This window comes from Shewanella sp. P1-14-1, from assembly GCF_001401775.1.
GTDB classification, from domain to species: Bacteria; Pseudomonadota; Gammaproteobacteria; order Enterobacterales; family Shewanellaceae; genus Shewanella; species Shewanella japonica.
In genome coordinates, this window is record NZ_LKTL01000015.1 from 1 (window position 1) to 115,343 (window position 115,343).

A 115,343-nucleotide genomic window follows, 5' to 3' on the forward strand; every position below is an offset into this window, starting at 1 on the left:
GTTGAAGACTCTTTATTTAAAGTAATAGCGAAAGCCTGACAGGACGTCAGGCTAGCTTTAGTTGGCCATGGATGGCCTATCTAAAGCGTGAGCTATTTTCGAATAAGCATGAGGCTTGCTCGCTTTTAAGAGCAATTTCGTTGGGGCGGCAAGGGATGTCGAGAAGGGAAATGCTGTTGTTTCCCTTTCGTCGGGTGTGGGCGAAGCGCCTTGACGTTGACCTTAATCCAAACGAAATTTGGAAATGAATTAGGCAATGACGCTCATAACCAAGAGTGTATTTGTACAATGATGAAGACTCTTTGTTTCACTCAGCAGAGAAACTAGAATTGTATTCTTTCTATGATATAACTCATTGTTGAGACTATAGTTTGCTGCTATTCTTGATTAATTAAACTACTGGCTGCAGTTCTTCTTAAAACCGTTATCATTCGGAATTCAGCCTTACATACTGTAATACGATAAGAGTAATCGATGAGTATTGAAAAAGATTTATCAGCAATTGCAGAGTTTCAAGGTGAGTCTCTTACAAAGAATTTATCTATAATCGAAAGTCAAATTTCAGGAATTTCTACTTCAGAATGTGTCGAACTCTGCAATTCATTTGGTGTTGATGATGAACTTATTGGCTCAGTGAGAGCTGTAAAAAAAGTGGCTGGGCAAATCAATGTTATTTTGCATGCTACAGGAATAATGAACTCTCTAGGTCGACTTCTAAAAGATGGAGAAGAAGTTCAAAGTGTTTCTCTTGGCGCTGGTAATACTGGTAGAAGGTTCGACTTAGAAACCAATTTCCAAGTTGCTGAGTTTAAGTTTATTGATTGGCAAGGTGGAGCTGAAACGATACGGCAAAATGCACTTTTTAAAGACTTCCACAATTTAGCTGAGTTTGAGTCCAAAAAAGAGAAAAACCTATATGTTGTCGGAATAGAACATCCACTAAAATTCTTCAATGGAGGTAGAGCATTAACAAGTGTTCTTTCTAAACAACCGGCTATTTTAGAATCTATCAAAATAAAGTATGGCAATAGTGTTTGTAAAACCCGTGATTATTACAACCTTCACAAAAACTCTGTTCAAGTTAGGGATGTCTCCCAATATTTAACACACATATAACAAGCACATCCAAGCGAGCGCATAAGGCGGCGCTGATGGAGGAGTTATCCGTCTATGGAGTATTAATTTTAGTATGGATATTATTTATTATATTCTAAGCTGTCTCGGTGGAGCATTGCTTCTTTATCTTACTGCTTACACTAAAGTAAAAGGAAAAAATCAAGCTTTAAAAGAAGATGTTGAAAAGCTTGAAAATGAAAAACAAAAAATAATTGCAAAATACCGTGCTGAAACGGAAGAAATAAAAAAACAACACACTTTAGATATTGAAAAAAGAAAGTATAAGTATGAAATAAAAAGAGCTGAATTCTCAAAGTACTTTGCTTTGTTAGATGAGTTTCACAATAAATGTAACTCTGTTTTTCTTGAACAATTTAAACCAATAATTACAGAGTTCTATATTGGTTTTTTATCTGATGCCCCTGAAATCAAACATCAATCAACGATTAAATATAATGATGAAGTTCAATCTCTTATCTTTGATTTACATGAAGAGCACATAAAGGTAAAAACAGAGCAAAATAGCATTAGGCTCATTGCATCAAAAGAAGTGGATGATTTATTAGATTCGTTAGAAACTTCAGTAAAACATGCGACTGACATATCAACTAATATGCTTAAGTTTATGACAACGGATGAGTTTTGGGCAGATCAAAGTTTAGTAGCACCATTACAGGAACAACTTACTGTTGCAGGAAATGATGTTTTAAATTTACATATTAAACTTCGTGAACAAATGAAGCTGGAGCTTAATGAAATATGAACTGTTAACGAGTCAATCAAAATAAGTCGATGTTAAGCAAACTTATTGCCGACCTCATTCCCAACCTAACAATACCCAACTTCAATTTAGGCTGAAACTAAAAACGCTAACCGCTTGGTTGTTACCCAAATCGATTAGCGTTTTTTATTGCCATTAACCTTTCAAAAAGTGCTTTCCAACAGCTTCTTAAACGATAACAAAAACAAGAACAGTCCTATTATGCTTCTTTGCCTAAATGCTGATATAAGCGCTGATAATCAGTATTATCTGACATTAATTGTTGATGACGGCCACTGGCTTTGATTTTGCCGTTTTCCATCATATGAATACAATCCATTTCAGCCATGGCGGTTAAACGGTGACTTATCATCAACATGGTTTTGCCTTTAGCTAAGGCAAATAACAGTCGTAATATTTCGCGTTCAGTGCGCTTATCAAGTCCTTCTGTTGGCTCATCAAGTAGCAAGATTGGTGCGTCACGTAATAAGGCTCTAGCGACCCCAATACGGCGCTGCTCTCCGCCTGATAACTGTCTGCCGCCTTCACCAATCCAGCTATCTAGGCCAATCTCTTCACCTCGATCGGTAACCGTTTTAGAGGTTAATAAGGTTTCAAGTCCAACCTGCTTCAGTACCTCAGTTAAGCGTTCATCATTCGCACGCCTTTTTTGACCTGGGACATGGGGTAAGGCAATCGAGAGGTTATCTCTCACTGTGCCCGCAAATAAATGAATGCGTTGACTGACGACAGTCATAGATGCTCGCAGTGTGGCCTCATCATATTCAGCAATATCTAAACCGCCTAAGGAAATTTGCCCTTGCTGCGGCTGCCACTCACGTGTGATCAAGCTTAATAAACTCGACTTGCCACAGCCTGTTGCGCCTAATAACGCGACTTTACTCCCTTGAGGTATGTGCAGGTTGAGTGCCGACAATACTGGGCTGTTTACTTGATAACCAAACTGAATATCGTTAAGAATAAGCTCACTTTGTGGTAACTGGTCAACATCTCCGAACCTAATATCTGCAGTTTGCTCAGTCACTTCAGAGATCCGTTTTGCCGCTAATACACAACCAGATAAGTGTTGAAATGCGCCAGCAATCGGCATCATCATTTCAATGGTCGCCATGGTGGCAAAAACCATCATAGCCATTAATGGGCCTGGCGGTACGCTTTCACCCACACCTTGACCAGCAAGATACATCATCATCACCACAGCTGCGCCATTGACCATAATCAATAAGGCTTGGCTCAAACCAGTAATATGCGCCATTGCAGCTTGGCTATTGAAGAGCGCTAGCTCTGCTTGATGTAGCTTTTCACGGTAGCGAGCATTGGCCGAAAACAGCGTCAATTCTGCCTGACCTTGAATCACATCAAGCACCAGCACCCGAAAACGGCGCTTATTATCAACAACCGCTTCACCGGGTTTTCTACCCAAACGATAGAACACTAACGGTAAAATTAACCATGCAGCCAATAACCAAACCGTTAAACTGATAGCGAGTGCGGCATCAAACCAAGCGATAAAGGCATATAGTGCACCGACCGTCAACAATGATGCAGACATTGGTACTAATAATCGCAAGTATAAATGATCCAAAGTATCGATATCGGCCACTAACCGATTAAGCATATCCCCTTGCCTCAAACCTTGTAGGTTGCTAGCACTTAATGGGAATAGCTTTTTCCAAGACCATACACGTAACTCGGTGAGTAATTTAAAGCTCGCTTCATGTGTTGCTAATCGTTCACCATATCGGCTTGCTGTGCGGGCGATAGATAAAAAACGTACACCACCAGCGGGGGTAAAAAAGTTAAACGCTAACGCCGTGGCCGCCGTTAAGCCCGCTATCGCAGTCGCCGATAAAAACCAGCCCGATAATGACAAGAGGCCGATGCCTGCAATAATCGTAGTGCAAGTGAGAAAAAGGCCAATCAGCATCATGAACCACTGACGCTTAAACAGCTTAATGAAAGGCAATAATGACTTCATTACGCGCCCTCCTTTTCATTATCAGCAGGCTCTGAAAGACTGAGCAAAACATCATTATCATCTTGCTGTTGCATGCTGCTGAATAACCCACTGTGTTGGCTAAGTTTTGCATAATGCCCCTGCTGAACCAGCGAGCCATTATCAATCACTAAAATATTGTCCATATGTTGTAATTGCTCTAAGCGGTGCGTCACCATAATACAAGTTTGCGATGTCATCACATCGCTCAGGGCACTTGATACTAACTGCTCGCTATGGCTATCTAAGCTTGCTGTTGGCTCATCAAGCAAGAATAAGCTTGCGGGTTGAGCTAAGGCTCTAGCCAGTGCAATACGTTGCGCTTGCCCAACTGAAACCCCTGATGCTTGATCGCTAATGATGGTATCGAGCCCTTGTTGCTGACTGGAGACAAACTCTGCAATATTGGCTTTTTCCAACAACCCCATTACTTGATTGTCGTTCAACTCTGGATTCGCTAGGCACACATTGTCACGGATTGAACCATGAAATAGCTGAGGATCTTGCCCAAGCCAAGCAAGATGCGTTCGCCATTGCTGCTTATCTATCACACTCAATTCAACGCCATTAACATTGAGTGAGCCTTTGTAAGGTAAAAAACCGAGCAACGCATTCAATAAACTGGTTTTGCCAGCTCCGCTTGGGCCAACAACAGCAACTTTTTGACCCGATTGGATCTCAAATGAAATTGGGCCGAGTAGCCGCTCTCCTGACAAGGTGAGCACCTCAAAGTCTGTGGCTGTGATAGCGATTTTTGATAACGACACTTGATGGTGCTGTGCGGTTTGCTCACTAAACTTACCATCAACTTGCTTCAACGGGTTGGGGTGTTCAAGCAATTCAACTAACGCCTCAGCCGCCCCAATAGCCTGAGCTTTGGCATGATAATGAGTCCCTAAATCACGTAATGGTTGAAAAAACTCTGGGGCTAATATCAAAATAAACAAGCCGGTGAACAGGCTAATTCCTGCGCCGTAATGACCGAAGTTAAGATGATCTAAATAACTAAAGCCAAAATACACAGCTAATACTGCAATAGATAATGCCGCAAAAAACTCCAACACCGCCGAACTTAAAAAAGCCATTCGCAGTACAGACATGGTTCGTTGTCTAAAGTCCTCTGACGCGGCTTCAATTTTATTCACTTCCGTATCGCCACGGTGGAACAATTTAAGGGTACTTAACCCTTTTAACCGATCCATAAAATGGCCACTTAAACGAGATAGCGCGCTGAAATTTTTACGGTTAGCATCAGCAGCGCCCATTCCCACCAAAATCATAAACATAGGAATTAATGGCGCTGTTGCAAATAAAATAACCCCAGCAGCCCAGTTCATCGGAAATACTGACACCAAGATAATCAGTGGAATAAAACCTGCGAGCATCATTTGTGGTAAGTAGCGGGCGTAAAAGTCATGTAAGTCTTCTACCTGCTCTAGCACAATACTGGCCCAAGCCCCAGCGGGTTTCCCTTTGATAAATGCTGGGCCTAAATCTGTGAGCTTGTTTAAAACCGCCTCACGAATATCTCGACGTAATCGCTTACCAGCCTCAAAACTCAATCGCTCACGAGCATATGCAAGTCCAGCACGCACTAAAATGAGTACAACCAGTGCGATAAATTGATTAGTGAATTGACTCATTGGCGCTTCAAGCATGATCACACCGTGTAAAACATGAGCCAACAAATAGGCTTGTATTACTATTGCGACACCGTTTAGTGCCCCAGTAAAAATGCTGAGTTTCAAGAATATGCCACAAGAAGACTTTTGCTTTTTAAGCCATTGGCCGAGAGATTTTTCTAGATTTTTATCCATTTTATTCCTGAAAATGACAGCACTAATGAGGAAAATTGCCGCAGTATCGCAAGCTAACGGCCGAGATAACAGCCGTTTACAGAGAAGTGTTAACTGATTCACACATTGCTAATAAACACTGTGTTAATGATGAACTATAATTCTAAGCCATAGTCGTTATTAGCACAGTAAAAATAAGCTAAATATTTGTTCATCTTTGCCGTTAATATTAGTGCGATTTGAACCCTAATTGGAGAGGAAAAGTATATTACCCCTTCAATTATTGCCATGATGAAAACGATATAACCTATGTTGCCAATCCACTTTCTTCTAATAGGGATAAAGAAGGTACATTAATATGGATGTTGATCTTTTAGTACGCAGAGCGCACGCCTTTAATCACTTATTTGACGCCGTCATAATTACAGATGCCGCTGGATTCATTATCGATTGGAATGATGGCGCACAGCATTTGTATGGCTACGCTAAAAAAGACATTATCGAGAAACCCATTGCCCAATTGCTTCTGCAAGAAGATAGCACCACGATGACAGAGTTGGTCAATAATGCGTTAGAGCAACATGGCAAATGGTCCGGTGAATTGCGCTTTTTACATCAAGACGGCTCAATTGGTTGGCAAGCGTCAACTTGTGTGCCTTTATTTGATGACAACCAGATGTTTATTGGCGCACTGATCGTCAATCGTGACATCACTCAACGGGTCAATCAGTCGCAGCTGCAACTGAACCAAGCCTGCTATGATCAACTCACTTCGCTACCTAACCGCTATTTATTAATGGATCGAGTGCAGCAATCTATCGAGCGTTGCAAACGCACACGAACTCGATTCAGCCTGTTATACATTGACTTAGATGAATTTAAAAAAGTGAATGATGCTGTTGGCCACCTGCAAGCTGACAAAGTGTTAGTAGAGATCACTTCAAGGTTACAACGGGTCATTAGAGAATCAGATACGTTAGCCAGAATTGGGGCTGATGAATTCTTATTATTACTTGAAGATGTTACTGACAATAACGATATTTCTCAGATGGCAGAGGTATTAATTGCAACGCTTGACACCCCATTTATCCTGAATGACCAATCATTATTTCTCAACTGCAGTGTCGGCATCGCCACCTATCCAGATTCAGGTGAAGATTTTGATAAACTTATCAAAGCAGCTGATTTCGCTATGTATAAATCTAAACGTCAAGGAGGAGCAACATACCGCTTTGGCTAACACTCTGACTCTGATAATAGCCGAAACTCAATCATAGAAATGGGCTTAATTAACCATTATATTTTAGGTGGTTTAGCACCAAATTTAACCAATACATGCCACATCAATTTTAGCTGTTGTAGCTGCTGTGCCTGCTTACCACGTTCACTCCATGCAACTGGGGTTTCGGTTAATACTTGCGCAGCACGGCCAATCACTTCTGCATTAATCTTATTATCACGGGCTATTACCTTAGCCAATTCAGGCATAGTCGCTCCACGAAAATCAATGGGTACTTGCGCCACCTCAAGTTGGTAACCAGGGTGCCAAAGCAGCTCAATATCATATTCATCGCAAAGCAATTGCATCACATCACCAGTATCTGTTGCTTTAAAGCTTGGATCCGCCACCAAATAAGCAATATCGTCATCTAAAGAAACATCACCATGAATCTGCGCTTCGATGTAATGATCCAAATTAGCCGATGCGGGTCTTAAAAAGCGCCTCTGAATCCCGAGTGGTAATTGCTGCTTAACATGATCCACAATATCTGCAGGCTTAATGTTATTAACACCTAACGCATATTGACGCTCAAAACATTCACTCAATAACGCAGCCAACACCACTTCAAAATTCGCTAATGTGCCTTTTTCCTTAGGTAAGCGATATGAATCCATATAACTAAAAGTGCAGCGAGACAGTAATTGCGCATGTGTAAGAAAATAGCAGCTACCAAATCGAGGCGCTGGCCCCATAGGGCACAAACCAATATCTAACGCACCATATTTAGGTCGCTGTTTCACGCCTGAGTAACACTGGCCAAAAAGCTGATTCTCCCAATGATCACGCGGTCCACCTAGTTCAGGTGATAACTGACCATTGGATATATGCGTTTCAAATTGGCTTTTATACACCCCATCTTTAAGCAGTCCTGCAGCGACGGATATACCTCGGCTATCAAGACGGTCTGGGTGAAAGTGAAGTGCTACTCGGCCATGCTGATGTAACGAGTGCATAGCCTGTTGCACATCGAATGTAGGAATATTCGACATTAACAACACATTTTTAATCACTGAGCTCGAATGCTCACGAAGGCTGGCAATGGTGCTTTCGATATGGGATTGTGCTGCTGATTTTCGATTCATACCTGCACCTCCCTTGCATTTGATGTCGTTGACAATGATGAGAAACAACCTGCTAAGTTATTGTATTTCATTGTATGTAAAATAATCTGCTTTAGCACTTAAGATTAAAACTAATTCATTAAAAAATAGGCTGAAAACCCCATAATCGAATATTTACCTATAAGCGACAATAAAAGAAGAATATTTAATCGATTTAATGGCGCTCTAGCAGTGTTTCAGGTAAGCTTCACGGCCGCCATTTAGTGGCACCCTATTTAGTCAAAGCAACATCAGTGTTGCCCAAAGAGATCATTCTATGAGTTTTGCCTCACTAGGCTTAAGTACAGCAATTTTAAAAGCTGTTGAAAAACAAGGTTACGACACTCCATCTGCAATTCAAGAGCAAGCTATTCCAGCCGTATTAGAAGGCAAAGATGTCATGGCTGCTGCGCAAACGGGGACAGGTAAAACCGCTGGATTTACCTTACCTTTGTTAGAATTACTCTCTAAAGGCCAACGAGCAAAGCGCGGCCAAGTTCGTGCTTTAGTGCTTACTCCAACACGCGAACTGGCAGCCCAAGTTGCTGAAAGCGTCTCAACATATGGCACTAACTTACCGCTAAAATCGGCCGTGGTGTTTGGTGGCGTATCCATTACCCCTCAAATCTCAACACTAAGAAACGGTGTTGATATTTTAGTAGCCACCCCAGGTCGTTTATTGGATTTATGCCAACAAAAAGCGTTGAGCTTTAGCCAACTTGAAGTACTGATTTTAGATGAAGCTGACCGCATGCTAGACATGGGCTTTATCCGAGACATTAAAAAAGTATTGGCCATGTTGCCAAAGCAACGTCAAAACTTAATGTTCTCAGCAACCTTTTCTGATGAAATTCGTGAACTTGCTAAAGGCTTAGTTAACAACCCAGTTGAAATCTCAGTGACCCCACGCAACGCCACAGCCAACACGGTTGAACAATGTGTTTACGCTGTCGATAAAAGTCGTAAAGCTCGTATTCTAACTAAGCTAATTAAAGAAAATGATTGGCATCAAGTGTTAGTGTTTTCACGTACGAAACACGGCGCTAACCGTTTAGCTAAAAACCTCGATGCCGAAGGTATTAATGCCGTTGCTATTCACGGTAATAAAAGCCAAGGCGCGAGAACAAAAGCCCTAGCCGATTTTAAAGCAGGCAAAGCACAAGTCATGGTTGCGACTGATATTGCAGCACGTGGTATCGATATCGATCAATTGCCATTTGTGGTGAACTTTGATTTGCCGAATGTACCAGAGGATTACGTTCATCGTATCGGTCGTACAGGTCGTGCAGGTGCAACAGGCTTAGCAGTATCACTTGTGAGTGACGAAGAAGTGAAGTTACTCCATGACATTGAAAGGCTCATCAAGCGTACTGTTGAACGTAAGCTCATTGAAGGTTACGAAGCTTGTCACGATTTACCTGAAGCAAATTTAAAAGGCGGACATCGCACAGCGAATCATAAGAAGCCAAACCCAAATCGCCGTAAGCATGCCAACCAAGCTGACAAACCAAAGCAAGGGCAAAAACAAGGACAACGTCCTGCGCCAAAAGGCAATACAGATAAGCCAAGTCAGCGCCAACGCGCCCGTGCTCGAGCTGAAGCTGAAACAGCTCAAGCGGAAGGCAGTAAAAAGCCACAAAGAAGACGCCAAGGTCGTAATGACCAAACGGCAACTCAAGGCAAAGTCGACCCTTACGCGAATGCTAGACGTTAAACATTGAACTTAATCAGTCACTAACACTTTGTCTTATAGGCATGAAAGTAAACCTTTCATGCCTATTTTATTTGCCTGTTCCAGCGTTTGATTCATAAGCTTCCCCCTCAATAAAGTTGCCAGATTAACGCTCTTCGTCCATCATAATTAATGATAAATTAAACAATTTCATTCATGGAAGATTTATGAAACATACAGGTTTATTCATTGTGGTATTGCTTTTAGCAATAGGCAGCCTATTTGTTGGCTTACAAATGGGTAAAAGTCAGCTGAATCAAGTTCAAACAAATCCACCTACCGCGCATAATAGCGATGAAGACGCTGAGCAAAATAATTCAGCTTCGGTAGCAAAAGTGATTGATTCTAGCTCAATTGATTTGGTTACGGAGCTAAAACAAGAAATCGAGCACCTGAAACAACAACTCGATGAAAAAAATACGTTGATTGATTCAATGAATGCCTCACTTGGCTTATTAGAGCAGCAAGTTGAACTTGCCTATAATGAGATCGATGAAGCAGGACAAGCGACATCTCCTTTTCACCAAGAACCTGACGCCATCACTGCCGAGCAAGCCAGTGTATGGGTACCTGCAGCCTATGCCGATATCGTCTCCTCGCAACAAGGGGAAATGGTTTCCTTATTTAAACGCCATCATCAAGCAGAAATCGATCCCAATTGGGCGAGTGAAAGAGAGCAAGCCTTGTTAGATTCTTTTGCTTTAAGTGAATATGCCGATATGGTGAACATCAGTGCAGTGAATTGTAAAACCACCACTTGCGAAATAAGAGGTATTGAACTGAAACCCAATGGTTGGATGCTCGCAAGTCAACAACTGCAAGGAAGTGAACTCGGCAATAATGTGAGTTCTTGGTCTTACCTTGCCAGTGCTAATGACGGTGAAACTCTGATTTATATGCTCTCAGAAGCTAAAGAAGCAGGCAGCGAAGGCGAGCAATCACAATAAAATATTCCCACGTTGAATTAAACGAGCCTAGTCTCTTGAACAATAAGGGCTTAGCTCGTTGAAATCAGACTAAAGCCCAATATAAAAAACCAATTAAAACCAATAACCTCCACTCAACTTGATTTGAAACCTTATGGTCAAAACCACTCTCATGGCGCTGATGACTAACTCACTCAACGTTGCTTCAATCATGATCCAATAAAACGTCATTGACGTACAAACAAGTGAATTGAGCAATGCTCAACAGATGACAGCAAAGCTGTGAGTGATTTTGATGCCGTTTTACTACTAAGTTAAATACCCAATTCAAGTAAAATTAACCATACCGCCATCTTAGTACGTCAATATTCATGCATTAGCGGGACGTCAACAATGTGAAGGAACACACTGACCATGCATCAGATCAATACAGACTTACAGATACAAGTAAACCCGATTCCACATTCAAACCATCTTGTATGGATTATCGATAACTTTATCGCTGATTTTGATGCCCTAGTCCGTTACAGCAAAGAAAAAGCCTATTTTAATCCAGTAGGTGCTGACGGTACTTTGTTTCCAGGGGTGCGTGATGAAATGCCCAAACCCTATTATCAAAGCTTATCATTGCTCATAGACAAGCTCTCACAGCAACCTAATGGCGAACAATTTAAGCAACATAAAATAGCCAAATGCTGGCTTTCAAAAGTCACTCTTAGTCCTTTGCAGCTAAATGCGACTCAAACAATGCCGCACTTTGATTCATTATCAACACATGACATGGCCGCTGTTCACTACCTAAACGATCAGCAATTAGGTGGCACTAACTTTTACCGCTACAAAGGTGCTGACACACTGCATTTATCTCAAGATGACAAAGACATAATTTTAAAAATGGTCGATGAAGTGAAGCAAGCAGCTGTAACACGTAATGGATATATTAATGACTCAGATGAGCTATTTGAGAAGGTATTCAGCATTGAAGCCAAACCCAATAGATTAGTGATTTATTCGGGCAATATTTTACACAGCGCCAATATCACCAACAAAGTTGAATTTGATAAAAAGGCGCCAAATAATCGCACCTCAATCAACTCATTTTTTAGTGTTGCCTAAGCAGTGACTACCTTTGCTCAAGCTCTAATGACCTTATGTGTTCGTAATTCGTCTTTACTAAGACAATCTCATATCGAAGATGAAATTAAACTTACTTCATAATAGCTAGTTCGATGACTAACATCCTAATAAGATTATATAAATGATTAGAAATTAATTGGTTGAAAGGATGTCACCAAGATGAACATTACTCGCTTCGATACACAGTCGCATCAGCTTAATGCTAGCGTTATTAATGTGAGTTACGATCGATGGACAGGTCGTTTTACTCTCACAACTGATCTTATTCAAACCAATGCCAATCATCATGATGAGATCTGCAACTCGCCTACTTCCACAAAAAACCGCCCACTCGCTCCAGTCAACATTAAACGGGTACTGAGTACCAAGAATATCTTTTTTAATCCGTTTTCCCACATGGCGTTTCGACTTAATGGGATAGATTATCTCGTTAGTGTGAGCTGGTTTATGATTTGGCGATCAAGCCTTTTTCAAACAAATTCACTCGTTGATGCTAATCAATCAACCGTGAGCATTTCAGAGCTACTCCCACGTCGACATAGGCGCAGCATTATCCTATGCAGCTATGTGGCTGTCATCACCAGTATTAAGCTCGGGTTGATGCTATTTTTGGCATGAAACAGATAAGCTGAAACATAAAAAAAGCGAGGATGATATGACTCATTCTCGCTTGTTGTTAGTCACAATTAATCGTGACCATTAATTATAAAAACCAAGCACGGTAAGTCTTACCTTTTAATCGTCCTTTGGTTATTTTATTCAACGCTTTTTTCGATGCATCACGCTTCACAGCAACAAATGAGCGGATATCAGTCACTTTAATCTTGCCAATATCAGCACCATTAATACCGTTCTCACCCGTTAAGCCACCCACAATATCGCCAGGGCGAATTTTATGCTTTTTACCGGCATCGATTTGAATGGTGATCATTTCCGCTTCTTGCGGCTGCTTGTTAAGCACGTTCATTGAAGGCAGTGTTTCACCATCAATTTCTTTGCCGATAAGCTCTTCAATTTCAACCATTCTATGGCCATCAGAATGACTAAAGAAAGTGTATGCTGCGCCTTTACTACCAGCACGGCCTGTACGGCCAATACGGTGAATATGCACTTCAGTGTCGTAAGCAATGTGATAATTAAACACCGCTTCTAAATCTTCGATATCTAACCCACGCGATGCCACATCAGTCGCCACTAAAATACGCGCACTACGGTTAGCAAAACGCAGTAGCATTTGATCGCGATCGCGCTGTTCTAAATCGCCATGCAAGGCTAAAACACTGAAACCTTGCTCAGCTAATGTGTCGGCCACTTTTTGCGTTTCACGTTTGGTATTACAAAAAACCACTGCACTTTCAGGCTGTTTCTCTAATAACAATAAACGTAACGCTTCTAAACGGGCTTGGTTGTCTTCTGTGTGATAGAAATGCTGTTCAATCGTATGATTATCATGAGTAGCCTCGACTTTAACCATCAGTGGCTTATACATGATTTGCTCAACAATTTGCTGAATTTGCTCAGGGAAGGTTGCACTGAAAAGCAGTGTTTGTCTTTCATGCGGCGTTTCAGCAATAATTTGATCAATATGATCTTGAAAGCCCATTTCTAACATGCGATCGGCTTCGTCTAATACCAACATATTCACATTGCTAAGATCTAAACGGTTGCGATCTAAATGATCAACAATACGCCCTGGCGTACCAACAATAATATGTGCGCCATGCTCAAGCGAGCCGATTTGAGGCCCCATAGGCACGCCACCGCATAACGTCAGTACTTTCACGTTATGTATGCCACGAGCTAGCGTACGAATATCCTTGGCAACTTGATCTGCCAACTCACGAGTTGGGCATAACACCATAGTTTGAATACGAAAACGTTTCACATTCAACTTATTGAGTAAGCCCAAACCAAACGCAGCAGTTTTACCTGAGCCGGTCTTTCCTTGGCCAATTACGTCATCACCAGCAATAATCGCGGGTAAGCTTTCTGCTTGAATTTGAGTCATAGACTCATAGCCCATGGTTTTTAGGTTATCAAGCAAATCTGGTTTCAGATTAAGTGATGCGAAAGCCGTATTAGCGGCCTGTTCAGTAGACTGACTCAAGGTGAATATCCTCTGATATCAAAGCAAAATTGGGATAATAGAAACAACTCGGCCAAGGAAAAATACCTTGGCCAAATGTTAGAATAGCTATTGTAGCAATTTTATCCGCTAATCGCTGACATTTATTTGAATATTACGTCATGAACCACTCAAAAAGATGACGCTATCTCACCAAATCGCCCTTGCTGATAATCATCAATGGCTTGATTGATTTCTGCTTGAGTGTTCATCACAAATGGTCCCATGTGCACAATTTCTTCATTGATTGGACGACCAGCCAACAGTAATAAGCCACTATCCAGATTTCCCGCCTGTAAATGAGTATTTCTCTCCGGCTCAATGACCACTAACTGACCTTGTTTAGCCACTGCTTGTTCGCCCTTGGTATCAATATAGGTAAGTTCACCTTGATAGATATAAGCACTGACACTGTGGTGTGCGGACAAATCAATATTGGCTTGGCCATTTCTCGATAACGTCACATCAGCAATAGCACCTTGGCCCGCTAAACCTTGAATACTGGCCTCTATTGTTTCCTTCGAGTCTATAAATTGCCAGTTTCCAGCGAGCGCTTTGAGTGAAGCGCCATGTCTGTTGCTCACCGTAGGATTAGGGTTACCTGCCGTGTCTTGATATATCGCTGGGCGCATCTTGTCTTTAGCTGGCATATTGAGCCAAATTTGAAAACCATGCAGCCCTTCATTGGCATCAGCGAGTGGCATTTCAGAATGAATAACGCCGCTGCCGGTACTCATCCACTGCACGTCACCACTGCGAATCGCTTTAACATTCCCTAGCTGATCACGATGCTCAAAGCCGCCTTTTATTAAGTAGGTAAACGTTTCAATACCACGATGAGGGTGAGGTGGAAATCCACCAATAAAATCCTGCTTGTCGTTTGACTTAATTTCATCGATCATTAAGTAAGGATCAAAGCGAGTATTCATAAAGTCAGCCACTCGCTTGATATTAACCCCATCACCATCCATTGCTGGTCTTGCAGTAAATTTGCTTTTTACTTTCATCTTAAGTGTCTCTATTAAAAACGTTAAAGCCACTTTAGCAACTAAAATTTAGAATAAAAATTGCAATAAAACACACCTATTAGTCGATTAAATCGAACTATATCTCTCTATGTAGAAATAAAAGTCACTCTAGACACTAAAAAATGCCATGAATCGTCGCAGTTAAGATGAATATAGCGTAATAAGCCTTACTGAGTGATTTAAGGCTTTTCAATTATAAGATAGGTATGAATTTCAGGATATTGATCGAATTCAAGATGCCTGACTACACAACCTAAAGACTGAAATAATGATAAAAAACCATTGGTACCTAATGATGAATAATACACCTCAGGCCCCATCACCGAATTGGTATGCGAGCCAGCTTCTGTTGTCCCACCAAACGAGAATATCAACACACCGCCAGAACATAATCCATTGACAATGTTGGTCAATACTTGTGTTTGCTCAGTCAACGGAATATGCCAAATACTGTCCCAAGCAGTGATGAACATGTATTGTTCATCCAATGGATACTGGCAAATATCAGCATGAATAAAACGAACATCTGGCTGACGGGCTTTCGCAATATTAATCATTTCAGCCGACACATCTAAACCTTCAGGAGCAAACCCCTCTGCTTTTAATAGTTCGATAAAACGCCCTGTGCAGCCACAACCAATATCAAGTGCTTTACCCTTGTGCTTAACAAAGTTCAGCGCTTTTTTATGCTGCGCTATGCCATTTTCAAGATTAAATGTATCGCTTGTCCAGCGATGCGTTATTTGATCATAAGCCTTACCAATATCTATTGGTTTCATCCGTGTGTTATATCCTTTTGTCTTTACCGTGACATCAAAACCTTGGCATCACATCAAAATCATCGCCATGGAAATGGTTAACTATCAAACCACTGTAATGCATTCGTCATAAAAAAAGGACTCATAATGAGCCCTTTTAGCATAATATTTGATGGTTAACTTAGCTTAACTACGCAAGCCAATACCACGAGATATTAAGTAGTAAGCCACAAACCAAAGCGATGCACAAAAGCCTACCATGATGCCAATTGATAATGGCACACTAATATCTGCAAAGCCTAAAAAGCCGTAACGGAATACGTTAATCATATACACAACCGGATTTAATGCCGACACGCCTTGCCAAAAATCGGGTAATAAAGAGAGTGAGTAAAACACCCCGCCCAAATAGGTCAGCGGCGTTAAGATAAACGTGGGAATAATGCTGATATCATCAAAACTTTTTGCAAATACTGCATTAATTAACCCGCCTAATGCAAATAGCACAGAAGTTAAAAATACCGTCATTATCACAAGACCAACATGATGCAGGCTCAGGTTAACAAAGAACATAGCCACTAATGTCACAATCAAACCAACACTTAAACCACGAGCAACTCCGCCTCCCACGTAGCCAGCAATCATCACGTAATGAGGCACAGGAGCAACCATTAGCTCTTCGATACTGCCATGCATTTTGGCACTAAAAAATGAAGACGCAACATTAGAGTATGAGTTGGTTATCACCGACATCATAATGAGGCCTGGCGCGATGAACTCCATGTAAGATACACCGCCCATTTCACCAATGCGGTTACCAATTAAGTTACCAAAAATCAGAAAATATAATGTCATGGTAATCGCTGGCGGCACTAGTGTTTGTACCCAAATACGAGTAAAACGATTAATTTCTTTCGTTAATATACTTTTAAAGGCAATCCAATATAGGTGCTTCATTATTTTGCCTCCTTGGCTTTTTCAACAAGCTCTACGAATAACTCTTCAAGACGGTTGGCCTTATTTCGCATCGATGAGACCTCGATGTTTGCCTCTGAGAGTTTGGCAAATAAATCATTAAGGTTGTGTGCCTTTGCCACATCCACTTCTAACGTGTGCCCGTCAACAAGGCGGCAGTTCATATTGGGGATTTGCGGCGCGGCTTCAATATCATTACGTAAATCTAAAATGAAGGTTTCAACATCCAATTTGCTTAGTAAGCTTTTCATACTGGTGTTTTCCACCAGCAAACCTTTGTCAATAATACCAATATTGCGGCATAACATTTCAGCTTCTTCAAGATAGTGCGTGGTTAAAATAATCGTCACACCTTGGTTGTTAATATCTTTTAAAAACTGCCACATAGAGCGGCGTAGCTCGATATCAACTCCAGCTGTAGGTTCATCTAAAATCAGTAACTTCGGCTCATGCATTAATGCTCTGGCAATCATTAAGCGGCGCTTCATGCCACCAGATAAGGCTCTAGCTTGACTGTCACGCTTTTCCCACAAATCCAGTTGTGAAAGGTATTTCTCGGCGCGCTGTAACGCGACGGCACGGGTAACGCCATAGTAACCCGCTTGATTCACCACAATTTGCAGCACTGTTTCGAACTGATTAAAATTAAACTCTTGCGGTACAAGGCCAATACACATTTTGGCTTGTTCAAGTGTTTTATCGATATCAAACCCAAACACCTTGACGCTGCCAGCGGTTTTTTGCACTAACGAGCTAATCACCCCGATGGTGGTCGACTTACCGGCACCATTGGGCCCTAACAAAGCAAAAAAATCACCTTGTTCAACGGTTAAACTAATTCCTTTAACGGCTTGGACACCGCTTTTATAAGTTTTTTGCAGGTTTTCGATCACCAAAGCATTGGTGCTGTTACTCATTGCTATACCTCTAAGCTGTTTGTTAAGACGAGTGATTACACTGGCATTGTATTATCTATGACGTAATGTAACTGAAAAAGGTGCAAATATTTTCTAACGCCCAAAATAAAACTCCCGCCTAAAGCGGGAGTTTGCACACAAAGGGTTACATTAATCTAATGGAACCACTTTTGCGATATAAGGCAGGTTACGATACTGCTCAGCATAATCGATACCATAGCCAACAATAAACTCATCAGGAATGGTAAAACCGATAAAGTCGACAGGAACATCAACTTCACGACGTTCAGGTTTATCCAATAATGTACATAGTGCAAGGCTTTTAGGCTCACGCAATAATAACATGTCACGTACTTTATTTAGGGTGTTACCTGAATCAATCAAATCTTCAACAATCAATACATCGCGATCAGCAATCTCAGAAGAAACATCTTTTAAGATTTTAACGTCACGTGAGCTTGTCATTGCGTTGCCATAACTTGAAACTGACATAAAGTCGATTTCAACATGGCCTTTAATACGGCGACATAAGTCAGCCATAAAAACCACAGACCCTTTCAATAAGCCGACCATTAACAAACGCTCGCTGTCTGCGTAATGGGCATTAATCCTTTCAGCTAATATATCCAGTTTTTCGTTGATTTCTTCTGCAGAAATCATCACTTCGGTTGTGTGTTTCATATTACTCTCAATTGTCGTGACTTTCGGACTTAATCATTGGCTTCGTCGCGAGACTTTTGTGTGGCATAACCCCAACGATTTGTCAGCCCATGTTCAATACCCAAATGATCTAGAATTCGGGAAACCATGAAGTTTACCAGATCTTCTATCGATTGGGGATGGTGATAAAAACCTGGCGCAGCAGGCATGATAGTCGTGCCATGACGTGTAAGGCTTAACATATGCTCTAAGTGTATGGCACTAAAAGGAGTTTCCCGTGGCACAAGGATTAATTGACCACGCTCTTTAATGACCACATCAGCTGCTCTTTCTAATAAATTATTGCTCATTCCGGTAGCGACAGCTGCTAAGGTGCCAGTAGAACAAGGACAAATCACCATTTGTTTAGGTGCCGCGCTACCGGATGCGGGTGGTGAAAACCACTCATCTTTACCTAACACCACCAGCTCACCAATCACAGAATCTGTCATTTCAAAATGCGCTAATAACTGCTCACGTGCTTTTTCAGGGTTGGCACTTAATTGCAGCGCTTCTTCAGTAGCAAGTACCACTCGTGCTGCGCTTGAAATCATCAAAAATACTTGATAATCGGCCTCAAGCAAGCATTGCAATAGCTTTAAACCATATGGCGCACCTGAGGCTCCAGTCCATGCAAGGCTAATGGCTTTGGGTCTTTTGTTGTACTGCGTTGAATTACTCATAAACTCTCTAAATATAGCTAAGTGTATCTCGCTATTTATACGTTCAGTGCACGCTTATAGATGCCTTAAAATGGTTATTTAAGCTAAAGCGCTAATTAATTTCTGATGAATACCATTAAAGCCGCCATTACTCATAATCACAATGGTGTCACCCGATTGAGCCAGTGACGAGACTGCGTTAATAATATCTGTAATCTCAGTCATCACAGTGACAGGAATACTGGCATGATTCATATTGGCACTCATGTCCCAACCAATATTGTCAGCTTGGTACAAAAACGCGCAATCTGCCAGTGCCATTGAAGCGGCTAAGGTGTCTTTATGTACCCCGCTTTTCATAGTATTTGAGCGAGGTTCTAAAACCACAATCAATTTACCACTGGCGTTATCCGCTTCTCCCACTTTAGCTCGCAACCCTTGCAACGTGGTAGCAATGGCTGTGGGATGATGAGCAAAGTCATCATAAACAGCAATACCACTCACCGTATCCAGTAGCTCCAGACGGCGTTTAGGCGGCGCAAATTGAGTTAACGCTTCAATAGCTTGTGCTGGTAACACACCAACATGACGCGCTGCAGCAATTGCCATCACGGCATTTTCAATATTATGCTGTCCCAGTAAGTCCCAATTCAAAATACCTTGAGATTCACCATCAAACATCACTTCAAACTCGTGACCATCTGCTGCAATGGTATTTGCATACCAACCTTTGCCAGCTTGTTTACCCGCTATACTAGTCGCATAAAATAGCTCTTGCTCACTCCAGCAGCCTAACTCAATGACGTCTTTTACAGCCTCAACTTCAGCTGGCCAAATGACTTTGCCTTCACCAGGTACTGTGCGAATAACGTGATTAAACTGGCGCTGAATCGCCCCTAAGTCGGCAAAAATATCTGCATGGTCAAATTCAAGGTTATTAATCACCAATGTGCGAGGTCGGTAGTGGACAAACTTAGAGCGTTTATCAAAAAAAGCACTGTCATATTCATCTGCTTCAACCACGAAAAAAGGTGAATGACCTAGCCTTGCTGACACACCAAAGTTTTGCGGTACGCCACCAATTAAAAAGCCCGGTTCGTAACCACAATATTCAAGCACCCATGCAAGCATACTTGAGGTTGATGTTTTACCGTGCGTGCCAGATACCGCCAGCACCCAGCGGTCAGGTAAAATATATTCAGATAAGAATTGCGGCCCAGAAGTATAGTTAATACCTCGATTCAATACCGCTTCGACACACGGGTTACCGCGGCTCATCGCATTACCAATCACAACAACATCGGGCTGGTTTTCACCCTCTTTGCCCAATTGCACCGGATCAAAACCTTGGATAAGTTCAATTCCTTGCTCTTCAAGTTGGGTACTCATTGGCGGATAAACATTGGCATCACTGCCTGTCACTTTGTGCCCCATAGCACGGGCTAATAACGCAAGGCCGCCCATAAAAGTGCCACAGATCCCAAGAATATGTACGTGCATGTTGTTGCTCTTGTGAAAAAATTAATGGCTTATTCTAAAGCATTGTGACTGTAATTGTCAGGTGACAATAACAAGCTTTAATCTTGCATCCCATTCAACTGGGCAGAACGGTCCATTGTTGATATTTTTGCATAGTCATTTCGACTCATTCGGGTTTCTTTCTTGCTAAAAAAGCCGTAATAATGAACAGGCTAATTACGTTAACAAGGATTGATAATGATTAAGCTTGTCGCCCAAATATGCCCCCTGATTGTTACTGCTATATTACTCAACATTGGCATTAGCCATGCGGCCCCCAATAAAAATTACGCCATTCAGTTTAATCAATTAGGTTTTGGCGTTAATGGGACAAAAACAGCTGTGGTACCAGAAACTGATGCGGATAATTTTAGCGTGATTGAGCGGCATACTGGTAAAACGGTTTTTCAAGGAAAGTTATCTGAAGCCAAAACATGGGAAGCATCTGGTGACAACGTAATGCTTGCGCATTTTGACGAAGTGACTCAGCAAGGTGAGTACTTCATAAAAGTTGACTCAATACCGCAATCACTGCCATTTACTATTTCAGATGAGCGTTATAACAAACCATTAGCTGCAGCTATTAAAGCCTATTTTTATAATCGCAGCGGCGCTGTGATTCAAAAAGAATTTGCTGGCCAATATGCGAGACCTGCTGCTCATCCAGACACTATTGTGTATGTGCACGAATCAGCGGCATCTAAAGCGCGCCCTGTTGGCACCGTCATTTCATCTCCTAAAGGTTGGTACGATGCTGGCGATTATAATAAGTACATAGTGAACTCAAATATCACAGTGTATACCTTACTTGCAGCGGTATCTGAACAGTCCAATGCCGTCATTAACCTTAACTTGAATATTCCTGAATCAGGTAATGCATTACCAGACATCATTGACGAAGTAATGTGGAATATTGACTGGATGCTGACCATGCAAGATCCAAATGATGGTGGCTTGTACCATAAGCTCACGACTAAGCGGTTTACTGGCGACACAGAAATGCCCCATAAGATGGACCAACCTCGTTACCTTGTTGCCAAATCCACAGCAGCCAGCTTAGGGTTCGCTGCTACAATGGCAAAAGCCAGCCAGATCCTTGCCCAGTATGATCAACACTTATCAATTAACTCTGCAAATGGTCATAGCTATAGCCAGCAATTATTAATGGCAGCAAAGCAAGCATGGCAATGGTCATTGAAAAATCCAGCCATCCATTATCAACAGCCGAGTGATATCCACACTGGGACATATGCCACAGCTGGGGATGACTTAAAAGATGAGTGGTTATGGGCAGCTGCCGAGCTTTTTGCTGCAACAGGCGATAGTGAATACCTCAGTAAAGTTGAAATACCGAAAAAGCCGCGTAACCCTGAGTGGGATAAAGTCGAAACGTTAGCCTTAATCACACTAGCATCACACTCTGATACGCCTAACACCATCGCAAAAGAAGCTAAAAAGCAACTCACGGCATTAACAGAGCGTTGGATTGAAGTGGGGCAAAATTCAGCTTACGGCCTTGCGATTAGTCCAAATGATTTTGTATGGGGCAGTAACTCAAACATGCTCAATAAAGCGGTAACGTTATTGCGTGTAAACCAAATCATAAACAATAAAGATAAGCCGAACAGTTTGTATGAGAAGCACGCTATAGCTATCGTCGATTACATTTTTGGTCGTAATCCAATGGGTATCTCTTATGTCACAGGGATCGGCCAACAAACTCCGATGCATATTCACCACCGTGCTTCTATGGCTGATGGTATTAAAGCGCCTATTCCTGGTTTTTTAGCTGGCGGGGCACAACCAGGGCAACAGGACGCCAAAGATTGTAAAAAACAAGGCGGCATTTACCCATCAAAACAAGCTGCAAAGTCTTACCTCGATCATGATTGCAGTTATGCCAGCAACGAAATCGCCATTAACTGGAATGCCCCTTTGGTGTATATGTTAGCGGCGCTGGTTAATCAGGAAAATTAACCCAAACATATTTATTTAGAAATGCCAGCCGATAAAAAAGCGGCCTTGGAATAACATTTCCAAGGCCGCTTTCATTTTCTCACCATTGAGTTATTAAACTGAATGACGATCAATTATCCAGTTACACATCCAGTAACGTCAAAATCGTTTTACCGAGTAAACCTTCAACCACTTCCCTACCTTCGCCAGGAAAATGCCCATCAACCATTTTGATCAGGTTAGACATACCATTAACGGTCATGTCAGAAGGCTCAGGTAAAGTTGAATTAGCAATAAGCATATTCAAAATATAACGGAAGCGCTTAACCGATAGCGCTTTATGCCAGCTCTCAGTTAATGCCTCTTTCGAATTAAAATCTAATTGCTCAGCAAAAATCGGAAATACTTTACCTCTTAATGCATGAGCAAACTCTTTATTCGATTCGTAATAGCCTTGTAAGGTACTCTTTCGCACCCCTGCAACTTTGGCAATGTTGTCATACGTCACACAATGCCAGCCACTTTCAAAAAAGATATCCAAAATAATTTGGTTATACTTCTGAAAGTTAGCTTCTTTCTCTTCTTTAGAAATCTTCGCCATTACTTTTAACTCTTTAATTAAGTGCCCTTTCAACTGCTGATCATTGTGCACGAATCTCACATAAAATCAATATTAGGTATTAAATACGAAAAAATACTTGCAATGCGTATTAAATACGAATAATCTACACCCAATTCGTACCGAGTACCGTTATAATTTTGTCATTGAGAGAGAGAAACATGAAAAAATCAGTATTAGCATTATCAGTCATTTCTGCATTATTTCTTGCAGGTTGTAGTTCAGATGATGATAGTAGTTCGCCAGAGCCAACACCTGAACCAACAGAGTCACGTGAAGTGGCCGTTACTATAGCAGCAGCACAACTGTTACCAACTTCAGTAGTCATTACCTCTGACGAAGATGGAATTCCAGTGTTACCAGAATACATTCAGCAAGTTGACAATAAAGGTTATCAACACGCTATCCTTGTGAAAGGTTATGACCTTTGCTACAGCGATGAGATTGTAACTGACAAATGTTTTCACAATATCGATATTTATGACGCAACTATTACACTTGACGTAACAGGCGAAGCTACAATCACTATTAGCAATCCAATTGTTAATAGTGTTTATACATCGCCTGTTTATACAGCCTTTGGCGAGGAAACACTCAAAGTCGAGGATACACAAGTTGAAATAAAAGTGACCAATAAAGATTGGCAATACATAACAGTTGAAAGCTCTAATGATGTCGAAGCTAGTTATCTAAACGATTTAAGTATGGAGTGGACTGAAGTTAGTAAAGATGCTCACCGTAATGTAGATTACGATTACTCATTTGGTTATGTACTCATTGATTCACAAGTAGTTGTTGATACTTCAAAATATGGTTCACTTGAAGCTGATACCACTTATGAAGCAAATGGTCGAGTCGACCTTAGAGTTAACTTCAACGAAAACGGCAATATCATTATTGGCGATCCTTCATTCGGCGACGGTGATTCACCAATCATTGAACCAATTACGCCTGTAGTTGATGAAAATAAATTACACTTCGCTGATATTACTAACGATTACAATACTGGAACGGTAACTATTGTTCCCCATGAGTCTGTTCGTAATGATCGTGAAGATGAAGCGAAGGTAGTGACAAATGTAGCTTTAGGAAAAAAACTAAGTGACTACCACCAAGAATTCAGTTTTGAACCTGTTTCAGACGAAATGATGACTCCGTATATCAGCGCATACCTAAAAGGTGCCCTTATAGACGGACGTACAGTCAAAAATATCAGCATCTATGGTAATGGTAATGAAACAGTAACCGTACACTTCGATGATGAAGGCGGTTCTATCACTGGTAACTTAGCTGATTTTCAAGATTATACTGTAGTTCAATGGAATGAGTTGGGTGGGCTGACTCTAGGTAATTTTTACATGCGTCTCAACCCTATGGACGCAGAAGAAGTACGCAACCGTAATGCAGGAAAAGAAATTGTTATAACCGAATACAACTTTGACCTTAAGCCGTAAAAAACACTTGCTGCTGCCATTAGGCAGCAGCAAAAACTATGCAGTTTGATGAAAAATACCATATTAAACTAGGCTATGTAATGATATTATTGGTAGATATTTCAAAGTGTTTAAATAGTGTATTAATTATTTAAATCAATCTTTTATTTCCTATCTAAATCACTGTTAAGCTTTCTTAACCAGCAACTCGGTCAATTGATCAATCTTGGCATTCAATAATCTAATATCTTCTGATGTTGCCATGTCTGAGTTTTTAGGTAACTCACTCGCTCCCTCGATACTAAGTTCAGCTCCTGACTCAGCTTCATTCTCGCCCTGCTCTTCTCGCATGATTTTGGTTTCTTCGCCCATGACATCAAGCACGGCGCCAACCATCATGTTGAGGAAAACAAAGGTGGTTAAGAAGATAAAGCTTAAATAATACAGCCAGCTTAATGGGTATACTTCCATGGTTTCATACATGATCGATGTCCATGATTCGAACGTCGAAATTCGGAACAAGGTCAGCATCGCAATCGATACATCACCCCATAAAAAGTCATTCACATTGGCAAAAAACATGCTGCCAATAGCACCATAGATATAGAAAATTACAAACATTAACAGTGCGATATAACCCATTCTTGGGATCGCTTTTAATAGTGCATTAATCAGCATCCTTAACTCTGGCACCATAGATACTAATCTCAGTACCCTAAATATGCGTAGCAATCTTGCCAATAAAATGGTCGAGCCACCGAGTGGTACTAAGCTGCCAATAACGATAATGGTATCGAAAATATTCCAGCCTTTGGAAAAGAAAGACTTAATACCATCACTCGCCATAAATCGGATGATCAACTCAAATAAGAAAAAGCCAGTGATCGCAATATCCAATACCCATAAGCTTTGCTCAAGCCAAGGCGGTAAATGGTAAGTGTGGGCACCAATAGATAATGCAGAAACAATAATCACAAAGATAACAAAACCTTGGAAGGTTTTACTTTGATCAACTTTTTTAAGGGTATTGAGGATACCAGTAGCTTGCATGGTGGGTTGTTCTCTCCAAAAATAAACCCCTCGGTTTTGAGGACACGAGAGCCTACTTAACCAAGATTAAAATAGAATTAAATGCAACGATCAACACAGTAAAGTGCATATCGCTACCCGTTAAAGGCCGCTAATATACAAGCTGATGGTTTCTTTCACTAATTAACTTATGTTAAAAAACAAAAAAACCTAAGAAAACGTTCGCTTTCTTAGGTTTGTTTATTGCTCAGATTTGTCAGTATTAACTGCTCATACTGAGCATCGTTAACTGTGATTCATGCTAATTATAAATGAGCAAATTGGCGTATCAAATTGTGGTAAACATTATGCAGTCTATCCAATTCTGCTCGCGGCGTATTGCCTGCAGCAATAAGCGATTGAATTGACAGATCAAGTTGATATAAATTTTCTCTTAAAACCGATTCTGACACCATACTTTGCATCCAAGTGATTGCTGCAACTCGCTCACCACGTGTCACCGCTGTCACTTTATGCAAACTACTGGACGGGTAAACAACCGCATAGCCCGCAGGCAATTTAATGGACTGCTCGCCAAATTCAGTGGCGATAATCAACTCACCGCCATCATATTCATCGGGTTCAGAGAGAAATACTGTCATCGATACATCACTACGCAGCACAACCTGAGTATTGGGTACCCGCATCACTGCTGCATCAACATGAAAGCCATATTCTTCAGACTCTGAATAGCGGTTAAAACACGGCGGAAATATCTGATGCGGTAATGCAGCAGAAACCACTTTGGGTGTTTCACCTATTTTATTCAACAACTGGTTTGCCAACTGTTGAACCTTAGCGTCACTGGCCAGTGCTTGGCTGTTTTGCTTGACTGCCGCAGCCATTCCCATTGCCGTATTTTTACCGTCATCCCAAGGGACTGACTGCAAAGTTTGTCGATATGCTTTTACGTCTTCTTTAGACAGTATTTGCTCAATTACAATCATTAGTTAACTCAACTCAATCCTTAGAATTCATAGGTCGCTGACAATTTAGCATTTCTAGCATCGCCAAGGTACATAAATGCGCCCGAGCGATAAGCGGCTGTAAAATACTCTTCATCTAGCACGTTACCCACATTCAAGCGGAAAGTTAATGACTCAGTTGCGTTGTAGTTAGCAAATAAATCAACCACTTGGTAATCTGGAACAACAATGCTGTATCGGCCGTTTTCATCATCATAACCCGCTGCAGTATCAGGTTGCCCGCCGTACATTTCGCTTTGATAGGTATAACCTGCGCCAACTACAAACGCTTCATTAATTTGATAACGTAATTGTAGATATGCACTTTCATCAGCAAAGTTACTCAACGCAAGGCCTACGCTTTCTTCATTGAATGATTCAAGCACCTCTGAATCCATAATCGCTGCTGAAAATTGCACGCTTAATGCTTCAGTGATATTACCCACCATGCCAAACTCGACACCTTGAACTCGATTTTTACCTGTATTTAATGTGCCAAGTGTTGAGTAGCTGTCGCCCACACTTTCCATTACGTCACTCTTGGTGATTTGGAAAACTGACGCCGAAAACATCACACTGTCATCAAATAGCATCCATTTAGTACCAAGTTCAATGTTTTCAACTAATTCTGGATCGGCTGCACGCGCTTGTTCAGCAGTACCACATACCCCACCATAACCACAGCTTGCGCCTAAGTCTGACTCACCACCATTGATATTGGTTGCAGTACTGTAATTAGCATATATATTCCCTTCATCAGTGATGCTATACACTAACCCAAGGTGTCCGTTAAACATGCTGTCATCATATTCGTACAACACATCTCCATTTCGACTGCTCGATGTATCGTTCTGATAATCAAAGCTATCTTGTCTAACACCAAAGAACAGCTCTAGATCGTCTGTAAGCGCTACTGTATCCATAAAGTAAGCTGAAATGGTCTCTATTTGATACTCAGCATCATTGATGCCTTTAGTGTAAGTTCGGCCCATAAGTTTATCGATATTGTCGACAGGGTTACCGTCACCATCTAACATACAGTAAGCACCAGAGTCACCACGTCTCCCTGCTGTTATACAGTTAGTTTCGTTGGCAAATTCAATATCATAAACACCGTTATCAACTTGCTGATCGGTATACTCTAGGCCAAAAACAAACTTGTTCTCCATGCCTAAAATTTGTGTATTCCAAAACAAATTAAATTGGGTGCTGATGTAATCAACTTCTTGGTTACCTTGATGAGTACTTAAAGTCAGAGTATCAACACCTGGTGCGACAGGATCTGATTCGCTGCGTGTCGTTCCACGAGCACCTGTGGTGATATAACCGTTTTCGGTTTTACCAATACGAGTCGCATTATAAAAGGTCAGATTATCGTTAATGTCATATTGAGTGCGCAGGGTAAAAGTCAGCACTTCTGAATTTAGAAAATCTGATTCTTGTGCATATACAGGGATATCAGAAATGGGCTCACGGGTAGATTGATCAAAGTAGCTACCTAAATCAGCCACATCTTTTGCATCTAAATAATACCCATCAGCAATGAAAGACAAATCGTTTGTTGGCTCAAATACTGCTGAAAGTTGCACACCATTGCGCTCACGGCTAATGCCTTCCCTGCCAGGCTTATCTTCATCAGCAAGTAAACCATTGACACGTAAACCGACAGTATCTGACACGGCGTAGTTATAATCTAAAGTTAAGCGGCGATGATCGTCAGTACCTAATGCCAAATCAACACGGCCCAAGTTGTACGATGTTGACGCTTTTTTAGTCACACTGTTAATCGCACCACCTGAAGAACCACGACCTGCAAATGTCGAACTCGGACCTTTAGTGATTTCAACAACTTCTGTGGCAAAACTTTCACGGGTTGTCATACCTGGATCGCGCAGACCATCAACAAAAACATCACTACGCGCTTCATGACCACGAATAATGTAGCGATCGCCAAAGGCGTTACCGTTTTCACCAGTACCTAAAGTAATACCTGCTTGTGCTGACAAGATATCCTTTAAATCTGTTTTACCTGATTCTTGTATTTGATCTTGGGTTAATACAGTGATGACTTGTGGTGTATCAACAAGATCTGCAACACGGCGCAAATCGCCAGAGGCTTCAGATAAGTAAACGGCGTTCTTTACACCGTGAACTTTAATACGCTCAATGGCTTCAGCAGTTTGGTTTTTATCGCACTCAATTCCGCTAACTTCCGGGTTACAGGTCTCTTTAACTTCTTGATCTGCAGAGACTATAGGAGAAGAGAAAACGAGAGCGGCTGCTACGGCTTGTGCGCCTAGTGATAAATGTTTTTGGTTGGCTTGTTTCATGTTACACACTGTCCTTTGTTAATAGATTCCTAATATTCGCGCGGATGGTAACAAATCAACAACAGTAATGTAAATCGTTATCATTTAGGTTTACATTAAAATAATTCAGTATAGAAAACGCATAAAAAACGTCCTGCAATCGCTAAAGGTATTTAAAGAGGAATAAAATAAACGAGAAAAGTGTTTATAAACCTAGCTTGAAGCTTGTAGTGAGTTGGGAATCGCGAGTAGTCACATAAGAACTACATGCTGCATCTGAGCCAATTTACTCAATCAAAACAGGATTTATCTAGCCATTAAATCAAAGAATGAATTGTTTACATACAGCAGTCAAAAGGCCCATCTACTAAAAATTGATTAATCTTGTTCGCCAATGGCATAGATCTCTAACGGTAGATCGTCAGGATCGCTAAAAAAGGTAAATGACTTGCCTGTATATTCGTCGACTCTAATCGGTTCAACATCAATATTGTGTTGCTGTAAATGTGCAACAACCTGATGGATATCATCCACTTTAAAAGCTAAATGACGTAAGCCTTGCGCCTCAGGATAACTAAGTCTTTTCGGCGAATGAGGAAGAGAAAAAAGCTCAATTTGCGTGCCGTCCTTCAGCTGTAAATCCAGCTTATACGAGTCACGTTCTTGACGATAATTTTCAGCAAGTACTGTAAAGCCTAATACTTGAGTGTAGAAATACTTCGAGCGTACATAGTCACTTGCGATAATCGCTACATGATGAATACCATTAAACATAACGCCCCTTTCAATCTATGATAAAAATAAAACCCTGATAGAGAGTCTATCAGGGTTTTAATCATGACACTGAATGATAATTAATCAGAATCATTAATCAATTATCGTAAGCCTTTAAACGCCGACTTCACCGCCATCATTTTTACGAATAACCACAGTTGCATCACGAGGGCGTAATGTCATACCTGCAGGAGTTTCCTCTGCTGCATTGCTTGAATAAGGCCAATTTCTTGGATGCTGAATATTGGCAAATACCGTGCTGTAATCAGATGTAATCGCAAAACCAGTCACCTCACAACCATTTGGCCCAACAAAGAAGCGTTTTAGCTCACTTTGATTGTCCGCAGAAACCACTTGCTGATTGTCGTCGTCATCAACCAAAGTTGATGGCACAATCGCTAGCATTTGATCATTGGTGTACTCTTCAACTTCATCTGCACCATTATCAGTTTGAACCCACATAATGCCGCGCTGATCGAAAGCCAAGCCATCAGGACTTGCAAACTGATTTAAGTCATTCAAGCCAGAGATGTTAGTCTCTTCATCTGCATCAGTAGGTGCACCAAAGACAAAAATATCCCAGTTAAACTCCGTTGCTTCTTCACCTTCATCCCAACGGATAATATGACCAAAGCTATTATTCAAACGTGGATTAGCTGGATTGGTATCATCTGTGCGTTTTGTGTTGTTGGTCAAAGTCAGATATACACTGCCAGTAAATGGGTCAACTGCAGCCCACTCAGGACGATCCATTGGTGTTGCCCCTACTAAGTCAGCAGCACCTGCCGTATTTAAGATAATCGCAGCCACCGAATCGAAGCTATCGGCTAATGTGTTGCCATCAGTTGTCGTGCTATCAAGTGTTAATGGTAACCAAGCACCCACGCCATCTTCACTGAATTTAGCCACATATAACGTACCTGAATTCATGTACTTATCGCCCATTGCTAAACGATTAGTCGCATTGGCATCCGCTTCATCCCAAACGGCATCTGAAACAAATTTATATAAGTACTCAAAACGTGAATCATGGCCAGAATAAAATGTAATTGGCTTACCAGCCTCTAGCTTACCAAAAGTACAGCCTTCGTGACGAAAACGCCCTAAAGCGGTACGTTTAACAGCACGAGAGTTAGGGTTATATGGGTCGATTTCTACAATATAACCGTGGCCATTAGCTTCATTGCGGTAATCATTAGCAGCACTTGAACCTGTCGGTGTAATATCAAAACGAGCAAATTCATCTAAACGCTCTTCATCATTCCCTGCTAAGTGGTTCCAACCGTAGCGAGTATCTGAAGTTGAAATACCAATACGGCTTTGATCTTCAGTTAAAGTGCCATGACTGACGAAATAACCAGGCCAGTTTTCTTCACAAGTCAGGTATGTTCCCCAAGGCGTATAGCCATTACCGCAGTTATTCAATGTACCACGAGCTTGGCTGCCATCTGGCGAATAACGAGTTTCTAAATAAGATGTATAAGCTAATGGGCCGGCAACATCCATGACTGTTGCACCAGTAAAACGGCGATTATGTGAGTCGTTTTCAACCACTTGCCACATGTTGTCTTTTAACTGAATACGCACAACAGAAATACCATGGGCATTAATCTCTTTACGCACTTCATCAATGACAGTTCGCTTACCATTAGCATCAAGCGTTGGCCCCATTGGGTGTAATGCATTTTGATTAATATATTCATGGTTAATACAAAGCAAACCATCATCTGCTGCGTCATTTAACGGAAAGAAATGCATCCCATCATGATGCATTCCTACAGCGTTTTCTTGATCTACAGCAGTATTTGAGCCGTCTTCTTTCCATGCATTTGCTTTACTGTTGAGAGGCGTACCCCATGGAGCAAGTACATAAGCAGAATATCCTGCTGGTACTGCAACTGCATCAAGTTTTGAGCCAGCAATAGAGTCAAAACCTAGTACCGCAGAGCTTTTAGTCGGCGGAGTTTCTGCTGGTGGTGGCGTAGTGGTTGGCGGCGGTGTGCTTGAATCGTTATCAGAACTACATGCTGCTAATCCTGTTCCAGCAAACGCTGTCATAGCACTTAACCCTAAGCCACGTTTTACAAAGTCACGACGTGATAAATGGTTTTCCATCACGGTGGCAAATGGCACATTATTGCTTTTGTTATATTTGGTTGGGTCGAATGTCGCCTTGCTCATAATCTATCCTTAAGTTTGCTCACATCATTAATTGGGGGCTAAATTAGTGAACATAAGATAAGCAGGCTTTGTGACAAATTCACGCCATCTTGATGACAGCAAGATGACGCTTTTATAGCAAAATAATGAACAGAGAATGGAGTGTGATGGCGACCACAATAGATGTGGCAACATTAAAAATAGCTAAAGCAAAACACGTAACACTTTGAAAAAGTTAATACATATTTGCTACTTTCGTTTCGATTTTGCAAGCGCTTTTTGTCGAGCTTGTTGCTTTAGCGAGCCTTTCTTCGTTTTACGCGTCACAGGAGCAACCTGGGTTAAATCAGGCTCAAACCCTGGTAACCATTGCTGTGGTAGTCGCCTATCTAAAAAAGCTTCTAGCTTGATCAGTTGTGGCTCGTCATCAACACTTAATAATGTAATTGCTTGGCCTGTGTTACCTGCACGGCCTGTTCGGCCAATACGATGAATATAGTCTTCATTCTGGAAAGGAAGCTCAATATTAACCACATAATTTAGTTCGTTAATATCTAATCCTCTGGCGGCAACATCTGTCGCAACTAACGCGTTAATTTCACCTGATTTAAATTGAGTTAACACACTCTCACGCACTGCTTGTGAAAGATCCGCATGAAAGGCTGCAGCATTAACGCCAGCTTGCTGTAATTGCGCAGCGACTTTATCTGCGCCCTGTTTAGTGCGGCTAAAAATTAACGCTTGTTGCCAATCTTCTTTTTTAATGAGATGACTTAATAGTGACAATTTTCTCTTGCTATCAACGTTATATACTCGCTCAACAATACTCGCTGCAGTGCTGTTTCGTTGATGAGTTTCAATCACTTGAGGTGAATCTAATAAGCGTTTACTGAATTTAAAAATGCGTTCATCCAAGGTGGCTGAAAACAGGAGTGTTTGACGTTCTTTTGGTACACGTTTCAACACTTCGATGATTTCATCTCTAAAGCCCATATCCAGCATGCGATCGGCTTCATCAAATACTAAATGTTTAAGCTTGGATAATGACATCACTCGATTACGTAAATGATCGAGTAAGCGCCCTGGTGTGGCAACGATAATATCAGCGCCTGCTTGGATCGCATTAGCTTGAGCTTTGATACTGACTCCGCCATAAACAATGACAGAGCGAATATCGGTGCCAGATGCATATTTTTCAACATGTTGATGCACTTGCTGAGCAAGCTCTCGGGTAGGCACCAAAATTAACGTTTGGGTGTAATTCGCTAACGCATCTTGCTTGTCATCAACACTGTCATTGACTTGAGGTGCCATTGCTTTTGATTGCAACAACATTTGAATGATTGGTAATGTAAAAGCGGCTGTTTTTCCTGTGCCCGTTTGCGCGCCAGCTAATACATCTTTACCAGACAATACCACTGGTATCGCCTGCTGTTGAATAGGCGTAGGCTGCTCGTAGCCTAACCGAGTTAACTGCTTAACTAACAAAGGCAATAACTGCAACGACGAAAAAGACATAACCACTCCCAATTATTAAGCCGCAAAGTTTATCACGCCTAACAATGAAAGCCAGCCACACAGCAGTTATCGGCAACTATTTAATCACCTTTGTAGACAGCTAAATATTACCCAATTCATTATTTTTTAGCACCTTAGCTGATATTTATTATTTGCCAGCAGTCATCGCGCCATACCCACCCCATTTAGTGGCGCCGAAACCAATAATAAAGCCTGCGAATAGGCCATCAGCCACAAACCAAAATGGTGATTGAAACACCCCATTAAAGCCAAATATAGCCACCATCATCGCTTGTATTTGATCGTATGCTAACAATGTTAATACCAGATTTAACCAGCCGCCCATCACAATAGCGGTAAGCCACCAAGGTAAAGAAATCTTTAAAATGGGATGATAATCAAACACACCAACAAGTCCGATAATCGCACCAAAGGTGATATACCATAACAGTATGCCCCACAAAAATTGTGTGTTTGTATCGGGCGAAAACAGAGGAATTATCCAAAAGCACAGTAAACCAATCACTAAACCAATCAGCTTGCCTATGGCTGTACGAGTAATAAGAGAAGGGTTATTGAACATAGCACCTCCAAGTCAAAACGTTATGTATTAAGCGCAACATTAAATAATGGCCAAGGCGATAGTGAGTACTAACCACCTTATCGATTAAGTCATTTAATATTAGCCCTCACAGGCGTTTATTGTTGTGATCATCAATCAATTTACCGAACCTAAAAAGCGCTTTCTATCCTAGTTTTTTAGTACAAAAGCCAGCAATGGTTTATCGCAGTCAGCTTCTTCTACAACACCCATTGGCGTGAAACCATTTTTATTCAAGACAGCTATTGAACCTACATTATGTTGAGCCACTTCAGCAAAAATAGGCCGAGTTGAGTGCGCTGATAAAAATAGCCGTAATGCATTAGTCGCATAGCCTTTTCCCCAATACTCACGACCAACCCAATAACCCAAAAGCCATTGGTTCTCGCTTTGCCACAGCACAATGCTACCAATTACGACATCGTCAACAATGATCGCTTGTGCAGTGATTGCAGGATTACTCAAAATATTCTGATACCAATGTTCAAAAAATGCATTACGATCTCTAGCAGGAAAATCAGCCATTTCATTGGCCTCGGGCTCACATTGAAATTGAAATAAGTGCTCTAAATCTTCAGATTTAACATCTCTAAGTTGTAAGTGCATTAAACATCCTTTAATTGATTTCTATCCATAATCTTGGCTTTACTGGTTGCCAATCCCAATTAGTCAGTAAACTTAGGCAAAATTGCCAAAAATTGATAAACTCTGCCTGTTAAACTTAACCTTTTTACAGCGTAATCTCTATTCACAGGAAAACCACAGTGACAGACTCAGCCATCCGCCTAAATAAATACATCAGTGAAAGTGGCATATGCTCAAGACGCGATGCCGATCGATTTATTGAGCAAGGTAATGTTTTTATCAATGGCAAACGAGCACAAGTGGGTGATCAAGTTTCATTTGGCGATAAGGTCAAAGTGAATGGCCAAGATATTGAGCCACGAGATGCTGAAGACTTAGTCTTTATCGCCCTAAATAAACCCGTTGGTATCGTCAGCACAACCGAAGGCACTGAACGCGATAACATCGTCGATTTTGTTAACCATTCAACCCGAATTTTCCCTATTGGACGTTTAGATAAAGACTCCCAAGGGTTAATTTTCCTGACTAACAACGGTGATTTAGTCAATAAAATTCTTCGTGCGGGTAATAATCACGATAAAGAATATGTCGTGACCGTGAATAAACCGATTACTGATGACTTTATTAAAGGAATGGGTGCAGGAGTGCCTATTCTTGGCGTTGTGACTAAAAAGTGTAAGGTCGAACAAGTCTCAACTTATGCCTTTAAGATAGTCCTAGTTCAAGGTTTAAACCGCCAGATCCGCCGTATGTGTGAATACTTTGGCTTTGAAGTAACTAAACTTGAGCGCCAACAAATTATGAACGTTAGCCTAAAAGGTTTACCGATTGGCGAATGGCGTGACTTAGATAAACAAGAATTAGATGTGCTATTTGATATGATCAAAGACTCATCATCAGAAGATAAAAAATCAGCCCCAAAAAAGAAGCCTAAGCCTAAACCCAAAACGCAATCACTGCGTGATAAAATCGAAGGCCCTGAACACTTTATGCAGCACAACCGCAGCAGCAAACATAAAGGACAAGCAAAGGGCGGTGGTAAAGGACAAACTAAGGGACAAGCCAAAGGGAAAGGTAATGCTAAAGGTGGTAAAGGCAAACCAGGTGCAAGTCGTAAGCCTAAACGCTAAGTAGTTTGTCATCATAAGAAACAAAAAAGCTTAGCACTTAATAGCATTTTTCTACTAAAAATCAAAAAAACACCGTTTAACATAAACATTAAACGGTGTCTTATTTCTTATTTCTTATTTCTTATTTTTTAGTTAATAGTTCAACTAAGGTGAAAGTTACTTATATACCGACTTAATGGCCTGCCTAACACCTTCATACAAACGCTTAAGCATCTTATCGAAAATCATTCGAATAGTTGCATAAGTTAGATCGGTAACCACGGTAACCACAGAACCGGCAAAGGCGAGCATATGACCTAACAGACCTCTGACTTCCTCAGCTGCAGCACTAGCTGCTGATGCAATTTTTTCTAAGGTTTTTGCCACTAAATCATAAAAAGTTAGCCCTGCAGAAATTGTTGCTTGAGCTGCAACTGCAGCGTAATAACCCGTTTCTTTTAAGATAGTAATTAACGCAGCACTTAACCTATCACTCCAGTAGTCACTGTAACTTGCTTGGTTACGGTTTTCATATTTCAGCTTTACAGGCTGTAAGTATTCATTAGCTTTAGTGCTTAAATGAGCCCAGCTTTCGGTATCTGCAGAGACAAGATACCCAGGCACTGCACCTTCATCCGGATCCATACCATGCGCACTAATTTTCAGGCCTTGGCTATTATCAAGTCGATATTCAAAACCTTTGTAAGGTGCATGAATAAATGGCCAAAGCGGTACCTTAGGAACCAAGTCTGCACCATGGGTACAACGGTGGATTTTATTTAATCGATTAGTGTTTTTGTTGGCAAAGCTTTGCTGACCCACTCTCGGCGCACCAAAAGTGTATAAGTTAACGTTCGATGAATAGTTGTTTAAAGCTGCCCAATCCGCCGTTAACGATGCTAAGGCACCACCTAAACTGTGACCGACACAGTGAACAGCTTTTCCAGGATTTGCCGTACGCCATTGGTCTAAAAAGGTTTTGAATTGAGGACGTAAAGAGTTAAATGCATTATTAAATCCTGCATGGACAATTTGCCCACCTTCACTCGATGTTAAGCCTATTTGAGCATTGGTAGACCAATCAGCAATAGAGTTAAACTGAGTACCTCGTATTGCAATAACAGCATCTCCTTGATACTGACCTTTACCCACTCCCATAGCAGCAAAACCGGAATGGCGATTCATTACAAATCCTCCCGTTTTACCAATACCTTTAGCTTGAAAGTCATAATGATTATTAATGTAGGCATTTCCGAATTTAGTTCTACCGCCAAATTCAGATTGCATATCAATGAGAGAGTACGTCGCTTGCGATAATTCTGCCGCAAGTTTTGGAGATAAAATAGGCATTTAACAATCCTTGTAAATGTTTAATTTAACTAATTTAAGGGTTTAATACTTACCATGAATTTTACGTTTTTCTACTTCAATTTTTTCTAGTTCAGGCCAGCGACAAATGCTGTCAATTTCATATCTAACGACGCCTTGCTCGTAGCTGTCGTTAATAACATGATGAACCATTTCTTCCTCTGTAAGCTCACAATTCAGCGAAGCCAGACGTTCTTGAAAATAGGGACTGTGTTTTATCCCTCTGGATTTTGTAGCCCATATATAAGGATCTTGATATTCCTCATAGCGATCGTCTTCAACACGAATAATTTGAGAGATAATATTGGTAGAAAATAAACCATTTGGATGCGTTGACTGAATGACAATCTCAGGAAAGCTAAACTCACCATTGCTGCCAGTCGTAGTGTAATCATAAACACCATCTTCCATGACATTGATATAGAGGTAGCCTCGACGTAATTTAAGGCCTTCTACAGGCTGACCGCGCAGTGTAATTCTTCCTGAAACTGCAGGAAAAACTTCAACATCGACTGCTTTTTTGAATATACCCAACACAGTTCCCTCCGAGTGACTGCTGACCACCAGCATCAGTAAACAACTGACTAATGCCGCAAATACAGTGAATTTTTTCATGTATTTAATGTCCCTTGCAATGGCGTCATATTCTGATTCAAGGCGCTAATTATAAAGAATTTTAAATGTGGATTGTATTATCACAATTAGCTATATAGGTATGAATTTACATATTAAAGGCAAGAGGCTTACCCTAATGAGTATTACGAATAGATGAATAAATAGGCTAATTATATAAGGTAGGTTAACAGCTTAAAATGAATAATATCCCCCCATGACCATTTTCCAAAAAGCCAAGGTAAAACGGTACTTAAAACAGTAAAGCGAAAGCATCAATGATAAAACCTGTTTTTGCACTCTCGCCAACAGCGGCTCAACTTACAAACTGACTCATTTATTCAATAAAAACGTCATTGGAATTGCTAGTCGCTCAGCCCAATCATCCTCAGTATGAGCCTTACCTTTAAAAAAGTGACTTTGCCAAAGGTTTTTATCATAGCCTGCAGATTCAAATAGTTTATCTACCTCAGCCTGTAAGGGCGGATACATGGCATCAAGGGTTTGATCGCCGTAATCAAAGTAAAGTTTCACTTGAGGTTTAGTGGCAATCTGTTTAGCTAAATACTGATTAAAAACCTGTGGTATCGGGTTATTTTCTGTAGCAAAAGAGCCAGGCCAATGAGTCGATAAACAAGCGGCACCACCAAAGACTTGTGGATACTCTAACGCCGTATACCAAGAGATTAACCCTCCCATACTTGAGCCCATAATGAAGGTATTTTGCTTATCTGTTGCGACCTTGAAGTGAGTATCGATATAGGGTTTTAGCTCAGTAACGATAAACTCAGCATACTTATCAGAATACACCGCCTGCGCTAATAGCTTTTCAGTTTCATTTCGCTGGGTTCGATACAAGCTTGTTTGGGTATCTTCACTTAACGACTCAAATGGCTTTTGCGGAAAATATTCGCTATGGCGAGACAGCTCTGCATTATGAATACCCACCACGATAAAAGGCTTAATATCATTATTTTTATTAAGGTTTGCAGCGGTTTCATCCACTTCCCACGCTGTACCATTCCACGACTGAGTAGCATCAAATAGAACCTTGCCGTCATGCATATACACCACGGCATAAGGTGCATTAGCGGGGTAATCTTCAGGTAACCACACATCAATAGGGCGTGGTTTTATAAGGGTAAATTCAATGTGTTTTTCATCAAGACGTTGTAATGTCCCTTGGCTGACATGAGGTAAAACGTTTTTAGCTAAAAGAGGTTCATTATCGGCAATTACCACTTCTATATGGGATAGTGATAATGTAGCTAAGATAGCGCCATTCAAAATAAGTCTTTGAATACTCCTAATTAAACTTAATAACTTCACAAATTATCCTTTTACATATAAATACTAGATCGGTCTATTTAGATTTCACAAAGTCATAACTCATATCTAAATCATTAACTATAGGATTAAAATAATAGCCAAGTTTAACTACTCCTTCTGAACGATAAAACTCTCTTCCTTTTTCGTTTACAACAAAGTAACTAGGATGGGTAATAAGGTAAGCATAATTTGCTTCGATTACATCGCCTTTATTATTAAACCGACTATTAACTCTAAAAATATAAGTGAGATTCTCAGTAAAACCATGTCCTAAGCTTCTGCTTATTTCTTTATTACTCCCATTTACCAGTATTCTAGAGAATTGACTGAATTCCAAATCATGAAAGGAATCTAGCTTATTTACCTGTTGGATTTTCTCATTGAGGTCATCTGTCTTTAAAACCTCAATTGCTCCATCACCTTCGTTAGGAAACGCTAAAACCAATTGTTCATCAAACTCTTCTGCACTAATAGCCTCCCCTTTTATCAATAAATTTACATGTGCCTTTTGACCTTTACCAAGAGGAGAAACTAAATCCCCTACTTCTAAATCATAAGCATAAAAAACATTTTTTAAAGGAAGTTCAACTGATATTAGCTTGGCATATTTTACTTGATGCTGTTCAGTAGTATTGCTGCTACAGCCCCCCAAAAAAATACTAAGTAATGTTAGTGCAATAAAATTCTTATTCATTGATTTCACCAAACCCATTTTAAAAGTTAACTCAATGAGTAACGTATTTCACCTAACATAACAAACTTTTAGAAATTCAAACAAGCCACAAAAAAGCCAGCATTAAGCTGGCTTTTTTCTTATTTAAATAAAAACAACCGAGACTTATTAAGCTGTTTTCACTTTCCAGTTAACCGTTTCGCCCGCAAAGAATGGCACGATTGGGTTATCGTTCGGCAAGATGATTTGCTCTGGCACAGTCCAACTTTCTTTCACTAGTGTCACTGTACCAGTGTTACGTGGTAGGCCATAAAAATCTGCGCCGTGTAAGCTGGCAAAGCCTTCTAATTTATCTAGTGCGCCTAAGTCATCAAACACTTGAGCGTATAGCTCTAGTGCACTCCATGCACTGTAACAACCTGCACAGCCACAAGCTGATTCTTTACGGTGCTTTTCATGTGGCGCAGAATCTGTACCGAGGAAAAACTTGCTTGAACCCGTTGCCACTGCAGCTTGCAATGCTTGCTGATGAATATTGCGCTTAAGCACTGGTAAGCAGAAGTTATGTGGGCGCACGCCGCCAACTAATAGGTCGTTACGGTTTAACAATAAATGCTGTGGTGTAATCGTTGCTGCAATGTTGTTTGGTGCATCAGCCACAAACTCAGCCGCATCTTTAGTGGTGATGTGCTCGAATACCACTTTAAGATTTGGCATCGCCGCAACAATGCGCGCCATGTAGCGATCGATAAATACCTTTTCGCGATCGAAAATATCAATGTGCGACTCTGTCACTTCACCGTGAATGAGCAATAACATGCCTTGCTCGGCCATGACTTCAAAAATCGGAAATAACGCATCCAATGCTTTCACTGCTGCATCAGAGTTAGTCGTAGCACCAGCAGGATAAAGCTTTGCAGCAACCACACCTGCCGCTTTAGCATCGATGATGTCTTGAGCTGTGGTGTTATTGGTTAAAAATAACGTCATGAGAGGTTCAAATGAACTACCTTGTGGACGCGCCGCTAAAATGCGCTCACGGTAAGCAGAAACCATTGTCGCATCGGTTACTGGTGGCACTAGATTTGGCATCACAATCGCACGTTTAAATAAGCGAGCAGTCGCCGGAACCGTTTCTTCTAACATGTCTCCATCACGGAAATGTAAGTGCCAATCGTCAGGCGTAGTAATAGTGATTTGCGTCATTTAGGGTTCCTAAAAAGTCGATTGCGGATAATTGGGCGCTATTGTGCCTCAAAAGCGGTTTTCTTAATAGATGCAATCCTTAAACGCTGAGTTTTACAGAGACAAAAAAGCCCCCTTATTTCACTTCCTTATCTAACGAGATCCGCTAATATAGAGTTTATTTTTCAATCATTTTATAACAATAGTCTTAATAATAACGCCACTATGATTGAATTGAATAGTTTGGTTTAAATAGCTTAGATTGGATTGAATAAATTGAGTTGGCTTTTTCAGTACAGGGATGAATAACATGAACAATATATCCGTTTTGGTTAAATCACTAATATGCGGCTTAGGGCTTAACCTGGGCATGTCAGTTACAGCCTACGCCCTACCGTTAGAAAAAATTCAATTGCCTGATGGCTTTAGCATTGAACTCTATGCCGATAATGTTAAAAACGCCCGCCAAATGGCTTTAGGCGACAATGGCACCTTATTTGTGGGCAGTCGCCGCGCTGGTAATGTTTATGCACTTATTGATAGCAATAAAGATAACCGAGCTGACCAGCAAATCACCCTTGCCAAAGACTTGTTCTTACCATCAGGACTTGCCTTCCATGATGGTGACTTATATGTCGCCGAAGTCGATAAAATTTGGCGCTATAACGATATCGAAACCAGTTTACCCATTATCCCAAAGCCAGAACTTGTTTATGATAAATTGCCAAATAAAGCCCATCACGGCTGGAAGAACATCAAATTCGGCCCCGACGGTAAGCTTTATACCCCTATCGGCGCACCTTGTAATGTGTGTGATGATCCCCTGCCATACTCATCAATTTTAGCCCTCGATATAGAAACCAAACAAACCACTACAATTGCCCAAGGCGTGCGTAACAGTGTCGGGTTTGATTTTCACCCCGACACAGGTGAGCTATGGTTTACTGATAATGGCCGCGACATGATGGGTGATGACTTACCTGATGATGAACTAAACCGTGTCAGTAAAGAAGGTCAGCATTTTGGTTTCCCTTACGTTCATAACGCTGACATTAAAGACCCTGAATTTTATGATGCAGAAAAAGCCAAACTCAATACACCGCCTGAACTCAACCTTGGCGCTCATGTGGCCGCATTAGGGATGGAGTTTTATCTTGGAAAGCAGTTCCCTGCTGAATACCAAGGCAGTATTTTTATCGCCCAGCACGGCTCTTGGAACCGCAGTAGTAAAGTAGGCTACCGTGTGATGCAGGTGGTGCTTGATGGTAACAAAGTTAAAGATTACCAGCCGTTTGCCACCGGCTGGCTGCAAGGCGAACAAAGTTGGGGGCGACCTGTTGCCGTGCTTACAATGCCTGATGGTGCATTATTGGTGTCAGATGATGCGGCCGATGCCATTTATCGTATCAGCTATCAACCAGACTAATTATCCAAATACTTGAACCATAACACTGTTATGACTATCGTTGCGCTATAGGGAAATCACTACGATGAAATCGACGTTTCGCCTTGCTATTACAAGCTCGCTGTTACTTGGACATACCGCATTGGCCAGCACCAGTTTTATTGACCCCATTGACGGCTATTTTGATGCTGGCGAATACCTTGCTGAAAATGCTTATGGTTTTCTTCCTGTACCCAGCATCATTACTGAACCTTCAGTTGGCACAGGGCTCTTACTTATGGGCATTTTCCTGCATGAAAGTCCTGAGCAAACCGCCAAGCGTCAGCAAGTAGCCAAAGACTCGGTTGATGGCAGCGCCCAATTGCTAACCCCAGGTATTTCAGCAGCAGGCATTGGCGCGACTGATAATGGCTCAAAGTTCGGCTTTTTAGGCCATAGAGAAGCATGGCAACAAGATCATATTCGCTACCTTATCGGTGGCGGCTACGGTGATGTGAATATGAACTTTTACAGCCAATCAGACTTTGCACAAGACATAGCCTTAGACTTGAATATGCAAGGCTATGGTCTCATGCAAAAACTGCAGTTTAGATTATTCGACAGCCCATTATTTTTAGGTGTCACTCAAAAATACGCCAAAGTGGATTTAGCAAGCAATAAAGAGCTATCGCTACTGCCACCTGAGTTAGTTGACAGGCTCACCGACATACTTGACCCATCGCCAGCAGTTTCATCCCTTGGCGCCGTGTTGCAATACGACAGTCTTAATAACTTTTTTATGCCCACCAAAGGCTATGACTACACCATCGAATACGACTGGTTTAATACCGCAATAGGCAGCGACTATGATTACCAAACGATTAAAGCCACCGGCATTAATTACTGGCCAATGACACAATCCGTCACCCTTGGGGTCAAACTTAATTATCAAACCATCAGCAGCGATACTCGCCTGCCCGTCTTTACCTATCCCTACATTGAAATGCGAGGCATCCCGCGAAACCGCTATCAAGGTGAAGCTGTCTCAACAGGTGAAGTTGAGCTAATGTGGCGAATAACTCCGCGCTGGATGGTACTGTCGTTTGTGGGTAGCGGCCTTGCTGGCGACAGTAATAGTGATATGTGGGACAGCGACGAGCAAACCGCCTATGGCGCTGGTTTTCGTTACACCATCGCCCGTCGATATGGGCTGCATATGGGAATTGATGTAGCAAAAGGCCCTGAAGATACCGCATGGTATATCAATGTCGGTACGGGGTTTTAAAAGGTCGCCTTTTGCACATCGAAACCTAATGATGATTAACGGTATTTATTCATTTCAGTACCCTCTGCTGGAATCAAACGTTTATCGATTTCAATCAGCGTTTGATACTCCTCGGGATAAAACCGTTTAAGTCTTTCAATTCTCGCAAAGTGACTAGGCTCAATAACTTCAACCATTTGGGCAACTTCGTTAATGTAACTGAACAACTTCCCTTCTTTGTAACTTTTATCCAGCACCCTATCAAACAAGTCTCGGCCTAACCGAGTAAAATCTTCAGTAACCTCTAGACCTATTAACATTTTAAATACTTCTTCAGATTTTAACGATACAGCCAATAAGCTGCTTCCTTCATGGTCTTTTAAATTAAAATCGAAACCTCTGTCATAAAGGCCTTTCGCCTGCTCTATCGTCACCGAGTTAAAATAATAAAAATTATTCGGAGGAGTTGAATCCGTTCTAGCATTCCATATATCAATATAAACGTCTGTTTCTTGTAGAGCGTGTAAAAACAGATAGTTAGTTTCATCTTGAGATAAACTATTGGCACTCACGTAATCTGATGCCTCGGAATATTGTTTATTTCTTAATAGATTGATTAATTCGATTTTCTTTCCATTTTCTCGTACACGATTTTGATGATTCCACTTTTGATAAAGCAAAGGATCTATTTGATGTAATTCTTCAGCAATGTGCTTTGAGTTGTTTTTAATTTCAGAAATTAAGTCATGCATTTTTTTAGCAGGTTCGAACCCTTCTTTATTTTTTTCTTTCCTCGTTATGTCTGCACATTGTTCAGACTGCTGGCTAATGACTTGCTTCAATTCACCGTATTCAGCAAACGCTTTACTCAGTTCAATAGGTACATTCATTTCATCTTCAATCGAATCAACTTCTTGAAAGTTTAATTTCGACGTTAGCGTTTTATCTAGATCAGTAAAATCAATATAAAATCGATTAACCCCTGAAGAATAAAACGCCTTACCGTCATCGGAATAATGCCCTTTCAACTTTTGTCCTGATTGGTGTAGATACTCAATCATTTCACTCTGCTTTGGCGTTATTTGCGAATTAGGATCGTCAGGCAAACGACTAAAAGCAAGATTTAAACCTGATGTATTTGCACTATCGTTTGGCGTTACACCTCTAGCAGCAAGTAACTTCAATACTTCAGTATTAAACTGAGCGACTGCAATGTCGGCTATATTTTCATAATGAGCAAAATCACTTTGCTCAAAGGCTGGATAACCACCAATGTTGTCCGACTGTTCGATGATGAGCTTTATATATTCAATTGGAAGTTGACCATTGATAGCCACTGCAAGTTCATGAGCGGTGAAACGATGTTCAGCGATTAAGCCTTGATATTCTTCAGTGGTAAATAACTGAGCATGAGTAACGGAGAGAATGGAAGGTGAAACAACGGAACGGTCATCAAACCTAAGCGGCGACGCTACATAGGTATTAAAGCTCTTATCATTTTCATGTAAACTGATTAAAGCCTCGCGGCTAACACCCTTAATATCTTTGGTATTGATGGGCATATATATACTAGTTGTGTCACCAACTGGCTCTAATGAATTGGCTAATACTGTAAGCTCAGTTTTATTCATTCCCAAATAGCTATCAAACCCTTTCCACTCTGCTACATGCCCGACTTTATTGGTATATTCTATGCTCTCTTTGGCGATTTTTACCTTCGCAAGATGTATCAAGTCCTCATAAGATTTATAAGATGTGGTATACATATACGAATATTGCATTAAATCATCACTGGTTGCTCCGCCTCGTAATTCAATAGCTAAAGCATCAATGAGTATGCGATGAGAATCTCTGATATGTGCACTGAAGTTCCCATAAAACTGTTTACATTGCCTAGGAGTAAGCTCTTTTTCTGTCTCGGTTAGCTTTATATTTACCGCAACATCAACAACTTCAGAACTTGACGAACTAGCAGGATTTTCGGAGCTTTGATTTAGCAATGGTTCAGGAGTAACTCCGTTTTCATGAGAGCGATAAAAATAGTAAGAAGAAACACTTAGAATTATAAATAATACGAGGAACCACTTTTTCATTTAACTTCATCCTTGAAAATAAGCCAGTGCAAAGTATCAATAAAAACTGTTTAGTGACAGTTTTAAATAGATAAATGACTAAATACTTTATGAATCAACTTCCCTTATTCTTAATCTTTGCCATTTAGCCCAAGCTAATATAGGTTACTTATAAACGTACTAATTAGCTCAATTTAAGGACAAATTGATTTGAATTACGACAGTAGATATTCTGAACTAGATTGGCTTAGAGTCATTTTGATTTTTGCAGTTTTTTTACACCATGTTTTGATGCCATTTAACGGTGATGATTGGCATATTATGAATACTGAATCGAGTAAGTTACTCGATGATATTATGCTGTATTTTGAACAATTCAGATTGCCCACTTTATTTTTCATCTCCGGTGCAGGCTGCGTTATTCTATTATCCAAAATTTCCGTTAAACAATTTTTCAAAGATAAATTCACTCGGTTATTTATCCCGTTGTTAGTGGGTTCGCTTTTAATCATTCCTCCCCAAACCTATATTGAAAATATCAACGAGCTTGCTTCTTTTTGGCAAGCATATCCTGCATTAGCTTTGAAATTGGAACTCAATCACCTATGGTTTATCGAATACCTTATTGCCTTTTCAGTCATCTCAATTCCAATCAACGCCATGTTTCAAAGTCGATTAGGGCAAGGTGTTGTATCCATAATAGCTAAAATCAGTCAACTTAAAATCGGGCTACTTTGTTTGGTTGTTATACTTATTTTTATCAAGATATTTTTCTCAATTTACTTCCCAAGTGATGGACACAAAATCGAAAATTTATCTTCTTCCAGCTATTACTTTTTCTTCTTTGTTTCTGGCATGCTATTTATTCGCAGCACCACTATTTGGCAAGCAATACGCAATCAAAGAAGGATTAACTTATTCGCTTTAGTCGTGTTTAGTGCCTTATTTTATGCTTACTATTATTCTCCTGATTTAAGTGAGTATTTGTCATTAAATGTGCGTTGGGGGATATGGTGGCTAGTGTGCTGTTTAGTCGCATGGTCTGCTCTATTGTCCATGCTCGGTTATACACAACATTATTTAACCGTTACTCCTAATTGGCTCAAAGAGAGTAATCAATTAATCTATCCGTTTTACATTCTCCACCAAAGTGTCATTGTCGTGATTGGATATTTTGTTATTTCACTTGAAGCCTCTATCTCAATTAAAATAATCCTACTGTTTACAGCCTCATTCACCTTGACCAGTGCCATCTGTGCTTGGCTGATAAGACCCTTTAATGTCTTCAGAGCCATGTTCGGGTTAAAGTTAATAAAATCGGCAACTTAACACTTATGCTTCAGCAGTAAGTTAACTTAGGCAAAGCTAATTTACTGCTGATAAAGCTAGCCTTATGTAGCTTAACAATGACATAGTTAACTGTCGTAAATTACACCTTGTTGAGTCTACGCCTATGAATGCGACGATTAATACCTCAATGTCAGCTAAAGGCTGGGCAATGCTATTGTTACTATCAATCCTTTGGGGCGGTTCATTCTTCTTAATCGGGGTTGTTGTGAGCGATTTACCTCCTCTAACAATTGTGACTCTTCGAGTTGCAATAGCGGCAATCACGCTGTGGATTTTTGCCTTAGCCATTGGCTTAAAGCCGCCTAAAGATCTCAAGGTTTGGTTAGTGTTTTTAGGAATGGGACTGCTCAATAACGTTATCCCTTTTGCCCTTATCGTGTGGGGACAAACTCAAATAGCCTCGGGGCTTGCATCAATCTTAAATGCTGCCACTCCCATATTTGCTGTAATCGTTGCAGGAGCATTACTGCCAGATGAACGGATCACATCGCTCAAACTTACAGGTGTCACAGTGGGCTTTATTGGTGTAGTCATAATGATAGGCCTACCTGCTTTTAGTGGCGAAGTCAGTTTATTTGCTCAATTAGCCATTATCGCTGCGGCACTGTCTTATGCATTTGCAGGCGTTTATGGCCGCCGTTTTAACGCGTTAAAAATCAATCCTATTATTACCGCTGCAGGTCAAGTGACTGCATCAACATTAGTGTTAATTCCTATCACTTTATTCGTTGAAGGTCCTTTGGATATCAATACTGTCGCCTTTAGTACGTGGGCTGCAATGAGTGCCTTAGCAATACTGTGTACCGCTATCGCTTACATCTTGTATTTTAAAATTTTAGCCACAGCAGGCGCCACTAATGTGTTATTGGTAACCTTATTAGTGCCAGTATCAGCTATTTTACTCGGGTCAGTGTTTTTAAACGAAACCTTAGCCCCAGTTCACTTTATTGGAATGACATTAATTGCAGTAGGGCTATCGGCCATTGACGGTCGACTCTGGCGTAAGCTGCTGACTAACGAAGACAGTAAAACCAACTCAACACAGGAGGGATAAATGCCCCATTGTATCGTCGAATATTCAGCTAATCTTAACGGCCAAGCTTTGGTCGATTTGGTACATCAAGGTGCACTGGCATCTGAGTTATTTCAAGCACAAGGCAGTGACATAAAAGTCAGAGCAATACCCTACTCAGAGTTTAAAACCGGTAGTGTTGATATCAGTTTTATCCATGTAACGATGAGGATTTTATCGGGCAGAAATGATGAGCAAAAAACCATGTTAACTCAGCGAGTGTTAATGCAATTACAAACCTTGATTAAAGTGGATTGCTCTTTGTCAGTAGAAGTGGTCGATATTGACCGAGAAACGTATTCAAAAGTGGTTGTTTAACTCCATTTTTGTCAGTGTCTCTAAGGAGTTGGTAAATGACTCATGTAGAAATTAAGTATTCAGATAACCTCACTTTCAACACACAAGATATCTTTGATGATATAGAAGGTATCATTAATCAAAAAGGCGCCAGTGCTGGCGTTTGTAAATCAAGAGCTTACCCTTGTTCTGAATATAAGCATCCCCATATTCTAGTTACCGTATCCTTGCTTACTAAACCGCACCGAGATGAACAATTTACCTTGGAATTGAGTGCTGAGATTGAGTCAGCGATTAAAAGTCATCTGCAACAGAGCCTGTATTTTTCTTTAAATATTGAATACAGCAATGCGTATTACACGACGAATGTTCATCAAGTTGATGGTATTGCCTTAGATTGCTAAGTAAACTTAATGACCAAACTTGGTTTTGAGTAACGTCATGACTTATTACAGAGTCCTACTTACTTTAGGCTCTAGCCCTTTTTTAAGAATACAACTGTATTCACAGTTACTAACACCATTGACTAACGCAACTAAAAAATATTTTAGCTAATAAAATCAAACATTAATTAATTCGCATTTATGTTTTTTACTACCTATAAATTCATTGTTCACATATTGTATTACTTCCTTTTAAAACGAAAAACGCAGAAAGACATTTCGAATATCATCGCTTAGCTGTTAACATAATGGCATCAATCAAGAAAAGGGAATTATCTAAGGCTTCGCTCAGTGAGGTCTTTTAAATGGATTTATAATGAAAAAACTACTCACTTTATTGTTAGTGTTATTGCCGTTTGCCACTCAAGCTGACTTTGATACTAAAGACACCATCTACGTTGACTTACTCACCAGCAAAAACCTACAAGAAGTAAAATTAGGTGCAAAAGCTTTGCACCACAGCTTGCCTGAAAATGTTCAGCTATGGGATTTAGCAGCCTTTACACTTTGGTCAATGAACCAAAATGGCGATAAAGAAGATGATGAATTTGACGACACAATATCATGGTTAGCAAAAGCTATTGGTGAAAGCCAAAACCCAAGGTATCGGACACTGTTAACCGAACAAAATAGCAATGAAGCGTCACGAAAGGTGAAGAAGTATTTCAAAAGTGCAATTAGAAACTTAACCAAAGAAGACCGTCCTCAGTTTAGAGCTCAAGAATTTAATCTTGAAGCAATTAACGTTATTAACGCCACCACGACCCCAACCTTAAAAAAGTTTGATCAAATAGCACAAGGAGACAGCTTAGATTCTGTAATAGAGAAACTAGGTAAACCGGATGGTGTAGGGCAGTATATTCGCAGCTACAGAAGGCCCTTCATTGGTCGCCAAACCTTTCAAAACTTACGTTTATCATACATCAACCTTGGCTCCATGGAGTTAAAGTACGAAAAAACCCATTGGATCGTTGATTTAAAGTCTAAACAAACTAGCGTTGATATTTCAGACATTGCGCCAGAATACCGAGACTTGTTATCTCGCCTTGTAAGCAACGATGTCACCCAAATTCGCACCGCTGCACGAGAGGCAATTAAGCTTCCATTAACGGATACAGCAACGTTGGATCATGTTGCCCAATACATATGGGATAACCAGCAAACAGAGGATTCAGATTTTGCTGACTCACTCGCTTGGCTTTGTAAAGTATTAAGCAAGAGTCAAAATGGTCGCTACAAAGAAATGCTTAGTACACTGGCTCAAAAACCTTTGCACAGTAAAATTACTCGCTACGCTGCAAACACTGCGAAAGTATTAAATGGTACGCAACCTTTTTTTACGCCAAAGGTAACGATAAAAGAGTCTAAAAGCAGCTCGACAACTAACCTATAGGTAGTCGCTTACTCTTCACTTTAAACAGAAATGGGTGAGCCATGCTGTCAGCTAGCAATGCTGGCTTTACCCGGTTTGAATATGCAGTTTTAATCAGAAATCATATAAATGGTCAATAAAAATCAACAGGACACACTTGCTTTTACCTCTATTGCTGAAGCCACTCGTTACTTTACAAATCAGCAAAATGCCTTGAAACTGGAAGAGATAATTAACTCTAACAATCTAAACTTAAGTGATTTTCGCCTTGATGCTCAAAAGAGATTAGACAAGCTGGAACAGCTATTAGCGCAATACAAACACTATTACGCTCAAGTTATCACAGGTTCTAGCAAAGAAATGTTAAGCATCATTTCTGAGCTAGATAAAGTCAGTTTTCAAACAGCGTTAGACTCAAGCGCTACCACTCTGAATCAAAAAATATTTGAACAAGGGTTATTCTTTAAAGCCAGAGAGTCTTGGATTTACAATACAAGAACAATGCTGAATATCCTTGAAAATAATCAGCAACACTTCACCTATGACGGTGACACTTTCGAATGCGATAACGATGAGTTACTAACCCAATTTAATACCTGTGTCGCAGCAATGGATAAAGCGGCCGATTTTGAAGCTGAATTTTTAAAAAATAAAAGAAACAGTGTATTAAATGGTCTTAAAAAAGTCTGGGCACTGATTAAGGCTTAAAAAGCCTCACTCTATCCTGCCTCGCAAAGACATAGTTAGAATTCGTTTAAAATATGCTGGTTAATGTCCGTAACAGCAAAAACTTTACTTCAGTGTTTAAATCGAATTCGAAACCATAGCCTCAATGTATTTTATTGGTATGGCATAAATGACATTAGGGCCTCGAGTATTGATTACAAAGTAGGTATAAACGACTGACTAGCAAACTCAACACAGGAGGGATAAATGCCACACGTAGAAATTAAGTTTTCAGATAACCTCACTTTCGACACACAAGATATTTTTGATGATATAGAAGGCATCATTAATCAAAAAGATGCCAGTGCTGGCGTTTGTAAATCAAGAGCTTACCCTTGTTCTGAATATAAACATACCCATATTCTTATTACCATATCCTTGCTCACTAAACCTCACCGAGATGAGCAATTTACCTTGGAATTAAGCGCAGAGCTTGAACTGGCGATTAAGCGCCACCTAAAACAAAGTTTGTATTTTTCGTTAAATATTGAATATAGCAGTGCGTATTACACCACGAATGTTCATCAAGTTGATGGTTTAGTTTGTTAACACTTATAAGGTGCGCTCAAACGGCTAGCTAAAACCAGCTTTCAGCCGGCTTTAGTTTAAAGCACTAATTCATTAGCTTTTTTATAAGATCTAATCTAGATTTAGGTTGGATTTTATTTTCCCGCTAGATAATAAGTAGTAGTACATATATTCAAATATTAATGGGAATATTAATAGGATAAACGGCACTAAAGCGATGATAACAATGCTAACAACATCCACCGACGCTCCTAACATCGTCAGTAATACTGGTAGTGCGATCAGACATAAAAAAAAGACTAAGTAGACACAAATAATCCCAGCAAGCGTGCCGTAACTCGATCTAATTCTTTCGGAGCAGTTACTGCATTTTACGTTCGCAGGGTTAAAGCTTTTCAACATATCTAAAAACCTAAACTTGGTTTTACAGCTTTTACAACTAGACATTTTTTCTCGATATTATCGGTAAGGCTACAGATAGAAAAATTATGAAGTACGAATTTATAAGGCCTCAGAATACTTCCAAGTCAGTTTAACGAGTACATTTTCCATAAAATTCCCTAAACGAAACAAGACAAGTTAATGAGTAATCACCTATATTCCATGCTGATATTTACTTACCAGAACAGTTTTATTCCACTAAAAATGGAACAAGGTACTAAACACATTGAGACTTCCACTCGAACTATCTTGATGAAATAAGGGCGTGAATAAACGCACCCTTTATTTAACAGCTGAATTTAAAGGTTATTCAGCAAAGTAATAATCATACTCTTCAACCAAAGCTTTAAGCTCTGCATTGTTTTCCATATCACTGAGAAAGGTATCAGTGGTTGAAATGGCCCAGGTTAATGCTTCACCATCTAAACCATAAAAACCTTTATCGGAATGAATATTAATAGCCTCTGTAAAATTTTCGCGATACTCGGCAGATGCAATCACTTCATTTTGTACTTTGATTTCATAATTCAATACAAAGTCGTTATTGGTCACAACAGGTAAAATACCTAAAGAACCACCAGCTAAAATAGCCGATGTAAATCCTGCAGCAGAACCACCGGCAGTGTTTTCCATTCGGTAAGTGACAAGTAAGCGGATAGGAGTACCAATATTATCTTTATCTAATTCAGCCAGTAATGAGCTGTTTTTTAACTTGTCATAAAATTCTTCAGAATCAACCAAACTTACATACTGCAATGCGGGTAACTTGATTTCTTCAGCTTGAAGTTGCGATATAGATCCAAGCAAAGTAAAAACAACAACAATAACCTTCTTCATGATGAATCCCCTATTGATAACAGCTAAGTTGCACAACTGAGCTCAATGCGGCCTCATTTGCAATGGAAATATGTCCATTTTCATTTGGCTCAACTAAAACATGCGGCACATTGTGTTTATCTAAAAATCTAGCCGCATATTTGGCTTCTAAAGCAAAATTCACATTCTGAGGTAATACTCCAGATTCTATCAATTTAGCTGAATTAAGTGTGCTCACTGTTATTCCTAATAACTCGCCACCATCAGATACTACAGGGCCGCCACTTGAACCTGGCTGGATAGGCGCCGAAAACTGAAACAGTCCAACCGACCCTTTTAATGCACTTCGAGAGCTAATGTTGCCACGCGTTAAATTTGGCGACGCAGCAAGTAAACCTTGAAGAGGATAGCCCACGTTGGTAACCGACTCACCTAAATACATATTTTTATCTTGTCTAAAAGGTAAAAACTTATCGATTGGTTTATCAGTATTTATCACCGCCAAATCTAATAACGTCGATTTAGCTTCTGGCGTTACATCAATGAATTCATCTCCCACTTTAGCTTGAACCACTAAACAATTATTAAGAACATGAGCAGCAGTTAATAGCTGACCATTTCCATTTATGTAAAAGCCTGTGCCACTACTGAAAGGCTTCTCAAGATTTACCAATTGTTTGACATTGGCATCTTGCATTTTCAATGTTGAAGCGTATTTTTCTTGTGTTGGTTTTAGCTTGTTCAGTACATCAACCAGCATCAGCTGAGTGGCACGTAAACTAGCATTGTAAAAACCTGTACCATCTGACACATTTCCTAGGGAAGCCTTGTATTCTTTTTCACCCTTACGGATTTCCTTTTGCTCGCCATCAAACACACGATAGTTAATCGTCATTAAGGCTTTTCCATTGCTGAAAGTCCATTTAGGATCAATATCAATTAACAACCCAATTTGCTGATCACTGGTTAGATCTAGCGGTTCAGCACTAGGGAAATAAGCTTGAATAGCATTTTGAACACCATCTTTTACTCCTTGGCCAGGATCTACCCAAACATTCCACTGCTCTAGATAAAAACGATGTTCAGTCGCGGATTTAGGTAGGTAAAAAGCCACCTGTGTTTGATTTGGAATCTCGACAGATTTGTTAACCGCGACGCCTTTAGGTAATTTGTTAGCTTTGATTTTGGTGCTCTGACAGCCCGCAGCTACGACACAAACCGTCAGTAGCATTAGGAGAGAAGATAACTTCATGTTGTTCCCTTAACATTAATAATAAGAGTCTGCGCTCTTTTAAAGCGTTCACCGTAAATTTAGCTGTTACTGAACCAGTTAAAGCTAAAAAACACTTTCTAACGCTTGCTTTATAAGGCTCATTCATTTGTTAATAAAATAAAATCACCCAAATCATTAACTTAAATTTATCATCTGACACAAAAATTTTACAGATAAATTTACTCTATCCAGCTATACAAGACATTAAGAAGATAAAAAATAGCCTATCCATGCTATTAATCAGCTTAATGCCGTGTTTCTGATAAATCCCATTGGTCTCATTAAAAAGCATTTGCAAAAGCTAGTTTTATTTAGTCTGCGAAAGACGCCCACACCTTAATTCACTTTCATAGGTGTTTTACTGTTTATTCCCAAACTCCGTTTGGGTTAACGTAGTGGCGCTTCGCCCACACCAGACTAAAAAGGAGTGAACTGCGATTCGCTCGATTCATTTCTTTAAGTGGTTTACCGTTAATTCCAAACTTCGTTTGAATTAACACCGTGGTTTTTCCTTTTCCAAGCTCCGCTTGGATTAACGTCGTGGCGCTTCGCCCACACCAGACTAAAAAGGAGTGAACTGCGACTCCCTCTTACTTTTTGCTAAGAGCTATACCCCGCAGCTCCGGCGAAATTTAAACAGCAAAATTTCCAATGGAGAATTATCCAGCTTTAGCCTACATTTTGAGCCTACTTCGGTAAGCTGCAACTTTGGTTAAATGAAGCTCTAACACTTACGATGGGGCGTCCCTTCCCCTCGAAAGCTAGCCAGAATCTTAAGTACAGGATGTTCTAAATGCCTTAAAGCACATGGATGTGCGAGAAAGGCCTTCGCCAGACTCACGCAATTTTCTTGCTTGCCTCAATTCAATTGCAGCTTTCATAGAAAATAAAAAATCAGTTTAAAGCTATACAGAATGGGTTATGTAACAACAAAAGAGTTTGCGGGCACAATAGACTCCGTTGGAAGTGTCCGAATGCGTTGAGCTAATTTGCGTGATGGAGGCAGGTCATTCTCGTGCATCCATGCACTTCATTACATTCAGGCATCCTGCCTATCGATGCCGACATAGCCTCAGTTGAACATGGTCACTCCTTGGCATCCCTGCCATCGTGACATCAGTAAATCCATTTACAAGCGATGGCGAATCTGAGGCGATAGCTAATTCGCTCTATAGCATGAGGAACAACACTTCGCGGGAGCGGCAAGGCTCTTATGAAAATCAGCGAAAAGGGAAATGCTGTTGTTTCCCTTTCGTCGGGCGTGGGCGAAGCGTCACGACTTTATTTCTTATTTCCATACTTACAAATTTCCAAACTTTGTTTGGATTAACATCGTGGGTTTTCCACCCACACCCGACCAAAAGGGAGTGAACGGCAACTCCCTCTTGGAACACCCACCCGCTCCAACGAAATAATCTGAAAAGCGATTATTTCCAATGGAGTATTTTATAGCGTTAACCATCATTTGTAGCCTGCTTCAGCAAGCTGCGAAAATCACTAACGCTTCCGATGGGGCGTCCCTTCCCCTCGAAAGCTAGCTGGCCATCCATGGCCAGACTCACGCAATTTTTTTGCTTACCTCAATTCAAATTGAACATTCAAATAAGAGCAAGAGAAGCAAAGTGTAATTTATATAATTGCTTTAATTATCCATGCATCAATTAATAACTAACATACCTGCGGGCACAATAGACTCCGTTGGAAGTGTCCGAATGCGTTGAGCTAATTTGCGTGATGGAGGAAGGACGCCGACATAGCCTCAGTTGAGCCAGGGATGGCGAATCTGAGGCGATAGCAAATTCGCTCTGTAGCATGAGGAATAACACTTCGTCGGAGCGGCAAGGGATATCGAAAAGGGAAATGCTGTTGTTTCCCTTTCGTCTGGTGTGGGCGAAGCACCACGACTTTAACTTTAACACTCTAAAGCAATCCAGTGTATATTTTAAATAGAAAAATAAATTAAATTACAGTAAGTTAAATAGATACTGTATATAAGTTATGAAATCAAAGAACCTATGTTCAGTAGCTAAATTTTAAAAAATAATAGCTCAAATCTACGCTCTGGTAAGGAGGCTAGGCTACATATGAATAAAGGTAAACTTATTTGGCATGTCGCCTGTGATGAGTCTGGAATTGATGGTCAAGTATATTATGGCTTTGGCTCTCTATGGATGAAATATCAAAGACGTGGAGACTTTACTAGGATTATTAGGGAATTAAGAGAAAAGCATGGTTACCATAACGAGATAAAATGGCAAAAGGCTCATAAAAAACAATATGCTGAATTCTATGCTGAATTAATTGATACTTTCTTTAAAAACTCATGGCTAGCATTTCACTGCATAGTTATTAGAAAGGGAATGGTTGATAAAGAGTTTCACGATGGTGACTATGACCTAGCTATGCGTAAACACTTCACAAAACTGATATCTACTAAAATCATCGCCGTTAAAAAAGCGCACCCTAATCGAGAGTGCGAATTTAGAGTAGAAGTTGATCCACTACCATCTAGATATAAAAAAGCAGATGAAGCTTTCCATAAAATTGCGAACAGCATGTTAAAAAAAGAATTCGGTGGCTCTGCATTAATCAAAACCGTAGTAACTAAAGACTCTAAAGAATCGGAACACATTCAAATTGCTGACTTCTTGCTAGGTGCTGTGATGAGCGCTTTTCAAGGTAAAGCATCGTCTCCAGCAAAATTAGCTGTAGCAACCAATATTGCTTTGTATTTAGGTTGGAAAGATTTAAAACATGATACTTGGGGTACAGAAAGAAAATTTAATATTTGGTACTTCTTTGACCCAAGGGCTGGTGAAAGGGAAGTAACAACTGAGAACGTTAAACTAAAATACCCTTTACCCAAGCGTGTGAAATAAACTAGTTTATTCACTACTCTATCCACAAAAAAACCAGCCTTGCGGCTGGTTTTTAGTTTCTTGATCTAAAGCAAATTAAGCCAACGGCTTAATCAACAATTACCCTTGTGGGCGCATTGCTGGGAATAAAATCACGTCACGGATGGTGTGAGTGTTAGTAAACAACATCACTAAACGATCGATACCAATACCTTGACCAGCAGTTGGCGGTAAACCGTGCTCTAGTGCTGTGATGTAATCAGCATCGTAAAACATTGCTTCGTCATCACCAGCATCTTTAGCATCAACTTGCGCTTTAAAGCGGTTGTCTTGATCTTCTGCATCGTTAAGCTCAGAGAAACCATTCGCGACTTCACGGCCGCCGATGAAGAACTCGAAACGGTCGGTGATGAAGTGGTTTTCGTCATTGCGACGTGCAAGTGGTGAAATGTCAGCTGGGTAACCCGTAATGAACGTAGGTTGCATTAACTGTGGCTCTGCCGTTTCACCGAAGATTTCTTCAAGTAGTTGACCACAAGTCCAGAATTTCTCGATGCTCATACCAATGCTTTTCGCAAGGTTACGCATAAACTCAACGTCTTTAACTTCTTCATAAGTCATAGACTGAATCGTTTCGTTGTCTGGGTTGTACTTCTTAATCGCATCTAACATGCTCATACGTGCGTATGGCCCGCCAAAATCAACGGTGTGCTCGCCGTATGGCAGTTGTGGTGAACCACAAAGCTCAGTTGCGATTGAACTTAGCATTTCTTCTGTTAAGTCCATTAGGTCGTTGTAATCAGCATACGCCATATAGAATTCCATCATAGTGAATTCTGGGTTATGACGTGGCGATAAACCTTCGTTACGGAAGTTACGGTTAACTTCAAACACACGCTCAAAACCACCTACAACAAGACGTTTTAGGTAAAGTTCTGGCGCAATACGTAAGTACATTTCGATGTCTAACGCATTGTGATGTGTAATAAATGGACGAGCTGAAGCGCCACCTGGGATGCTATGCATCATTGGGGTTTCAACTTCCATGAACTCTTTTTTCACCATGAAGTTACGAATAGCAGTAACGACTTTAGAGCGCATGATGAAGGCTTCACGTGAGTCTTCGTTAACGATTAGATCAACGTAGCGCTGACGGTAGCGCGTTTCTTGATCTGATAGACCGTGGAATTTTTCTGGTAGTGGACGCAATGCTTTTGTTAGCAATTGGTACTCTTCCATGTTGACGTATAAATCGCCTTTACCTGAAAGGTGAAGTTGGCCGGTTACGCCGACGATGTCACCAATGTCTAAACCTTGGTAAGTCGCTTTTAAATCTTTTTGAACATCTTTACCTGCATAAGCTTGAATGCGGCCAGATACATCTTGAATAACCAAGAATGGACCACGTTTAGCCATAACACGACCCGCAATAGAACGTTGAACGCCCATTTCTTCTAGCTCAGGCTTAGTGTAGTGGCCGTATTCTTTTTGAATATCAGCAGCCTTGTGTTTTCGATCGAAGTTGTTCGGGTGACCATTAGCAGGGCAGTTTTCGCGGATGTGATCTAGTTTCGCGCGACGTTCTGCAATTAACTTGTTTTCGTCTTGAGTTTGTTCAGTCATCTTCTTCTCTCGTTAAAGGCCAGATTTCAGGCTAGCTTCAATAAACTTGTCCAAGTCGCCATCTAAGACGCTTTGGGTATTTCGGTTTTCAACACCAGTACGTAAATCTTTAATACGGGCGTCATCAAGCACGTACGAACGGATTTGACTGCCCCAACCAATATCGGATTTGGCGTCTTCCGCGGCTTGCTTATCAGCATTTTGTTTGAGCATTTCTAACTCATACAGTTTTGCTTTTAACTGTTTCATTGCAGCGTCGCGGTTCTTATGTTGCGAACGGTCATTTTGACACTGCACGACCGTGTTGGTCGGTAAATGGGTAATACGAATTGCAGATTCTGTCTTGTTAACGTGCTGTCCACCCGCACCGGATGCGCGGTAGGTATCGACACGTAAATCTGCTGGATTGATATCAATCTCAATCGAGTCATCAATTTCTGGGTAAACGAATACCGAACAGAAAGAAGTATGACGCTTACCAGACGAATCAAACGGTGACTTACGCACTAAACGGTGAACACCGGTTTCTGTACGTAGTGAACCAAAAGCATACTCGCCAGTAAACTTGATGGTTGCGCCTTTAATACCGGCAACATCACCGTCGGTGACTTCCATTAATTCTGGTTTGTAATCGTGGGCTTCACCCCAACGCAAGTACATACGCAACACCATGTTTGCCCAATCTTGCGCTTCGGTGCCGCCTGAACCTGATTGAATATCTAAATAGCAATCTGATGCATCATGTGGGCCTGAGAACATACGACGGAACTCAAGTTCCTCTAGACGTTTCTCAAGATCTTCTAGCTCAGAACTCGCATCGTTAAAGGTTTCTTCGTCGTCTTCTTCAACGGCAAGTTCAACCAGTCCTTCAATATCTTCAAGGCCACTGTCCATATCATCAATGGTTTTGACCACTGCCTCTAAAGATGAACGCTCTTTACCCAGTGCTTGGGCATTATCAGGATCGTTCCATACTTCGGCACTTTCTAACTCTCGGGTAACTTCTTCTAAACGCTCTTGCTTAGCAGCGTAGTCAAAGATACCCCCGAAGAAGTTCGGTGCGGTCAGCGAGTTCCTTGATCTTGAATTTAACTGGATTTACTTCAAACATGATGATTTCTACTTTATGGAAATTTAGATTGCTGCAAACCGAGTATTCTAACCTATCGCTAGCGCTAAACCTAGGTCGTTTTAATGACTTTTTGTCACTTTAGTTGGCCATGATTACAATCAAGTAAGTTGAATAAGTTTGATGAACACATTAACTGACCATTTATGAATTAATTAGACATAAAAAAGAGCCAAGCAACAAACGTTGCAATGGCTCTTTTATCTCAGTAAATACAATGAAATTAACTCACTGTTGGGCTTTATAATTCAATAATGGATTTACACCTTAAATTGACTCACCAATGTCGATAAGTAATCGCCAGAGCTTGCAACAGAAGTACTGACCTCAGCCGCTTGCTGGCTAGATGACAGCAGCTCATTAACGATTTCTTGCACCGAGGTAATATTGCGATTAATTTCCTCTGTTACTGAGCTTTGCTCTGTCGCAGCTGTCGCAATCTGGGTACTCATGTCATTAATGCTGGTCACAGACGATGTCACCGCACCTAAACTTTCTGAAATCGCTTTGGATGAATCCACTGAGCGCACACCACTTTTTTGGCTTTGCTCCATTGCATCAACGGCTTGCCCCACTAACTTATGTAGTTCAGATAGCATTTCATTAATCTCGACAGTGCTGGCCTGAGTACGACTTGCCAAGCTACGTACCTCATCAGCAACCACTGCAAAACCACGACCTTGCTCTCCAGCCCTTGCAGCTTCAATAGCCGCGTTCAATGCCAATAAGTTGGTTTGCTCCGCAATACCGCCAATCACAGATAATACTGAATTAATCTTTTTAGACTGCTCACTAAGTGAAGAAATATTATCAGCGGCGCTGTCGATTTGATTCATTAATTGCGACACTTCATTTAATGAAATATCCACACACTCTTGAGCCTTTAACACATAGTCTGAAGCATCATCGGTTGCTTCGGCCACACTATTGGTATTTTGCGCAACATCATTAGCTGTCGCCGACATTTCAGTAATCGCGGTAACGATTTGATCAACTTCGCTGTTGTGGCTATATAGCTGATTTGAAATGGTTACCGTTTGATCGTTTATGGTTTTTGCTGCGCCTTTAACCTCATCAGTTGCGCCTGAAACCTCGGTAATGATCGCCTGCAATTTTTCAACAAACAGGTTAAAAGCAAGGCCAAGTTGTGCAATCTCATCTTTACCGCTCACCGTTAACCGCTTAGTTAAGTCACCTTCACCTTTTGCAATGTCGTTTAAAGACTCTGCCATGTTCTGGATTGGTGATACCATTTTGTGTGAGGCGAATACGACAATCATGCCTGTGACTAACGCTAATATGATGGCAAGAAGTAGAAACATCCCTACTTGTTCGTTCATCTTTTCTTGTGTGTACTGACGATATTCAGTGATGGATGCTTCAATATCATCAATGTATGCACCAGTACCCAGCATCCAGTTAGAGTTAGGGATCATCACTGCATAACCAAGCTTTTCAACTAACTCGTTACTTCCTGGTTTACGATAAAAGTAAGTAAAACTGCCCTTACCTGATTTAGCCGCATCTAATAACCCCACAACAATTTTGGTGCCATTAGGGTCTGCCATATCAATTTTATTTTGCCCTTCCAACGAATCGTTAACGCCATGAAAAATACTCAAACCGCTATCGTCATAAATGTAGAAGTAGCCAGCACTGCCAAATCTCAGTGTACGAAGTGCCGCTTTAAAGTTTCCGTTATCACCTAGGCTACGCTGATATTCATAAACTGCTGTGGCAATTTCTAACTGCTCTTTCATTTGATTATTGCGTTCTGCTATCAATTCAGAGCGAAAATGTTGAATGTCTTCTTCTAGTGCGCTCTTCTCAGTAAAATAATAAATGCTCAGCATCACTGCTAAAATGAAAGTAAGGGGAATTAATGCTAAACCTAATAATTTATTACGCAGGGACAAGTTTGACATCATGTTGTAACTCTCTCTCGATTCTTGTTATGGCATAATTATAGTTACAAAAAAGCATTCATTCTGATACATATGTAACTTTTTAGTAAACAACTCGTGAGCTAGATCAAATAAAGCTTAATTAGCACCATACACATGCACATTCATCTGAATAGTAACTACTTTCCATTAAAAGGCTGATTAATTGGTTAGTTAGCGTCAGGCACCATTAAGCCGCCTTGTTCCCACCTGAGATCAAGATCAAACAAACCCTTTTTTTGCGAAGCACAAGCAAGCCTTTCAGCTTAAATATTAGCAAGCGCACATAAATACAGCATGATGTGAGCAACACAACAAAACCTAGCCCCATATTCCTCAGTTAATGTAGATCTAATAAAAATCGGTATATTTTGTAGAACTAATAAAAGGCATGTAAAGCCAACAAAGAATCAAACAAGGCCTACAAGATGATTACACTCAAAATAGACGGCAAATCATTGTCGGTTAATAGTGGAAGGAATCTTCTCCAAGCTGCACAGGAAGCAGGCATCCTTATTCCGAGTTTGTGTGACTCAACCTCGCCACAGTCAGCGCACAAACAAGACTGCAATTTGTGTGTAGTCGATATCAATAATAATGACGGTAGTTGCCGCAAAGCTAAGGCTTGTAAGACCCAAGTTACCGACAATATGCACGTCACCACCCAGAGCGCAGAATTAAGTGAACTTCGCCGTGATGCATTAACCCATATTTTGTCTGATCATTTTGCTGACTGTGAAGCGCCCTGCCAGCAAGCTTGCCCAGCAGGTGTGGATATTCAAAGTTACTTATTTCATATCGCCCAAGGTAATCACACTGAAGCGGTAAAAATAATTAAACAAACCTTACCACTGCCGTTATCTATTGGCCGAGTTTGCCCAGCATTTTGTGAGGCTGAGTGCCGCCGTGGTTTAGTTGATGAGCCCGTAGCGATTCGCCAATTAAAGCGCCACGCGGCAGATTTAGATTTAGCTGATGAGCACAGTTACCAAATTGAACGTCAACCAGATACCGGTAAGAAAGTCGCCATCATTGGCAGTGGCCCTGCTGGATTAAGCGCAGGGTATTTTTTAGCAAATCAAGGCCATGAAGTCCGCATTATTGAATCAATGCCGCAAGCTGGCGGTTGGCTGCGTTACGGTATTCCTGAATACCGCTTACCTAAAGCAATCCTTGATAAAGAAATCGCCTTATTAACCGCTAATGGGTTAACGATTTCAACCAATACCCGACTGGGTGAAGATGTTCATTTAAAGCAATTAACTGATGATTATGATGCAGTTTGTTTAGCCATCGGCGCACAAAAAGCCGTGCCAATGAATTATCCAGGCAGCGACTTAACAGGCTGTTACTTAGGCGTTGATTACCTACGTGATTACTGCACAGATAAAAGCTATAACATCGGTAAAAAAGTCGCTGTCATTGGTGGTGGTAATACGGCCATTGACTGTGCTCGCACCGCAGTTCGCGCTGGCCATGATGTCACTATTATCTATCGCCGTACTCGTGATGCCATGCCAGCTGAGCCTTATGAAATCCACGAGGCGGAAGTTGAAGGAGTTAAGTTTCACTTTCTGACTAATCCCATTGAAAACATTAGCGATGAAAATGGTCAAGTCACAGCAATTAATTTAGCTAAAATGGCATTAGGTGAACCAGACTCATCAGGCAGGCGTTCACCTAAAGCAACTGGCGAAACCTTTATCGAAGCCTTTGATACTGTGATTGCCGCCGTATCACAAACCCCAGATATGAGCTTTTTAGAACACCCTGACAGTTACTTAACCAGTGGTGAAATTGCCTTGAGTCGCTGGAATACCTTTATAGGCTGCGAGCACACCATGTCTGCAGGGGTTGATAAATTGTTTGTGATTGGTGATTCTCGCACAGGTCCTGCCACCGCTGTTGCTGCGATTGGTGATGGCCGCAAGGCAGCTGTAGCAATCGATAAACTACTCAATCAAGGTTTGAGCTGTGAGCTAACGCCACAACAGTTTAATGCCACTAAAGCCCCAAAAACAGCGTCACTAAGTACAGGACTTGGTGCAGACCTTTACCCGAGTACCAAGCCTGAGGCTCGTTATAAAATGGCTGAACTCACAGCCATTGAACGCCAACTTAACTTTAATGAAGTGGAACAAGGTTTTGAACATAGTGAGGCGATGAAAGAAGCGGCTCGCTGTTTAGAGTGTGCTTGTCAGGCTAACACTAATTGTAAACTGCGAGACTACGCCACTGAATATCATGTGGATGCTAAAGCGTTCGATACCACACAAATGCAGCAGTTTGCCGTCGATAAGACCAGCCCGTTTATTCAGTTTGATGCCAACCGCTGCATCAGTTGTGGCAAGTGTGTCGATATTTGTGGTCAGCAAAGTGGCCATAATGCGATTAGCTTTGAAAAAGACAGCTTTCAAGCGCTGCCCACTGATGTCATCGCTGAAACAGAGCGCACTCGTCAAGCCCCTCGAGTGGGCTTTAAAGCAACGATGGCAGACAGTGATTGCGTTCAATGTGGTAACTGCGTGCAAGTTTGCCCAACGGGTGCATTGGTTGATGCACGTGATAAGCGTCAAGGCAGTAATGAACAACTTAACACCACATCAACCATATGTACTTACTGTGGTGTGGGCTGTCGAATTAACGTCAGCGTATCACCATCCACTGGTAGAATATGCCATGTAGAAGGCAGCAATGATTCCGACGTAAACGAAGGTATGTTGTGCGTTAAAGGTCGTTTTGGTTATGACTTTATTCAAAGTGAGCAACGTCTTACCACGCCGCTTATTCGTAAAAATGGCGAACTAATTCCTTGCGGCTGGGATGAAGCCATAGACACAATCGCACAAAAGCTTTCCGCAATTAAAGCCCAAAAAGGCGGTGATGCGATTGCCACCTTAGCTTCTGCTAAAGCCACCAACGAAGATAACTATTTGCTGCAAAAGTTCGTTCGTAGTGTGCTCGGTACCAACAATATTGATCACTGCGCCCGCCTATGTCATGCCAGTACCGTATCAGCGCTGCAGCAAAGTTTAGGTAGCGGCGCGATGACAGGCGATATTCCGGGAATTAAAGATTCGGATTTGATCTTTATTTTAGGCTCAGATACTTGCAATGCTCACCCAATCATTGCATCTAAGATCAAACAAGCAATCCGTCATCACGGTGCACGCTTGATGGTCGCCGATCCTAAACACGTATCTATTGCAGACGAAGCCGAACTCTATGTGGCGCAAAAACCTGGAACCGATGTTGCCTTAATCAATGCCATTATGGCCGAAATCATCCGCAATGATTGGCATGATAAAGATTATATTGCCAAGCATACCGATGGCTTTGACGCAGTTATCGGTGCGGTAATGCAACCTAAATACTCATTAGAAAATGCCGCTAAAGTCTGTGGTATTCATGCAGAAAAAATTGCCCAGATGGCAAGATTGATCGGCACTGCTAAAAAGACTGCGATTTACTATGCAATGGGCATTACGCAACATACTTCTGGCCATGACAATGTCACAGCCATTTCCAATCTGCAAATACTATGCGGTAACTTAGGTCAATCTGGCGCGGGGATTAACCCACTTCGTGGCCAAAGTAATGTGCAAGGTGCTTGCGATATGGGCGCGCTGCCTCAATATTACACTGGCTATCAAAAGGTCGATAATCCAGATGTACAAGCGAAATTTGAGCAGTATTGGGATACTTCTTTATCGCCAAATGTAGGACTCACAGCGACAGAGGTGATGCATGCAATCACTGAAAATAAAGTCGATGCGCTTTACGTGATGGGTGAAAACCCTGTACTTAGCGATCCCGATCAAGCTCATGTGTTAGCTGCACTAGAGAAAATACCGCTTCTTGTTGTGCAAGATATCTTTTTGACAGAAACAGCTAAAATGGCCGATATCGTGTTACCAGCTGCATCGTTTGCTGAAAAGCTCGGCCACTTCACCAATACAGAACGCCGTGTGCAGCGGTTGCAACCCGTGCTCCCACCACCCGGTCTTGCTAAGCAAGACTGGAAAATAGTTCACGCTATTGCCAACAAAATGGGGGCTAATTGGGATTATGCTAATGAGCAAGCCATTACTAATGAGATAAACCTAGTGACGCCGCAATATCAAGGCATCACTTGGGACAGGCTCAACAATGATGCACAAGGCAAACCTAGCAAAGGTATTCAATGGCCATGTGTCAATGAGCAAGACTCGGGCACCGCGGTATTACATCAACATGGACCAATAAAAGGCAAAGGCTTATTTACTGCGGTTGAACATCGAAGTCCTGCGGAGCCAGTTGATGATGAATACCCATTAGTGTTATCTACAGGTCGCTTGTTGGAACAATTCCATACGGGCACTTTGAGCCGAAAAACCCAAGGTTTGGATAAACTGGGCTCACCAAGAGTCATGATATCGGTGTTTGATGCAGAACAATTGGGCGTTAAAAATGGTGATACCTTGAAACTGTCAACTCGCCGAGGTGAAATTGAAATCAACGCCTTTGTAACCAAACGAGCTCAATCTGGCGTGTTATTTTTGCCGTTCCATTTTGCAGAATCTGCGGCAAATAAACTCACCATCAATGCCATTGACCCCGTGGCAAAAATCCCTGAGTTCAAGGTGTGCGCGGTAAAAGCGGAGCGTGTTTCCAAACCTGTACTCAGCCAGAAAGTGAGCAGCAATCAAGCTGAACCCGCATTAGCTTAACCCTCGATATCACTTCAGATAAACAAAAAAGGCAGCGTAATCGCTGCCTTTTGTATGCTTAACGGTTTAATTTACCAGACTGATTAAAGCACCTGTCGCGGCAAAGCCCATTACCAATAATACGATGTTAGGCTTGGCAATTTTAAGCACCGCAAAACCGATTAACACAAGTGCCATATCAATCGGTTCAATAACCGCTGAAGTAAACACGGGACTATACAATGCAGCGAGTAACAGTCCGACTACCGAAGCGTTAACGCCAGCAATCGCACCTGATATAGCTGGGCGTTCACTGATAGCATGCCAGCTTTTTAATCCCACCAGCATTAATAAAAAGCCCGGAATAAAAATCGCAAGCGTTGCGACAATCGCCCCTAAAATCGGTTGCTCCAGCCACAAATCAGCCCCTAAAAATGTGGCAAGGGTAAACATTGGACCAGGTACAGCTTGCGCTAACGCATAACCCGTTAAGAATCGATCTGAATCTACCAACTCACCAACATTAGCTTCAAGCAGCGGCAGTACCACATGACCGCCACCAAAAACTAAACTACCCACTTGATAGAACTGAGCAAAAACTTGACCTAATGTGCCGGTTTGATTAATCAAATAAAAACTACTGAGCAAACCTAGAATAAATACCGCAAGCCAGCCATAACTCAAGGTTATTGGCGTATTTTCTGGGGTAATATTTTCCCCTTTTGTCAGTACGACAAAGCCAACAATTGCAGCAAGTAACAAAACAACTATTTGGGTCAGTAAAGATGGAAACAACATTATACTTGCTGCGGTTGCAACCATTAATACCCGTGCGGTTTTACGTTGACAAAATTGACCAAACATCGCCAATGTGGCATCAGCAACGACGACAACAGCGAGTAACTTTAATCCATGTATAGCGCCCGATACCGCGGTGGTTTCAAGCCAGTGAGCACTGGTCACTGCTAATAAGAACAGCAAGAAAAATGAAGGCAAGGTAAAACCAACAAACGCAGCAATTGCGCCCATTAAACCGCCACGGTGATACCCAATGGCAAAGCCAACTTGACTAGAGCCAGGGCCAGGCATGAATTGGCTTAATGCAACCAAACTGCCATAACGTTTATCATCAAGCCAGTTTAGTTCGTTCACAAAGGTTTGTCTGAAATAACCAATGTGCGCTGCTGGCCCACCAAAACTAATAAAGCCTAATGCCAAAAAGCGAGTAAAAATTTGCCACATAATCAAACGACTTCCAATTCCATTTATAAAAGGATTGTACTTAAATCGATTGCACTCAAATCGATTGACTCAACCAATAGTGCTCACATCAATAGTGCTCAACCCAATGTTGAAATTGATGGGTATGTTAACTTTTGAGTATATGACAGTTTAATTTAACTTTTATGACAAGCTGTGAAATTAGTTTATCCCTGTAAATGCGTTAAAGCCTTTTCACTCAAGCGCTTTAATTCACGTAACTCTTCACTATCACCGCCGACCTTACAACGCATTAATTCTGGTATTTTTTTGGCCTTCTGCTGCAAAGCTTTGCCGTCCCCAGTAAGGTGCAACACTCTAACTCGCTCATCATCTTTATTACGATCACGGATAACCAACCCCTTGGTTTCAAGTCGTTTTAATAGCGGGGTTAATGTGCCTGAATCTAAATGTAGCTTTTCGCCTAGAATTTTTACGCTAATGCCAGACTCTTTCCAAAGTACCATCATCACAAGGTATTGCGGGTAGGTCAGTGAAAGTTCATCAAGTAGCGGTCTATAAGCACGAATTAACGCATTGGTGGCACTATACATTGCAAAACAGACTTGGTTTTCTAGTGCTAATGGATCTAGGGTTTCGGTTGCAGGTACTTTACTCATGGCAAATGCTCCATGTTTTTTGGCAATATAACACTATGATTAACTATAATTTGGCCCATCTTACCACACTTTAATTGCGCACAAGTTAATCGCTTCATAGGCCGTTTAGTTTGAAGAACTTTTATCTCAAATAATTAAAGTTTGCTAAAGAGAAGCCGATAATGACATATCACCGATACCGAGCAAGGGTATCTACGTCGTATGTTAAGCCGTAACGTCAATAAAGTGAGAAACTATGTCTTTATCTATTAATTCACCATCAGCAATGCCTACAAATATTGATTCTGGTACCAGTTTAAAAGTTGCCGTAATGGCAAAAGATCAGCAAAAAGTTGAAGGCCAAATGGCTTTACAGCTAATTGAAGCTGCATTACCACAGCAATCAGCACCACAGCCAGTAGGTAATAGCGGTCATATTATTAGCACAAAAGCTTAATTCGATAGTTCAGCCAACGTTGAACAACGGCTAAAAACGCTTCATATTTAAACTGAATACGCTATGATTTGATTTATACGACCTTATAAAACAGGATGTTTATCATTATGCGTATTCAGATTTCAGCTTCGATCATTTGCCTTTTATTATTACTCCCATCTCAGTTAACTCTAGCTGAAGAGCCTGTCATGCCATCATTTGATTGCCAACAAGCTCAAGGTCAAGTTGAAGAAATCATCTGCCAAGATAGTCACTTAGCCAGTTTAGATGTTGAAATTAACGAGATGTTTACCAAACTTAAATCTCAAACCAGTAATGATGAATTATCTCAGTTAAAAGCCTTTCAGCGAGGTTGGATTAAAGGCCGTAACGATTGTTGGAAAGCAGAGAATATAAAGTCATGCGTACAAGATTCTTATGAGTCTCGACTCACAGAGCTACAAATTGCTGCTGGCGAGTTTGAAATACCTGAGCCAATTCAATATCTATGTGGCGAAACGGCCAATGGCAACCTTACCAAAATTACCGCTTATTTTTATAATGACACCGCAATACCAGCAGCGATGCTGACGGTTTCCCCCAAGAGCCAATACCTTAAAACGACCAATTTTGCTTTGTTAACTCGCACCGCATCAGGAGCCAAATACCAAGGACAAAATTTTAGTTTTTGGACTCACCAAGGGGAAGCCATTTTCAGTCAGTTTGAGCAAGCTGATCTCAACTGTATCACTCACGAGTAGTGTCGTTACCAGTCTCTGACATCTCATATTTTCAATGACATTAGTACATAAAAAATGTCATTAGACATGGTTTCAATTCAGGTTAACTGAGCTTTATTAAGCCAGTATCACTCACGGCTCATCTCATCATCAGTTTCTGACATCACATGTTTTCAATGACATTAGCACATAAAAAATGTCATTAGACATGGTTTCAATTCAGATTAACTGAGCTTTATTAAGCCAGTATCACTCACGGCTCATCTCATCATCAGCCTCTGACGTCGCATGTTTTCAATGACATTAGCACATAAAAAATGTCATTAGACATGGTTTCAACTCAGATTAACTGAGCTTTATTAAGCCAGTATCACTCACGGCTCATCTCATCATCAGTCTCTGACGTCGCATATTTTCAATGACATTCGCACATAAAAAAACCATGTCATTAGACATGGTTTCAATTCAGATTAACTGAGCGCTATTGAACCTGTATTAGTTCAGTATTGTATATCCACGATTAGCCATACAGTTACGAACGACTGTTTCTTTTTCAGCTTCGTAGTTTGCTTCGTTTGCACGTCTATCACGTGAGCCGCCGAGTAAACCTGATGCGACACCGATACCTGCACCAATTTTAGCGCCGTCAGAACCACTACCACCAGCGATGGCAGTACCTGCAGCGCCCACTGCAGCACCTTTAGCAGCACTACTTATTACGCCTCTTGAGCTATCATTTTTCTGTACTTGCTGAGACATTTCAATGCATTGATGTTCGTCATAAATAAAATCTTTATCATCTACGCCAGTTTTATCATAGATAATGTTTGCACTTGCTGAAAAAGCAAAAAAACTGAGTGAAAGTAATAATAGTTTTCTCATTGGGATGCCTCAAAAATTGAAAGGGTCAATCTGCATTGCAATAACAACAAGGCTGCGCAATACAAGTAATAATAACTATCCTAGCTAAATATTAGTGTAAAAACGGAATATCGTGTTTCACGAATGGAATAATACTGTTTAATCGACTTATTGGTTTTATTGATATTGGCGTTAATTATTATGGATCTCACACAAAAAAAGCAGCGATAATCGCTGCTTTTTATTATCTACATCATGCTGACTTAATTCAGTTTACTGCTTTCATAGGTATGGCACATTTGCTTAGCTTGCTCTTCGTCATATTCGCGCAGGCCGCTCAAAACAAGGGTTTTAATACCCGAACCAATAACCTTGCCTTCGCTCTTTAGTGCAAACTGCAACGTCACATCTCCACGTTTGCCGGTGATTTCCATATGCTGCTCTACCAGCTCTAAGCTCATTTCACTAAATTCAAAGGTGTCTAATTGAAAAGACATGCTTTCATAAATCACTAATGGTCTATTTGGATTTATCATCATGCCGTATTCTTTCATCATAGGCACTAATACATGGATGAAGTTGAGACCGGAAAAAGCCACATAGCTTTTAATAAACGCAGCAGTTTGCGTATCACACTGACAAACGTCACCCTGACGTTCAATGTGAAGGTATTCTTTACCTTTAGTATCGCAAATACTAAATTGCTCCCCAGCTTGCTTATCTAGTGTGAGTTCAACACCATCACCGACCATACCTGCAAATTTAAATTGCATATTTTGACTTAAGCCAAATTCAGTTAATACCAAGGCAAACAACAAATCGCCTGGCACACAAAAGCGTTTTGCGCCGACGTTGTGGATAGGATTAAAATCTTCAGCAACCAGCTTCGCGAAGTCACTGGCTTGTTGCGCTGAAATAAAAACACTTTGGTCTTGCTTGGCATAATAAGGTGACAAAAACATATACATCCATTCATTATTATTATGTGAAAGAAATCCCTCTCTCGGTGAGTTGGGCTTTTTGTGGCATAGAGTGTACTAGAAAAACACCAAAACACTCAGCCGATGACTATAACAAGCATAAGCTGCTGAAAAAATTAATTTATTTTAACTTGGGCGAGTTTTTAAAGGAAAAATACTTACTAAAGTGTCGAAATGAATACTTAAATGGGTTCAGATATATCCCCATTAACGTGTCGTGCCCAGGATTTCCTGTTACGCCAATTTTTAGCTCACTAACGCTTGATGCCTTAATCAAACTACCATAAGCCCGATCCCATATTGCTAATGCTGAACCTAAATTAGTGTCTCTATGCTCTTTGGCAATACTGTGATGCACTTGATGTTGTGCAGGGCTGATAAACCAATTCTCAAGCTTATCTCCCCATGATAGCCAAATATGGCTATGACGAAGGTTTGAGCCAAATACATTGAATAAAAATACAAACACATTAGCACCTAACACATCAAACATTTTCAAATTTGGACCAAACAGATAATAACCGATCCCAACAGCGATCCCTTGCGTGAGTGCCATACGACAAGCATACAAGTAGCTTTCCACTGGGTGACTTCGATAAATAGTGAATGGAGTCATGACAGATGCTGAGTGATGAACTTTATGAAACTCCCATAAAAACGGTATTTTATGTAACACCAGATGCAAAATAAACCGAGTAAGATCATCAAGAATAAATAACAATACAGTAAATACTGCAATCACGATGGTGAGGTTTTCGGTAAGAGGTTGGATTGAGCCAAATAGCTTCTCTAAGATATCACTGAGTCCAAGCGCTACAGGCACCATAGTAAATAACAATGGCGCAAACAACACCGCTTTTAACAGCTTGTTGCATACTAACAAGAGGTAGTCGTGTTTTGCGGAGCGGGATAAGTAAATTTCAGCAGGTAGTAAAAATTTGCCAAAGCTTTTTAACGATTTATCAGTATGCAAGCGCCAATATACTGGTAGCGCTAGTAGTATCGCTCCCACTATATAAAGCCCAAAGATACGTTTATTTGCATCTAAAGGATATGACAACAATTCACCAATATTACTCGAAAAAAACTCTACTACAGGCATGCTAACCTCTATTTGCCAGCCTTTATTGCTCACTGCAATGAGGGTTATAAAGCCTCATCCACATCATCACAGTGAGCAATGCGTTATCGCATCTTAATTAAAAACGATACTGGTAACCAATTTGAAATTGTTGTGGCTTGCTCGGTCTTGCGCCATAAGGTCTGCGACTGACAATTTCTTGTGTATCAAATACATTATCAGCTTTAACGTAGACTAAGCCATACTCATTAAAATTATAACTCGCTGACATATCTACCACAGTTAATGCTTCCGTTTTACTGCCTGATAGCACCACACCGTCACCCGATGCTTCAAGCATTTCACCAATGTAACGTACTATCATATTTACGTCCCATTGGTTACTTACTAAACCTAAGTTAACTGATATTTGGTTTTCAGGTAAATAAGGAAGCTCATCACCCGCTTCAATATCGCCCCACATATCAAAACCCGATTCAAAACTCGTTTTAAACTCTGACTCTGTATAGGTGTATGACACTGATACAGGAAAATCTAAGTTATCAGTTAACGTAAAGTCATAACCCGAGGTTAGCTCAAGACCTATCACATCAACTTCGCCACCATTGAACTCAGTATCATCATCGCTGCCACAGCTTGAGAACTGACAACCTTCTTTAAGGTTACTAATGTCGTTGAAAAAGCCAATAAGCTCTAAGTTAAAGTTTCCATCATTATAGCGACCACCTAGCTCATAGTTGACGCTACTTTCCGTTTCAATAGAAGGGTCTTGCTTAGGGCTTGTTGGTAAGAAACCTTCATGCACTCCAAATAATAAACCGGCTTCATCAGATAAAGCGTAGAATAAACTTAAACTTGGCAGCCAGATGCTGGTTTCTTTTTTCAAATAATCTTGCTCGGCACCTGGTGCACGATTTTGATATTCAGCATCAATAAACTCTCCACGAACACCGGCAGTAATATCGAGTGCATTGATACTAATGGTGTCTTGTAGATATATCGAAATAGCATCTGTGCTTTCGCGATCGGTTGTAGACGCTTTAGTCGCCACACCATCTGAAACCAACTGCGCATTTTGCATAAAATAATCATCAGTGGTGTGATCGCGCTCAATTTGATCTTGATGGAAACGTGCACCAACTTCAAAATGATTGTTATAACCGAGTAAATCCATATTCCAATTTAAATCAGACTGGATACCTTGGGTAAAGTAGGTTCTATCATTGTTACCCAAGGTCATTTTCTCATATTCAGCGACACTGTCTTGTTGCCCTGTTAATATTTGATAAAAGCGTTGGTTCGTCTCATCTTTATCTGGGTCGGCTAAGATCTCTTGCAAACTTCGATTAACTAGGCCACCTTTAAATCCATTGACCTTATACCATGCACGCTCAAAATCATTTCGATACACACGAGTGGTTAATTCAAAGTGATCATTCGTAACATAGTGGTTGAATTGAAATTGGGTGTGAGTCCAATCCATATTATCGAGTTGGCTAGCCACATAACGACGATTAGGGTTAGCCGCAAAATCGTCATCACTTAAGCCTAAGTAGGTTTCATCTGAGGTTTCATTTGCATAGGCAAGTTTTAATTCAAAGACTTGATTTACTGTTTCACCATCAAGGTCATAGCGCAGCTTTGCCATCAGGTCATTTTTTTCAAAGCCGGTATCGCCGCCACCATCAAGCTCTTTAAAACCATCAGCCTGCATGTACACGCCTTCAATTAAAAAACCAAAATTATCAATGGTGTCACCATAGTAAGCATGAGCTTTTGCTAACCCATCACTCCCCACAGAGACATCAACTAAGCCTTCAGAGCTTTGCGGTACAGCACGGGTTACCATGTTTAACGAACCCGCTACGGTGTTAGGGCCATATTTAATGGCTGCGGGACCTTTAAACACTTCAATAGAAGTCATCTTAGACGTCATTGGGAAGTAATATGCCGATGCAGCAGAATACGGCGCTGGGCCAATAAGTACCCCATCTTCCATGATATTAATCTTTTTACTACGTTCAGGTGTTGCACCACGAAAACCGATGTTTGGTCGTAAACCATAACCGTCTTCTTCACGAATATTCACACCGGGTACGCTGTATAACACGCGGTTAATATCATCAAACTTAAATTGTTCAAGTGCCAGCTCATCAATCAATGTCGCAGAGCCCGTCGTTTTATCTAAACTCTGATCACGACCGATGATTTGCATCTGCTCCATGTAGCTATCATTGCTTTTTGCTGTTTCATCATCTTCGGCAGCTATGGCACTGTAACTTAGCAAAGAAGATTGAATGGCTAACACTAACGCTAATTTTTTAGTCATCAATAAACGATTCATTAGTCATTGTCTCCTGCTGATGTTTGCGGTAATTCTAAAGCTAAGGTGTTAATAAAATCAGATTTCAACGTATCTGTAACTGCTTTGACATCTGCATGAGTTTCAACGACTTGTTGTTCATTATCCGTTAACGTTGCCGCTAAGCTTTGCTCATAGGCTTGCGCACTGGCAATGGCCGCATCAATACTTTGGGTAATCAATGCTGCTGTTGCTGCATCATTTTCATCAACGAGGTAATCATCGAAGCCAATACCTTGATCGCCTTCATACAAGGCTTTTAAAGCAATTAAGTTACTGGCGATATTATCAATTGAGTGAGCAGCTAGAGGAGATTCAACATCTTCAGGACAAACACTGGTACCACAGGTATTAGCAAAATACCCTAGCGGAGTGGCAAGCTTGCCATCTTTAGTGACACTGTCGATATAAAACAATGCATCACTGAGTTTGTTAACCGCTTCATGTACGGTAGCAAAACTACTTCCAGCCTCTCCCGCTGATTTTAATGTTGCAGCATAACCATTTTCACCAGACCACTCGGTAACAAGTTGATTGGCATTGTTGTTAATATCTTTTGCAACTTCGGCGGCAAACTCACAACGAGCAAGACGACGTGACTCATCGGTACGATTATCCCATCCTTCTGGAGTCACACTACCTGTGCAGCTATGCTCAAGGCTTGGATTAAATAATAAATACTCTAATGCCACCATGCCCTTACGTGCTGGAGTACGTGTTGTGATGTCGTATGGCGTACCGTTGATATCGTTGTTCTCAAACGAAACAACATCTAAATCAACCCCACAGCGACTCATTACAGGCCAAGAATAGATCTTGTTTCTTAATGCGCCATCATCATTTAATAATGGGCCAATTTGCATCATTTCAACACGCTGCCATTGATTCATGGTCGTGCGCCAGCTTTGTGCAGCTGTTTCTGTTGCTGAAGTGAGTGCAGCATTGTCAACGCTACCTTGCTGTAAACCAGCTTCTGCTTGACATAATGCAGCGATATCATTGGCTTGAGTTAAACTTTTAGCTGCAAACTGCTGGAAGGTCGGCGTAATAACACCATCGACAATATTGCTAATTAATGCGGCTTGGTCAAAATCTGAAGAGGTATCTCCGTTATTACCGTAATCAGCGCCAGCTTCACTGCTGGTACTCTCGTTACAACCCACTAAAAAAGTGGCACTCATTGCGAGAAATAACATGGATAATGAATGCGGTTGTTTCATAAAATTCCCTTACTCTAAAAACGACAAAAGCTCGGTGTTTTTCAACACCAAGCTTTTTACTAATGTGAGGTCATATCACAATAGGATTTACCAGTTAGCAACGTTATCTGCATCAAGCTCATAGCTAGCTTGTAAAATATCACGCGCTTCGGTTAAGTCTTCGATATATCCATCAACATCACCCGTTAATTCTGGCTGTGTTGCGAATAATTCATGAACAGTTTCGAAGTCTTCATCACTGATGACAGCGTATTCACTGAACTGTAAACCTAATGCAAAACCTTTCATTTCTGAGTAATGCTTCGCCAGGTTTTCGTAGTTGAAATCAGCACTGTCACCGCCAGTTGCTAGTGGTGCCAAATCAGCAGACACATCATTGATGTAATGAATAACTGTCGCAACGATTGCATTTTCCCATGCTTTCACACCCGCCATTGCATAGGTTTCAAGCTCAGTCATTTGAGCCTCAGTTAAAGCACTGCCCACGTTATCATTGATGATTTTACGACCAGCAATAAATGCTTCCATTGCTTGCATAGTGTAATCCGTTGGCATTGCATTATCAGCAGTACCTAAATCACGCTTTGCTGCATTGACAGATTGGCCAAAGTTGTACTCTGAACGTAAATCAATTTTGCCGTCACCGTCGGTATCATGTGAGCCATTCCAGTCCGCACGACCTTCATCTTCTGTTACCCTACCGGCAATTTCTACATCGCTGTATTCAAGGTAGTTACGCGCTGCACCAAAGTAGCCAAAACCTTCATCGAATTGATGCTCAAGGTTAGTGTAAGCAGCACCATCTTTAGCAGGGTTAATGTTGTCAGTCGTTAAGCCCTTACCTTCAGTATCAACGCCAAAGTAATCATCTGCTGATTGAGAGTAAGTAATAGACATTAATAAGAATTTTTGAATTAATTGTGCTAAATCAACACCGTTTTCATCAATATATACTTTCGAGATGTCATTACCACGAACATCTTGACGTACTTCGCCGTTAATTTTAGCAACAGCATTATCAGCTAAACGATCAAATAACATATCGATAAGTGCTGAAGGTGTTGTAGAACCTTTCGCCCCCCAACCAGCAAATGCACCGTTATTCCAGTCTTCATGTTGACCAGTAGCGTCATTACCAGCCACTTTATCAGTAAGGTTTTTGTATCCTGTTAACTCAGAGATAAGCCCATCTTTTGAGTTATCAATAAAGGTAATCGCAATATCAGGGTACTGAGTATCTTCATCAGGATTGTAGAAGTAATTCAGCTTAGCCAGTACTTCATCTTTCGTTGTTAATTCGTTGCTGTCGATTTCGGCTTCTAATGTCGAAGAGATGTATTGATTTAATTCAGCAATTAAAATGTGACGAGCATTTTGGCCAGTATAGGTCACACTTGATTCGCCATCATTTAACTTACTGTCAAATACGTAGCGATCCATGATGTCATTAACCGTTACAGTCACATCTTTGGTAAACGTTGCACCATCGCCATCCGTTGCAGTGATGGCTAAAGTAAATTCTGTTGATTCTGCAGCATCGGCATCTAACACAACACCGTCAGCTAATTTTAGTGTTGTGCCATCAATAACAAACTGGTCACTGGTCAATGAGAAAGTATGAGAATCACCAGCATCACTATCAGTTGCAGACAAAGTACCTACTGTCGCGCCAGCAGTGTTTTCATCAACAGTTGAATCAGAAAGAGAGATATCAGTTGGTGCAGAATTAGTGGGTTCTGTAGTCGCTGGACTATCAGAAGAGTCTGAACCACCACAAGCTGTAAGTAAGCCTAATGAAAGTGCGATAGTCGTCGCTAATACTGTTCTATTAAGTTGCATAAATTTCCCTTGATACAAAAACTGTAATTGTGAAACCAAAATGTTAATAACTTATCAACTGAATGATACATAAATGCAAATGATAATTCATCTTATTCGTAATATTTTTTTAACCATTGCTAATTTACGCTTGACTAAACTTTATCCACACACCACAAAACCCAAACTAAACCATTGAAAATAAATTATAAAAAAACCACCCTATAAATTAAAACCAAACAAAAAGGGCTACTCAAAGTGAGTAGCCCTTTTTGTTAAATCGATGTAGCACTATCTATATAGGCTATTTAATGTACTGAAATTGTTATTAATTAATAATCTTTTGCCACCAAGAACGTTCATCACCGCAATTATCTACTGGGTTATAACTATCAACTCTCGCTGGTAGTGCTACCACATTATCGCAGTCAGCTTGCTTAGCGACACCTGTACTTCTATCAAAGTAACCTTGTGTAACGCCATTAACGGGCGTCATACGTAAGCCTAAAGGTGGGCGCTGCTTTAAGAATGCTTGATAGACGGCCATGGCACCACTTGAGCCATATAAACCCGTTTTTGAATTATCATCTTGCCCCACCCAAATGGCAGCGACATTTCGTTCATCAAAGCCTGCAAACCAAGAATCTCGACTATCGTTACTGGTACCCGTTTTGCCCGCTAAATCCACATTAGGAAACGCTTGGCCTAATCGTTTTGCGGTACCATTTTTTACCACCTGATTCATCGCATATTGGACTAAAAAGTCAGTCGCGGGTTCTAGTCCTTGTGTTGCGCTTTCACGGCTCACTTTTAACGGCTGGTTATTCGTATCTAACACAGCAGTAATCGAGCTTAATGGACGATAACGACCGTTATTGGCAATGGTTTGATAAACTTGGGCAACCATATATGGAGAGCCATTAATAGCCCCTAGTAGCATTGAAGGATAACGAGGGATCGTCTCACTCCAGCCTGCACTACTCATGGTTTTAGCTACGTTATCCACGCCAATTTCAATCCCGACGTTCACCGTCGGGACATTCATCGAGTTTTTAAAGGCTGTTAGTAATGGCACTTCGTCTCTGAACACTTTGTCGACATTTTGTGGTGACCACGTCTTACCCTGACCGTTTTGTAAGGTAATCGGTTTATCTGCCACTGGAGATGCCAAGTTATATTTGTGACCTTGTTGTAATGCTGTGGCATACACAAAGGGTTTAACTAACGAGCCAATGGGCCTGCGGATTTCAACAGCACGGTTAAAGCCATCAAAGCTAGGTACCCTGTCACCTACCATAGCGGCAATCCCATTCGTGTACTTATCTGTTACGACCATGCCCACTTGCACATTCTTAGCGCGTTCATCTAAGGTTTTCATGGTTGAAACCACGGCTTTTTCAGCAGCATCTTGCGCCATTGGATCTAACGTGGTGTAGACCTTTACACCTGACTGTTGTAATAAACTATCGCCATATCGACTGCGTAGTTCATTTTTAACCACGGCAAAAAAGGCTGGTAACTTTTGATGTACCGATTTATTAAAGTCACGCAAGCCTAGAGGTGATTCAACTGCGGCTTTGTATTGTTCAACATTTAACTTGTCGTCTTCCATCAGTAGACGAAGTACCAAGTCACGTCGATTTTGCGCACGCTCTGGTGAGCGCCATGGGTTGTAATATGAAGGACCTTTAATTGCTGCGATCAAAAATGCTTGCTGTGAAACAGTGAGCTCTGCAATCGGGCGACCAAAATAAAACTGCGAAGCTAAACCCATACCATGCACGCCACGAGATTTATCCTGCCCCATATAAACTTCATTTAAATAAGCTTCGAGGATTTCATCTTTGCTGTATCGAAAATCAATAATGATCGCCATTAACGCTTCACGGATCTTACGTACAATCGAGCGCTCACTGGTTAAGAAGAAGTTTTTCGCCAATTGCTGGGTTAGCGTTGAGCCACCTTGAACGGTGCGCCCCGCGGTAATATTAACGATAGCAGCACGAGCTATGGCAAATGGGTTAACACCATGATGTTCATAAAAACTGCGATCTTCTACTAGGATCAGTGCATCTACAATGGCTTGCGGCATCTCTTCTGTTGGCACAAATAATCTATCTTCACCACCTGAAGCTAAAATTCTATCTAACAATACAGGCTCTAAATGAAATACGGCCATTTGGCGTTTGTCTGACATACGCTGCACCGATGACACACCTTGGCTATCAAATGAAATCATCACTCGCTGAGCAACTTGATCGCCTTCGGGATGTAAAAACGGTCGACGCCATAATTCTATTTTGCTGCTTGATGCAGAAAATTCACCGACTTGCCTTGGGTTAGCGACTTTACGATATCCCAGTAATTTAAGCTCTGACAATAATTGCGGATGGCTAATGGCAGCGCCTGGATAAATCGCCATTGAGCGGCTAAATACTTGGGCTGGTAAATGCCATTTCTGACCTTCAAATTTTCGGGCAATGATTTGATCGAGATAAATACCGTAAGAGCTAACGATAACTAAACCGATTAAACCCAGTTTCCACGTAAATGACCAAAGCGTTTTCCATTTCGAGCGGCTATTTTTTTTGGGATTAACTCGTTTTACACCAGGTTTCTTGGGCGATGATTTTTTAGCAGGTGCCTTTGTAGCTCGAGCCTTTTTAGACGAGTCTTTTCTTGCCGTTGGCTTTTTTATTCTGTCAGTCATAATTTGCGTAATTCTATTTCGTCCTTGGCTATTACTTTAAGCCTGGCGTTTTCTTTTTAGTAAATTTAGTTGCTGTCGTGTTGGCTGGGTCATCTGGCCATAAATGACGAGGGTATCGGCCTCGCATTTCTTTCTTTACTTCAACATAAGGCCCTTGCCAAAAACTGGCTAAATCTGCAGTCAACGCTATTGGACGCTGCGCAGGTGATAATAACTCCATGGTAACCACCAGCTTACCATGAAGCAGTAATGGACTTTGTGATAAACCTAATGCCTCTTGCAACCTTACCCGTAATAAAGCACGGCCACGAACCGAATCACTTGCTAATACTTCATCTGACGCTTGATCGATATCTTCGCAGCCTTTATCACTCGCTTCGTCAATTTGATAATGAATAGGCGCTGATGTCCCAGTCGCCATTTTCCAATGAGTCGGCAGTAATTCATTTAAGGTTTGCTGCTGAGACCAAGTTAATAAGTTTTTAACTTGGCTCAATATATCCAGTTTTTGTAATTTAGCAATCGAATTAACATCGACTAAATACGGTGCTAACCATTCAGATAATGTCGCTAATAAATCAGCACTTTCTAACGATGGCCAGTCATACTCTGGTGCATATAACTGCGCAAGTTTTACTCGGCATTGTAACTGATAAAACCTCTCATCAAGGTTAAGAATACTTAACCCTTTAGATTGAATGTGGCTGATTAGCGCTTGGACAATTAAATCTGAATCAACGTTAGACTCAAGCGAGCGACTCACAATAAGTTCACCAATTTTCTGCTGCTTTTCAGCAAAAAACCGTCCTTTTGCTTCGTCCCATTCACAAACTTTATGTTCGGATATAAGCAAACCTAAGTCGTGTTTAAGGTGCTCGGGGTTTATCGCAGCAGCTAAATATACCCGCCCAGCATTGCGCCCTTGAGATTCTTGAAAGTCTGCCACAACAAGCCATTCATGGGTCGACATATTATCTTCAATATCAATCGTTACCCCAGTACCGTTACTAAGCCTAAATCCTTGCTTACCACGAGCTTGAGCAATTCTATCTGGGTATGCCAAAGCGAGTAATGTGCTGATATCACGACTTGCAGCATCACGAGCAAGTTGTTTAATGTCTGAGGAAACTGATAATGACGCTTGCCATTTGTTAACTTGTGCCGCCATCAAACCTTGCGTAGCTAGTGGTAGATACTGGCTAATATCGACGCCTTTTTTCGGTAGCCCACGAGCTTCTAACACCGCAGCTAATAAACACGCCAGCGACACTAACTCCGGTTGCTTTTGCGTCTTAGCCAATACAGTCGATTGCAATAGCATATGTGCTAACCGAGGATGGCAGCCTAACTCATAAGCCGCTTTGCCATGTGGCAAAATTTTATGGTTAGCATCCACAAGCTCAAGTTGCGTTAATAACTGCCACGCCGTTTGTTGATGAATTGCGGGCGGCGCAGTAAGCAGTGGTAAGTTTTCAATATTGCTTTCCCCCCAATAAGCACATTCTAATGCCATGGTGGTTAATTCACTAATACTGATTTCAGGCGCTTCTGCTTTAGATAAACGGCTTTGTTCTTCTTGCGCCCATAAACGCACACAACAACCTGGAGCAAGTCGTCCAGCACGACCTGCACGTTGGATCGCAGAAGCTTGGCTAATACGTTTAAGAGATAATCGGCTCACACCAGTACGAGGATTAAAGCTTGCTTCTCGCTTATAGCCACTATCGACAACAATGGTTATTCCATCAATAGTTAAACTGGATTCGGCCACGTTGGTTGCCAGCACAATTTTACGTTTGCCTTTCGGCGCACCAGCAATTGCGTTATCTTGCTCAGCTGGTGTCAGATCACCGTAAAGAGGGCATAGAAGAAATACCTGTGTATCAACCTTTTGACTTAATAAACGCTGCAGTTTATTGATCTCCCCCTTACCGGGTAAAAAGGCGAGGATAGAGCCCATTTGATATTGCTGCGGCACATGTGGTGAGTCGGTTTTTACAGATTCAGCAATCACATTGGCCATGTGTTCTAGCCATGGTTGTTGCCGAGTCACAGGTCGATAAACCTGTTCAACATCAAAACTGCGCCCTTCACTGACCAATAGTGTCGCCTTAGGCATAAGCTGCTGAAGCGGCAAGCCAGCTAACGTCGCCGACATTGCGATAAGGGTTAAGTCATCCCTTAAGGAATCTTGTACTTCTAGGGTAAGTGCTAAACCAAGGTCAGTAGGTAAGTGGCGTTCGTGAATTTCGTCGAATATGATCACAGCAATTCCATTGAGCTCTGGATCTTGCTGGATCATACGAGTGAGTATACCTTCGGTGACTATTTCTAAGCGCGTATGACGACTAACCTTAGTGTCACCTCGAACACGATAACCAACGCTATCACCTACTTTCTCGCCTAATGATTGAGCAATAAAATGTGCCACACTCCGAGCGGCGACTCGCCTTGGTTCAAGCATCAATATTTTGCCGTTAATACTTGGCCAACTGAGCATAGCCAAGGGCAATGCCGTTGACTTACCCGCTCCAGTAGGGGCTTCAAGAATAATTTGACGATGTGTTGATAGCGCTTGTTGCAGTGGCTCGAACAAGGCTTGAATAGGTAATTGGCTCAAAAAAATAACTTACACAAGAAAATACTGAAGTCAGTTTACTCACAATCGCTTGTTGATGCTATCTCAACAAGGATTGTGTTATGTCTGCGCCATATGACAAAGAAAGGGTTGATATGATAAGTTTTCGCAGCTTCGCTTGGCCTATATTCAGTCGATCAGCCAAGGTTGTCTTAGCCCAGAATCTAGTTCCATTAATCGTGTCGGCTTACCAATCGCGTAACCTTGAGCATAATCTACACCTAGTTCACGCAATAAAAGTCCGATGTTTTGATTTTCAACAAACTCGCCAATCACTTCAAAATCCATGTCTTTACCTAGCTGGCAAATAGCAGAAACAATGGCTTTATCACTGCGGTCATCACATACATTCACAACAAACTGACCATCAATTTTGACGTAATCTACATCAAGGCACTTCAAATAAGCAAAGCTTGAGAAACCTGAACCAAAATCATCCAACGCAAGTTTACAACCAAGCGGTTTTAACAAATCAATCAAGGCTGTGGCTTGTTCAAGTTGGCTAACTGCGGCGGTTTCAGTGATTTCAAAACATAACTTATCAACTAATTCAGGTTCAACCATTAAGCGCATTTCAAGCCAGCTCATGAATTTACTATCTGATAAAGACACTGCAGATAAATTCAGTGAAACCATGTTAAGGTCGTCCCAGATCTCCATATGCCTTGAGCCCCACTTCAACAAATTGTCGATAACCCAACGATCGATACGAGATGCGAGGTTATAGCGCTCAGCTGCAGGTAAAAATACTCCAGGAGAAACATAGCGGCCATCTTCTTGAACCATCCTCAGTAAAATTTCCATATGAATGCCAGTATCTTTAGAAGACAGCGGCTCTATCAATTGGAAAAATAACTCAAACTGGTTAAGCGCTAATGCCGAGATAATATCCACAGACGCTAGCATTTGATTATAAAGCTGGTGCATTTGCGGATCATTTTTACTGTAAAAGTGCCAGCGATTTCGGCCATCTTCTTTTGCAATCCGACAAGCGGCATCAGCTTGACTCATGACGCTATAAATGTCTTCTGAGCGGGAGTTAAGCTCGGACATGCCCATACTCATACTGACGTTATGAGTGATTTCCCCCCATGTGAATTCATGCTCTGAGAGTTGCTGACAAATCCGGCTAGCCACTTGCTCTGCTGAGGCTTTATCGGCGTGATACATTAAAATACCAAACTCATCGCCGCCTAAACGGGCCACAATATCCCCAGTACGAAGCAGAAGACTCAAGCGCTTGGATACCTGACAAAGCAATTCATCACCCGCTTGATGTCCACTGACATCGTTAATGACTTGGAATTGGTCCAGATCTAAAAACGCAACACAGGCAGGTAACCTATCTTTCTCATTTATGGTTTCTTCGAGCATCGCCTCAAACTGCACCCGATTAGGTAAGCCTGTTAGCGGGTCATAATTTGATTGAAATGACAGTTCATCTGCTAAACGATATCGCTCAGAAATATCTTCAACCATCATGAGTAGTCGATGCTCAATATCAAGAGCACGACAAAAACTCATTTTATACCAGTGCTTAACACCTGAAACGATCAAGGGCAGTTCACACCAAGATTGGTGAAGTGCGCCTTCTCTAACGATGTGTAAACAATCCTCAAGCAATAAATGATCATCTGAATTAATCACAGAAAATAGACTTTTGCCTATGGTAAAAGGCAGGCTTTGACTGGCGACATGATTTTGATTACTAACATTATTGTCAGTACCAATCAGCGCACACGCTACAGGTAATTGTTGGAATAACTCAAGGTATTGTATTTCTTTGTTTTGCAGTAATTCTGATACTCGTGTGAGCTCTGCATGTGAGCAAAGCTTTAGCGCAAATTCATTAGTGAGATAAAACTGGCAATCATCTCCACCAGTAGCGTTTACCGACCAATTAGCTTGGTGTTGATAAGGGATGAGACACAGCCGAGTATGACCGATTTGCGCCACATGATTAATCAATAGTCTTATCGGCTTAGCTAAAGAGTGACAAAATTGATTGAGTCCATCCACTAACAGCGCTGAAAAATGTAAATCATCATGTTCAGCTTGGTCACAATGAGGAAATAACCCACTATGGTTATTCAACAAGAGTTGCTCACACAAGTCAGGATAAGAAGCGAGTGATAAACCGAGTAATTCTGCTGTTTGCGCATCAGAGTCATACACTTTTAAAGCATTGGCTTGCACAACACAGTCACTGGTGATGTGTTCTGATATTTGAGACAGTACGATCACTACGCCGTCACAGTCTAGTTTCTGCGTTAATAGCTCAACTTCTGCTGTGACTTTTTCTGATGATAAAAAGCGACTTAATTCAGATGACTGTTCACTGACCCATACCGATTTAAATTCGCTATCAACCATTATGCGACTCATTAATATTTGGCAATGTAGCTCTCATTATTGCTAAGATTTATCCAACCTCATGTTCGATAAATTCAATGGATTTTGTGCTGCTTGCATTAATCTTAGATTAAAAACGACAACTTTTTACATTAAATTAATTGTATTTAGTAACTAAATTACCCCATTAGCGACCCGCAAGCGATACAATTTAATTCAAGATATTTATAAGGATGGACTAATGTCTAAAAGTGTTAACAAACGCACTTTTGTCGGTTTTTCAGTTGGTGATTCAATCGCCAATGAGTTAAAGGCACAGCAAACCTTCATAAAGCCGTTAGTCGCTCAGAAAGCTAAAACCGTAGCAAAAGAGAACTTTCATATCACTGCCGCTTTTTTAGGAAATACAAGCTTGGCTGATAGGGTTGCACTTAGCCGCTTAATTGAAGCTGAAACCTTTCATGCTTTTACCGTATCAATGCCCCATATTGCTCATTGGCCACAAGCTAAGCTGATTTGTGCAGAGGGGATGGCTGTTGATAAGCTATCTTACATAGCTAACCAATTACAGAATATGGCAAAAGAATTAGGCCTTATGCAAAGTCAACACGACTACCGACCCCATGTAAGCTTATTTAGACATTGCACCTTACCAAGTGAGCAAACAAGTTTTCCATTCTTATTAAAGGCACCGATTACCGTCACAGCAACACAACTGACGTTATTTGAATCCCTCAATTTGCCTGGTGGGGTTAAGTATCTACCGATTCAGCACTGGCCTCTTACGCCATAAGTTCAATTGCTGTTCCAGTGGTTCACTTTTGATGAAAGCCCAATAAAAAAGCCGCAATATTGCGGCTTTTTTATCTTATTAGCGTCAATACGACACTATCGAATTTACTCTTCTAGTAAAGCGGCAATAGTAAGTACACCATGCCCTGTCGCGCCTGCGCTCCATAACGCTGAATCAGAAGATGAGTAAGCCGCGGCTAAATCCATGTGTAACCAATTCATTCCCGGCGTGACAAAGCGCCACAAGAAGCCTGCGGCATTAGATGCACCACCTGCTCCACCACCTTTCATAGCACGACTGTTAGCTGTGTCAGCAAAAGGAGAAGGACACATATCTTTGTGCCATTCATTTAACGGTAATGGCCAAACATTTTCAGAAACGTCAGCAGCTTTTTGTTGCACACGTTGTAAGGTTTCAGTTTGTGGCGAGAATATCGCATTATAATTATCACCCACTGCCATCACAGCAGCGCCAGTTAGCGTAGCAGCATCAATGATCAATTCAGCCCCGGTGTCTGATGCAGCTTGCAAACCATCCGCTAAAACAAGACGACCTTCTGCATCAGTATTTACGACTTCTACAGTGACGCCATTTTTGTAAGTCAGAATATCGCCCAATTTATAAGCATGGCCACTAATTAGGTTTTCCGCACAACATAAGAACAACTTAACGCGTTTATTTAAACCGGCTTTCATTGCCAAGCCCAGTGCTGCAGTAACAGTTGCAGCACCGCCCATGTCACACTTCATGTCTAACATGCCAACAGAAGGTTTAATACTGTAGCCACCAGAATCAAATGTGATGCCTTTTCCGACTAACGCTGTCGAAACAGGTGCATCATCACCAAGCGGATTAAAATCTAACACTAACATTGCAGGTGGACGCTCACTGCCACGCCCAACAGCGTGCAAACCAATCCACTGCTTTTCAAGTAGTTCTTGACCTTCAACAATTTCGTAGCTGACATTGTCGCCACCAATCGCTTTTAACCAATTAGCAGCATGATTGGCGAGTACCACTGGTGACAGCTCTTCTGGTGTCTCATTGACTAACATACGCGCAAAGCTAGCCGCTTCGAAACGATGGGTTAATGTGGTTTGAGTCGCTTCATCGCCACACCAACGTACTTCAAACTCGCCTCTTGCCGTTGTAAAGCCTTGAGAGAAAGCCCACTGTGAGTCGATATTCCATAATTCACCTTCAAGCTGGACACTTGTAACACCTTGAGCGCGAATTTTTCGAGCCGCCATTTGTACCTGGCGAAGTACACCCGAATCAGTTAAATGAATTAACGCTTGAGTACCTTGATAAGTCACACTTGCTTTGCCCCAAAGGCTTTGTGGCGCATCTTGTGTTAGGGCAACGGTCATTATTTGCATTATTTTGTCCTTATTATTCTGCTTGTGCTGTTCTTTTTTAGTGCTGTTTAGTTTTTTAATCGTTGTTGTGCTGTTCTTACATTGTAACGTTTGTTTCCAATGGGCTAAGTGTACTGTAAATCGGTAATGAAACGAGACTAAAACCAGCACAAAAATTAATATTAATTGTTAATAAGAATGTACTGCTAAAAATAGCCACTCACAGTAAAACCACCCTAGCATTCGCTCTTACTTATGCACCCTTGAATAGTAGTTGAAGTCATACAAGCCCATGATATAACCTTTGCCTAAATAAAGTGAAAGTGATAATGCCAGTATGCATTCACTCCAAATCACTCAGCACTCCCAATCAGCCCTTTATTGCCTGGAGCACACTTTCTTATGGACTTTACCCCACCTTTACAAAAAGGAACGTTACTCAAACGCTATAAACGCTTTTTAGCTGATGTAAAACTAGAAGATGGTAGTGAGATTACCATTCATTGCCCAAATACTGGCTCAATGAAAAACTGTTTATTCCCAGGTGAAACCGTTTGGTTTTCCACATCTGACAACCCTAAGCGTAAGTACCCACATACTTGGGAAATCAGCGCTACGCCTGAGCAGCACTTAATCGGTATTAACACAGGACGTGCGAATGCCTTAGCCGAAGAGGCGATTAAATCAGGTGTAATCACTGAGCTTTCTGGTTACGCCAACATTAAACGAGAAGTAAAATACGGTGACGAAAATAGCCGAATTGATATTTTACTGAGTGATGACACACAGCCGCTGTGCTATGTAGAAGTGAAAAGTTGTACATTATTAGAGCAAACAGTAGGGTATTTTCCTGATTCTGTCACAGCTAGGGGGCAAAAGCATTTGCGTGAGCTAATGCATATGGTTAGTCTAGGTCATAGAGCAGTGTTATTGTTTGTCGTACAGCATTCAGGCATTAATCTCGTTCAAGCGGCAGAGCATATCGATCCACAATATGCATTATTACTTAAACAAGCGGTCAATAGCGGCGTTGAAGTTTTAGCTTATCAAACTGAAATCTCAGCAACCTCAAGTATCATTACCCGTTCATGCAAAGTTATTGTTTAGTTCAAAAATGAAAAAAATACTAATCAAATAGTTTGCCACGCTATAGAGTTTCTGCTATAGATAGCGGCCATAAATTTTACGACGCACATAAATCGCTAATTATTACAGGAGATGCGTTATGCCTGAAGGCACCAAAAAACTCGGCGTACTCGCTATCGCAGGTGTAGAACCTTACCAGGAAAAAGCTGGTGAGGAGTATATGGGTGAAGAGCAACGTGGTCATTTTAAAATGATTTTAGAAGCTTGGCGTAACCAGTTACGTGAAGAAGTTGATCGCACGTTGAACCATATGCAAGACGAAGCTGCAAACTTCCCAGATCCAGTTGATCGCGCAGCCCAAGAAGAAGAGTTTAGTTTAGAATTACGTGCTCGTGACAGAGAACGTAAGCTGATTAAGAAAATTGAAAAAACACTGCAAAAAATTGAAGAAGATGATTTCGGCTTCTGCGATTCTTGTGGCGTTGAAATCGGTATTCGCCGTCTTGAAGCTCGTCCAACTGCTGATCAATGTATCGACTGTAAAACTCTTGCAGAGATCAAAGAAAAGCAAATGGCTGGCTAATACAGCAACCACTGAGAACTGTATATTCAGCTTATCAGATCGTAGGGCGAGATTATTCTCGCCCTTTGTTTTGGTATTTTTTATCGACTTCCACGCCAAAATCAGTTTGTAGTGAACGCCCTTCTAAACATATATAGCAATAATAATGGGCAACAATAAGAAAGGCTCAATACCCTTTCTGATAATGATTTTGCTAACTTAATGTGTTCAATATTTCGCTTTCAATTAAGGGTTTTGTCGTGAACTCACCAGATTACATTGGCCGCTTTGCCCCTTCCCCTTCTGGCCCTTTACATTTTGGCTCACTTATCGCTGCACTGGGCAGTTTTTTAAGAGCAAAACATCAGCAGGGCCAATGGTTAGTCAGAATCGAAGACATTGATCCCCCAAGAGAAGTTGCCGGTGCGAGTGATGACATACTCAGAACACTTGAAGCTTATGGCTTACAATGGGATCAAACAGCGTTATTTCAACGTGATCGTAGCGAAGTTTATCAACGGCATATTAATGAATTGCTTAGCAATGACCAAGCATACTATTGCCAATGTACTCGTAAACAAATTGGGTTAATGGGTGGCACTTATGACAGTCGTTGTGGCTCACTATCACCTAGGTTAACCCAAGGTGCGATTCGTATTCGCAATCATGCAAAAGTGAGTCAATTTCACGATGTTGTGATGGGAGACGTTAGCGTAGGTGATGATTTTGCTGGTGAAGACTTCATTATTAAGCGAAGCGATGGCTTATTTGCCTATCAACTTGCTGTAGTCATCGATGATGCTTTTCAAGGGATCACTGAAATTGTTCGTGGTTCTGATTTGCTAGAAACCAGTTGCAGACAATTGAGTATGAATAATATTCTTGGTTTTACTTCACCAAGCTGGTTGCACTTACCCCTTGCTTGTACCAAGCCTGGCTTTAAATTATCAAAACAGAATTATGCGAATGCTATCGATGTAAAACACCCTCAGGCCAGTATTAACGCCGCCTTGAGGTTTTTAGGTCAAGCAGAGGTTGATACCGATAATGTCGATATCATGCTAAAACAAGCTATCGAACAATTTAAGATAGCCGATATTCCTCAAGTATCTGAGATTCTGATAGCGCAGTGATATACTCATTAGCTTACAATTGGTATATCATAGCCGCCAGATTTTTAACCATTTAATTCTAACCATTAATCGTATCGTTCGAGGTGTATTATTTTTCGCCGTATTAGTCAGTTCTGCAGACAACTGTTTGAAGACAATAAATCCACTCCTGTCAATGAACCAGAAGTTCAAGATGACGGTCTTCGCTTGGACATTGTCACCAGAGATGCCCATACAATCTCTCGACGTCAAATCAGTGAAAATGCACTTAAAGTACTTTATCGACTCAGCAAGTCTGGCTATAAAGCTTACTTAGTTGGCGGTGGTGTTCGCGATATTTTATTAGGTATGGAACCAAAAGATTTCGATGTCGTGACTAATGCGACCCCTGAAGAGATCAAAAAATTATTCCGTAATAGCCGACTCGTTGGTCGCCGATTTAGATTAGCGCATATTGTGTTTGGCCGTGACGTCATTGAAGTGGCAACGTTTCGGGGTCATCACGGTGAAACCAATGACAAGATTTCGAAATCGAATGCTGAAGGCCGTTTATTGCGTGATAACGTCTATGGCGAAATTGATGAAGACGCAGAGCGTCGTGACTTTACCATCAATGCACTTTATTACGACATCAGCGATTACTCTATTCACAGCTATGGCGGCGGTATTCGCGATCTTGATGACCGTACCATACGTTTGATAGGCGATCCTGAAACCCGTTATCGTGAAGACCCTGTTAGAATGCTACGCGCGGTTCGTTTTGCGACAAAACTCGATATGAGTATCGAATCCAAAACGGCTGAGCCCATTAACGCATTAGCGCCATTATTAAAAGATATCCCAGCCGCAAGAATGTACGAAGAAGTACTCAAGTTATTCTTTGCTGGTAAAGCAAAAGCTAACTACGACATGATGCGTGATTTCGGTTTATTTCAGCCATTATTCCCGCAAATTTCAGCACTGATAAAAGAGCAGCCAAACGGCAATACAGCCAAAATGCTTAACGCTGTAATGACGAATACCGATTTACGTGTTAGCCAAGACAAACCTGTTACTCCAGCGTTTTTCTATGCAGCGTTATTATGGTATCCATTAAAACAACGTGCTGATGATATTGCCCTAGAAAGTGGTTTAAGCCATTACGATGCGCACGTCGCCGCGATGGGTGATGTGATGGAGCAGCAATGCCGTACTATCAGTATCCCACGTCGATTTAGCACTCCTGCTAAAGATATTTGGCAATTACAACTGCGTCTTGAGCGAAGCCAAGGCACTCGTGCCTTTAAACTGCTTGAGCACCCTAAGTTCCGCGCTGCATATGACTTACTGCTGTTACGTGGTGAAGCTGAAGGTGGCAATATCGGAAAAATTGCGACTTGGTGGAAATCATTTGTTGAAGCAGATGAAACAGAGCGCTCTGACATTGCTAAAAGCAGCAATAAAAAAGGCCCTAGTCGCAACAGAAACGCCCATCAGCGCAAACGTCGTCGCCCAAAGCCTAAATCAGATAACTCAGGTTCATCTGAAGTAAAACCGACTAACAAAGGTTAATCATGAGCACCACAGTCTATGTGGCGTTAGGCGCAAACCTTAATGACCCAGTACAACAACTTGAAGATGCGGTACTGGCGTTAAGAACCATTGCAGAAAATAATGCGGTGACCATCTCGCCGCTATATCGCTCTGTGCCTATGGGTGATGTAGAACAGCCAGATTATGTCAATGGGGTAGCAAGCTTTAACACGAACTTGACTCCCATGGCCTTACTTGAGGCCTTACAACATATTGAAAATACCCAGGGCAGAGTCAGAGAAGTCCGCTGGGGGCCTCGTACATTGGATCTTGACTTGTTGCTTTATGGGCAAGAGTGCATTGACACACCAAGGCTCACCGTCCCCCACTACGGCATGAAACAGCGCAGTTTTGTACTCATTCCATTGGCAGACATTAATCCGCAATTAATACTGCCTTGTAATACTGAATTAACACACTTAATTACCAGTGAAATGCGGGCTGAATTAGTCCAACTTTAATCAGCACTTAGCAATACGCACCGCAAATCGATAACTTGAATATGAATAACTTTTAAGAGTTTATTATGTCAAAAGTCACTAGCTCAACCCTTATCAAATTCAAACAAGAAGGTAAGAAATTTACCGCACTCACCGCATACGATGCGAGCTTTGCCGGCGCATTTGATAATGAAGGCATCGACGTTTTGTTGGTTGGCGACTCATTAGGGATGGTACTTCAAGGTCACAACGACACTCTACCTGTTACAGTCAATGATATTGCGTATCACACAGCCAGTGTTAATCGAGGTTGCAAGCGAGCGTTACTGATCGCTGATATGCCGTTTATGAGTTATGCCACGCCAGAACAAACCATGACCAATGCCAGCACCCTAATGCAAGCAGGGGCAACCATGGTCAAACTTGAAGGCGGTGAATGGCTACTAGAAAGTGTGAAAATGCTGACTGAACGCGGTATTCCAGTCTGTGCACACTTAGGCTTAACGCCTCAATCAGTACACGTATTTGGTGGCTTTAAGATTCAAGGCCGTGAAGAAGACAAAGCCCAACAAATGGTCGATGATGCATTAGCACTACAAGCTGCTGGCGCTCAGTTATTGGTTGTTGAATGCATCCCTAGTGCGCTAGCAAAACGTATCACTGATGCGCTAACGATTCCTGTCATAGGGATTGGAGCAGGACGTGATACTGATGGTCAGATCCTTGTTATGCATGATGTACTTGGGATCTCTAGCGGTTACATCCCTAAGTTCTCTAAAAATTACTTACAACAAACTGGTGAAATTCGAGCAGCAGTAAGAGCCTACATTGAAGAAGTGGCTAATGGTACATTCCCAGCTGACGAACATGCGTTTAATTAATAACGCACTCTTTAATCGTTTATAGGTCAATATCAATGATTACCACAGCGAACATTGCTGAAATTAGAGCGCAAGTAAAACAGTGGCACATGCAAGGCGATACCGTTGCCTTTGTGCCAACGATGGGCAACCTTCATAAAGGTCACATTACCTTAGTAACTGAAGCACTAAAACGTGCGGATCATGTTGTCGTATCAATCTTTGTTAATCCTATGCAATTTGGTCAAAACGAAGATCTAGATGCCTATCCAAGAACGTTACAAGCAGATAGTGAAGCATTGGTAGCCGCTGGCGCGGAACTCTTGTTCACCCCCACACCAGACATTATTTACCCTAAAGGGTTAGCGCAACAAACCTTCGTAGAAGTCCCTCATATTGGTGATGAGTTTTGCGGTGCAAGTCGACCAGGTCACTTCCGTGGTGTCGCTACTATCGTTTGTAAGTTATTTAATATTGTTCAAGCTGATATCGCCGTTTTTGGCCGTAAAGATTACCAACAGTTAATGGTCATCACTGCTATGGCTGAAGATTTATCATTACCGATTGAAATTGTAGGCATTGACACAATACGTGAAGCCTCAGGTTTAGCGATGAGCTCGCGAAATGGCTATCTAACGACAGAGCAAAAACATCAAGCTGCCACTATTAAACGGACCATGGATGCAGCTGCGCAACATGTTATGGATGGTAAAACAATCACTGAAAGCGAGGCAGTAGCCGCTGACATGTTGACCCAAGCAGGCTTTAAAATAGATTACTTTTCAATAAGAAACGCTGCCAATTTAGCCATTGCGACTGCAGATGATAAACACCTTGTTATCTTAGCTGCCGCCTACCTTGGCAACACACGATTAATCGATAACCTCACTTTCCAACGTTAATCTATTCACCACTTGCCCTGTAAGACTTAGCTGATTTTTCACTAAGTCTTACATATTTAAAGCAAAGTTCTTCAGTGCCAATAAAAAATCTACTGTCAAAAAACTGGTTTTCTCGTTAAAATTAGGCCATAGTAAAAAAGTATACCTACATTATTGTTACAACCGACTATAATGATTTACAAACTTCTAGAGCCAATGGATATTGGCCAACTAGCGGTAAGCAACGGATATATTTTTTAACAAAAGGTGTTAAAAGGATATTTGTTTATCAAAAGGATATGTGGCCGCATGCCAATTAGACTACTACTAACATTGATGATTGTATTATTTATGGGGCCGACGTTTGCCTCTGCAAATACAATATATAAGTGTATGAAGGACAACAAAATTGCCTTCAGCCAAACGGTCTGTCCGAAAGAATTTCGTCAGCATAAAATTGAATATGAATTAGGTATCACAACCGAAGTCGATTCTGACAAAATCGTATTAAAAGAAGATCCGTTAAAAGCACTATTGAAAAAAGAAACCATCTCTAAAGAGAAACTGATCCAGTTGCTCGATAGTGAGGTGTATCGTCTTAAACAAGAAAATAGCTATTTTGAAATTTTACGTGCAAGCGAAATACAAAAGCTAGATAGAAATCGTTACTGGCATAAAAAAGAAAAAGACGATCCAGACTATGTGGAAGATTTAGGTGAAATTAATCATCGCTTTGATGAGTTAATGAAAAATAACCGTCATGTCATCATCGTGCTCATCGAACACAAAAACAAAATTCTTGCTGAAAGCGCCAATGATGGCGCTCTAGCCAAAGAAGAAGGCTAACGAACTCTTAGACCGTTAGCCTTTACTTTTCTCACATTTAAGCATTTTCATTTTGAAAACTTAATCAGGTTTAAAGACCCCTATCACATCACCTGTGGCCTTTTTGGCAACTTTCGCCTCAGTTTGTTGCTCACGATAATCACAATCTGTGCATTCTACAGTTTCAATCCCATTTTCTTTAAATAACTGAATGCTATCTTGCGCATGACATTTAGGGCATTTAGCCCCAGCTACAAAGCGTTTCTTAATTTTTGTCATAATTTTATTATTTTTCTTCTACACATTTATCAATTCAATATCATTATTTTGCCATAGTTGTACTAATCCAGTCTCGCTCTGGTATTAAAAAACTATCAATTACGCTATTATCCCTGCACTTTTTGTCTTATCACCAATCAAGTTGCTATTCATGATTAACATCAGTCAAGCCCAGCTCATCCGTGGAACAAAAACCTTACTCGATGACGCCGATCTCACCGTATACCCTGGTCATAAAGTTGGCCTAGTAGGCGCAAACGGAACCGGTAAGTCTTCATTGTTGGCCTTGATTTTAGGTAACTTACAACTCGATAAAGGTGATTTTAGCCTTCCAGCAGGCTGGCAAATTGCGACTGTAGCGCAAGAAACGCCTGCATTAGAAGTCTCAGCATTAGAATACGTGCTTGATGGTGACGTTGAGTTTAGACAACTTGAGGCTCAACTCAATCAAGCACAAGAAGATAATGATGGTCATAACATTGCGCTTATCCATGGCAAAATCGACGCCATTGGTGGCTATGCAATCCGATCACGAGCGGGTGCATTATTAGCGGGCTTAGGTTTTAGTGAAACAGAACAAAGTAGCCCAGTAAAAAGTTTCTCAGGTGGCTGGCGTATGCGCCTTAACTTAGCACAGGCTTTATTATGTCGCTCTGATCTTTTACTTCTCGATGAACCTACCAACCACTTAGATTTAGATACCATGTATTGGCTTGAAGGTTGGATTAAAGCATATCAAGGCACACTGATCCTTATCAGTCATGACCGTGACTTTATTGATGGTATTGTGGATGAAATTGTTCACGTCGAGCATGCAAAGCTTAACTATTACAAAGGTAATTACAGTGCCTTTGAACGTATTCGTGCTGAACGCTTGTCACAGCAACAAGCCGCATTTGAACGTCAACAAAAAGAACGTGCCCACATGCAATCTTTTGTTGATCGTTTCAGGTATAAAGCCAGCAAAGCCAAACAAGCTCAAAGCCGATTAAAAGCCTTAGAAAAAATGGCTAACCTGTTGCCTTCTCAAGTTGACAGCCAATTTCATATGGCGTTTCGTGAGCCAGATGCCCTACCAAATCCGCTAGTGACCATGGAAAATGTTTCTATTGGTTACGGTGATAAAACAATTCTAAGTGAAGTAAAGCTCAACCTTGTGCCTGGGGCTCGTATTGGCCTACTTGGGCGCAATGGTGCAGGTAAGTCGACCTTAATTAAGCTGCTTACTGGAGAATTAGCGCCGAAAACAGGTAAATATCAGCCTAACCCAGGGCTAAATATTGGTTACTTTGCTCAGCATCAAATCGAATTTTTAAGTTTGGATGATAGCCCATTGCAACATATGGTGCGATTAGCGCCAAATGCCAAAGAGCTTGAATTACGTAACTTCTTAGGTGGGTTTGGCTTTAATGGTGATATGGCTTTGTCTGCTGTCGGGCCATTTTCTGGTGGTGAAAAAGCCCGCCTAGTATTAGCCCTATTAGTTTGGCAAAAACCAAACGTTTTGCTATTAGATGAACCCACCAACCACCTTGATTTAGAAATGCGCCATGCGCTGACAATGGCCTTGCAAACTTTTGAAGGTGCCATGGTCATCGTGTCACATGATCGACATCTTTTACGGTTAAGCTGTAGCGATTATTACCTTGTAGACCAAGGCGCTGTTAAACCATTCCAAGGCGACTTAGACGACTATCATCAATGGCTACTTGATGCGGCAAAAGCTGCACAACCGGTTTCAGATGATAATAATGTAAAGCCAGCAGTCGATAAAAAGCTGCAAAAACGCTTAGAAGCAGAGTTGAGACAAAAGGTATCGCCTTTACGTAAGCAACAAATCAAACTTGAAACTCAACAGCAAAAAATAACCAGTCGTTTAAGTGAGCTTGAAACAGAATTGGCAGATGGTTCACTGTATGAAACTGAAAATAAAGCTAAAATGACGAAAGTGCTCAATGAACGAACAGAACTGACTCAAGCAATGGATGAAAGTGAAATGACTTGGCTAGAGCTACAAGAGCAAATCGAAGTTATTGAACAAGAATTTACGCTTAGCTAATTAAGTTATCAGCATTATTGCGGGGTTAACACTGTCAGCCCCCGCTTGAATCACATAACGTCATTCAAGCAATGGAGTACCAATTTACAACAGGGCTAGAGTAAACAGGCACAAGCCCTATTGATGGACGCTAGTATTTAAGGAGAAATAGCCAGTGCAACAGTTTAATTCGTTACTTTGGCGTGATTGTGATAACCGTTACGCCACTCATCGTTTAAGCTATATTAGCGTGCAAGACGATTATCAGGTCAATATTAATCTCCTTTTACTCGCTCAATATCTCGACCAACAGCAGCACCCTTTAGCGCTCGCTCAATGGGAAAGCTTAGCTGCAACTATTGAAGATTGGGATACCAAAGTGGTTTCGCCTTATCGTAAATTACGCCGCCTAGCAAAAACCTATTTGCAACCGGGGGAGTATCAACAGATGTTGGATATCGAGCTCATGATGGAGCGAAAAACCCAGCAAATGTTACTTAAAAAGCTGAATCAGTTTGAAGCAGAAGGTGTTAGCGTGGTTGTTAACAATGACAATGACACCTATAACACGGACAATTATTTGTGTTTATTTGGTATTGATGCAGACTACTTTACCGGTCTGCAATCTGCTTAACATCATTTTGCTGTTTATCGCTTCTCAATAACCAGCAAAATGTTTATTAAAGATATCTAGCCTAAATTCTTAGCTTTACCTTCTTAACGATTAGGTTTTTTGTGTCATAGGTTGATGTTGTGGTAGCTTCAATGAAATCACTGCTGCCAACGCAATAAATCCACTTGAAATCCACAGACACGCTTCTAAACCGTATTGCTGAAACACCCAACCAGACAACAATGTGCCTATCAGTCTACCCATGGCATTTGCCATGTAATAAAAACCAACATCGAGTGACACGCCGTCTTGATCTGCATAGCTGACAATTAAATAGCTATGCATCGACGAATTAACCGCAAACAAGCCGCCAAAAATCAATAAACCACCGATCAATACTGTTTGGCTATGCCAGTCTGACACCAAAGCCAAAGCAATCAATCCAGGAATAATAGCTAATATCCCAGCCCAAACAAATGCGCTTTTACCATCCGGCACCTTGCCTTGCTTTTTACCAGTAAAGTAAGGAGCAAAAGATTGCACAGCGCCATAACCGATAACCCATGTCGCTAAAAAACCTCCGACATACCAATGATCCCAATTAAACTGACTGGCTAAATACACTGGCAAGGCTACGACAAACCAAACATCTCTAGCAGAGAACAAGAATAATCTTGCGGCAGAAAGGTAGTTTATCGTGCTACTTTTAGAAAAAATCTCAGTAAATTTCGGCTTAGCTGTGGCCTTACCCATTTCACTTTTTAAACTAACAACACTGAAGATCCATACCAACAACAATGCCAGAGCCATAATCAAAATAGCAACTTGGAAACCAAATAGACTCAATAATGCACCACCTAAAAAGAATCCGACTCCTTTTAAGGCATTTTTAGAACCTGTTAAAATGGCGACCCACTGATAAAGCTTACTTTCCGCTCCAGCTGGTACGAGTGTTTTAATGGCGCTTTTAGCACTCATTTTATTCAGGTCTTTTGCAATACCAGATAGAGCTTGCGCTGCCATCACCCAGACGACAGTTAACCATTCGTTAGGAACGAGTAGCATTGATAATGCAATCACTTGCATACCAAGGCCGATATTCATGGTGCGATTTAATCCTACCCTCGCACCTAACCAGCCACCCACTAGGTTAGTCACAACACCAAAAATTTCATAAAACAAAAACAACATCGCAATTTCAATCGGGCTATACCCTAGCCCATGAAAGTGCAGCACCACCAGCATCCGCAAGGCGCCATCAGTTAATGTAAATGCCCAATAGTTGCCGGTCACAATTAAGTATTGTTTTATTTCACTAGGCAAATTTGCCAATTTAGTCATAAAAGACATCGCAATAACCCTGTTTACTCTATCCGCTCCCAAATTGACTAGGAGTTAGCTTTATCTTGTAAACCCACTAAACGCATTAACTCTGCGGTGCGGTTTGCATAACCCCATTCATTGTCGTACCAAACGTATAATTTTACTTGAGTACCATTGACCACCATGGTCGATGGAGCATCAATAACTGCTGAACGAGGATCAGTTTTATAATCAATAGACACAAGTGGTCTTGTTTCATAACCCAGCACCCCCGCTAGAGGGCCTGCTGCAGCCTCACTCAATAATGCGTTAACTTCCGCTTCCGTGGTATTTCGGCTCACTTCAAACACACAATCTGTAATTGAAGCATTGGCTAATGGCACACGAATAGCGTGACCATTTAAGCGCCCTTTTAATTCAGGGAAAATATGAGTGATTGCCGTAGCCGATCCCGTTGTTGTTGGAATAAGGCTCATGCCACACGCTCTTGCACGACGTAAATCTTTATGGGGTGCATCAAGGATTGTTTGGGTGTTTGTAATGTCATGAATCGTTGTCATTGAACCATGCACAATCCCAAGTGATTCATGAATCACTTTAACCACTGGTGCTAAACAGTTTGTAGTACATGATGCAGCGGTAACAATCGGGTGAATAGCTTTATCGTAATCTTGGTGGTTTACGCCCATAACGACATTTAACACACCGTCTTCTTTTACTGGAGCAGTAACCACAACACGTTTTACACCTTGATCTAAATAAGCTTGTAATTTTGCTTTAGTCTTCATCACACCTGATGCTTCAATCACCACATCACAATTAGACCAATCGGTATCTGCAATCGCTTTATTCGCTGTACAAGTGATTTTATGACCATTAACCTCAATGACATTATCATTGGCGATAGCTTCATGTTCCCAGCGACCATGGACAGAATCAAAGTTAACCAGATGCGCTAACGTCGCAGCATTACCAGCAGGATCGTTAATCTGGATAAACTCAACATCTTCCCAATCAAACGCAGCACGAAAAGATAAACGTCCCATACGGCCAAAACCGTTAATTCCTACTTTAATTGTCATAAGTCACCTTCTTAATTCATTCATCGTAATTTGTCGTGTTGGTTTTACAGCCCAGTGTATTTGTCATTGCGCTGCATGTGCGTTAGCAAGGTTAGCAGCACATTTCTTTAGGTCGATTAGGCATCTCGGCCAATCGTTTAACATCATTGGCAATAAATTCACTATTAGACTCAGCTGTTTGAGCAATCATAGTTTGCATCCATTGCGGTAGTTGAGGATTTACTCGGTAATAAACCCATTTACCTTGACGTCTATCAACAAGCAGTTCTTCTTTTCGTAGCTGAGCGAGATGGCGAGAAATCTTCGGCTGGCTATCATTTAACGCGGCCATTAACTCACACACACACAGTTCATGATTAACAGAAATAAGGAGTAAACTGCGTAGGCGAGTTTCATCAGCTAGGCATTTAAAAAAGACATTGGGTTGCATAAGCACTCTCTCACCACTTGGCTTATATCCTAGAAATGGATGATAAAAGCCGCACAGTTAAATCAAATAATATGCCGACAATATATATGGATAAACACATATATGCAATTCCATATACGTTTTTTTTAGCTAGATAAAAATGGTTTGATAATCTAAGTTAAAAAGCATCAAATTAACTCATTGTTTTGATATAAAAAAACCGACGCAATGGCATCGGTTTTTATTCACATGAAATAGCTCATTTATACACTAGGCGTTGTCGGCTTCAATCGTTCGGCCAATAAAGTAGCATTTCTTGCAACAATGCCATAAATCGATAGCTGAGGGTTTGCGCCTAAGCTAGTTGGGAACATTGAGCCGTCCATAACTGATAAGTTTTCGAAATAATGAGACTGCCCTTCACTGTTAATCATTGAGATGCTTTTATCTTCTCCCATTGCGCAGCCTCCCATGACATGAGCGGATGCCACAATGGTTTTTAATAAACCTATGTCCATAGTCGCAATGGTCTCTTTAGCTTGTTTCCAGCTTAATTGCATCCCTACGCCATCATTTATTGGCAACACTTTTTGTGCGCCCGCAGCAAACTGTAATTCAGCCATAGTCGCAAAAGCACGTCTTGCGGTGTCCCAAAATGGTTTTTCAAGCGGGTAATCTAATGCAAAGCCTGAATCTGTTAACCTAACTTGTCCACCAACACTATCTGCAGAATAGCCATCTCTTACAAGCGCTATCATTACCTGTAAATTATTAAAGTGGGTCATTAACTCTGCATGACTTCGCCCGTAGCCGATGGTTTTAGATGCGATTAACACAGGATGAATCGGCGGCACTTCCAATTTATAGCCCATTTCGCCTGCTGCACCGTCGCGCCATACAAATTCATCAGAATAAATAGACTGAGGCGCACCACTGTGGCCATCAATTTGTTTGTCAAAAATACTTCCCGATAATAAGGTCGGGTGTAGAAAGGTTTTACCCAGTAATTGATGAGGATCTGGAGTCTTTGCCCGCATCAAAATTGTCGGCGTATGTATCGCGCCAGCACTTAAAATATAATGTCTTGCACTAAAGGTGAGCTTACTGCCACGATTGGAAGAGTGGGCAGTGAGACTAACAACTTTATCCGCTTTATGTGCTAAATCAACAACCTTAGCATTTGAAATCAAGGTTGCACCATGAGCTAGCGCACTGGGAATGGTTGTAACCAACATCGACTGCTTTGCATTGACTGGACACCCCATGCCGCAATAACCTGTATTCCAGCAGCCTTTAACATTGCGTTTAATGACTGTGTATTCCCATCCAAGTTTTTCACAGCCCTCTTTTAATGCAGCGTTATTCAAGTTTGGCTGGAATTGCCATTCACTGATATTCAGTCTTGCTTCCATCTTTTCAAACCAAGGCAATAAGCTTTGGGATGAAAGCCCTTTAACAGATTTTTCTTGCTCCCAAAAAGCCAATGCATTTTCAGGAGTTCGAATTGAAGTCGTCCAGTTAACCGTGGTTGAGCCGCCAACACTGCGTCCCTGAAAAATACCAATGCCTTTATCAGAGGTTTTCATCGCTGCTGCTTGTTGATATAAGTTGGGGTAAGCAGTGCGCTCTTCCATATCAAAATCTTGTGAAGATTTAAGCGGCCCCGCTTCAATCATGATAACCTTTAAACCGGCATCGGTAAGAATTTCGGCCGCGGTTCCACCACCTGCACCAGTCCCAACAATCACAACATCAGCTTCAAAATGTTGGTCTTCTGTCAGTAAGTTGGCATCAATATGCTGCCAGCCTTCATTTAGTCCAGTGATGATTGGATCGACAATATTTGCTGCCATTTGATACTCCAGGATCTGTTGTTATTGTTGTTGCGATCAAATAGGTTATGCATCAAGAAAGGTGGGTTTTGCATAATGTAATCGCCCCCAGTGTTCGGGACAGGCGTAGTAGCTCGATACAATCAATTCGCGCAGCCCTATGTAAGCTGTCTGCATCATATCTAAAAAGTGGTGGCGCCACTGTTCTAACATATCGTTTAACTCAGCCGGGGTTCTTAACATTAGCGGCGTGATGCTACTGGTTAAAATCAGCAAGCCAAAGCGAGACTCAAGCATTGATAATAACTGAGATAATTCTTGTTGTTGCTCAGTGGGTAGCACGCTAATCGTTTGGTTAATCGCATTAATGGTTCGATTTAAAAATGCCTCTCGATAGTTAGCCACTTCTGGTAATGCTCCGTCCATAAATACAGGGATAAGCACACTAAATAGCAAACGGTGTGTGTCGTCAGGGCTATCACTCACTTCTGGTGTATACAAGCTCACGCCTAATGCCAGTGCCGCGGTACCAGTAAATGCTCCAGTTAAAAAGGTTCTTCTTTTCATTATCATCCCTTTATTGACATTGCCTACCTACTGAGTTGTGCACTCGCATTTTCAAAAGCTCTTGGCTTGATTGAAACGCGCCAAATCTGTTGCCTTAAAAGCAACTATGCTAAAGTGAACTCAATCAACATTTAAACACACGTTTGAATATTAACAAACCACTGTATATAAAATAACCCTATGAAAAAGCGTTTTATGCCACCTTGGTGGGCCGTAAGCTCCCATATTCAAACGATTTTACCTGTATTCACCAAAGTGGACAAACCAGAGTTAAAACGTCAAAGACAAGAGTTACCTGATGGCGATTTTATTGATTTAGACTGGTTAGCGACACCGGTTAATGGCAAGCCGATTTTAGTTATTTTGCATGGTTTAGAAGGCAGTAGTGACTCACATTATGTCCGCAGAATGTTGCAAACGGCCAATGATCATCAATTGTGTGCTGTTGTGCATCACCATCGCAGCTGCTCAGGTATGCCAAACCGTTTAGCTAGGAGCTATCACAGCGGTGATACTCAAGATATTCACTTCACACTATCCCAATTAAAACGTCATTACCCTGATTCACCATTATTAGCAGTAGGATACAGTTTGGGTGGAAATGTATTAGCTAAATATCAAGGTGAGCATGGTCATCAAAGCCAATTAGACAAAACAGTTATTGTTTCTGCGCCTTTATGTTTAGCAGCTTGTGCTAAAAAACTAGAAAGTGGATTTTCAACAGTTTACCAGCAACATTTAATCAAGCAGTTACAACAAAAAATGCAGGACAAACTCACTCAACAACACTTAACGAGTTCCATGCCAGTGACTGCTAATGAAATTGATAAATTAACCACATTTCATTTATTTGATGACAAAGTCACTGCGCCTCTGCATGGCTTTAATGATGTATTTGACTATTATCAACGTGCTAGCGGTAAGCCATTTTTGCAGCATGTTCAAAAGCCCACATTGATTATTCACGCTAAAGACGACCCCTTTATGACTGATGCAGTAATCCCTTCTGAAGACGAATTATCAAAGCATGTAGAATACGAGCTTCATCATCACGGTGGTCACGTCGGTTTTATTTGTGGCGGCACACCGTGGAAACCTAAGTACTATTTAGAATCCAGAATCATCTCTTTTATGACGAGTTAACCCTATGCTAATCCCTTTTGAAGCCTTACAACAGTTACCACCAGATACGCTCAACAACCTTATAAAAGAGTATTTATTCACTCAGGTAGAGGATGGTTCATTTGGTCAATTAGATGATGACCAAATTCAGTTGGCCATTGAAAAATGCAAACAGTCACTGAAACAAGGTGAATTAAAAGTCGAATACAGCGAGGATGATGAATCAATCGCTATAAGACATAAAGATCAGATTATTTACCCTACGGCGGACTTTGATTAAACTTCGCCCTGCTCAGTATGCCTTTGCAATTTAAACCTTAGATAAATCATAACAGTGGCTCAAAATCTATACATTAGCGACTGCTTAGATATTCATTTTGATTGGTATAATATTGACCTAAAAGGTTTCAGCCCGTATAAATAGAGTCTGTTTTTCTTCGAGTTTAATCATGAAAGTGTTAACGATGAGCAGATCGACAACACGTAAACTGTCTCAGAACTTTAACTAATTTTCACGTTTGATCTAGGTAGGATAAATGTCCACAAAACATCCCATTATTGCTGTTACAGGCTCTTCAGGCGCTGGCACAACCACGACCACGACTGCATTTACCCACATCTTTCGTCAATTGGGCATTAATGCTGCTTTTATTGAAGGTGATAGCTTTCATAATTTCACCCGTGCAGAAATGGAAGTGTTGATACGCAAGTCTCAAGCTGAAAATCGTAATATCAGTTATTTTGGGCCAGAAGCCAATAATTTCGTCAAACTTGAAGAGTGCTTTCAAAGTTATGCTGAAACAGGTCAAGGACAAACACGTAGTTACCTTCACACGTTTGATGAAGCTGTCCCATTCAATCAAATGCCTGGCACATTTACCCAATGGCATCCGTTACCAGAAAACACCGACATGCTTTATTACGAAGGACTACATGGTGGTGTTGTCACAGAGGATGCTGATGTTGCCAAACATGTGGACTTATTGATTGGCATGGTGCCTATCGTCAATCTCGAGTGGATTCAAAAGATCATTCGAGACACCTCTGATCGAGGTCATAGCCGTGAAAAAGTCATGGGGTCTATTGTCCGCAGCATGGACGATTACATTAAACATATGACGCCGCAGTTTTCTCGTACGCATATTAACTTTCAACGGGTACCCACGGTAGACACTTCTAATCCGTTCAGCGCAAAAGATATCCCAAGCTTAGACGAAAGCTTTGTCGTTATTCGTTTTCGCGATATAAATAATGTCGACTTCCCGTATTACCTAAGCATGATTGAAGGGGCATTTATGTCACGAGTGAATACTTTAGTCGTGCCAGGTGGCAAAATGTCATTAGCTATGGAGCTGATTTTAACCCCGTTAATTAAAGACTTAATGAACAAGAAGACAGCCGAGAATGAATAGTACTCTCTGTTTCAATGGTAAAGTCTAATATTGAAATGAGTAAATAAGTTGTTGCTGTTAAGCTTGATTTAAGCCATAGCCCTTATCATTCTGGCTATCGGGATTTCAGGCGAAAGAACGATAGTTGATGTGCTCATGGGTGTTAATTCCCCCATCTTTATCTGTTAGCGCACTTGGGCATATCAGCAAACCCTCTTCACGCTCGACTATACTAAATTTACACGAAACCTAATCTAATGACGCTAATAAGCGTTTAATTTCTTCACGGACATTATCTACCTGCTCTACAATTTGACTGGCAGCTTGTTCATCATCGTGCATTGAATGCCACTGAGTTGACCAAACTTGAGTTAATTCGACAGACTCCTTCGCAACAGCTTGATTGGTTAGGCTACTTAAATCAGCAATAAGTCCAACCTTAACCCAGCCTACACGTGGATTTCCTTGTTCTAGGTTATTGTCATAATGTGCTGCATATACTAACTGTTGAACTTCAGCAAGTTCTAATAGCATCTCAAAACAAGCCGTTCTGACATTACTATTATTCTCTGTTATTTCCATCCGCCATACATTGTAAGAAAACCCCATAAGCGAAAACAGCACACTGAAAATAACGGTGAGTTGATAAAGCTTCATATTACTTGGCATTCCAACTCCTTAACGATTTCGTGCAGGACAATCAAAACCAGTTTAGTTAAAACAAGTGCAGCCTTAATCATAGATAATAATGATTCAAAGCAGAGGAAAATCGCTAATTACACATTCGGAGTGGCACCTAATTAGCACCAGATACAAAAAAAAACGACCCTTAGGTCGTTTAATTCATCATGTTCTGAAAGAGAGTTGGAGTGTTGTGCCTATGCCCTCACTGATAATCAATCGCTTTCGAACTCGTGCTACTTAATTTAATTCATCAGTGGGATAATTTCACGATAGGCTTGTTTTTGACGATATTGCTCTAAACGCATAATAAATTCATCACTTTGGGCCACCGTTGGATTTTTCTCTAATGCTTCAATGGCTTTTTGCTGTGTATCCACAGCAAGTTCGAATTCGCCTAACTCAGCATATGCCGCAGCGAGATTATCTAAGTTAGTGGGATCATCAGAGTTATTTTCAAGTAATTGTAACGACAGCTCCACAGCACGTGAACCGTCTCGGTATTGCTCTTCAGGGCACGTTGCTAAAATCCAAGCCACATTTCCCAGTGCTACAGCATCGCCTACTTGGGTAAATTGCTCTAATGCTCTGCCGCAATTACGCTCAACACCATCGCCACCAGCAGAGTAAATAAAGCCTAGACGAAAATGTGCTCGCGAATCACCTTGCTCTGCAAGGACTTGGTACCACTTTTCAGCAACAGCCAAGTCACGGGGTAATAAGTTTCCTTCAAAGGATAAATCTGCAATCGTCTGTTGTGCTTTAATATGATCTTGTAATGCAGCTTGCTCAACCCAATACAGGCCTTGGCTGGTATCTTGATCAACAAATCGCCCAGCCAAGTTCATCAAGCCCAGTAAGAACTGCGCATCTGCATTTCCGTCTGCAGCACGTAATTGAATATGTACCAACTTGCTAGCAGCTTGTGATTCAAGCGAAGCAGGTATAGAAAAAGCATGGGCAGGTAATACAGCAGCGCCACTGAACAATAACGAACATGCTAAACCTAGATTGACTAGCTTCTGAGAATATTTCACTTCAACCTCTACGACATCGATTTCACTTTGATAATCGAATTAACAATAACTATCAATTGCGGTTTTTACAACAATGGAAAGTGAATTCTAAGTGCAAAATATTGTAAATGACTCAAACATAGGAACAAAAAACAGGATAACTTTATCAATAAAACAGCTTAGATGACTTGATAAATAATTTAAGCCGCACTAAATTAGATGAACATCGTTAGCTAATGTAGCAAAAATAAATTTTAAATTTAATAAGTTAAATAGTGTACTGGCAGCATTTTTCATAATGTTAAACTCGATCTTCATCAAAGTTTTGTAAACATAAGTCAAGTACAATTACTTTATTAGCTAGTCCTTACTTTCATTTTATCAATCGAGGAAATACACATGGCTCTGATTGGCAAGCCTAAACCTGATCCAACTTTGGAGTGGTTTCTTTCACACTGTCACATCCATAAATACCCAGCGAAAAGCACCTTGATTCACGCAGGTGAAGAATCTGATACGCTTTACTACATCGTGAAAGGTTCAGTCGCAGTATTGATTAAAGATGAAGAAGGAAAAGAAATGATCCTTTCTTACCTTAATCAAGGTGACTTCATTGGTGAATTAGGTTTATTCGAAGAGCAAGCAGAACGTACTGCTTGGGTTCGTGCAAAACAACCTTGTGAAATTGCTGAAATTTCTTACAAGAAATTCAAGCAGTTAATTCAGGTTAACCCTGAAATTCTAATGAAGTTGACCGCTCAAATGGCTTACCGCTTACAAAGCACTAGCCAAAAAGTGGGTGACTTAGCCTTCTTAGACGTTGCAGGACGCATTGCACAGACTTTATTACATCTTGCTAAACAGCCAGATGCAATGACTCACCCAGACGGCATGCAAATCAAGATCACTCGTCAAGAGATTGGTCAGATTGTTGGTTGTTCACGTGAAACTGTTGGCCGTATCTTAAAAATGCTTGAAGAACAAAACCTTATTCAGGCTCACGGTAAAACTATAGTGGTTTACGGAACACGTTAAGTTAAGCTTCAGCTTGATTTAAGGGTGATTAATTAAAGTGATAATTAGTAAATCTAATTATCACTTTTTTTATGGGAGTCTTTCCGATGAGGCAGCTATCTGTGCTACTTATCAGCGTTATTGTAACTACTCTCAGTTCCCTACCCGCTCACGCAATTAAAAATGAGCTTCAACATGACGAAGTTCAGCGCTTGGTCACATCAGGTAGCATTCAATCACTTGATTATTCCCTTACTTTACTTGCACAATACTGTGATGGTGAATTAATTGATGCCAGCCTCTATCAAGAGGATGATAAATGGCGTTATGATTTGCAATTAAAGTTAAAAAAAGGGCATGTCATCCATTTATTTCTCGATGCAACAAATGGGATGCCAGAGTCAATGGACCAACTACCAAGTGAATGCCAAATAAATGAAACTGCTACTCGTTGAAGATAATACCCTTTTAGTTGCTGAGCTTGAAAAACAACTAAAACAAGCTGGCTATGTCACCGATGTTACCGACAAAGCTGTTGAAGCTGATTACCTAATAAAAGAAACACAATACGACTGTGTCATTTTAGACATTGGCTTACCCGATGGTAATGGCCTAACGCTAGTGGAATCTTGGCGAGAAAAAGGCATCGACACACCAGTAATAATGCTGACAGCACGCAGTCAGTGGCATGAGAAAGTAGAAGGCTTCAATGCAGGTGCTGACGATTACCTCGCAAAACCTTTCCATGCGCAAGAGTTATTAGCACGTGTGCAAGCACTTATCCATCGTGCCCATGGCCGACTCAATACCGCGTCAAAACAATTAAGCTATGGCGGCATTACTCTTGATGAAGCTGAGCAAAGAGTTCACATCGGTGAAAATCATTATGAGCTAACGGCAATGGAATTTAGATTATTAAAAATATTCCTGATGTCGCCTAAAAAGTTGTTGTCCAAAGCCCAACTGACCGACAAACTTTACCAGTTTGATGATGAAAAAGAGTCTAATGTGGTCGAAGTTTACGTGACTCATTTACGTAAAAAACTCGGTAAAACAGCTATTGAAACTCGTCGTGGCCAAGGATATATCTTTCACGGCATCGTAGAATGATTTCAATCCGCAGTAAGCTAAGTCTCTGGCTTAGCGGACTCATTATTATTGCAACAGTTATTGGGCTCATTTTGTTTGAGTCCATGCTGCGACAAGCTTTTCACGACTCCATCATCAATCGTCTTGAAGAAGATTTAGAGCACATCATTCTAGCCAGCCACATCAACTCTGGCGAAATCATCATAGATCAGAATGAATTATCCAGCTTTTACAAACCCGCATACTCAGGTCGCTACTTTCAATTCAACTCTGACAACCAAGTGATCCGCTCACGCTCTTTGTGGGATGTTCAGCTTGATATTGAACTGTTAGCGCAAAATCAAACCCGAGTGTGGCAAGCCAAAGGCCCCAAAAATAATGACATGCAGTTATTATCTATAGGCATTGGCTCAACTAGCGGTGATAAAGTGGCCACGTTAACTGTGGCACAAGATTTAAGTATTGGTAGACGGGTCTTCAGTGAAGTATTTGGCACTAAATTGGCCATCAATATCGCTATGTTATTAGCGATGATTTTTGGTATTTTTATTATCTTACGCCAATCATTTAAGCCGGTTAAATATATCCAAGATTCCTTAGCTAAATTACGCCAAGGTGAAATTAATGCACTTGAGCTTAATCAAATACCCGTTGAAATTAAGCCGCTCGCTGAAACTTACAATGAACTGCTTGATTACACTGCCAATCAAATTGAACGTAGCCGAAATAACCTCGGTAATTTGAGTCATGGATTAAAAACCCCATTAGCCGTGATGCAACAACAGGTAGAAGTGCTTGGTCTGTCTAACCCTGAAGCAGCCGAAGCGATGCAGCAGCAGTTAGACCAAATCCGCAATATGATTGAGCGAAAGCTCACTGCAGCCAGAATTACTGGTGATATGTTGCCAGCAGCTCAGATGGTCATTCCGCGAGACTTTGAAGCGTTAACTTCAACGTTAGATAAGGTTCATCATCAAAAGAGTATCACCTGCGACATTCAGGTTGAAGCAGATATAGCTCGACTGCCTATCCATCGAGAAGATGGAATGGAATTATTTGGTAACTTACTCGATAACGCCTATAAATGGGCAGAATCAAATATTAGTTTAACTATAAAATCGATTAATCAAGTGCTCACGCTATACATCGAAGATGATGGTCCGGGTGTCAATGATAGCCAATTAACCCAGCTAACTAACAGAGGGAAACGGTTAGATGAGGGCGTAATGGGTCATGGGCTGGGCCTGTCTATCGTAAAAGAGATTATAGAGCAGTATGGTTACTCTTTATCATTTAGTCGCTCAGAGCGCTTTGGCGGCCTTTGTGTCACGATTGTGTTTGATAACCCCAAAGTCAAAACGCTAAGTTAACCTTATTGCATTAGCCGAATCGCTTTTCTAGCCCTTTCAATACAAAGTTAAATTACAAAAAAGCCCTGATAGTGCACTACCAGGGCTTTTATATTACACGTGTTGGTATGTCGATGACTTACCCAGCAGCGTTAGTGCTTTCAAATATCTTATCTGCAGATGCCGCCACAAAGCCTGTATATAAGTTGCCATCAGCCATTGGGTAACGGCGTGCAAACTCATAAAAACAGGTTGGAATTTCAAGTTCACCATCAGCAAAGTCAACCACCATGCGGTCAGCCATTGTTGAAGATTGCTCAAGTAATACTTCTGGCGAGCCTTTCACTTCGCCACCCGATGTATTTAATGTAAAGCCAGCACCTTTAAGCGCTTCATTAACGGCTTCAATTTTTTCAAACTCAGGTAATGCGTTAATCGACACAGTGAAATGGTTTGCACGGTAGCCAATCGCAGCCACCCAAGCAGCATACTCACTTTCTGCTAGTAAGGTGTTATAGCTGGCCAAATCAACTTGCCAATGACGGCCTGAATATAAGAAGTTATCCGCTTTAGTATCTGCAACATCAACTTGATCAATTAAGCCATGAATAATGGTTTGTGCAGCTTCGCTAAACTCTCCAACTAACAGTTCAGAGATAAACACTTTTGGCTGATTAGGATCTGGATGTTCAAAGTGCTTAGCAACTAATTTTTTCTGCTCAAAATTATAGTCACCACAAGCAACATAACCAATTGACTCAAAATGTGCAGCCAGCACAGACAAATTAACTTTAGCAATGTTAAACGTGCGCAGCGCAATATGATCATTAATGATCGGCTCACCCTTGCTTAACAATTGGTGAATGCTGTCTGCTGATGGGGTCATGTTAATGTAATCTTGCCAAAGAGCTGCAAATAATGCATTTACGTCAGTGTGCATAAAAAAATCCTTCTTTAAAAAAGGCAATGACCGAAAGTCATTGCCTTAAGTCAGCGTTACCCAATACTAGATTGATAGTCCTGGGCTTAAATTAGCAGGTAAACTCACACTGTCAGCTTCAACAGAAGCAACAGGATAAGCACAATAGTCAGCAGCATAAAATGCGCTTGCTCTATGGTTACCAGAAGCACCTACACCACCGAATGGAGCCGATCCTGATGCACCTGTAATTTGCTTGTTCCAGTTAACAATACCGGCACGAATACGTGCTAAAAAGTAGTCATAATCTTCACGGCTGTCAGCCAAAATACCTGCAGACAGGCCATAACGTGTGTTATTTGCCATATCAATCGCTTGGTCAAAATCTTGGTATCTTACAAGCTGTAACAGCGGGCCAAAATATTCTTCATCAGGCAGTTCTGCAATGGTAGTAACATCAATCAGACCAGGTGTAACAAGACCAGTACCTGATTCAACATGAGTTAATTCAATTAAAGACTGACCACCTAAGGCTTGTAGTTCCGCTTGGGCTGCAACCATTCCTTTTGCTGCGCCTTCTGAAATCATTGAGCCCATAAATGGTTGTGGTTGAGCATTCCAGCTACCCACTTTAATTTGCTTAATGGCGCTAATTAGCTGCTCAATCAATGCATCACCCGCAGCACCTTCTTGCACATATAAACGACGAGCACAGGTACAACGCTGACCTGATGAGATATAAGCAGATTGAATAATATCGTGCACGGCCGCTTTAGTGTCATTCACATCCTTGATAATGAGTGGGTTATTCCCCCCCATTTCAAGAGCAAGAATTTTACCTGGATGACCTGCATATTGCTGATGCAATAAATGGCCAGTACGAGAACTACCTGTAAAGAATAAACCATCAATTTGAGGGTGCGATGCTAATGCTTTACCTGTTTCAAGCTCACCTTGAACAAGATTAATCACACCTTGTGGTAAACCTGCTTTTTCCCATAATTTAAGCATTTCTTCAGCCACTTTTGGCGTTAACTCTGAAGGCTTAAATACCACGGTATTACCTGCAAGCAATGCAGGAACGATATGACCATTAGGTAAATGGCCTGGGAAGTTATAAGGACCAAATACAGCAACAACTCCATGTGGCTTATGACGAAGAACAGCACGCCCTGCCGGAATATCATTGGTTTCTGTACCTGTACGCTTATCATGGGCTGCAGCAGACAAACCAATTTTACCAATCATTGCACCGACTTCAGTTGCTGTTTCCCACTGCGGCTTACCTGTCTCTTGAGCAATCACTTCAGCCAATTCAGCTTTGTGCGCTTCAAGTTCACTTCGATACGCTTCAACAATAGCTAAGCGAGCATCGTAACCTAACATGAACCAATCAAACTGTGCGGCTCTTGCCGCATCGATTGCTGTATTAACTTGGGCCGCTGTAGCTGTTTTACCGCTCCAAATCACCTCGCCATTTGCAGGGTTTACAGAAGTCACATCATGGCCTTCACCATAAGACCATTGGCCTTTAATAAATTGTGTCATTTGTTTGTGTCCTAAAGTTCTAGTACGCGAATATTATCGCCTGCTGCCACTTTTAATGCTTCTGCCAATTCAGGGCTAAGCGTGACATTGTCATGTTTATCAGAGACTAAGACTCGTGCAGAAGTCGCACGATAATCCGCTAATAATGTATTAGCGACGATGTATTGATGATCTGCATGTGGCATTTTGCCAATTTTGACGGTCAGCTCACGGCTTTGTTGAACAGAGCGGATATCTGATAAAGCACATTCAACTGTCGGGCCGCCATCAAAAATATCGACGTAATTTCTAAATTTAAACCCTTCAGCCTGCAGTAGTTTGAGTGCGGGCTTAGTATTACGATGAACTTCACCAATCACTTTTTGCGCTTTTTTAGGTAATAAGCACACATGAATTGGGCTTCTTGGCATCATTTCAGCCATAAAGGCTTTTTTGCCCAAACCTGATAAATAATCAGCTTCAACAAAGTCGATACCTAAGAAATGGTCTTGCAACCACTCATAAAAAGGTGAGTCGCCTTTCTCATCACTTACACCACGCATCTCAGCAATCACTGTGCTACCAAAACGTTGCTCATGCTGAGCAAGGAATAAAAAGCGCGAACGAGATAGCATACGACCGTTATAACCACGACGGTAAGCTTTATTGAGAAATAACGTACATAACTCTGCTGCGCCTGTGTAGTCATGGCATAAGGTGAGTGTTTCAACTTCATTACGCACTGATATTTGCTTTGAATGGTACACTTCAGTACCTAAGCGGTAATGATAAAACGCATCTTCCATTCCAACGGCAGCTTCAATACCACAGGTACCGACAACTTCATTGGTTTTAAGATCTTCAAGCACCATCAAATAACCTTCATCAAAAGGCTTTTCAACTTGCTTGGCAAAAGAGGCTTCTGCACGAGCGATTTTCGATCTTAATAGCTCTTCGTTCACAGGTAGGGAGGTAAACCCGTGGCCTGATTCAACAGCTACTTTGTATAGAGCATCGTAATCACTGGCGCGAATTGGTCGAATGATTAGCATCAAACTCTCCTTGAAATAACCAAATAAAAAATGACATGAGCAACACTCACTTCATTTCATTGGCAATCCAAACTAAAAAGCGCAGCTTAACGCTGCGCCAATAGATAGATTAACCTGCTACTACTTTAGCTACTGCACGTTCAAAACGCGCTAAGCCTTCAGCAATATCAGCTTCAGGGATAACAAGAGACGGCGCAAAACGCACTACGTTAGCACCTGCAATCAGGCTCATTAGACCTTCAGCAACAGACGCAACAAGGAAATCACGACTGCGACCAGCATACTCTTCGTTTAACACGGCACCAAGTAACATACCTTGGCCACGAACTTCAGAGAATACGTTATATTTAGCGTTAATTGCTGCTAAACCGTCACGGAACAATTGCTCACGGTGCTTAACGCCATTTAATACTTCAGGTGTGTTAACCACGTCCATGACAGCATTACCGATAGCACACGCTAAAGGGTTACCGCCGTATGTTGAACCATGAGTACCAATTTTAAGATGTGCTGCAATTTTTGCAGTGGTTAGCATTGCTGCAATTGGGAAACCACCACCTAATGCTTTAGCACTGGTTAAAATGTCAGGTACGATATCAGTCCCCATGTAAGCAAATAACTCACCTGTACGACCTACACCAGTTTGTACTTCATCGAAAATAACTAAAGCATCATGCTTATCAGCTAGAGCACGAACTGCTTTTAAGAATTCTGGGTCACCATTGATGATCCCGCCCTCGCCTTGTAATGGCTCAAGCATAATGGCACATGTGTTATCTGAGATAACCGCTTCTAATGCGGCGATGTCATTAAATGGTACGTGCGTAACGCTTTGTGGCTTAGGGCCAAAGCCATCAGAGTAAGCTGCTTGCCCACCTACGGTAACAGTGAAGAAAGTACGGCCATGGAAAGCTTTATCAAATGCAATGATTTGATCTTTTTGTGGACCGTGATTTTCAAGTGCGTAACGACGAGCCAATTTTAGGGCTGCTTCGTTTGCTTCTGCACCAGAGTTAGCAAAATAAACACGTTCTGCGAATGTTGCATTGACAAGCTTAGTCGCTAGTTCAAGTGCAGGCTCATTTGTCATTACGTTAGATAGGTGCCACAGTTTTTCACCTTGTTCTTTGAGGGCGCCAACCAATGCTGGGTGACAATGACCTAAACAGTTCACTGCAATACCACCAGCAAAATCAATAAACTCATTACCTTCTTGGTCCCAAACTCGGCTACCTTCACCGCGAACTGGGATTACAGCTGCAGGCGCATAATTAGGCACCATAACTTGATCAAATTGGGCACGTGTTAAGTTCATTTCAACGCTCATTGCTTTTCGTTCCTTTAGGTTTATAAGTGACTAAACATCACTCTAGTCCGCTATCTATATTGGTTTTGGTTTAGTG

The 115,343-nt window shown here is 41.2% G+C and carries 96 protein-coding genes; 40 read left to right on the forward strand and 56 right to left on the reverse strand.

Annotated features, from left to right (window positions below; all coding sequences use genetic code 11):
• Positions 1–474: 474 nt before the first annotated feature.
• On the forward strand, positions 475–1,116 hold the full coding sequence (locus AN944_RS11990) for a hypothetical protein (protein ID WP_055024862.1): 642 nt from the start codon (positions 475–477) through the stop codon (positions 1,114–1,116).
• A 73-nt stretch (positions 1,117–1,189) separates the two neighbouring features.
• Positions 1,190–1,879 carry a hypothetical protein gene (locus AN944_RS11995; protein ID WP_055024863.1) on the forward strand — a complete coding sequence of 230 codons (690 nt, stop codon included), beginning with the start codon at positions 1,190–1,192 and terminating at the stop codon, positions 1,877–1,879.
• 217 nt (positions 1,880–2,096) lie between these two features.
• Here AN944_RS11995 and cydC read toward each other — a convergent pair whose 3' ends face one another.
• Both cydC and cydD read right to left on the reverse strand, forming a co-directional pair.
• Positions 2,097–3,875 carry a heme ABC transporter ATP-binding protein/permease CydC gene (gene cydC, locus AN944_RS12000; RefSeq protein WP_055024864.1) on the reverse strand — a complete coding sequence of 593 codons (1,779 nt, stop codon included), beginning with the start codon at positions 3,873–3,875 and terminating at the stop codon, positions 2,097–2,099.
• A complete protein-coding gene (cydD, locus tag AN944_RS12005; protein WP_055024865.1) occupies positions 3,875–5,710 on the reverse strand; it encodes a heme ABC transporter permease/ATP-binding protein CydD in 1,836 nt (611 codons plus the stop codon). Before cydD ends, cydC begins: the two co-directional genes overlap by 1 nt.
• Before the next feature lie 337 nt (positions 5,711–6,047).
• On the opposite strand from cydD, the gene AN944_RS12010 reads away from it, so the two are divergent.
• A complete protein-coding gene (locus AN944_RS12010; RefSeq protein ID WP_055024866.1) occupies positions 6,048–6,929 on the forward strand; it encodes a GGDEF domain-containing protein in 882 nt (293 codons plus the stop codon).
• A gap of 56 nt (positions 6,930–6,985) precedes the next feature.
• Here AN944_RS12010 and AN944_RS12015 read toward each other — a convergent pair whose 3' ends face one another.
• Positions 6,986–8,053 (reverse strand): DUF3626 domain-containing protein, encoded by a 1,068-nt coding sequence (locus tag AN944_RS12015; RefSeq protein WP_055024867.1) that lies wholly within the window; start codon positions 8,051–8,053, stop codon positions 6,986–6,988.
• A gap of 295 nt (positions 8,054–8,348) precedes the next feature.
• Here AN944_RS12015 and AN944_RS12020 point away from each other — a divergent pair, with 295 nt between their 5' ends.
• From AN944_RS12020 to AN944_RS12030, 3 genes are all read left to right on the forward strand, one after another.
• Positions 8,349–9,785, forward strand: coding sequence for a DEAD/DEAH box helicase (locus tag AN944_RS12020; protein ID WP_055024868.1), 1,437 nt, complete (start codon positions 8,349–8,351; stop codon positions 9,783–9,785).
• A 185-nt stretch (positions 9,786–9,970) separates the two neighbouring features.
• The gene (locus AN944_RS12025) at positions 9,971–10,750 is read left to right on the forward strand and encodes a hypothetical protein (protein WP_055024869.1); all 780 of its coding nucleotides are present in this window, start codon (positions 9,971–9,973) and stop codon (positions 10,748–10,750) included.
• Positions 10,751–11,143: 393 nt separating this feature from the next.
• On the forward strand, positions 11,144–11,845 hold the full coding sequence (locus AN944_RS12030; protein WP_055024870.1) for a DUF6445 family protein: 702 nt from the start codon (positions 11,144–11,146) through the stop codon (positions 11,843–11,845).
• A gap of 153 nt (positions 11,846–11,998) precedes the next feature.
• Here AN944_RS12030 and AN944_RS21525 read toward each other — a convergent pair whose 3' ends face one another.
• From AN944_RS21525 to mpl, 9 genes are all read right to left on the reverse strand, one after another.
• Complete coding sequence (locus AN944_RS21525) at positions 11,999–12,262, reverse strand: hypothetical protein (RefSeq protein ID WP_144430186.1); 264 nt, start codon at positions 12,260–12,262, stop codon at positions 11,999–12,001.
• A 307-nt stretch (positions 12,263–12,569) separates the two neighbouring features.
• Positions 12,570–13,973: an ATP-dependent RNA helicase DbpA gene (dbpA, locus tag AN944_RS12040; protein ID WP_055024872.1), complete on the reverse strand. Its 1,404-nt coding sequence runs from the start codon at positions 13,971–13,973 to the stop codon at positions 12,570–12,572.
• Between the two features lie 149 nt (positions 13,974–14,122).
• The gene (locus tag AN944_RS12045; RefSeq protein ID WP_055024873.1) at positions 14,123–14,998 is read right to left on the reverse strand and encodes a pirin family protein; all 876 of its coding nucleotides are present in this window, start codon (positions 14,996–14,998) and stop codon (positions 14,123–14,125) included.
• A gap of 200 nt (positions 14,999–15,198) precedes the next feature.
• A complete protein-coding gene (locus tag AN944_RS12050; RefSeq protein WP_055024874.1) occupies positions 15,199–15,798 on the reverse strand; it encodes a trans-aconitate 2-methyltransferase in 600 nt (199 codons plus the stop codon).
• 165 nt (positions 15,799–15,963) lie between these two features.
• Positions 15,964–16,734 (reverse strand): ABC transporter permease, encoded by a 771-nt coding sequence (locus AN944_RS12055; RefSeq protein WP_055024875.1) that lies wholly within the window; start codon positions 16,732–16,734, stop codon positions 15,964–15,966.
• The gene (locus AN944_RS12060) at positions 16,734–17,669 is read right to left on the reverse strand and encodes an ABC transporter ATP-binding protein (RefSeq protein WP_055024876.1); all 936 of its coding nucleotides are present in this window, start codon (positions 17,667–17,669) and stop codon (positions 16,734–16,736) included. Before AN944_RS12060 ends, AN944_RS12055 begins: the two co-directional genes overlap by 1 nt.
• Before the next feature lie 150 nt (positions 17,670–17,819).
• Positions 17,820–18,350, reverse strand: coding sequence for a hypoxanthine phosphoribosyltransferase (hpt, locus tag AN944_RS12065; protein ID WP_055024877.1), 531 nt, complete (start codon positions 18,348–18,350; stop codon positions 17,820–17,822).
• Positions 18,351–18,379: 29 nt separating this feature from the next.
• Complete coding sequence (locus AN944_RS12070; protein WP_055024878.1) at positions 18,380–19,051, reverse strand: flavin prenyltransferase UbiX; 672 nt, start codon at positions 19,049–19,051, stop codon at positions 18,380–18,382.
• A gap of 78 nt (positions 19,052–19,129) precedes the next feature.
• Entirely contained in the window at positions 19,130–20,530 is a 1,401-nt protein-coding gene (mpl, locus tag AN944_RS12075) for a UDP-N-acetylmuramate:L-alanyl-gamma-D-glutamyl-meso-diaminopimelate ligase (RefSeq protein ID WP_055024879.1), read from the reverse strand.
• Between the two features lie 216 nt (positions 20,531–20,746).
• Here mpl and AN944_RS12080 point away from each other — a divergent pair, with 216 nt between their 5' ends.
• Entirely contained in the window at positions 20,747–22,525 is a 1,779-nt protein-coding gene (locus AN944_RS12080; RefSeq protein ID WP_055024880.1) for a glycoside hydrolase family 9 protein, read from the forward strand.
• A gap of 121 nt (positions 22,526–22,646) precedes the next feature.
• On the opposite strand, the gene AN944_RS12085 is transcribed toward AN944_RS12080, so the two are convergent.
• Complete coding sequence (locus AN944_RS12085) at positions 22,647–23,105, reverse strand: TetR/AcrR family transcriptional regulator (protein ID WP_144430187.1); 459 nt, start codon at positions 23,103–23,105, stop codon at positions 22,647–22,649.
• Between the two features lie 179 nt (positions 23,106–23,284).
• On the opposite strand from AN944_RS12085, the gene AN944_RS12090 reads away from it, so the two are divergent.
• Positions 23,285–24,577, forward strand: a complete 1,293-nt coding sequence (locus AN944_RS12090; RefSeq protein WP_055024882.1) for a hypothetical protein — start codon at positions 23,285–23,287, stop codon at positions 24,575–24,577.
• Between the two features lie 165 nt (positions 24,578–24,742).
• On the opposite strand, the gene AN944_RS12095 is transcribed toward AN944_RS12090, so the two are convergent.
• The 8 genes from AN944_RS12095 to AN944_RS12130 all read right to left on the reverse strand — a co-directional run bounded on the left by AN944_RS12095 (position 24,743) and on the right by AN944_RS12130 (position 34,557).
• The gene (locus tag AN944_RS12095) at positions 24,743–25,606 is read right to left on the reverse strand and encodes an ion transporter (RefSeq protein ID WP_055024883.1); all 864 of its coding nucleotides are present in this window, start codon (positions 25,604–25,606) and stop codon (positions 24,743–24,745) included.
• A gap of 284 nt (positions 25,607–25,890) precedes the next feature.
• Positions 25,891–26,571 carry a Fe2+-dependent dioxygenase gene (locus AN944_RS12100; RefSeq protein ID WP_055024884.1) on the reverse strand — a complete coding sequence of 227 codons (681 nt, stop codon included), beginning with the start codon at positions 26,569–26,571 and terminating at the stop codon, positions 25,891–25,893.
• Positions 26,572–26,591: 20 nt separating this feature from the next.
• On the reverse strand, positions 26,592–28,919 hold the full coding sequence (locus AN944_RS12105; RefSeq protein WP_055024885.1) for a TonB-dependent siderophore receptor: 2,328 nt from the start codon (positions 28,917–28,919) through the stop codon (positions 26,592–26,594).
• Between the two features lie 357 nt (positions 28,920–29,276).
• Positions 29,277–29,672: a VOC family protein gene (locus AN944_RS12110; RefSeq protein WP_055024886.1), complete on the reverse strand. Its 396-nt coding sequence runs from the start codon at positions 29,670–29,672 to the stop codon at positions 29,277–29,279.
• Between the two features lie 114 nt (positions 29,673–29,786).
• Positions 29,787–31,853 (reverse strand): PhoX family phosphatase, encoded by a 2,067-nt coding sequence (locus AN944_RS12115; protein ID WP_055024887.1) that lies wholly within the window; start codon positions 31,851–31,853, stop codon positions 29,787–29,789.
• A gap of 228 nt (positions 31,854–32,081) precedes the next feature.
• On the reverse strand, positions 32,082–33,350 hold the full coding sequence (locus tag AN944_RS12120; RefSeq protein WP_055024888.1) for a DEAD/DEAH box helicase: 1,269 nt from the start codon (positions 33,348–33,350) through the stop codon (positions 32,082–32,084).
• 148 nt (positions 33,351–33,498) lie between these two features.
• Complete coding sequence (locus tag AN944_RS12125) at positions 33,499–33,933, reverse strand: hypothetical protein (protein ID WP_055024889.1); 435 nt, start codon at positions 33,931–33,933, stop codon at positions 33,499–33,501.
• Positions 33,934–34,101: 168 nt separating this feature from the next.
• A complete protein-coding gene (locus AN944_RS12130) occupies positions 34,102–34,557 on the reverse strand; it encodes a GNAT family N-acetyltransferase (RefSeq protein WP_055024890.1) in 456 nt (151 codons plus the stop codon).
• A 158-nt stretch (positions 34,558–34,715) separates the two neighbouring features.
• Between AN944_RS12130 and rluF the strand changes: the two genes are divergently transcribed.
• Positions 34,716–35,666, forward strand: coding sequence for a 23S rRNA pseudouridine(2604) synthase RluF (gene rluF, locus AN944_RS12135; RefSeq protein ID WP_055024891.1), 951 nt, complete (start codon positions 34,716–34,718; stop codon positions 35,664–35,666).
• A 156-nt stretch (positions 35,667–35,822) separates the two neighbouring features.
• On the opposite strand, the gene AN944_RS12140 is transcribed toward rluF, so the two are convergent.
• The 5 genes from AN944_RS12140 to pyrC all read right to left on the reverse strand — a co-directional run bounded on the left by AN944_RS12140 (position 35,823) and on the right by pyrC (position 40,833).
• Positions 35,823–36,995 (reverse strand): lipase family protein, encoded by a 1,173-nt coding sequence (locus tag AN944_RS12140; protein WP_055024892.1) that lies wholly within the window; start codon positions 36,993–36,995, stop codon positions 35,823–35,825.
• 42 nt (positions 36,996–37,037) lie between these two features.
• Positions 37,038–37,628 (reverse strand): DUF6795 domain-containing protein, encoded by a 591-nt coding sequence (locus tag AN944_RS12145; RefSeq protein WP_055024893.1) that lies wholly within the window; start codon positions 37,626–37,628, stop codon positions 37,038–37,040.
• A 330-nt stretch (positions 37,629–37,958) separates the two neighbouring features.
• On the reverse strand, positions 37,959–38,954 hold the full coding sequence (locus tag AN944_RS12150) for an alpha/beta hydrolase (RefSeq protein ID WP_235530893.1): 996 nt from the start codon (positions 38,952–38,954) through the stop codon (positions 37,959–37,961).
• 34 nt (positions 38,955–38,988) lie between these two features.
• Positions 38,989–39,648: a hypothetical protein gene (locus tag AN944_RS12155; protein ID WP_055024894.1), complete on the reverse strand. Its 660-nt coding sequence runs from the start codon at positions 39,646–39,648 to the stop codon at positions 38,989–38,991.
• 147 nt (positions 39,649–39,795) lie between these two features.
• Complete coding sequence (gene pyrC, locus AN944_RS12160; protein ID WP_055024895.1) at positions 39,796–40,833, reverse strand: dihydroorotase; 1,038 nt, start codon at positions 40,831–40,833, stop codon at positions 39,796–39,798.
• A 349-nt stretch (positions 40,834–41,182) separates the two neighbouring features.
• Between pyrC and AN944_RS12165 the strand changes: the two genes are divergently transcribed.
• Positions 41,183–42,238, forward strand: coding sequence for a sorbosone dehydrogenase family protein (locus AN944_RS12165; protein WP_235530897.1), 1,056 nt, complete (start codon positions 41,183–41,185; stop codon positions 42,236–42,238).
• 64 nt (positions 42,239–42,302) lie between these two features.
• On the forward strand, positions 42,303–43,481 hold the full coding sequence (locus tag AN944_RS12170; RefSeq protein WP_055024897.1) for a BamA/TamA family outer membrane protein: 1,179 nt from the start codon (positions 42,303–42,305) through the stop codon (positions 43,479–43,481).
• A gap of 35 nt (positions 43,482–43,516) precedes the next feature.
• Here the strand turns inward: AN944_RS12170 and AN944_RS12175 are convergent, their stop codons facing one another.
• Entirely contained in the window at positions 43,517–45,553 is a 2,037-nt protein-coding gene (locus tag AN944_RS12175; protein WP_055024898.1) for a hypothetical protein, read from the reverse strand.
• 189 nt (positions 45,554–45,742) lie between these two features.
• Between AN944_RS12175 and AN944_RS12180 the strand changes: the two genes are divergently transcribed.
• The 7 genes from AN944_RS12180 to AN944_RS12210 all read left to right on the forward strand — a co-directional run bounded on the left by AN944_RS12180 (position 45,743) and on the right by AN944_RS12210 (position 51,341).
• Positions 45,743–46,861, forward strand: a complete 1,119-nt coding sequence (locus tag AN944_RS12180) for an acyltransferase family protein (protein ID WP_235530894.1) — start codon at positions 45,743–45,745, stop codon at positions 46,859–46,861.
• A 124-nt stretch (positions 46,862–46,985) separates the two neighbouring features.
• Positions 46,986–47,936 carry a DMT family transporter gene (locus AN944_RS12185; RefSeq protein ID WP_055024900.1) on the forward strand — a complete coding sequence of 317 codons (951 nt, stop codon included), beginning with the start codon at positions 46,986–46,988 and terminating at the stop codon, positions 47,934–47,936.
• The gene (locus tag AN944_RS12190; RefSeq protein ID WP_055024901.1) at positions 47,937–48,272 is read left to right on the forward strand and encodes a 5-carboxymethyl-2-hydroxymuconate Delta-isomerase; all 336 of its coding nucleotides are present in this window, start codon (positions 47,937–47,939) and stop codon (positions 48,270–48,272) included.
• Positions 48,273–48,307: 35 nt separating this feature from the next.
• Entirely contained in the window at positions 48,308–48,655 is a 348-nt protein-coding gene (locus tag AN944_RS12195; protein WP_055024902.1) for a hypothetical protein, read from the forward strand.
• A 355-nt stretch (positions 48,656–49,010) separates the two neighbouring features.
• Positions 49,011–50,087, forward strand: a complete 1,077-nt coding sequence (locus tag AN944_RS12200) for a hypothetical protein (RefSeq protein WP_055024903.1) — start codon at positions 49,011–49,013, stop codon at positions 50,085–50,087.
• Between the two features lie 108 nt (positions 50,088–50,195).
• Complete coding sequence (locus AN944_RS12205) at positions 50,196–50,774, forward strand: hypothetical protein (protein ID WP_055024904.1); 579 nt, start codon at positions 50,196–50,198, stop codon at positions 50,772–50,774.
• A 225-nt stretch (positions 50,775–50,999) separates the two neighbouring features.
• Positions 51,000–51,341: a hypothetical protein gene (locus tag AN944_RS12210; RefSeq protein ID WP_055024905.1), complete on the forward strand. Its 342-nt coding sequence runs from the start codon at positions 51,000–51,002 to the stop codon at positions 51,339–51,341.
• A gap of 726 nt (positions 51,342–52,067) precedes the next feature.
• Here the strand turns inward: AN944_RS12210 and AN944_RS12215 are convergent.
• Positions 52,068–52,598 carry a hypothetical protein gene (locus tag AN944_RS12215; RefSeq protein WP_055024906.1) on the reverse strand — a complete coding sequence of 177 codons (531 nt, stop codon included), beginning with the start codon at positions 52,596–52,598 and terminating at the stop codon, positions 52,068–52,070.
• A 10-nt stretch (positions 52,599–52,608) separates the two neighbouring features.
• On the reverse strand, positions 52,609–53,829 hold the full coding sequence (locus tag AN944_RS12220) for a serine protease (protein ID WP_055024907.1): 1,221 nt from the start codon (positions 53,827–53,829) through the stop codon (positions 52,609–52,611).
• A 2,105-nt stretch (positions 53,830–55,934) separates the two neighbouring features.
• Between AN944_RS12220 and AN944_RS12225 the strand changes: the two genes are divergently transcribed.
• Complete coding sequence (locus AN944_RS12225; RefSeq protein ID WP_055024908.1) at positions 55,935–56,729, forward strand: DUF3800 domain-containing protein; 795 nt, start codon at positions 55,935–55,937, stop codon at positions 56,727–56,729.
• Between the two features lie 99 nt (positions 56,730–56,828).
• Here the strand turns inward: AN944_RS12225 and lysS are convergent, their stop codons facing one another.
• The 3 genes from lysS to AN944_RS12240 all read right to left on the reverse strand — a co-directional run bounded on the left by lysS (position 56,829) and on the right by AN944_RS12240 (position 61,385).
• Positions 56,829–58,331, reverse strand: coding sequence for a lysine--tRNA ligase (lysS, locus tag AN944_RS12230; protein ID WP_055024909.1), 1,503 nt, complete (start codon positions 58,329–58,331; stop codon positions 56,829–56,831).
• Positions 58,332–58,343: 12 nt separating this feature from the next.
• Positions 58,344–59,442, reverse strand: a protein-coding gene (gene prfB / locus AN944_RS12235) for a peptide chain release factor 2 (RefSeq protein WP_162491212.1) whose coding sequence is annotated in 2 segments (ribosomal slippage) — positions 58,344–59,366 and positions 59,368–59,442 — 1,098 coding nt in all. Because the reading frame shifts where the segments join, the coding sequence is not laid out codon by codon here.
• A 278-nt stretch (positions 59,443–59,720) separates the two neighbouring features.
• A complete protein-coding gene (locus AN944_RS12240) occupies positions 59,721–61,385 on the reverse strand; it encodes a methyl-accepting chemotaxis protein (RefSeq protein WP_055024968.1) in 1,665 nt (554 codons plus the stop codon).
• Positions 61,386–61,831: 446 nt separating this feature from the next.
• Here AN944_RS12240 and fdhF point away from each other — a divergent pair, with 446 nt between their 5' ends.
• Positions 61,832–66,112, forward strand: a complete 4,281-nt coding sequence (fdhF, locus tag AN944_RS12245) for a formate dehydrogenase subunit alpha (RefSeq protein WP_055024910.1) — start codon at positions 61,832–61,834, stop codon at positions 66,110–66,112.
• A 66-nt stretch (positions 66,113–66,178) separates the two neighbouring features.
• Here fdhF and chrA read toward each other — a convergent pair whose 3' ends face one another.
• On the reverse strand, positions 66,179–67,333 hold the full coding sequence (chrA, locus tag AN944_RS12250) for a chromate efflux transporter (protein WP_055024911.1): 1,155 nt from the start codon (positions 67,331–67,333) through the stop codon (positions 66,179–66,181).
• A 185-nt stretch (positions 67,334–67,518) separates the two neighbouring features.
• Positions 67,519–67,971, reverse strand: coding sequence for a MarR family winged helix-turn-helix transcriptional regulator (locus tag AN944_RS12255; RefSeq protein WP_055024912.1), 453 nt, complete (start codon positions 67,969–67,971; stop codon positions 67,519–67,521).
• A gap of 235 nt (positions 67,972–68,206) precedes the next feature.
• On the opposite strand from AN944_RS12255, the gene AN944_RS12260 reads away from it, so the two are divergent.
• Together AN944_RS12260 and AN944_RS12265 are read left to right on the forward strand one after the other, a co-directional pair.
• Positions 68,207–68,407, forward strand: coding sequence for a hypothetical protein (locus AN944_RS12260; RefSeq protein ID WP_055024913.1), 201 nt, complete (start codon positions 68,207–68,209; stop codon positions 68,405–68,407).
• A gap of 107 nt (positions 68,408–68,514) precedes the next feature.
• Entirely contained in the window at positions 68,515–69,147 is a 633-nt protein-coding gene (locus AN944_RS12265; RefSeq protein WP_055024914.1) for an MliC family protein, read from the forward strand.
• A gap of 474 nt (positions 69,148–69,621) precedes the next feature.
• Here AN944_RS12265 and AN944_RS12270 read toward each other — a convergent pair whose 3' ends face one another.
• The 9 genes from AN944_RS12270 to AN944_RS12310 form a co-directional block, all read right to left on the reverse strand.
• Positions 69,622–70,008: a glycine zipper family protein gene (locus AN944_RS12270; protein WP_055024915.1), complete on the reverse strand. Its 387-nt coding sequence runs from the start codon at positions 70,006–70,008 to the stop codon at positions 69,622–69,624.
• A 242-nt stretch (positions 70,009–70,250) separates the two neighbouring features.
• Positions 70,251–70,949 (reverse strand): DUF3581 domain-containing protein, encoded by a 699-nt coding sequence (locus tag AN944_RS12275; RefSeq protein WP_055024916.1) that lies wholly within the window; start codon positions 70,947–70,949, stop codon positions 70,251–70,253.
• Positions 70,950–71,088: 139 nt separating this feature from the next.
• Positions 71,089–72,069, reverse strand: a complete 981-nt coding sequence (locus tag AN944_RS12280) for a sterol desaturase family protein (RefSeq protein WP_055024917.1) — start codon at positions 72,067–72,069, stop codon at positions 71,089–71,091.
• 97 nt (positions 72,070–72,166) lie between these two features.
• Positions 72,167–74,392, reverse strand: a complete 2,226-nt coding sequence (locus AN944_RS12285) for a TonB-dependent receptor domain-containing protein (RefSeq protein ID WP_235530895.1) — start codon at positions 74,390–74,392, stop codon at positions 72,167–72,169.
• Complete coding sequence (locus AN944_RS12290) at positions 74,392–75,630, reverse strand: imelysin family protein (RefSeq protein ID WP_055024918.1); 1,239 nt, start codon at positions 75,628–75,630, stop codon at positions 74,392–74,394. The genes AN944_RS12285 and AN944_RS12290 overlap by 1 nt, the downstream gene beginning before the upstream one ends.
• 87 nt (positions 75,631–75,717) lie before the next feature.
• The gene (locus tag AN944_RS12295) at positions 75,718–77,469 is read right to left on the reverse strand and encodes a DUF4856 domain-containing protein (protein ID WP_174567612.1); all 1,752 of its coding nucleotides are present in this window, start codon (positions 77,467–77,469) and stop codon (positions 75,718–75,720) included.
• 307 nt (positions 77,470–77,776) lie between these two features.
• Positions 77,777–80,158 carry a penicillin-binding protein 1B gene (mrcB, locus tag AN944_RS12300; RefSeq protein WP_055024919.1) on the reverse strand — a complete coding sequence of 794 codons (2,382 nt, stop codon included), beginning with the start codon at positions 80,156–80,158 and terminating at the stop codon, positions 77,777–77,779.
• A 31-nt stretch (positions 80,159–80,189) separates the two neighbouring features.
• The gene (gene hrpB / locus AN944_RS12305) at positions 80,190–82,778 is read right to left on the reverse strand and encodes an ATP-dependent helicase HrpB (RefSeq protein ID WP_055024920.1); all 2,589 of its coding nucleotides are present in this window, start codon (positions 82,776–82,778) and stop codon (positions 80,190–80,192) included.
• 147 nt (positions 82,779–82,925) lie between these two features.
• Positions 82,926–85,169, reverse strand: a complete 2,244-nt coding sequence (locus AN944_RS12310) for a bifunctional diguanylate cyclase/phosphodiesterase (protein WP_082420006.1) — start codon at positions 85,167–85,169, stop codon at positions 82,926–82,928.
• A 220-nt stretch (positions 85,170–85,389) separates the two neighbouring features.
• On the opposite strand from AN944_RS12310, the gene thpR reads away from it, so the two are divergent.
• Positions 85,390–85,941, forward strand: a complete 552-nt coding sequence (gene thpR, locus AN944_RS12315) for an RNA 2',3'-cyclic phosphodiesterase (protein ID WP_055024921.1) — start codon at positions 85,390–85,392, stop codon at positions 85,939–85,941.
• Between the two features lie 104 nt (positions 85,942–86,045).
• Here the strand turns inward: thpR and pepB are convergent, their stop codons facing one another.
• Positions 86,046–87,320, reverse strand: coding sequence for an aminopeptidase PepB (pepB, locus tag AN944_RS12320; RefSeq protein WP_055024922.1), 1,275 nt, complete (start codon positions 87,318–87,320; stop codon positions 86,046–86,048).
• A 381-nt stretch (positions 87,321–87,701) separates the two neighbouring features.
• On the opposite strand from pepB, the gene sfsA reads away from it, so the two are divergent.
• The 8 genes from sfsA to AN944_RS12360 all read left to right on the forward strand — a co-directional run bounded on the left by sfsA (position 87,702) and on the right by AN944_RS12360 (position 94,658).
• On the forward strand, positions 87,702–88,406 hold the full coding sequence (gene sfsA, locus AN944_RS12325; protein ID WP_055024923.1) for a DNA/RNA nuclease SfsA: 705 nt from the start codon (positions 87,702–87,704) through the stop codon (positions 88,404–88,406).
• A gap of 118 nt (positions 88,407–88,524) precedes the next feature.
• A complete protein-coding gene (gene dksA, locus AN944_RS12330; protein ID WP_055024924.1) occupies positions 88,525–88,968 on the forward strand; it encodes an RNA polymerase-binding protein DksA in 444 nt (147 codons plus the stop codon).
• 239 nt (positions 88,969–89,207) lie between these two features.
• Complete coding sequence (gene gluQRS, locus AN944_RS12335; protein WP_144430188.1) at positions 89,208–90,080, forward strand: tRNA glutamyl-Q(34) synthetase GluQRS; 873 nt, start codon at positions 89,208–89,210, stop codon at positions 90,078–90,080.
• Between the two features lie 186 nt (positions 90,081–90,266).
• The gene (gene pcnB, locus AN944_RS12340; RefSeq protein ID WP_235530896.1) at positions 90,267–91,610 is read left to right on the forward strand and encodes a polynucleotide adenylyltransferase PcnB; all 1,344 of its coding nucleotides are present in this window, start codon (positions 90,267–90,269) and stop codon (positions 91,608–91,610) included.
• 2 nt (positions 91,611–91,612) lie between these two features.
• Positions 91,613–92,092 (forward strand): 2-amino-4-hydroxy-6-hydroxymethyldihydropteridine diphosphokinase, encoded by a 480-nt coding sequence (gene folK, locus AN944_RS12345; protein ID WP_055024925.1) that lies wholly within the window; start codon positions 91,613–91,615, stop codon positions 92,090–92,092.
• A 65-nt stretch (positions 92,093–92,157) separates the two neighbouring features.
• Positions 92,158–92,952 (forward strand): 3-methyl-2-oxobutanoate hydroxymethyltransferase, encoded by a 795-nt coding sequence (panB, locus tag AN944_RS12350; RefSeq protein ID WP_055024926.1) that lies wholly within the window; start codon positions 92,158–92,160, stop codon positions 92,950–92,952.
• A gap of 35 nt (positions 92,953–92,987) precedes the next feature.
• Positions 92,988–93,833, forward strand: coding sequence for a pantoate--beta-alanine ligase (panC, locus tag AN944_RS12355; RefSeq protein ID WP_055024927.1), 846 nt, complete (start codon positions 92,988–92,990; stop codon positions 93,831–93,833).
• Between the two features lie 288 nt (positions 93,834–94,121).
• Positions 94,122–94,658 (forward strand): hypothetical protein, encoded by a 537-nt coding sequence (locus AN944_RS12360; protein WP_055024928.1) that lies wholly within the window; start codon positions 94,122–94,124, stop codon positions 94,656–94,658.
• A 60-nt stretch (positions 94,659–94,718) separates the two neighbouring features.
• Here the strand turns inward: AN944_RS12360 and AN944_RS12365 are convergent, their stop codons facing one another.
• Positions 94,719–94,916, reverse strand: coding sequence for a YheV family putative zinc ribbon protein (locus tag AN944_RS12365; RefSeq protein WP_055024929.1), 198 nt, complete (start codon positions 94,914–94,916; stop codon positions 94,719–94,721).
• A gap of 151 nt (positions 94,917–95,067) precedes the next feature.
• Between AN944_RS12365 and AN944_RS12370 the strand changes: the two genes are divergently transcribed.
• Together AN944_RS12370 and AN944_RS12375 are read left to right on the forward strand one after the other, a co-directional pair.
• A complete protein-coding gene (locus AN944_RS12370) occupies positions 95,068–96,975 on the forward strand; it encodes an ABC transporter ATP-binding protein (protein WP_055024930.1) in 1,908 nt (635 codons plus the stop codon).
• Between the two features lie 154 nt (positions 96,976–97,129).
• The gene (locus AN944_RS12375; protein ID WP_055024931.1) at positions 97,130–97,588 is read left to right on the forward strand and encodes a DUF2390 domain-containing protein; all 459 of its coding nucleotides are present in this window, start codon (positions 97,130–97,132) and stop codon (positions 97,586–97,588) included.
• Between the two features lie 90 nt (positions 97,589–97,678).
• Here the strand turns inward: AN944_RS12375 and arsJ are convergent, their stop codons facing one another.
• The 5 genes from arsJ to AN944_RS12400 all read right to left on the reverse strand — a co-directional run bounded on the left by arsJ (position 97,679) and on the right by AN944_RS12400 (position 102,780).
• Positions 97,679–98,908 carry an organoarsenical effux MFS transporter ArsJ gene (arsJ, locus tag AN944_RS12380; RefSeq protein WP_408005084.1) on the reverse strand — a complete coding sequence of 410 codons (1,230 nt, stop codon included), beginning with the start codon at positions 98,906–98,908 and terminating at the stop codon, positions 97,679–97,681.
• Positions 98,909–98,955: 47 nt separating this feature from the next.
• Positions 98,956–99,972 carry an ArsJ-associated glyceraldehyde-3-phosphate dehydrogenase gene (locus AN944_RS12385; protein ID WP_055024933.1) on the reverse strand — a complete coding sequence of 339 codons (1,017 nt, stop codon included), beginning with the start codon at positions 99,970–99,972 and terminating at the stop codon, positions 98,956–98,958.
• 91 nt (positions 99,973–100,063) lie between these two features.
• Positions 100,064–100,402, reverse strand: coding sequence for a metalloregulator ArsR/SmtB family transcription factor (locus AN944_RS12390; RefSeq protein ID WP_055024934.1), 339 nt, complete (start codon positions 100,400–100,402; stop codon positions 100,064–100,066).
• 242 nt (positions 100,403–100,644) lie between these two features.
• Entirely contained in the window at positions 100,645–102,234 is a 1,590-nt protein-coding gene (locus AN944_RS12395; RefSeq protein ID WP_055024935.1) for a GMC family oxidoreductase, read from the reverse strand.
• Between the two features lie 45 nt (positions 102,235–102,279).
• Positions 102,280–102,780 carry a hypothetical protein gene (locus AN944_RS12400; protein WP_055024936.1) on the reverse strand — a complete coding sequence of 167 codons (501 nt, stop codon included), beginning with the start codon at positions 102,778–102,780 and terminating at the stop codon, positions 102,280–102,282.
• Between the two features lie 180 nt (positions 102,781–102,960).
• On the opposite strand from AN944_RS12400, the gene AN944_RS12405 reads away from it, so the two are divergent.
• From AN944_RS12405 to AN944_RS12415, 3 genes are all read left to right on the forward strand, one after another.
• A complete protein-coding gene (locus tag AN944_RS12405; protein WP_055024937.1) occupies positions 102,961–103,923 on the forward strand; it encodes a hydrolase in 963 nt (320 codons plus the stop codon).
• Positions 103,924–103,927: 4 nt separating this feature from the next.
• Positions 103,928–104,182: a YheU family protein gene (locus tag AN944_RS12410; RefSeq protein WP_055024938.1), complete on the forward strand. Its 255-nt coding sequence runs from the start codon at positions 103,928–103,930 to the stop codon at positions 104,180–104,182.
• 256 nt (positions 104,183–104,438) lie between these two features.
• Positions 104,439–105,314 carry a phosphoribulokinase gene (locus AN944_RS12415; protein WP_055024939.1) on the forward strand — a complete coding sequence of 292 codons (876 nt, stop codon included), beginning with the start codon at positions 104,439–104,441 and terminating at the stop codon, positions 105,312–105,314.
• A 228-nt stretch (positions 105,315–105,542) separates the two neighbouring features.
• On the opposite strand, the gene AN944_RS12420 is transcribed toward AN944_RS12415, so the two are convergent.
• Entirely contained in the window at positions 105,543–105,962 is a 420-nt protein-coding gene (locus AN944_RS12420) for a hypothetical protein (protein ID WP_055024940.1), read from the reverse strand.
• A 257-nt stretch (positions 105,963–106,219) separates the two neighbouring features.
• Positions 106,220–107,011: a tetratricopeptide repeat protein gene (locus tag AN944_RS12425; RefSeq protein ID WP_055024941.1), complete on the reverse strand. Its 792-nt coding sequence runs from the start codon at positions 107,009–107,011 to the stop codon at positions 106,220–106,222.
• 378 nt (positions 107,012–107,389) lie between these two features.
• Between AN944_RS12425 and crp the strand changes: the two genes are divergently transcribed.
• From crp to AN944_RS12445, 4 genes are all read left to right on the forward strand, one after another.
• A complete protein-coding gene (crp, locus tag AN944_RS12430) occupies positions 107,390–108,025 on the forward strand; it encodes a cAMP-activated global transcriptional regulator CRP (protein WP_055024942.1) in 636 nt (211 codons plus the stop codon).
• Between the two features lie 86 nt (positions 108,026–108,111).
• Positions 108,112–108,459: a PepSY domain-containing protein gene (locus AN944_RS12435; protein WP_055024943.1), complete on the forward strand. Its 348-nt coding sequence runs from the start codon at positions 108,112–108,114 to the stop codon at positions 108,457–108,459.
• On the forward strand, positions 108,440–109,114 hold the full coding sequence (locus AN944_RS12440) for a response regulator transcription factor (protein ID WP_055024944.1): 675 nt from the start codon (positions 108,440–108,442) through the stop codon (positions 109,112–109,114). The genes AN944_RS12435 and AN944_RS12440 overlap by 20 nt, the downstream gene beginning before the upstream one ends.
• The gene (locus AN944_RS12445; RefSeq protein WP_055024945.1) at positions 109,111–110,463 is read left to right on the forward strand and encodes an ATP-binding protein; all 1,353 of its coding nucleotides are present in this window, start codon (positions 109,111–109,113) and stop codon (positions 110,461–110,463) included. The genes AN944_RS12440 and AN944_RS12445 overlap by 4 nt, the downstream gene beginning before the upstream one ends.
• A gap of 118 nt (positions 110,464–110,581) precedes the next feature.
• Here the strand turns inward: AN944_RS12445 and AN944_RS12450 are convergent, their stop codons facing one another.
• The 4 genes from AN944_RS12450 to AN944_RS12465 form a co-directional block, all read right to left on the reverse strand.
• Complete coding sequence (locus tag AN944_RS12450) at positions 110,582–111,382, reverse strand: DUF1338 domain-containing protein (RefSeq protein ID WP_055024946.1); 801 nt, start codon at positions 111,380–111,382, stop codon at positions 110,582–110,584.
• A 66-nt stretch (positions 111,383–111,448) separates the two neighbouring features.
• Positions 111,449–112,909, reverse strand: coding sequence for a succinylglutamate-semialdehyde dehydrogenase (astD, locus tag AN944_RS12455; RefSeq protein ID WP_055024947.1), 1,461 nt, complete (start codon positions 112,907–112,909; stop codon positions 111,449–111,451).
• A gap of 11 nt (positions 112,910–112,920) precedes the next feature.
• Positions 112,921–113,940 carry an arginine N-succinyltransferase gene (astA, locus tag AN944_RS12460; protein ID WP_055024948.1) on the reverse strand — a complete coding sequence of 340 codons (1,020 nt, stop codon included), beginning with the start codon at positions 113,938–113,940 and terminating at the stop codon, positions 112,921–112,923.
• A gap of 109 nt (positions 113,941–114,049) precedes the next feature.
• Positions 114,050–115,267 (reverse strand): aspartate aminotransferase family protein, encoded by a 1,218-nt coding sequence (locus AN944_RS12465; RefSeq protein ID WP_055024949.1) that lies wholly within the window; start codon positions 115,265–115,267, stop codon positions 114,050–114,052.
• Positions 115,268–115,343: the final 76 nt, after the last annotated feature.

Coding starts and splice junctions, on each gene's coding strand:
- cydC (WP_055024864.1), bottom strand. CDS start 3,875: ATGAAGTCATTATTGCCTTTCATTAAGCTGTTTAAGCGTCAGTGGTTC.
- mpl (WP_055024879.1), bottom strand. CDS start 20,530: ATGCACGTACATATTCTTGGGATCTGTGGCACTTTTATGGGCGGCCTT.
- AN944_RS12095 (WP_055024883.1), bottom strand. CDS start 25,606: ATGCAAGCTACTGGTATCCTCAATACCCTTAAAAAAGTTGATCAAAGT.
- AN944_RS12395 (WP_055024935.1), bottom strand. CDS start 102,234: ATGGCAGCAAATATTGTCGATCCAATCATCACTGGACTAAATGAAGGC.
- AN944_RS12210 (WP_055024905.1), top strand. CDS start 51,000: ATGCCACACGTAGAAATTAAGTTTTCAGATAACCTCACTTTCGACACA.
- AN944_RS12030 (WP_055024870.1), top strand. CDS start 11,144: ATGCATCAGATCAATACAGACTTACAGATACAAGTAAACCCGATTCCA.
- AN944_RS12185 (WP_055024900.1), top strand. CDS start 46,986: ATGAATGCGACGATTAATACCTCAATGTCAGCTAAAGGCTGGGCAATG.
- AN944_RS12055 (WP_055024875.1), bottom strand. CDS start 16,734: ATGAAGCACCTATATTGGATTGCCTTTAAAAGTATATTAACGAAAGAA.
- AN944_RS12370 (WP_055024930.1), top strand. CDS start 95,068: ATGATTAACATCAGTCAAGCCCAGCTCATCCGTGGAACAAAAACCTTA.
- crp (WP_055024942.1), top strand. CDS start 107,390: ATGGCTCTGATTGGCAAGCCTAAACCTGATCCAACTTTGGAGTGGTTT.
- AN944_RS12060 (WP_055024876.1), bottom strand. CDS start 17,669: ATGAGTAACAGCACCAATGCTTTGGTGATCGAAAACCTGCAAAAAACT.
- astA (WP_055024948.1), bottom strand. CDS start 113,940: ATGCTAATCATTCGACCAATTCGCGCCAGTGATTACGATGCTCTATAC.
- AN944_RS12260 (WP_055024913.1), top strand. CDS start 68,207: ATGTCTTTATCTATTAATTCACCATCAGCAATGCCTACAAATATTGAT.
- AN944_RS12450 (WP_055024946.1), bottom strand. CDS start 111,382: ATGCACACTGACGTAAATGCATTATTTGCAGCTCTTTGGCAAGATTAC.
- AN944_RS12225 (WP_055024908.1), top strand. CDS start 55,935: ATGAATAAAGGTAAACTTATTTGGCATGTCGCCTGTGATGAGTCTGGA.
- AN944_RS12085 (WP_144430187.1), bottom strand. CDS start 23,105: ATGGCGAAGATTTCTAAAGAAGAGAAAGAAGCTAACTTTCAGAAGTAT.
- AN944_RS12170 (WP_055024897.1), top strand. CDS start 42,303: ATGAAATCGACGTTTCGCCTTGCTATTACAAGCTCGCTGTTACTTGGA.
- AN944_RS12020 (WP_055024868.1), top strand. CDS start 8,349: ATGAGTTTTGCCTCACTAGGCTTAAGTACAGCAATTTTAAAAGCTGTT.
- AN944_RS12100 (WP_055024884.1), bottom strand. CDS start 26,571: ATGATTGTAATTGAGCAAATACTGTCTAAAGAAGACGTAAAAGCATAT.
- AN944_RS12120 (WP_055024888.1), bottom strand. CDS start 33,350: ATGTCTTTTTCGTCGTTGCAGTTATTGCCTTTGTTAGTTAAGCAGTTA.
- astD (WP_055024947.1), bottom strand. CDS start 112,909: ATGACACAATTTATTAAAGGCCAATGGTCTTATGGTGAAGGCCATGAT.
- AN944_RS11990 (WP_055024862.1), top strand. CDS start 475: ATGAGTATTGAAAAAGATTTATCAGCAATTGCAGAGTTTCAAGGTGAG.
- AN944_RS12240 (WP_055024968.1), bottom strand. CDS start 61,385: ATGTCAAACTTGTCCCTGCGTAATAAATTATTAGGTTTAGCATTAATT.
- AN944_RS12190 (WP_055024901.1), top strand. CDS start 47,937: ATGCCCCATTGTATCGTCGAATATTCAGCTAATCTTAACGGCCAAGCT.
- AN944_RS12195 (WP_055024902.1), top strand. CDS start 48,308: ATGACTCATGTAGAAATTAAGTATTCAGATAACCTCACTTTCAACACA.
- panC (WP_055024927.1), top strand. CDS start 92,988: ATGATTACCACAGCGAACATTGCTGAAATTAGAGCGCAAGTAAAACAG.
- arsJ (WP_408005084.1), bottom strand. CDS start 98,908: ATGACTAAATTGGCAAATTTGCCTAGTGAAATAAAACAATACTTAATT.
- sfsA (WP_055024923.1), top strand. CDS start 87,702: ATGGACTTTACCCCACCTTTACAAAAAGGAACGTTACTCAAACGCTAT.
- AN944_RS12275 (WP_055024916.1), bottom strand. CDS start 70,949: ATGTTTTTGTCACCTTATTATGCCAAGCAAGACCAAAGTGTTTTTATT.
- AN944_RS12360 (WP_055024928.1), top strand. CDS start 94,122: ATGCCAATTAGACTACTACTAACATTGATGATTGTATTATTTATGGGG.
- AN944_RS12405 (WP_055024937.1), top strand. CDS start 102,961: ATGAAAAAGCGTTTTATGCCACCTTGGTGGGCCGTAAGCTCCCATATT.
- AN944_RS12270 (WP_055024915.1), bottom strand. CDS start 70,008: ATGAGAAAACTATTATTACTTTCACTCAGTTTTTTTGCTTTTTCAGCA.
- AN944_RS12115 (WP_055024887.1), bottom strand. CDS start 31,853: ATGAGCAAGGCGACATTCGACCCAACCAAATATAACAAAAGCAATAAT.
- AN944_RS12285 (WP_235530895.1), bottom strand. CDS start 74,392: ATGAATCGTTTATTGATGACTAAAAAATTAGCGTTAGTGTTAGCCATT.
- AN944_RS12165 (WP_235530897.1), top strand. CDS start 41,183: ATGTCAGTTACAGCCTACGCCCTACCGTTAGAAAAAATTCAATTGCCT.
- panB (WP_055024926.1), top strand. CDS start 92,158: ATGTCAAAAGTCACTAGCTCAACCCTTATCAAATTCAAACAAGAAGGT.
- AN944_RS12440 (WP_055024944.1), top strand. CDS start 108,440: ATGAAACTGCTACTCGTTGAAGATAATACCCTTTTAGTTGCTGAGCTT.
- hpt (WP_055024877.1), bottom strand. CDS start 18,350: ATGAAACACACAACCGAAGTGATGATTTCTGCAGAAGAAATCAACGAA.
- AN944_RS12045 (WP_055024873.1), bottom strand. CDS start 14,998: ATGAAAGTAAAAAGCAAATTTACTGCAAGACCAGCAATGGATGGTGAT.
- AN944_RS12220 (WP_055024907.1), bottom strand. CDS start 53,829: ATGAAGTTATCTTCTCTCCTAATGCTACTGACGGTTTGTGTCGTAGCT.
- AN944_RS12415 (WP_055024939.1), top strand. CDS start 104,439: ATGTCCACAAAACATCCCATTATTGCTGTTACAGGCTCTTCAGGCGCT.
- AN944_RS12145 (WP_055024893.1), bottom strand. CDS start 37,628: ATGAAAAAATTCACTGTATTTGCGGCATTAGTCAGTTGTTTACTGATG.
- AN944_RS12110 (WP_055024886.1), bottom strand. CDS start 29,672: ATGTTTAATGGTATTCATCATGTAGCGATTATCGCAAGTGACTATGTA.
- AN944_RS12255 (WP_055024912.1), bottom strand. CDS start 67,971: ATGAGTAAAGTACCTGCAACCGAAACCCTAGATCCATTAGCACTAGAA.
- mrcB (WP_055024919.1), bottom strand. CDS start 80,158: ATGACTGACAGAATAAAAAAGCCAACGGCAAGAAAAGACTCGTCTAAA.
- AN944_RS12050 (WP_055024874.1), bottom strand. CDS start 15,798: ATGAAACCAATAGATATTGGTAAGGCTTATGATCAAATAACGCATCGC.
- AN944_RS12070 (WP_055024878.1), bottom strand. CDS start 19,051: ATGAGTAATTCAACGCAGTACAACAAAAGACCCAAAGCCATTAGCCTT.
- AN944_RS12400 (WP_055024936.1), bottom strand. CDS start 102,780: ATGAAAAGAAGAACCTTTTTAACTGGAGCATTTACTGGTACCGCGGCA.
- AN944_RS12280 (WP_055024917.1), bottom strand. CDS start 72,069: ATGCCTGTAGTAGAGTTTTTTTCGAGTAATATTGGTGAATTGTTGTCA.
- AN944_RS12420 (WP_055024940.1), bottom strand. CDS start 105,962: ATGCCAAGTAATATGAAGCTTTATCAACTCACCGTTATTTTCAGTGTG.
- AN944_RS12025 (WP_055024869.1), top strand. CDS start 9,971: ATGAAACATACAGGTTTATTCATTGTGGTATTGCTTTTAGCAATAGGC.
- AN944_RS12390 (WP_055024934.1), bottom strand. CDS start 100,402: ATGCAACCCAATGTCTTTTTTAAATGCCTAGCTGATGAAACTCGCCTA.
- AN944_RS12105 (WP_055024885.1), bottom strand. CDS start 28,919: ATGAAACAAGCCAACCAAAAACATTTATCACTAGGCGCACAAGCCGTA.
- AN944_RS12435 (WP_055024943.1), top strand. CDS start 108,112: ATGAGGCAGCTATCTGTGCTACTTATCAGCGTTATTGTAACTACTCTC.
- AN944_RS12290 (WP_055024918.1), bottom strand. CDS start 75,630: ATGAAACAACCGCATTCATTATCCATGTTATTTCTCGCAATGAGTGCC.
- AN944_RS12090 (WP_055024882.1), top strand. CDS start 23,285: ATGAAAAAATCAGTATTAGCATTATCAGTCATTTCTGCATTATTTCTT.
- folK (WP_055024925.1), top strand. CDS start 91,613: ATGAGCACCACAGTCTATGTGGCGTTAGGCGCAAACCTTAATGACCCA.
- AN944_RS12215 (WP_055024906.1), bottom strand. CDS start 52,598: ATGAAGAAGGTTATTGTTGTTGTTTTTACTTTGCTTGGATCTATATCG.
- AN944_RS12155 (WP_055024894.1), bottom strand. CDS start 39,648: ATGAATAAGAATTTTATTGCACTAACATTACTTAGTATTTTTTTGGGG.
- pyrC (WP_055024895.1), bottom strand. CDS start 40,833: ATGACGCAAATCACTATTACTACGCCTGACGATTGGCACTTACATTTC.
- chrA (WP_055024911.1), bottom strand. CDS start 67,333: ATGTGGCAAATTTTTACTCGCTTTTTGGCATTAGGCTTTATTAGTTTT.
- lysS (WP_055024909.1), bottom strand. CDS start 58,331: ATGACTGAACAAACTCAAGACGAAAACAAGTTAATTGCAGAACGTCGC.
- AN944_RS12205 (WP_055024904.1), top strand. CDS start 50,196: ATGGTCAATAAAAATCAACAGGACACACTTGCTTTTACCTCTATTGCT.
- AN944_RS12265 (WP_055024914.1), top strand. CDS start 68,515: ATGCGTATTCAGATTTCAGCTTCGATCATTTGCCTTTTATTATTACTC.
- AN944_RS12130 (WP_055024890.1), bottom strand. CDS start 34,557: ATGCACTTACAACTTAGAGATGTTAAATCTGAAGATTTAGAGCACTTA.
- dksA (WP_055024924.1), top strand. CDS start 88,525: ATGCCTGAAGGCACCAAAAAACTCGGCGTACTCGCTATCGCAGGTGTA.
- AN944_RS12015 (WP_055024867.1), bottom strand. CDS start 8,053: ATGAATCGAAAATCAGCAGCACAATCCCATATCGAAAGCACCATTGCC.
- AN944_RS12200 (WP_055024903.1), top strand. CDS start 49,011: ATGAAAAAACTACTCACTTTATTGTTAGTGTTATTGCCGTTTGCCACT.
- AN944_RS12080 (WP_055024880.1), top strand. CDS start 20,747: ATGATTAAGCTTGTCGCCCAAATATGCCCCCTGATTGTTACTGCTATA.
- AN944_RS12410 (WP_055024938.1), top strand. CDS start 103,928: ATGCTAATCCCTTTTGAAGCCTTACAACAGTTACCACCAGATACGCTC.
- AN944_RS11995 (WP_055024863.1), top strand. CDS start 1,190: ATGGATATTATTTATTATATTCTAAGCTGTCTCGGTGGAGCATTGCTT.
- cydD (WP_055024865.1), bottom strand. CDS start 5,710: ATGGATAAAAATCTAGAAAAATCTCTCGGCCAATGGCTTAAAAAGCAA.
- AN944_RS12140 (WP_055024892.1), bottom strand. CDS start 36,995: ATGCCTATTTTATCTCCAAAACTTGCGGCAGAATTATCGCAAGCGACG.
- AN944_RS12125 (WP_055024889.1), bottom strand. CDS start 33,933: ATGTTCAATAACCCTTCTCTTATTACTCGTACAGCCATAGGCAAGCTG.
- thpR (WP_055024921.1), top strand. CDS start 85,390: ATGTCTAAAAGTGTTAACAAACGCACTTTTGTCGGTTTTTCAGTTGGT.
- AN944_RS12365 (WP_055024929.1), bottom strand. CDS start 94,916: ATGACAAAAATTAAGAAACGCTTTGTAGCTGGGGCTAAATGCCCTAAA.
- fdhF (WP_055024910.1), top strand. CDS start 61,832: ATGATTACACTCAAAATAGACGGCAAATCATTGTCGGTTAATAGTGGA.
- AN944_RS12385 (WP_055024933.1), bottom strand. CDS start 99,972: ATGACAATTAAAGTAGGAATTAACGGTTTTGGCCGTATGGGACGTTTA.
- AN944_RS12295 (WP_174567612.1), bottom strand. CDS start 77,469: ATGCAACTTAATAGAACAGTATTAGCGACGACTATCGCACTTTCATTA.
- AN944_RS12465 (WP_055024949.1), bottom strand. CDS start 115,267: ATGAGCGTTGAAATGAACTTAACACGTGCCCAATTTGATCAAGTTATG.
- AN944_RS12445 (WP_055024945.1), top strand. CDS start 109,111: ATGATTTCAATCCGCAGTAAGCTAAGTCTCTGGCTTAGCGGACTCATT.
- pepB (WP_055024922.1), bottom strand. CDS start 87,320: ATGCAAATAATGACCGTTGCCCTAACACAAGATGCGCCACAAAGCCTT.
- AN944_RS12175 (WP_055024898.1), bottom strand. CDS start 45,553: ATGAAAAAGTGGTTCCTCGTATTATTTATAATTCTAAGTGTTTCTTCT.
- AN944_RS12010 (WP_055024866.1), top strand. CDS start 6,048: ATGGATGTTGATCTTTTAGTACGCAGAGCGCACGCCTTTAATCACTTA.
- AN944_RS12310 (WP_082420006.1), bottom strand. CDS start 85,169: ATGGTTGATAGCGAATTTAAATCGGTATGGGTCAGTGAACAGTCATCT.